Raw genomic sequence first — 113,941 nt, forward strand, 5'->3', positions numbered from 1 at the left:
GGGCCTTGCCGGCGATGCGGAGCTCACTGCTGCGCTCGAACGGACGGAAGGTCGAGTCCGGTGTCGGTCCATCGAAGATCCCGGGCTCACCGCGGTGGAAGGACATCGCCCAGGTCTTGCCGCCGCGGTCCACCTCGACGTCGAGTCGCTCCGACAGGGCGTTGACGACCGACGCGCCGACCCCGTGCAATCCGCCCGATGCGGCGTACGATCCGCCCCCGAACTTCCCGCCGGCGTGGAGCTTCGTGAAGACGACCTCGACCCCGGTCAGTCCGGTGCGCGGCTCGATGTCGACGGGGATGCCGCGTGCACGGTCGCGCACTTCGACGCTGCCGTCGGGGTGCAGAACGATGTCGATGCGGTCGCCGTGGCCGCCGAGGGCCTCGTCCACCGAGTTGTCGATGATCTCCCACAGGCAATGCATGAGCCCGCGGGAGTCGGTGGAACCGATGTACATCCCGGGACGCTTGCGGACCGCCTCCAGTCCCTCGAGCACCTGGAGGTGGTGGGCGGAGTATTCGACGGTCACAATCCTCAAGCGTATCCGCGCACGCCATCGGACCCCCGCACGAACACGGCGCTCGAGGGCCGTCGTACGCGGTCAGCGAACTGTGACCCGATCGCGGCATTCTCGAAACAAACGCGTGGTTGTATGTCATGAATCAGCACGACCCGAGCGATTCGCGACCGAGGAGGCACCGAGATGAACACGCTATCGACACCCACCGAGCCCGCCGCCGTCCTCGAGTACCGTCTGAACGCCGCGGATCGGTGCGACTCCTGCGGCGCACAGGCCTACATCGCCGCCGAGGTGAACGGCAGCGAACTGCTCTTCTGCGCTCACCACGGCCGCAAGTACGAAGAGAAGCTGCGTACCATCGCGACCTCCTGGCACGACGAGACGTCTCGCCTGCACGACGCCGACTGAGCACACCCGGGCTTCGGCTCCGATCAGGCGGGTCCTTCGACGTAGCGCCGCGGCAGATCCGGCGACACTCTCGTGACGATCTCCTCGCCGATCGTGTCGATGAGTTCGGCCAGACCGGTCGCTGTGGTCTCCCCATGGGTGCCGGGGCCGTAGATCACGACCGAGTCGCCGATGGCGGCGCCCGGCCACGCGGCCACCGAGCTCTCGGTGTGGCCCACCCGCAGGAGTGCCCGCGGCCCGGCGGGCGTCCCGACCGCTGTGCGTCCCGCAAGTGTCGAGAAAAGCCCGTCGAACGACCCTATGTCCACCACGACCTCGGCGCGTGCGACCTCAGTGACGGTGGCGATCAGACGAGCGATCGGGACGAGCCCCAGGTCGGCGCCCGGCGGCCCGCCCGCCGGTGCCACGCCGTAGGCGTACGCCCCCACGCGCACGAGGTCATAGCGGAAGGCGCGGCGCGCGAAGGATGCCGCACTGGCGGCGAGATGGTGGATGCTCGGCCCGAGTCCGGCCTCGACCGCCTCGCGCCGAGCGAGATCGAAGACCGCGCGGGCGGCATCGTCGTCGGCGTCCGACGCCTCGGCGATGTGGCTCCAGATGCCGACGACCCGAGCGGTGCCGTCAAGTTCGAGCTGCCTGGCTTGTCGCACGGAGGCAGGCCAGTCCTCGGGCCGGAAGCCGTTGCGGTGGAGGCCGGTGTCGATCTTGAGGTGAACGCGGGCGGGACGCTCGGCGCCGACCCGCGCGACGTCCTCCAGGACCTCGCGGTCCCCGATCCCGAGATCCAGATCGAGGTCGACGGCCGCTGCGACCTCATCCACGGAGGGAAACGTCCACACGAAGATCCGCACCCGACCGCCGACGGCTGCGCGGACGGCGCGGGCGGTCTCGATGTCGTAGGCGCCGATCCATCGGATGCCTGCGGCGACGGCGCGTCGCACGAGCGGTACGGCTCCGTGGCCGTAGGCGTCGTCCTTGACGACCAGCATCGGCTCTGCCGGCGACACGCGCGCCTGAACTGCTGCGATGTTCGCGTCGAAGGCAGCGAGGTCGATCTCGAGGGCGGCGGTCACGGATCGCTCCTCCGCACGCCCGGTGCGCGGCCGGCGAGTCGGCCGACGGTGGCGACGATCTCCGCCGCGCTCGCACCCGTGTGTACGGCCCACTCCGCGACCGGGGGGTGCCCTTCGGCGGGGTCGCCGAAGTACCAGACCACGTCCCCTCGGCGAACGTCGGCGTCACCGATCTCGACGACGCACACATCCATGGCGACACGTCCGAGGACCGGACACCGCGCGTCGCCGATGGTGACCGCTATGCGGCCGCCGAGGCCCCTGACGACTCCGTCGGCGTAACCGCCCGACACCAGAGCGATGCGGGTGTCCCGTGTCGCTCGATACCGGTATCCGTACGACACGCCCTCCCCCGCCTTCAGCTCCTTGCTGCTGATCACCCCGCCGTTCAGGCGCATGACGGGGACTCCCGGGCCGTCGAGACCATAGAGTCGCTCGCCCGGAACCGTCGGCACGACCGCGGTGACGATGCGATCCGCAGGGAAACCCGCGTCGATCAGGCTCGCGGCGGCGTGGGGGTCGACCAGAGCCGTCGCCGAGGTCTCGGCGCGCACGGCTTCGGCCACGGCGCGCAGCCCGTGACCCCAGGCGTCCGCCCGCAGATCGAGGACGCTCCCCTGGTCGGATCCGGAGAGATTCGCGCGCAGCGCGGCCTGCGACACGCTGACGCGGACGCTCATCAGCGGAGGGCGTCTCCCATGACGCGCTCATGGCGCGGGCGCGTGCCCTCACGGATGCCGGTCGCGCTCACGCGCGTCTCGTAGAGTCCGGGGATCCAGTTGCCTTCGATCAGAACCGGGCCGTCGGGCCCCACCGCCACGTCCCAGCCGATGTACGGAACCTCGGGGATGCGCCGCGCGGCACGATCGACCAGCGCGATCACCTCGTCCCACAACGGCACCTGGAAGTCCACGATCGACGCGTGCGAATCCGGGTGCTCGACATAGCGGCTCTTGTGCTTGCCGGTGTGTCCCGGCCCCACGGAGTGCCCGGCGTCGTCCAGCATCGTGAAGAAGCCGCCCCAGGTGAACTGATCGCTCACCGCGCCACGGCCGAACTTCTGCACCATGACCAGCGGGTGCACCTTCTCCCCGTCGAAGTACGTGGTGATACGGGTGGTGTTGACCGTCCCGGCGCAGTAGGACGACAGGTAGGGGTGTTGAGCGATCGGCTGCTCGACGAGGATCTGGCCCTTCTCGATGAGCTCGCTGCGGAAGGCATCCCAGTCGTCGACCTCGGCCGTGTCGTAACGGAACACGCCCTTCCCCTCACGACTGACCGGCACTTTCGCGATGATCACGGGATGCCGGCGGGCGAATTCCCGGAGGGCGGCCGCGTCGGCGTCGTCGACCTGCATCCACTCGCGGCCGAGGAACTCCCCGAACGCGCGGTTGAAGTTCAGCTTGTCCTCGAGCGTCTTCGCGACCTCGCGGTCGTTGACCGCGGTAGCCAGGTGATGCTGCACGAGAGAGGTCATGAAGGTGCGCCGCTCTTCGCGGGTCAGCAGCGCGAAATCCGCTTCGTAGTAGTCGATGTAGGCGGTGTCGCGGAAGGCGGCGGACCACAGCATGTCGATGAAGACCGGCACCGCCCACTTGCCCGTCTCGTCCGAGATCTGGCGCGCGAAACCCCACACCCGGGCGGGACGGAAGGCCGTGGCGCGCTTCAGGAAATATCCGGCGCGCGCTTTCAGAGAGATGCCCATAGACGACCGATTATACGAGGACGAGCTGTCCCACCCCGGCGCCCGCGAGCGCGGAAGCCGCTGTGTTAGCGTGAGGTCGTGTCACAGAGCTCCCTGCGCGTGCGCTACCTGCTGCAGCGGGCCCGGCGGCTGAAGCCGTCGAACGTGACGGAGTTCGCCCGCCAGGTAAAGAAGGTGTCCAAGGCACCGCTCCCGGTGATCGTGGCCGACATGCTCTGGTGCTCGGTGCGATACGAGATGGGCTTCCGGGACTACGCGGTGTGGGACATCCGCCTGCTGAACGGGCGCGAGCGCCGCACGTGGATGACGCATCCCAAGGCCATCCGCCTCAACAACACCCTGAACGGCCCCGATTCCGCGGCACTCCTCGGCGACAAACCCAAGTTCTACCGCGATTTCGCGGACATGATCGGGCGGGACTGGCTGGATGTGGCCGACGCCGACGACGATCAGATCACCGCCTTCCTCGCACGGCACCCGCGCGTCCTCGTCAAACCCGCGCGGGGCGAGGGCGGCCGTGGGATCACGACCTTCGAGGCGGCCGACATCACCGACCCGGCCGCATGGCGGGAACTTCTCGTCTCGGAGGACCGGACGCTCGTCGAAGAGCTCCTGCCCCAGCACGAGCGCATGTCGCAGCTGTACGCCGGGAGCGTGAACACCCTGCGGATCATCACCTACCGCGCGCCCGACGAGCGGTTCCACGTCATCGCCTCGGTGCTGCGCATCGGCAACGGAGGTGTGGTCGACAACTTCGCCGGCGGCGGCATGTTCACCATGCTCGACGACCGCGGAGTGGCGCGCTGGGCGGGGGTCGACAAGAACTCGAACGTCTTCCCCCGGCATCCGGTCACCGACGTGCCCATCGCGGGGTTCGAGGTGCCCCTGTTCGCCGAGGCTCTGGCGATGGTCGAGGCGGCGTCGCGACGCCTGCCCACCGTCCCCTACGTCGGATGGGATGTGGCCATCACCCCCACCGGACCCGCGCTCATCGAGGCGAATCACAACTCGAGCGTCTTCCAGATGAAGCCGAGCGTTTCAGGTGTGCGCACCGGGCTGCTGGCGCGCTACCGGGACGCCGTCGGCTCGGGAGTGCTCGACCGTCGCTAGCGCGACAGCTTGGCGCGCACGAGCGCGACCGCCGACGACAGCTCGGGCGTGCGCACCACAGCCAGCAGGGCGAGATAGACGGCACCGCTGGCCGCGCAGATGAGGAACGTGCCGAGGGCGCCGAACAGCTTGTCCTGCAGCATCCACCCCTCGGGCCCACCGGCCCACAGATACACGCCGTAGCCGACGACGCCGCTGGGGATCGCGGCCATGGTGAACCGGACCAGGCCGAGCAGAGGCCCGCGCAGCCCCAACGGCCCGATCTTGCGGCGCAGCAGCCAGACCGCCAGTATCAGCTCGATCACGCCGCACAGCGTCTGCGCCGCCGCCACCGCCGCGGTGAGGTACTCCCGCGGCACCAGGGCCGCGACCAGCGTCAGCGCGACGACGAGAACGCCCTGGACGAGGGTGAACCAGAACGGTGTCCGGGTGTCGCCGTACGCATAGAACGTGCGCTGCACGATGAACAGGACCGCCATCGGCGTCAGCGACAGCAGGAACGCCACGAGAACCGGGGCGGCGAGCTCGGCATCCGACGCCTGGTTCGTGAAGATGCGTGAAGCCGGTGCGGCAGCCGCGATGAGCGCCGCAGCCGCGATCACCACGAACAGCCCCAGCGTGCGGATCGCGGCGCCGATGTCGTCGCGCACCTCGCGGTGGCGTGCCGCCGCGGCGTGCTCGGCGATGCGGGTGAAGTACGGGGTGCCGATGGAGAGGACGATCAGCGCGTACGGCACCATGTACACCAGCCACGCGTTCTGCCAGACCGCGACGGAGGCGTTGTCACCCGAGGCCGCCGCGATCGTGCGCTGCTGCACGATGCCTGCGCCGAGGGTCACCAGGACCATTCCGAACGTCCAGGTGGCGAGGCCGCCCATATCGCCGAATCCGGCGCCGCGCCAGCGGAAGTCGGGCCGCAGCGGAATACCCGACCGGCGCCAGGCGATCGTCAGCACGACCGTCTGGGCCACGATTCCCAGCGTGGCCGTTCCGCCAACGAGGGCGATCATCTCGGGCCCCCACCCGTCGAGCTGATTGCGGTCACTGCCGTAGATGGCGATGAAGGCCGCGAACCCCGCGATCGAGACGAGGTTGTTCACGACAGGGGCCCAGGCGTACGGCGTGAACATCCGGCGTGCGTTGAGGCTCTCGCCCATGAGGGCGAACATGCCGTAGAAGAAGATCTGCGGCAGACACCAGTAGGCGAAGGCGGTGGCCAGCGCCCGCTGCGCTTCGCTGAAGGTCCCGGCGAAGACCCAGATCAGCGCCGGGGCGAGAAGCATCGACACCGCCGTAGCGGTCAGGAGGATCGTCGCGCCCACGGTCAGCAGTTTCGGCAGGAAGGCACGGCCTCCGTCCGCCTGAGCGCTCACGGCCACGACGCGGGGCACGATGACACCGGTGAGCAGACCCGTGGAGATGAGGGTCAGGACCGTGTTCGGAAGCTGGTTGGCGACGCCGAAAGCGTCGCTGGCCGCTCCGATCGCACCGATCGCGCTGACCAGCACGATGGTGCGCACGAGCCCCGTGAGCCGCGACACCAGGGTGCCGGCGGCGATGAGGCTGCTCGCGCGCGCGAGATTCATCAGGGGGCGACCGCTCAGGCGGCGCGGATGATGCCGAGCGGCGTGGACTCGTGGCCCTGCCCCAGAGGGTTGTCCTTCAGGATCGTCACCAGCCGCTTCTCCGTTGCACGGTCCACCGTCGACCCCAGGATGTTCCCACCGAGGTCGTTGATGTCGACCACTGCGACCTCCGCGGCGCCGCCCAGCAGCGCCTTGAGGTGCTTCGCGACCTCGTCGGGTCGCTCCGGACCCAGCACGACGGCCTTGTTGTAGGGAGGGATCGTACCGCTGGTCGGGCCGTCGATCGCGCGTGCCTTGTCTCCGGCGATGCGATAGAAGTCGCCCTTGCGACCGAAGGCCTTCGTGACGGCCGACACCGCAGCGGCCAGGAGGATGCGCGGGGTGCCGCATTCGCGCAGCGCCATCTCCATCGTCTCCGGCATGCCCAGACCGATGCCGTACGGCGTGCGCGTGACGTACTTCGACAGGAAGAGCGCCAGCCGGCGCGGCGTGATCTCGTCCACAAGGTACGAACGCCCCTGCGTGATGGCCACGATCTTCTCGGTCACGAACAGCAGATCCCCGGGCCGCAGGCTGTCGCCGACGTACTCGCGGATGAACGCGTCCAGATCGTCCCCCGGCAGCACCACGCGGGTGCGGATCGGGATCCGCGAGTACGAGGTGCCGTCGACCTCGACCGTGAGCGCCTTGCCGGCGTTTGCTTCGCCGCTCACTCGAGGTAGTCCCGCAGCGACTGCGACCGGCTGGGGTGCCGGAGCTTCGCCATGGTCTTCGACTCGATCTGACGGATCCGCTCACGGGTCACGCCGAAGGTGTCGCCGATCTGATCCAGCGTCTTGGGCTGTCCGTCGCCGAGGCCGAATCGCATGCGGATCACGCCCGCCTCGCGCTCAGACAGCGAGTCCAGCAGCGACTCGAGCTGACGCTGCAGCATCGTGAACCCGACCGCGTCGGCGGGGACGACCGCCTCGGTGTCCTCGATGAGGTCACCGAACTCGCTGTCTCCGTCCTCACCGAGCGGCGTGTGCAGGGAGATGGGCTCGCGGCCGTACTTCTGGACCTCGATGACCTTCTCGGGTGTCATGTCGAGCTCACGGCTGAGTTCTTCGGGGGTGGGCTCGCGTCCCAGGTCCTGGAGCATCTGCCGCTGGACGCGGGCGAGCTTGTTGATGACCTCGACCATGTGCACCGGGATGCGGATGGTCCGCGCCTGGTCCGCCATCGCGCGGGTGATGGCCTGCCGAATCCACCACGTGGCATACGTGGAGAACTTGAAGCCCTTGGTGTAGTCGAACTTCTCCACCGCGCGGATGAGACCCAGGTTGCCCTCCTGGATCAGATCCAGGAACTGCATCCCACGCCCGGTGTACCGCTTGGCCAGCGACACCACGAGACGCAGGTTCGCCCCCAGCAGGTGGCTCTTCGCCCGCTGCCCGTCGCGCGCGACCCACTGCAGGTCCAGGCCCAGCTGGCTGGACTTCTCGGCAGCGGACATGTGCGAGAGCTTCTCCTCGGCGAAGAGACCGGCCTCGATGCGCATGGCGAGCTCGACCTCTTCGGCCGCATTCAGCAGGGGAACCTTGCCGATCTGCTTCAGGTAGTCCTTGACGGGGTCGGCCGTCGCCCCGGTGATCTGCGTCGAGTAGACGGGAACGTCGTCCTCGTCGCTCGAGGACAGCACGATGGCGCCCGTCGGAAGCGGCTCGGTGAACACCGGCTTGGTGCTCTCCTCGTCGTCGTCCGAGTCGGCGTCGGCCGTGGACTTGCCGTCTGTCTTGTCGGCGGGCGTCTCATCGGAGGCATCCGCCTCATCGGCGGTGTCCTCAGCGGGGTCGATCTCGACATCGTCGTCGATCTCGTCCGTGTCGTCGTCGGAGGTGCGCTTCTTCGCCGCGGTCTTGGGCGCAGCCTTCGCGCGCGTCGCGGCGGGCTTCTTGGCGGCCGGCTTCTTGGCCGCCGCCTTCTTGGTCGCGGGGGCGGCGGTATCGGTCGGCTCGACCGTCTCCGCGTCGGTGTCCTTCGCCGCCGCGGCCGCACGGGCCTTGGTGTTCGTGCCTGGAGTCACGTTTCGCCTTTCACCGCCGGGTGCCGACAGCACTCCCACCGGTAGATCTCGGACACTAGTAAGACCCTTGTCAAGTCCGGAGGCCGCGCAGAGCACGGCGGAACGGGTTGACAACGGGTCGGAGCGTCTATTGTCTCACACTCACCGCGCGGCACTCCCCCGGCCGGCGCGGCATCTCTGTCGCTGTGTCCCAACGCGTCGAGGACCCGGCACATTCCTCCGATTCAGGATCCGCGCTTGTCCTCGTCCGCTGGACGCGTGGCGAGGAAGCGCTCGAGTTCAGCGGCGAGTTCCTCGGCGCTGGGCAGATCGCCGGTGTGGATCATCGGCGTCGCGTTCGTGGATCCGGCCATGTAGGCGTCGTAACGCTCCTCCAGAGCCTGCACCATCCGCGAGAGCTCTTCACTGCCGGTCACCTGCTCGTCCACCTTCTCGAGGTAGTCCCGGTTCTCGTCGCGCAGCGCGTCACCGGCGAAGACCAGACCCGTCGCCACGGTGAGGCTGTCCAGGGCGGCCAGGGCGGCGGCCGGATACTCCGTGTCGCCGAGGTAGTGGGGAACGAGGATGACGAAGCCCGCCACCGCGACACCCGCCTCGGCGAGCCGGTACTCGAGCAGATGCCCCGCCGTGGCGGGCACCTGGGTCTGCGGCTTCCAGACCGAGTGCGCGGCCGTGAGGTCGGCTCTGGTGCCGCTCACGGTCGTGCCGAGCGGCCGGGTGTGGGGCACGGGCATCGGTATCGCGTGCACCCACGTCACGGTGCTCGCGGCGAGTTCATCGCACAGCTCGGTCACCGCGAGTGCGAAGGCGTCCCACGCGAAGTCGGGCTCGTAACCGGCGAGAAGGAGGAACGGCTGGCCCAGCGTGTCGTGCGCGAGGGAGAGCTCGAGCCGAGCCGGGCGGTAATCGGTGAGGTGGTCCGCGTCGAAGGAGATCACCGGGCGGCGCGCCCGGTAGTCCAGGAGCACGTCGTTCGTGAAGACGACCAGCGGCGTCGGACCGGTCTCGTCGCGAAGGTACTGCACGACGCGGCTCACGGCGCTGCCTGCGTCGGTGAAGCCGGTCAACGCGATCACGAGCGGCAGGCCGCGCGGGACCGGCGGGGCGGACGCCACGCGCTCGAGGATCGATCCGGAAAAGGGCATGTGGCCATGCTACGAGCCGGTTCGACCCGCCGGATGCGGCCGCGTCCCGCTCACAGCGAACAATCCCCTCCCTAGGATGGGAGCCATGTCGTTCCCCGACCTCGAATACCGCACCGACCCCATCCGAGAGTCCGAAGCCGACGCGATCCTCCTCGCCCTCCCCCCGCTCACCGACGCGGACGACGCCGTCCTCGCCGATTGGCCGGGTCTGCGCGAGGCACTCGAAGCCACCGGCTTCGCGGGCGCCCCAGGCTCCTTCCAGCGGACGTTCGCCCCGGCGGCGACGACCCGCCCTCTGGCCGTCGTGGGCACCGGCGGCGCACCGGACGACGCTGCGATCCGGGAAGCCGTCGGAGCCGGCATCCGCTCCCTCACGGGGTACGCCACGGTCGCCGTCGGCGCCCCGTTCGCCGGGCCGCACGCGTGGCGCGCCGCCGCCGAGGGCGCCGCTCTGGGCGGCTACCGGTTCGACGGCTACAAGACCGAGGCGCCGAAGTCCCGTGCCGCCACCGTGATCATCCACGGCGACGCGCCGGCCGACGACGAGGCTCTCGCCGCGGTGCACGCGGAGGCGGAGGCCGTGGCGCTCGTGAAGGATCTCGTGGCGATCCCGGCCGAGTGGCTGGGACCGGCAGACCTCGCAGCGCGTGCCGAGGAAGAGGTCGCGGGCCTCGCGGTCACCGTCGAGATCCTCGATGAGGAGGCGTTGCGCGCGGGCGGCTACGGCGGGATCCTCGGCGTGGGTCAGGGGTCCGACCGTCCGCCCCGCCTGGTGCGACTCGAGTACGCACCTGCGCAGGCGACCCGCCACGTCGCCTTGGTGGGCAAGGGCATCACGTTCGACACCGGCGGCCTGTCGCTCAAGCCCCCGGCTTCGATGGTCGGCATGAAATACGACATGTGCGGCGCGGCCACCGTGCTCGCCGTGCTCCGCGCCGTGGCCAAGGTCGAGGCGGACGTGAAGGTGACCGCGTGGCTGTGCCTGGCCGACAACATGCCGTCCGGGCGCGCGACGCGCCCCGGCGATGTGCTGCGGATGCTCGACGGGACCACGGTCGAGGTGCTCAACACGGATGCCGAGGGCCGGCTCGTCCTCGCCGACGGCCTGGTGGCTGCGAGCCGCGAGAAGCCGGACGTGATCGTCGACGTGGCGACCCTCACGGGCGCCATCACTGTGGCGCTCGGCAATCGCCACACCGGAGTCATGGGAGACGATGGGGCCGTCACGGAGTACCTCGCCGCCTCCGCCGAGGCGGGCGAGCTCGCCTGGCAGCTTCCTCTTCCGGCGCACATGGTCGACGAGCTCGACTCCCCCATCGCAGACCTGCAGAACGCCAAGATCGGCGATCCGGCGGGCGGGTCGCTGTTCGCCGGTCTGTTCCTGCGGCATTTCGTGGGACGGGTGGACGACCAGCCCGACGCCCCGCGCATCCCCTGGGTGCATCTGGACATCGCCGGCAGCGGCATGCACAAGGGATCGCCGTTCGGATTCACCGACAAGGGGCCCACCGCCGCGACGGTGCGCGCCCTCATCAGGTTCGTCGCGGGCGAGGTGACCCGATGACCGACCACACCTTCGATCTCGTCGTCCTCGGCGGTGGGAGCGGCGGCTATGCCGCGGCTCTGCGTGCGGCCGAACTCGGTCGCAGCGTCGCCCTGGTCGAGAAGGACAAGCTCGGCGGAACCTGCCTCCACCGCGGATGCATCCCGACGAAGGCGCTCCTGCACGCTGCAGAAGTGGCGGACGGCGCGCGCGGAGCAGGAGCGGTGGGCATCCGCGCAACGTTCGAGGGCGTCGACCCGGCAGGGCTCCGCGCGTATCGCGAGAACATCGTCGCCAAGAAGCACAAGGGCCTCGAAGGTCTCATCCAGGCGCGCAAGATCACCGTCGTCCGAGGCGAGGGCCGGCTCGAGCCCGGACCGGCGGTGCGCGTCGGCGAGGACCGCTATCTCGGCACGGATGTCGTCCTCGCAACAGGCTCGTACAGCCGCACCCTGCCCGGCCTCGAGATCGGCGGGCGCATCCTCGCCAGTGAGCAGGCCCTCGCCCTCGATGAGGTGCCGGGGTCGGTCGTCATCCTGGGCGGGGGTGTCATCGGCGTCGAGTTCGCCAGTGTCTGGCGATCCTTCGGCGTCGACGTGACCATCGTCGAGGCGCTGCCGCATCTCGTTCCGGCTGAGGACGTCGCCAGCAGCAAGGCCCTGGAGCGGGCCTTCCGCCGTCGCGGGATCTCCTCGTCTCTGGGCGTGCGCTTCGCGTCGGCGTCGCAGTCCGACAGCGGCGTCGTCGTCGAGCTCGAGAACGGCGACCGGCTCGAGGCGGACTATCTCCTCGTCGCGGTCGGGCGCGGTCCCCTGACTGCGGATCTCGGGTTCGAGGGCGCCGGAGTGGAACTCGATCGCGGGTTCGTCCGCGTCGACGAGCGGCTACGCACGACGGCAGAGCACGTCTGGGCGGTGGGCGACATCGTGCCCGGTCTGCAGCTGGCGCACCGCGGATTCCAGCAGGGCATCTTCGTCGCCGAGGAGATCGCGGGACGAGCGCCGGTCGTCGTCGAGGACGCGCTCATTCCGAAAGTCACCTACAGCAGCCCCGAGGTCGCCTCCGTCGGTCTGACCGAGGCCGCCGCGATCGAGCGTCACGGCGCCGACGCAGTGGCGTCCTACGAATACAACCTCGCCGGCAACGGCAAGAGCGAGATCATCGGGACGGGCGGGATCGTGAAGGTCGTCCGCGCCACGGACGGGCCCGTCCTGGGCGTGCACATGGTCGGGGACCGCGTCGGAGAACTCATCTCGGAGGGCCAGCTCGCCGTCGCCTGGGAAGCGCATCCCGAAGACATCGCCCCGTTCATCCACGCGCACCCGACGCAGAGCGAAGCTCTGGGTGAGGCCTTCCTGGCGCTCGCCGGCAAGCCGCTGCACACCCTCTGACGATCCGACCCATCAGCATCACTAAGCTAGACGAACATCAGGCATCCTGAAGGAGACAACCCCATGAGCACTTCCGTGGTCCTCCCCGCGCTCGGAGAGAGCGTCACCGAGGGAACGGTCACCCGCTGGCTCAAGCAGGTCGGTGACACCGTCGAGGCCGACGAAGGACTGCTCGAGATCTCGACCGACAAGGTCGACACCGAGATCCCCTCGCCGGTCAGCGGCGTCATCGAGGAGATCCTCGTCCAGGAGGACGAGACCGTCGAGGTCGGAGCCGTGCTGGCCAAGATCGGCGACGGCTCCGGTGGCGGGCAGTCCGCGCCCGCCCCTGCAGAGGAACAGGCCGTACCCGCGGAAGAGGCCGCACCTGCCGAGGAGGCACCTGCCGAGGAGGCGCCTGCCGAAGAGGCGGCACCTGCCGAGGCAGCAGCTCCGCCCGCCGAAGCCCCGCAGCCCACCGAGCAGCCCGCGCAGAACGATGCGGGTTCGGGCGCCGGCAAGGATGTCGTGCTCCCCGAGCTCGGCGAGTCGGTGACCGAAGGCACCGTAACCCGCTGGCTCAAGCAGGTCGGCGACGAGGTGGCCGAGGACGAGCCGCTGTTGGAGATCTCCACCGACAAGGTCGACACCGAGATCCCGTCGCCCTTCGCGGGAACACTGCAGCAGATCCTGGTGCAGGAGGACGAGACCGTGGCCGTCGGATCGCCGCTCGCCCGCATCGGCGACGGAGCACCCGCACCCGCAGCCCCGGCAGAGGCTCCCGCAGAATCCGCACCCGCCGAGCCTGCTCCCGCTGCTGCGCCCGCGCAGGAGGCCCCCGCCCCCGAGCCGTCCGCGCCGGCACCCGCCAGCGAGAAGCCTGCTGAGGAGCCCGCCCCGGCGCCTGCCGCGCAGAAGCCCGCCGCTCAGCCTGCCGCCGAGAAGCCCGAGACGGCGGCGCCGGCCGGGGCGTCCTCCGACGATGACGCGCCGACCTATGTCACACCGCTGGTGCGCCGCCTCGCCCAGCAGCAGGGAGTCGACCTGGCCTCGGTGACCGGCACCGGTGTCGGGGGTCGTATCCGCAAGGAGGACGTCCTCAAGGCGGCCACCGCTGCCGCGAGCCCCGCCGAGTCCGCACCGAGCGCAGCCGCCGAGGCCGCACCCGAGGTGGAGGTCTCGCCGTTGCGCGGAACGACCCAGCCGATGTCGCGCCTTCGCAAGGTCCTCGCCGAGCGGGCAGTGGCCTCGATGCAGTCGACCGCTCAGCTGACCACCGTCGTCGAGGTCGACGTGACCAAGCTGGCCGCGTACCGCGATCAGGTGAAGGCAGAGTTCCTCGAGAAGACCGGCGATAAGCTGTCGTTCCTGCCGTTCTTCGCCCTCGCCGCCGCGGAAGCGCTGCAGGCCCATCCCGTCATCAACGCCACGGTCGACGGCGAATCGATCGTCTACCCGGCGTCGGAGAACCTGTCGATCGCCGTCGACACGGAGCGCGGCCTGCTCACGCCCGTGGTGCGCGACGCCGGCAGCAAGAACATCGCCGAGATCGCCCATGAGATCGCGGATCTCGCGGCGCGTACCCGGAACAACAAGCTGAAGCCCGACGAGCTCGCGGGCGGCACCTTCACGCTGACCAACACCGGGTCTCGTGGCGCGCTGTTCGACACCCCCGTCGTCTTCCTGCCGCAGTCCGCCATCCTCGGCACCGGCACTGTCGTGAAGCGTCCCGGCGTGGTGAAGGTCGATGGTCAGGAGGCGATCGCGATCCGCTCGTACGTCTATCTCGCGCTGTCGTACGACCACCGCATCGTGGATGGCGCCGACGCGGCCCGGTTCCTCAGCGCGGTCAAGACCCGCTTGGAGCAGGCGGCGTTCGCCGGGCAGCTCGGTATCTGACGACTCCGCTCATGGCTGCTGCAGGACGTCGTGAACGTCCCGCAGCAGCCATGAGCCGTCCTTACGGACGATGACGACCAACTGCGTTGCCAGTGAGGCATCGCGCGGCACCACCTTGAGAACCGCGACGTCGCCGAGGTCGTCCACGAGTTCGATGGTTCGATCGGATTCCGGCAGATCCAGTGTCTGCGACGAGACGGACGCGGCCGCGGCGGTCGTCTCGAGACAGGACTGATCTCCCCCGCATTCCGCACGTCTGGCCAGCAGATCCGCGAGGACGGCCGCCAGGTCCTCGTCCTCGTGTGCGGTGGCGCCCGGGACCCGTGCTTCCTCAGCCGCCGCCGACGACGCGGCGGGTGTCGCCGTGGCGCGTTCGGTCGCGGACGGCGGTGGGGCGGAAGCGGCCGGCCCGGGCTCGGCCGGTGTCGGCCAGAGCAGCCCACCCGCGACGATCAGCCCGGCGACGCCCCCGGCGATCGCCCACGGTCTGCGCCTGCCCGCCGATCCTGGCGCCGCCCGCGCACGCCGCCACAGCGACGTCGTCGCACGGGACACCATGTCCGCGAGGTCGCCGTCGACGTGCCGCAGCGCACGCAGCGGCCAGGGGTCAGCGGGAGGCACCGGTTCGATCTCGGGTGGACCGACCCGACTCACGCTGCGTGCCGTGCGCGGCGCGAGCACCGCGGTGGCGAGCGGTTCCGGCGCCGCCTCGGCGAAGAGCGCAGCCTCGGCGGCATCCATCTCGACGGCGGACAACCGCTCGACCGTCACCGCATCGCGCACCCGGCCCCAGCACGACAGGTCCACGTGGTTGCTCAGGTGCTCGACCAGGGCGACGGTGGCCGCCCTGGCGTCGTCCCGCCCTGCGCCCGACACCACCACCGGTCGACCGTCCCCGGTGATCCACCAGTCCGCGCACGAAGCAGCCGCGTCAGAGGGAAGCTCGCCCATCCCCCTCAGCAGGCTGATGCCGAGTGTCACGGCCTCCCCCGCCGAAAGCGGCGCGCCCGCCCCGGCGCGACGGTCGAGGAGCGCCGTCACGGGCTCGTCGCACACCGGGAGCACGGCGTCGTGGCCCGACGCCCGCCGGACCACGTCCACGGCGGCCAGGACATGGCCGTCGGGCGCGGCCCGCCACCCCGCCCAGTCGTCTCCGAGGACCTCGGCATCGACGACGTGGAACGCGGCCCCCGCTGCGTCCTGGCACAGGGTGCCCGCCCACGGCGCCTCGCGACCCGCGCTGAGGCCGCGGATGGTGCGATACACACCCGGAATCAGCTCGCGTTCGGTCATGGGACGAGTGTCGTCCCGGCACGCCGACCGCCGGAGGCTCCCCCGCCAGGCTGTGGAGGAACCGATCCAGGAGGGGCACTGGGGAGGAGGGGGCGAGGCGGTGGAACGGTAGGATGATGCGCATGGCAGCCCGCACCACGACGCCCGAGAAGCGCCCCGGCTTCTTCTCGCAGATCCGCACTCTCTACACGTTCACGCAGAAGGAATACCGCTGGTTGCCGTTCCTGCTGGTGGGCGTGCTGCTGCTCGGTGTCGCGCTCGGCGTGGGGCTCGGATTCCTGCTGCCGCCCGTCGCCATCTGGAGTGTCATCCTCTGGGGCGTCACCGGGCTGATGCTCGGCGTGCTGGCCTCGCTCATGACGATGACCCGCATGTCGACGCTGGCGATGTACAAGAAGATCGACGGGATGCCGGGGGCGGCCGGTCATGTGCTGTCGACCTCACTCGGGCGGCGCTGGCAGGCCAGCGAGATGCCGGTGGGGATCAACCCGAAGACCCAGGAGGCGGTGTATCGCGCGATCGGCCGAGGCGGGATCGTCATCGTGGGCGAGGGTGCTCGCGGTCGCCTCACTCGCCTGGTGAACGACGAGCGGGCGAAAGTGCAGCGCGTGGCGTCGGGCGTTCCGGTCACCGTCCTCTACCTCGGCCACGGTTCCGACGAGGTTCCGGTCGGCAAGCTGGCCTCGACGATCAAGTCGCTGCCGAAGGCCATCGACCGCGCGACGATGGCGGCGGTCATCAAGCGGGTCGAGTCGGTCTCGCAGTCCCTCTCGTCCCTTCCCATCCCGAAGGGGATCGACCCCACCAAGGTGCGCGCCCCGCGCCCGCGCTGACGCGCGCGCGGCGGGGGTCAGGTCCGGACGAGCACCGTTCCGGCGGCCTTGTCGTGCAGACCGCGCTGATCGGCATCCCAGATCACCGCCGGAATGACGACGACCAGCAGGAGGGTGCGCAGCAGTGGCCTGGCCAGGCCGACCCAGCCGCCACCGACGCGCTGAAGACGCATACCGAAGAGGCGGTGCCCCGGGCTCCCCTGGAGCGTGGGGATGAAGACGATCTGGATGATCGCGAAGATCGTGAGGATGGCGAGCGGGTCCCATCCGAAGAAGCCCGAGATGAGGTAGGCGGCGCCGTAATCGAGGAACAGCGCCGCCACGCGCCGCCCAGGGCGGGCGATTGAACCGTCTCCGTCGCGGGGAAGGCCGAGCCGTTCACCCGGATACTCCTGCGCACTCTGCGTCACCGGATCAGCCTAACCAGGCCCGTGTAACATGCCGGAAACAATCATGTCACTGCCGGGCAATGCCCCACCGGTACGTTGCCAGGCAAGCTCGCTTTGCGAGCGGCAGTTCCCGATGCCCTACCCCTGGAGACTTCATGTTCAGTGATTCATCCGAGGTGCTCAAGTTCATCAAGGACGAGGACGTCAAATTCCTCGACATCCGGTTCACGGATCTTCCTGGTGTGCAGCAGCACTTCAACATCCCGGCAGCCACCGTCGACGAGGAGTTCTTCACCGTCGGCCAGCTGTTCGACGGCTCCTCCATCCGGGGCTTCGCGAACATCCACGAGTCCGACATGCAGCTAATCCCCGATGTGTCGACCGCATACCTCGACCCGTTCCGCGAAGCGAAGACGCTCATCATGGTCTTCGACATCTACAACCCGCGCAACGGCGAGATCTACTCCAAGGACCCGCGTCAGGTGGCCAAGAAGGCCGAGAAGTACCTGGCGTCGACCGGCATCGCCGACACCGCGTTCTTCGCTCCCGAGGCGGAGTTCTACATCTTCGACGACGTCCGCTACGAGGTGAAGCAGAACTCGTCGTTCTACTCGGTCGACTCCGAAGAGGGCGCCTGGAACACCGGCCGTGTGGAAGAGGGCGGCAACCTCGCGAACAAGACCCCCTACAAGGGCGGATACTTCCCGGTCTCACCCGTGGACAAGCAGGCCGACCTCCGCGATGACATCAGCCTCAAGCTCATCGAGGCCGGACTCCTCCTCGAGCGCGCGCACCACGAGGTCGGCACGGGCGGCCAGGCCGAGATCAACTACCGCTTCGACACCATGGTGCACGCCGCGGACGACATCCTGAAGTTCAAGTACATCGTGAAGAACACCGCCGAGCAGTGGGGCAAGGTCGCGACCTTCATGCCCAAGCCGCTCTTCGGCGACAACGGCTCGGGAATGCACACCCACCAGTCGCTGTGGAACAACGGCGAGCCGCTCTTCTACGACGAGAAGGGCTATGGCGGTCTGTCCGACGTGGCGCGCTGGTACATCGGCGGCATCCTGGCCCACGCGCCCGCCGTCCTGGCATTCACCAACCCGACCCTCAACAGCTACCACCGCCTGGTGAAGGGCTTCGAGGCACCCGTGAACCTGGTCTACTCGGCCGGTAACCGCTCGGCGGCGATCCGCATCCCGATCACGGGCACCAACCCGAAGGCCAAGCGCATCGAGTTCCGCGCCCCGGACGCCTCGGGCAACCCCTACCTGGCGTTCGCCGCTCAGCTGATGGCGGGCATCGACGGCATCATCAACCGCATCGAGCCGCACGAGCCGGTCGACAAGGACCTGTACGAGCTTCCGCCCGAGGAGGCCAAGAACATTCCGCAGGTGCCGAACTCGCTCCTGGACTCGCTCGAGGCGTTGCGCGCCGACAACGAGTTCCTGACGCGGGGCAACGTGTTCACGCCCGAGCTCATCGAGACCTGGATCGAGTACAAGATCGAGAACGAGATCCAGCCGATCGCTCAGCGTCCGCACCCCTTCGAGTACGAGCTGTACTTCGGGGTCTGACCCACGCACCGCAGGAAGCCCCCCGGATCTCGATCCGGGGGGCTTCTCCCGTCGAAGCGATCAGCCGTAGAAGAGCTTCTCGAAGACGCGCCGCGCACGTCGGGTGGCGCCGAAGTAGTCCTCTTCGACCTGGGTCGCCGACCTCGGCGGGTAGCCGAGCAGGCGCCCGATGCCGTCGAGGCGGCCACGATCGGCGGGAAGCACGTCGCTGGTCTGACCCGACAGCAGCGTGTTCGCCGATCGGAGTCTGCTCGACAGGCGCCACGCCTCGGCGAGCAGGTCCGCGCTCTGCGCCGGCACGAGTCCCTCGTCCTCGGCCGCTCGCAGCGCGGCGATCGTGGAGGTGGTGCGGAGCCCGGATACCCGATGCGCGTGCTGCAGCTGCACCAGCTGGACGAGCCACTCGACATCCGAGAGCGAACCGGGACCCAGCTTGAGATGTCTCGCCGGATCCGTTCCCTGCGGCAGCCGCTCGTTCTCGACACGCGCCTTGATGCGCTTGATCTCGCGAAGGCCCTGCGCGTCGGCCTCCGCCGGGTAGCGGATCTCATCGGCGAGGGCGGTGAACGCCGCGATGAGTTTCACGCTGCCCGCGACGCCTCGCGCCCGCAGCAGCGCCTGGGCCTCCCAGGACAGCGACCAGCGCTGGTAGTACGCGGCGTAGCTGTCCAATGAGCGCACGAGCGGTCCGCTCCGCCCCTCCGGCCGCAGATCGGCGTCGAGGTCGAGCGGCACGCGGTGGTCCTCCGACTGACGGCGGAGTTCCGCGACGATCTGGAGGGCGAGCTGGTTCGCGCGCTGCGGAGCCACGCTGTTCGCCCGGTAGACGTACATGACGTCGGCGTCCGAGCCGAACCCGAGCTCCCGCCCGCCGAAGCGTCCCATCGCGATCACCGAGAAGTCGAGATCGTCGTCCTCGGGGGGGACCACTTCGCGTCGGACGGCCCGCAGTGCCGCTTGGATGGTGACTTCGGTGATCGTCGTGAGCGCGTCGGCGATCTCTTCGATCGTCGTCGTGCCGAGGATGCCCGCCATGGCGACCCGCAGGAGTTCGCGACGTCGCAGCGCGCGCACGGCCCGCATCGCGCCGGTGATGTCGGTGTGGCGCGTCTGGATGGCCCGCGCCTCCTGCTGCAGGGAGGAGCCCGACCGCGGCCGCAGCAGCTCGTCGTCATCCAGCCATGCGGCGGCTTCGGGGATCCACTCCATCAGTTCACCGACGTACCTCGATCCGGAGAGGACACGGGTGAGGCTCTCGGCGGCGCCCGAGGAGTCTCGGAGCATCCGCAGGAACCACGGCGTGTTGCCGAGCCGCTCGCTGAGGCGGCGGAACGCGATCAGACCGTAGTCGGGATCGACGCCGTCGGCGAACCAGCGGATCATCACCGGCATGAGGTGGCGCTGGATCGTCGCCTTCCGGCTGATCCCGCTGGTGAGGGCGCCGATGTGGCGCAGTGCCCCGGTGGGATCCGTGAAGCCGATCGCGGCCAGGCGGTCGTGCGCCTGCGCGGGCGAGATGACACGTTCTTCGGCAGGCAGCGCGGCCACAGCCGAAAGCAGGGGGCGGTAGAACAGGCGGACGTGGATGTCCCGGACTTCCCGCTTCGTGGCCTCCCACAGCGCCCAGACGTCCTCGGCGGAGGCCGCCAGGCCGGATGCGCGCGCGAGGACGCGTCGCTCCTCCTCGCGAGCCGGCATGAGATGCGTGCGCCTCAGCGCCCGAAGCTGCACGCGATGTTCGAGCAGGCGCAGCACGCGGTAGTCACGGGCGAAGGCGGCGGCATCCGCTCTCCCGATGTATCCCTCGGCCACCAGCGCGTCCAGTGCGTCGAGGGTGCCGCGCTGGCGGATGTTGTCATCGCTGAGACCGTGCACGAGCTGGAGCAGCTGGACGGTGAACTCCACATCGCGGATGCCGCCTGGCCCGAGCTTCAGCTGGAAGGCGACGTCCTCCGCGGGGATGTGCTCGGTCACCCGTTCGCGCATCCGCTGCACCGAGTCGACGAAGTTCTCGCGCGCCGCGCTGGTCCACACCTTCGGCTGCACCGCGGCGACGTACGCGTCGCCGAGCACAGGATCTCCCGCGATGGGCCGCGCCTTCAGGAGCGCCTGGAACTCCCAGCTCTTGGCCCACCGGTCGTAATACGACAGGTGCGAGTCGAGGGTGCGCACCAGCGCGCCCTGCTTGCCCTCGGGGCGGAGGTTGGCATCGACCTCCCACAGCGGTGGCTCGATCTCGACGCCTGAGATGCCCCGCATGGTCTGCACGGCCAGCCGGGTGGCGATGTCGAGCATCCGGCCTTCGGCGAACCCGTCCGGGGCGTCGGGGGCCAGGCCGGCGACGAAGATCACATCGACGTCGCTGACGTAGTTCAGCTCGCGCGCGCCGGTCTTGCCCATGCCGATGATCGCCAGCAGCGTGCCCGCGACCTCGTCGCGGGTGAACGAGCCTCCGCCCGGTCCGCCGCCGCACATGCGGGTGCGTGCCACGCACAGCGAGGCCTCCAGTGCGGCTCCGGCGGCGTCCGCCAGAGCCGCCGCGACCGCGGGCATCTCGTCGACCGCGGAGTCACTCGTCAGGTCGTACGCGGCGATGCACGCGAGGATCCGGCGGTAGCGCACGCGCAGCGCGACCCAGCATGCCTCTCCCCCGCCCGCCGCGAACCCGTCCTCGGCGCCGACCGCCTGCAGCATGGTCTCGCGCATCGCTTCGATGCCGGGGAGCGCCGCGCCCGCTCCCCGCAGCGAGGCGAGTTCCTCGGGATGCCGCAGGTAGAAGTCCGCGAAGCCGGAAGATGCTCCGGTCAGAGCCCACAGCGCGCGCCATCCCACGGGGTCGCCGCGAAGGTCGATGACGGCCTGTGGGGCACGTCGGACGATCTTCGCGACCGCCGCGACGGCGGCGTCGGGATCAGCCGCCGCCGTGGCCCGCTCGGTGAGGGTTCCGCGTTCGAACCCCGTCGCGTCGGAGATCTCGGCCAGGAGCGCGTCGGCCTCGGACAGACTGCTGAATCCGAGGCGGGCGAGCTCCGTGAGGGAGGTGGAGCGATCCGTCGCCGACATGAGCCCGGCTCAGAGCATCTCGAGGTTGCTCTTCAGCTCGAAGGGGGTGACCTGCGCGCGGTACTGCTCCCACTCGCGACGCTTGTTCAGAAGGACGTAGTTGAAGACCTGCTCGCCGAGCGTCTCGGCGACCAGCTCGGACTCCTCCATGTACTCCAGAGCATGGTCCAGGCTCGCCGGAAGCGGCGCGTAGCCGAGTGCACGCCGCTCGGCATCCGTGAGCGACCAGACGTTGTCTTCGGCCTCGAGCGGGAGCTCGTACTCCTCCTCGATGCCCTTGAGACCGGCCGACAGCAGGAGCGCGTACGACAGGTAGGGATTCGCCGCGGAGTCGAGGCCGCGGTACTCGACCCGTGAGGACTGGCCCTTGTTCGGCTTGTACATCGGAACGCGCACGAGCGCGGAGCGGTTGTTGTGCCCCCAGCAGATGAAGCTCGGGGCCTCGTCGCCACCCCAGATCCGCTTGTAGGAGTTCACGAACTGGTTGGTCACCGCCGCCATCTCGTTCGCGTGGCGCAGGAGGCCGGCGATGAAGTGGCGACCGACCTTCGACAGCTGATATTGCGCGCCCTCCTCGTAGAAGGCGTTGACGTCTCCCTCGAAGAGCGACATGTGGGTGTGCATGCCGCTGCCGGGCTGCCCGCCGAGCGGTTTGGGCATGAAGGTGGCGTAGACGCCCTGCTCGATCGCCACCTCTTTGATGACGGTGCGGAAGGTCATGATGTTGTCGGCCGTCGCGAGCGCGTCCGCGTAGCGCAGATCGATCTCGTTCTGGCCCGGTCCGCCCTCGTGGTGGCTGAACTCGACCGAGATCCCGAGATCCTCCAGCATCCGCACCGAACGGCGACGGAAGTCGTGCGCGGTGCCCCCGGGGACGTTGTCGAAGTATCCCGCCGAGTCCACGGGAACGGGGCCCTCGGGTCCGTAGGTCGAGGACTTCAGAAGATAGAACTCGATCTCGGGGTGGGTGTAGAAGGTGAAGCCCGCGTCGGCTGCTCGCGCGAGCGCACGCTTGAGGACGTTGCGGGGATCGGCCACCGCGGGCTGACCGTCGGGGGTGGTGATGTCGCAGAACATCCGCGCCGTCGGGTCGATCTCACCGCGCCACGGCAGCGTCTGGAACGTCGTCGGGTCGGGGTGGGCGAGGAGGTCGGACTCATAGGAGCGGGTGAGGCCCTCGATGGCCGACCCGTCGAAGCCGAGGCCTTCGGCGAAGGCGCCCTCCACCTCGGCCGGGGCGATCGCCACCGACTTCAGCGTCCCGATGACGTCCGTGAACCACAGACGGACGAACTTGACTCCTCGTTCCTCGATGGTCCGAAGAACGAAGTCGCGCTGCTTGTCCATTGCATCCTCTCCCGTGCCGGACCGGCTTCAGCCAGACTACTGGTCGCCGTCGGCATCCCCCGACGCGCCGCCGCGCCCGGCAGGACCCCAGGAGTCGTCCCGCGCCTCTTCCTCGGCCCACGCGCGCGAGCGCTCTCGCAGGATGTCCGGAGCCCGCCGGGCCTCGTCTTCGGTGTCGAAGGGGCCGGCGCGATCCACCGCAGGCGACTCGAACCCCCGCTCGACCTGTCCGGTGGTCAGGTTGTACCAGTACTTCTCGCTGTCGCCGCTCATGGCTCCCCCTCCCGGCGCCGCCTTCGGGCCGATGCATCGATCCTACTGATGGGCACCACCGCGCTGGATAGGCTGGACGACATGGCATCTCATGCGACGCACGCGGTCGGCGTGGACATCGGCGGCACCGGCATCAAAGCGGGTCTGGTGGACCTCGCCGGAGGCCGGCTGATCTCGGACCGCGTGAAGGTCGCGACTCCGGCGGGCGCGGAGCCCGCCGACGTGCTCCAGGCGGTACGAGGCGTCCTCGATCGGCTCGGCGTCACGGATGCCTCCATCGCGCTCGGCGTCGCCTTCCCGGCCATCGTGAAGCGCGGTCGCACCCTGTCCGCCGCCAACGTCTCCGACGCATGGATCGGCTTCGAAGCCGAGAAGTTCTTCGAAGACGGGCTGGGCCGCGACATCCATTTCGCTAACGACGCCGACGTGGCGGGGATAGCCGAGTTGAGGTACGGCGCCGCGAAGGACCAGGACGGGCTCACGATCCTGACCACCCTCGGTACCGGCATCGGGTCGGCGCTGCTGTACGACGGGGTTCTCATCCCGAACTCCGAGCTCGGCCACGTTCAGCGCGCGGAGCACGGGAGGGACGCCGAGGCGTACGCCGCCTACTCCGCGATGGAGCGTGACGAGCTGTCCTGGGAGGCGTGGGCCGAGCGGCTGCAGTGGTACTACAGCCACATCGAGTTCCTCTTCAGTCCCGATCTGTTCATCGTCGGCGGCGGCGTGTCCAAGCACGCTGGCAAGTTCCTCCCGCTGCTGAAGCTGGCCACGCCCATTGTTCCCGCGGTCCACCGCAACAACGCCGGGATCATCGGCGCCGCTGCGCTGTCGCTGCTGGGGGCGCGGGCACTGCGGGACGACACCGCCGGCTGAGAAGCGAATGGGCCGGCCTGTACGCCGGGTTCTGTCCGGAGGCTTGCGCCCCGTGGACGGTCATCTCTCTCGGCGACACGTTGCCGTGCCGCTCCAGCGGCCTACCCGGGGACTCGGCGGGCCGCGTCATCATCCCCTGTCTGGCCTTGCTCCGGGCGAGGTTTGCCGTGCGGGTCGCGTCACCGCGACCCCGGTGGTCTCTTACACCACCCTTTCACCCTTACCCGGCCGAAGCCGGGCGGTCTGCTCTCTGTGGCACTGTCTCGCGGATCGCTCCGGGTGGGTGTTACCCACCGCCCTGCCCTGCGGAGCCCGGACGTTCCTCGGCACCCGCGGCGAACCGCGGGTGACGCGACCGTCCAGCCGACCCATTCGCGAGGCCGAGTCTAGTCGCCCGCGTGGGGCCTCACTTCGCTTCGGCTGTGCGGCTCACCCGCACATCGAGCGGGAAGTCGATCGGGAAGTCTCCGAACAGCAGACGCCCGGCGCGCTCCGCACTCCGGCGGACCTGCGCGGCCACGGCGTCGGCCTGCTCGGCGGGGGTGTGGACGATCACCTCGTCGTGGAGGAAGAACGCCAGGTGCGGCCGTCTGCCGAAGACCGGCCCCGACAGCGTCGCCTCGGTCATCGCCGCGGGCGCCTGGGCCAGTTCCGCCCGCAGATCGGCGAGCCATGCCAGCGCCCACTCCGCCGCCGTCCCCTGCACGATGAAGTTCCGGGTGAAGCGTCCACGGTCACGCGCGCGAGACCGCGAGCGGGAGATCTCCGCCGGCGTCGCGCCGTCTTCGCTCGCGCGCCGCTGCTCCTCGAGCCAGCGGGGGTCCGGTGCGGGTGATGTGCGACCGAGCAGCGTGCTGACCACTCCCCCGTCCTCGCCGCGCGCGGCCGCGGCATCCACCATCGCCATCGCACGGGGGAACGACCGACGCAGCTGCGGAGCAAGCCGCCCGGAGGTCCCGCTGGTGGCGCCGTACATGGCACCGAGGAGCGCCATCTTCGCGTCGGCGCGCTCGGTGATGGCCGTCGTGGCGACGATCCCTTCGTACAGGTCGCGCCCGCGGGCCGCCTCTGCGAGCCCCCGGTCGCCGCTCATCCCCGCCAGGACGCGGGGCTCGAGCTGTGCCACGTCGGCGACGACGAGCATCCAGCCCGCATCGGCGCGCACGGCGGGACGCAGCTGTCGCGGAAGCTGGAGCGCGCCCCCGCCTGCGGATGCCCAGCGTCCCGTGACGACACCGCCGGGGATGAACACGGGGCGGAATCGGCCGTCCCGCACCCACTCGTCGAGCCAAGCCCAGCCGTTCGCGCTCATCAGGCGGGCGAGGCGCTTGTACTCCAGCAGCGGTGGAATGGCGGGGTGATCGTGCTGCGCGAGCTCCCACCTGCCGGTGGATTCCACCGACAGTCCGGCACGTCGGAGCGACCGGAGCAGCTGCACCGGCGAATCGAGGCGGACGTTCGGATCACCGAGCGCCGCCCGGACGCGTCCTGCGGCATCCGCGAGGTGAGCGGGCACCCCCGTTGCCGATCGCTCCCCCAGCACTCCGGTGAGGATGTCATCGTGAGCGTGCCGGTCCCACGGCAGCCCTGCCGCGGTCATCTCGGCCGCCACGAGCGCCCCTGCCGACTCGGCCGCCACGAGCAGGCGCAGACGTCCCGGGTCCCGCGACGTGGCCACGGCGTCCTGCTGCCGGGCGAACTCGGCGTGGGCGGCGCTCACGTCCGCGGGGACCCCGGTTCGTGCGGGCCAGTCCGCGAGCGAGAACAAGGCCGTGCCTGCGTCATGGCGCCCCGCAGGCGGCGCATCCCACTCGCCGGAGCCGCGCATGATCCCCGTGCTCGCCACGCCGGCGGCGTGGCGCAGGATGGCGTGGGTCAACCGGAGGTCCTGGCACCGAGCCACCCGCACGCCCGCCTCCAGCAGACCGGGATACCAATCGACCGTGTCGTTCCAGATCCACCGGATGCCGCCGCGGCGCTCGCGCTCGGCGACCCAGGCCGGCAGCTCCTCCAGGTCCACGCTCGCCTGGGCGTTCACGCCGCCCGCGCCCATCGTGAGGGCGGCGACCCGCGAGCCGTCGCGGCCCAGGACGATACGGACCTGCTCAGCCACCTCGGTGCGCGTACCGGTCCTCGCCCCTCACAGGCCCGATTCGTCAGAGCGGACGAGGATGCAGCCGCACTCCGGGCACGTCACGACCGTGTCGTCCGAAGCCTGCCGGATCAGGTTGAGGTCCGTGCCCGAAAGCACCATTCGGCACCCTCCGCATGTCCGGGCGACCAGCGGCGCGGCGCCCGTCCCCCGTGCGGCGATGCGCTCGTACATCGCCATCAGCGCCGCCGGAACGTTCTGCGCCAGAGCAGCGCGGTCTCGCGTCGCCGCATCGTATGCGGTGTCGGCTTCGGCGACGACGCGCTTCGCCTCGGCGCTCAGCGATGCGCCCTCGGCGTTGGTCTGCGCGATCAGCTGCTCCTGCTCGGTCACGGCGCGTTCGGCCTGTTCGAGCTTCTCCATGACCTCGAGCTCGGCGTCTTCGAGGTCGCTCTTGCGACGCGCCAGCGATGCCAGTTCGCTCTCGAGCCCCTGCGCCTCCTTGGAGTTGGAGGATGCGGCCAGCCGCTGCGCATCGCGCGCGCTGCGGGCGTCGACCACGGCCACGTCGGACTCGATGCGCGACAGCTCGGTGCGCAGATCGTCGCGCATACCGAGGCGGATCGTCAGCTCCTGCGACAGGCGCTGGCGATGGGCGAGCAGCTCCTGCACCTTGGCCGCCTGCGGCGGGTTGCGCCGCGCGTGCTCGGCCTGCCGGATGCGGGCATCGAGGTCGGCGAGGTCGACGAGACGGCGCTGGTCTTCTGGGCTGGCGTTCACGCAACCAACCTACCCGGCCCCGCGGCTGCGTCGAGTGGGCCCTGCCGGGATCGAACCGACGACATCCACGGTGTAAACGTGGCGCTCTACCAGCTGAGCTAAAGGCCCCCGGGAGGAAGTCTACGAGAGTGACACGGTCGGCCTCGACGACGCCGCCGACTCGCTAGGCTGATGGACGGTGCGTTGTCGCTCGCGAACAACGGCAGGGCCGCACCGGTTGCGATTACCTGGCATGATCTGCCAGACGACGAAAGGTCTTCTGTGACTGTCAACGATCAGGATCCGTACTCGCAGGAACCCCTCGACAGCGATCCCGAAGAGACGTCGGAGTGGCAGGAGTCCCTCCAGCAGCTCGTTCAGGCGAAGGGTCGAGGGCGCGGGCGCGAGATCATGCTCAGCCTTCTGCAGTCCTCGCACGATCTGCAGCTCAACGTTCCGCAGGTCCCGACGACGGACTACATCAACACCATCACGGTGGACCGCGAGCCCGAGTTCCCCGGTGACGAAGAGCTCGAGCGGCGCTACCGTCGCTGGATCCGCTGGAACGCGGCGCTCACGGTGCACCGCGCCCAGCGCCCGGGCATCGGCGTGGGTGGCCACATCTCGACGTACGCGTCGTCGGCCTCGCTCTACGAAGTCGGGTTCAACCATTTCTTCCGCGGGCTGGACGACCCCTCGGGCGGAGACCAGGTCTTCATCCAGGGCCATGCGTCGCCCGGCATCTATGCGCGCTCCTTCCTCGAAGGACGCCTCACCGCCGAGCAGCTCGACGGGTTCCGCCAGGAGAAGTCCAAGGCGCCGGACGGCATCCCGTCCTATCCCCACCCGCGGCTCATGCCGGAGTACTGGCAGTTCCCGACGGTCTCGATGGGCCTCGGCCCGATCAACGCCATCTACCAGGCGATGACCAACAAGTACCTCACCAACCGCGGTATCAAGGACCTGTCGTCCTCCCGCGTGTGGGCTTTCCTCGGCGACGGCGAGATGGACGAGGTCGAGAGCCGCGGGCAGCTCCAGGTCGCCGCCAACGAGGGTCTGGACAACCTGACCTTCGTGGTCAACTGCAACCTGCAGCGCCTCGACGGACCGGTGCGCGGCAACGGCAAGATCATCCAGGAGCTGGAGAGCTTCTTCCGCGGCGCCGGCTGGAACGTCATCAAGGTGGTGTGGGGTCGCGGCTGGGACGAACTGCTCTCGCAGGACCCCGAAGGCGCCCTCGTGCGACTGATGAACACGACGCCCGACGGCGACTTCCAGACCTACCGCGCCGAGGACGGCGCATTCATCCGCGAGCACTTCTTCGGCCGTGACGAGCGCACAGCACAGCTGGTGAAGGACTGGTCGGACGACGACATCTGGGGCAAGCTCCGCCGCGGCGGACTGGACTACCAGAAGGTCTACGCCGCCTACAAGACCGCGGTCGAGCACAAGGGTCAGCCCACGGTCATCCTCGCCAAGACGATCAAGGGCTACGGGCTCGGGCACCACTTCGAGGGTCGGAACGCGACCCACCAGATGAAGAAGATGACGCTCGAGGACCTGAAGCACTTCCGCGATTCCATGCGCATCCCGATCACGGACGAGCAGCTGGAGGAGAATCCCTACCAGCCGCCGTACTACCACCCGGGCGAGCAGGACGAGACGATCCAGTACATGCTCGAGCGTCGACGTGCGCTCGGCGGTTTCCTCCCGGAGCGCCGTAGCCACCACGTCGGCCTGGAGCTTCCGGGTGACGCCGCCTACGCGCTGCCGAAGAAGGGCTCCGGCACGCAGGAGATCGCCACCACGATGGCATTCGTCCGTCTGCTGAAGGACCTGCTGCGCGCGAAGGACTTCGGCCACCGCATCGTGCCGATCATCCCCGACGAGGCCCGCACGTTCGGAATGGACGCGTACTTCCCCACCGCCAAGATCTACAACCCGCACGGCCAGAACTACACCTCGGTCGACCGCGAGCTCCTTCTTGCCTACAAGGAGAGCCCGCAGGGCCAGATCATGCACGTGGGCATCAACGAGGCCGGAGCCGTGGCGGCCTTCACCGCCACGGGAACGTCGTACGCCACGCACGGCGAGCCGCTGATCCCCGTCTACGTCTTCTACTCGATGTTCGGCTTCCAGCGCACGGGCGACGCGCAGTGGGCCGCGGGCGACCAGATGGCCCGAGGGTTCATCATCGGCGCGACGGCCGGTCGCACCACGTTGACCGGCGAGGGCCTGCAGCACGCCGACGGGCACTCCCACCTGCTCGCGTCGACCAACCCCGCGACGGTGTCGTACGACCCGGCCTACGGCTACGAGATCGCCCACATCGTCCGCGACGGCATCCAGCGCATGTACGGCGGCGAGCACCCCGACCCCAACGTCATGTACTACCTCACGGTGTACAACGAGCCCATCGTTCAGCCGGCCGAGCCGGAAGGTGTGGACGTCGAAGGCATCGTGCGCGGCATCCATCGCATCTCGTCGCCCGAGGGCGACGGTCCGCGGGCGCAGATCCTCGCCTCGGGCGTGGGTGTGCCCTGGGCGCTCGAGGCGCAGCAGCTGCTGCGTGACGACTGGGGAGTGCAGGCGGACGTCTGGTCGGTCACGTCGTGGACCGAACTGCGCCGCGACGGTCTGGCCGCCGACGAGCACAACTTCCTCCACCCGGACGAGGAGCCGCGCTCGGCCTACATCACGCAGAAGCTCGCCGGCACCCCCGGCCCGGTGGTCGCGGTCAGCGACTTCATGCACGCGGTCCAGGATCAGATCCGCCCGTGGGTTCAGCACCAGTTCGTCACGCTCGGCGCCGACGGATTCGGGTTCTCGGACACGCGAGCCGCCGCGCGGCGCTTCTTCAAGATCGATGGTCCGTCGATCGTGGTGCGCACCCTGCAGGCGCTCGCGACCGAGGGCGCGGTCGATCGTGCGCTGGCCGGCCAGGCGATCCAGAAGTATCGCCTGCACGACGTGACCGCGGGCACGAGCGGCAACGCGGGCGGCGAGAGCTGATCGGCGCGATGCCCGCCGCCACGGCACCGATGGACAAACCCGAGACGCTCGCCTGGCTGCGACGGATCTCGGGTGACCTCGCGACCGTCACGATCAAGCGCCTGGAGGACACCCTTCCGTGGTACGCGGAGATGCCTCCGGCGCGCAGATCGGCTGTCGGTCTGGTGGCCCAGGCGGGCATCACGTCGTTCATCCAGTGGTACGACGACCCCGAGTCGACCCCCTGGATCGCTGCGGACATCTTCGCCGCCGCGCCCCGCGAGCTGCTGCGCAGCGTGAGCCTCACCCAGACCCTGCAGCTCATCAGGGTGACCGTCGAGGTCACCGAGGAACGCGTGACGGGCAAGGGCGAGCATCTGCGCGAGGCGATCCTGCTCTACTCGCGCGAGGTCGCCTTCGCCGCCGCCGACGTCTACGCCCGTGCGGCGGAGGCTCGTGGGCTGTGGGATGCGCGGCTGGAGGCCCTCGTGGTGGACTCCATCCTGACCGGCGAGGCCGATGAGGAGCTCCCGAGCCGCATCGCCGCGCTGGGCTGGCACGGACACGGCGAGGTGGCCGTTCTGGTCGGCACCACTCCCCCGCAGTTCGACGTCGATCAACTGCGGCGGACAGCGCGCAAGCTCGCCGCCGACGTGCTGATCGGCGTGCAGGGGTCGCGTCTGGTGCTGGTCGTGGGCCGCGCCGAGACACCGCCCCGGGCCGACGAGGCCTCGGCGGAGCTGCCCTTCACCGAGATCGCCAAACAGCTGGAACCCGGTTTCGGCAGCGGTCATCTCGTCCTGGGTCCGGCCGTGCCCGCGCTGGTCGAAGCCGGTCAGAGCGCCCGCGCGGCCCTGGCGGGCTTCGCCGTCGCGCGATCCTGGCGGCACGCCCCCCGTCCCGTGGAGGCCGACGATCTGCTTCCCGAGCGAGCCCTCGCGGGTGATCCGCTGGCGAAGCAGACGCTCGTCGAGCGGATCTACCGGCCCCTCCAGGCGCACAGCTCCGACCTCGTCGCCACGCTGTGGGCCTACCTCGACAACGGCCGCTCCCTCGAGGCCACGGCACGCGAGCTGTTCGTCCACCCGAACACCGTGCGCTATCGGCTCAAGCGCGTATCCGAGGTGATCGGCTGGGACGCCACCGGCCCGCGAGAGGCGCTCATCCTGCAGACGGCGCTGATCCTGGGTTCGATCGGCACGGATGCCGCACGCCGGCGCCCGCAGGCGGCGCGGCGGGCACCGGCCTGAAACTGGCCCGGTCATCTCGATCTGCACTGTCGCCTCCGCACAAAGGCCAGCGGGATTCTTGTGACGACATCGCCAGAAGGTGTATCCGCATCCTTGGCAGGATGGTGAGAGTGATCATCGCCGTGTTCCCGGGTCAGGGCTCCCAGTCCCCCGGCTTCCTCACTCCCTGGCTCGACGTCGACGGCGCACGCGACCGGCTGGCCGCCTACTCGGACTGGTCGGGCGTGGACCTCATCGCCGCGGGGACGGAGTGGGATGCCGAGCGGATCCGCGACACCCAGGTCGCCCAGCCGCTGATCGTGGCCGCGAGTCTGCTGTCGTGGAACGCTCTGGACGCCCGCGACGCCGTCGAGGGGGTCGCCGGCCACTCCGTGGGCGAATTCGCCGCGGCCGTCGCCGCCGGCATCCTCTCCGAAGAGGACGCGCTCCGGCTCGTCGGTATCCGCGGTCGTGCGATGGCCGAGGCGGCTACGGCCCAGGCGACCGGCATGAGCGCGGTCATCGACGGTGACCAGGATGCCGTGGTCGCCCGCCTTGGCGAGCTCGACCTCACTCCGGCGAACTACAACGGCGGCGGACAGATGGTGGCGGCGGGTCGCGTCGACGCCCTCGCCGCCCTCGCCGAGACTCCTCCCCCCGCGACCCGGGTGATCCCCCTCGCGGTGGCGGGCGCCTTCCACACGCGCTTCATGGAGCCCGCCGTCGAGCGTCTGCGTGAGGCTGCCGAGTCCGTCCAGGCCTCGGACCCTCGGACGACCATCTGGACCAACCGCGACGGCAGCGCCGTCCCGAGCGGGCGCGACTTCGTCCGTGCCCTCGTCGAGCAGGTGGCCTCTCCCGTTCGCTGGGACCTGTGCATGGGGGCATTCTCGGATGCCGGCGTGGGCGGTCTCATCGAGCTGTCGCCGGCGGGTACGCTCACCGGGCTGGCCAAGCGCGCCCTGCGGGGCGTACCCTCCGTCGCGGTGAAGACACCGGACGATCTCGCGTCGGCCCGCCGCCTCGCCCATCCAGACGCATGACCGGAGACGCCATGACACCCACGCTCGTCCAGTCGACCGGCCCCGCCCACACCCGCATCTACGCCTACGGTGCCGCGCGCGGTGAGATCGCGGTGCCCAACGACGACCTCGTCGGGCCCATCGACTCCAGCGACGAGTGGATTCGTCAGCGGACGGGGATCGTGACGCGCGTGCGCGCGATTCCCGAGACCGACGCCATCGACCTGGCCACGGATGCCGCGCGTGAGGCGATCGAACGGTCCGGCGTCGCAGCAGGCGACATCGACGCGGTCATCGTCGCGACCATCAGCAACCCGAAGCAGACGCCGTCGGTCGCCGCCATCGTCGCCGACCGCGTCGGCGCGAATCCGGCGGCGGCCTACGACCTCAACGCCGCCTGCGCCGGGTTCGCGTACGGCATCGCGCAGGCGGACGCCCTCATCCGCGCCGGGTCCGCTCGGTATGCCGTCGTCATCGGCACGGAGAAGCTCAGCGACATCGTCGACCCCGCCGACCGGAGCATCTCGTTCCTCCTGGGCGACGGTGCGGGAGCAGCCGTCGTCGGGCCCAGCGACAGCGCCGGGATCGGACCGACCGTGTGGGGATCCGACGGGTCGAAGGCGGAAGCGGTCGGCATGAACCACACCCTGACGGAGTTCCGCGACGGCCGCGCTCCCTGGCCGACCCTCAGGCAAGAGGGCCCGACGGTGTTCCGGTGGGCGGTGTGGGAGATGGTCAAGGTCGCCCGGCAGGCCCTCGAAGCGGCGGGAGTCACCGCCGCGGATCTCGCCGCGTTCGTGCCCCACCAGGCCAACATGCGGATCATCGACGAGTTCGCCAAACAGCTGGGACTGCCCGGGACGGTGGTCATCGGCCGAGACATCGAGACCACCGGAAACACCTCGGCGGCGTCCATTCCGCTGGCCACCCACAGGCTGCTGCAGGAGCACCCCGAGCTCAGCGGCGGGCTGGCCCTGCAGATCGGCTTCGGGGCCGGGCTGGTGTTCGGCGCTCAGGTCGTCGTGCTTCCCTGACGCCGCGCATCGCCGACCCTAGACTGATTCCCGGCCCGACCGGGACCGCGAACCCCGAAGAAACAGGAGAAACCATGGCATTCACCAACGACGAGGTCCTCGCCGGACTCGCCGAGCTCATCACCGACGAGACCGGCATCTCGTCCGACGAGGTCGCGATGGAGAAGTCGTTCACCGACGACCTCGACATCGACTCGATCTCGATGATGACGATCGTCGTCAACGCCGAGGAGAAGTTCGGCGTCACCATCCCCGACGACGAGGTGAAGAACCTCAAGACCGTCGGCGACGCCGTCACCTACATCACGTCCCACCAGGCGTGACCTTCACCGGTGGGGGCATCCGCCCCCACCGGGATACCACCCGTTGCACCGAGGAATCCACACGCATGAGCACTCCCCGCATCGTCGTCACCGGCATCGGCGCCACATCGCCCATCGGCGGCACCGCACCGGAAAGCTGGTCCGAGCTCCTGGCCGGCACCTCCGGCGCCCGGAGCCTGGAGCACGACTGGGTCGAGGAGTACCAGCTTCCCGTGACCTTCGCCGCGGAGGCGAAGGTGCGACCGGAGTCGGTGCTGCCGCGCCCGACCGCGAAGCGCCTGGACCCGGCATCCCAGTTCGCGCTCGTCGCGGCGATGGAGGCGTGGGAGGACGCGGGAGCCCCCGAGGTCGAATCCGAGCGCCTCGGCGTCGATTTCGCCACCGGGATCGGCGGTGTCTGGACTCTGCTGGATGCGTGGGACACCCTGCGTGAGAAGGGTCCGCGGCGCGTCATGCCGATGACGGTTCCCATGCTCATGCCCAACGCCGCAGCAGGCAACCTCTCGCTCCACTTCGGCGCGCGCGCCTTCGCGCGAACCGTCGCCAGCGCGTGCGCCTCGAGCACCGAATCGATCGTGAACGCCGTCGAGCACCTGCGTGCGGGCCTCGCGGACGTCGTCATCGCGGGTGGCACCGAGTCCGCCATCCACCCCATCACCGTGGCATCCTTCGCCTCGATGCAGGCGCTGTCGCGGCGCAACGACGACCCGTCCACCGCCTCGCGACCGTGCAGCGTCGACCGGGACGGCTTCGTCATGGGCGAGGGCGCGGCCTGCCTCATCCTCGAGACCGAGGAGCACGCCCGTGCCCGCGGAGCGAAGATCTACGCCGCCGTGGTCGGTGGCGGGGTCACGGCCGATTCGTACCACATCACCGCGAACGACCCCGAGGGCCACGGAGCAGCGCGCGCCGTACGGATGGCGCTGGAGATGGCGGGTGCTTCGCCCGACGACGTCACGCACATCAACGCGCATGCGACATCCACACCCGTCGGCGACCCGAACGAGTACCAGGCGCTCAAGGCGGTCTTCGGCTCCCGTATCGACGAGATCCCGGTGTCAGCCACCAAGGCGTCGACCGGTCACCTCCTCGGCGGCACGGGCGCGCTCGAGGCGCTCTTCACGATCCTCGCGCTGCGGGACCGCCAGGCCCCGCCGACGATCAACATCACGACGCAGGACCCCGACGTGCCGTTCCGCATCTCCGGCTCCCCCGTCGCTCTCGGAACCGGCGACCAGCTGGCCATCAGCAACTCCTTCGGCTTCGGCGGCCACAACGCCGTGGCGGCCTTCACCGCCGTCTGACGTTCGGCGCACGAAGAAGCCCCCGGGGAACCCGGGGGCTTCTTCGCATCAGGCGGTGATACACGGTCCCGCAGCCCGGGAAGTCGACCTCCGAGCGTCGGTACTGGTGCCTCTCGCCTGCCGGCCGGTCCTCAGCCGACTTCTCTCCTCATCCGACCTTGTGCAGCCAGACGACGGGGGCGTCGTCGCTGGCGTGCCGGAAGGGCTCCAGCTCGTCATCCCACGCGGCACCCAGCGCGACCTGGAGCTCGCGCTGCAGCTCGAAGGCATCTCCTGCCGAGACCTCCATGGCGTACCGGATGCGATCCTCCCCGATGACGACGTTCCCCGCGGCGTCGGTCTGGGCGTAGTGGATGCCGAGCCCCGGCGTGTGCAGCCACCGGCCGCCGTCGCTGCGCGGCGTGGGGTCCTCGGTCACCTCGAAGCGCAGATGCTCCCACCCGCGGATGGCGGTGGCCAGGGCCGCGCCGGTGCCGGCGGCGCCTTCCCAGTAGAACTCCGCACGCCGACTGCCGGCCAGCACCGGTTGATCAGACCAGTCGAAGTTGACCGCACGACCGAGGGCGCGCCCGACCGCCCACTCGAGGTGGGGGCAGAGCGCTCTTGGCGCGGAGTGGATGAAGACCACTCCGCGCGCCTGCGTCGTCGCCATGATGTCTCCGTTTCCTTCAGGTACGTCTTCCCCTACGACCTGAAACGGATCACCGGCGTGTTCGGTTGTCTGGGGCCATTATCCCGATGCCCGGCCGGAATCACAAGCCTGTCATTCGAGAAGGGGCTCCCGATGTGTATCGGGAGCCCCTTCTCGAATGCGGATCGACGCTCAGGCCTCGCTCATGGCCTGCAGGTCGGCCTTGCCCTTCGCCGCGTAGTAGGCCGCACGGGCGGCATCCCGGCGGTTCTGCTCGGCCTGACCGGCGTCGCGGGTCTCCTGGTCGACCTCGACGTAATCGGTGGTGGGCCGGCCGTGGTACTTCTCGATATAGGCGTCCAGCTCGGGGCCGGACTCCCACGACGTGATGAGGCAGTAGCGGGGAGCGTCGCCGGTGTGGTGGACGGCGTGCCAGAGCCGCTGCGTGTCGACGATCAGCTGCGCGCCCGCGGGCAGCGCCAGGCGGTACTCCACGCTGGGGTCGGTGCGGTTGTCGCGCAGGACGAAATAGCTGTCCTTGTCGTCGGTCAGGTTGAAGAACCCGCGGACGATCCAGCCGGTGCCGTCCGGGTTGAGCCGGTTGTTGTCGTCCTGGTGCAGGTTGTAGAGCGCGTCGGCGTAGGAGTTGGGCTGCAGCTCGATGATGCGGCAGCGCCCGACATTGGCGCCGGGCTCCATGGCGCGCTCGGTGAGAGTGGGTGCGATGGCGGTCTGCGAGTCGATCCAGACGCCGTCCTTATCGGTGCGCGGCGGCGTATGGTTCCAGAAGCCGTTGCACTCGACCTCGCCCTTGGCGGAGGCCAGCGGTGCGAATCGCGTGTCGCCCGAGGACTTCCAGTCGACGTACTCCAGGTCGAGCCACTCCTTGGGATCGATCGGTCGATCGTAGGAGTCGAGGACGACGAAGCCGGTCTCATCGAGAGCGGCGGACTTGATGTAACCCATGCGGATCATGCCTTTCGGTCAGCGGGCCAGCACGTTTTAACAGGCCCCACTGAGGCAAGCCTACCCGCGGGATCCGCGCCATCCCGGGCCAGGCGAGCGTGTCGGTTACAGTGGACGTCGCGAACCACCGAGAGGCGATCCCGAGCATGGTCACTGCCATCACAGCCACGAACGTCGACGCGACCGCGGTGAACACGATCGGCTGGCTGTCCTCCGGCGAATGGTCGATCGTCGTACCGGTCTACCAGCGTCAGTATCGCTGGGACATCGGGGCGTGCGAGCAGCTGCTGGCGGACATCCGAGCCGTGGCGGACCTGGATGATCGCCACATGCACTTCATCGGATCGGTGCTCTCGTCCGTGTCGGCGCGCGGTGACGAGCTCGTGCTGATCGACGGGCAGCAGCGCATCACGACCCTCATGCTGCTGGTCGCCGCGCTCCACCACACCGTGCGGGACCGGCATCCGGAACTCGGGGCGGATCTCGAGCGCGTCCTGGTTCGCGCCGGCGACGGCGCCCGAACGAAGCTCCGGCCTCACCCGGCGTGGGCGGCGGTGTTCGAAAGGGTGGTGCTCACACCGCCGTCCGGCCACGCCGCCTCCCGACTGTCGCGATTCGACGACAACTACGCGTTCTTCCGCAGCCAGATCTCGTCGGAGGAGGCTCCACGCATCTGGCGCGGACTGCAGAAGCTCGAGCACGTCGCCATCACCCTGGGGCCGGGCGCCAACGCACAGCAGATCTTCGAGAGCTTGAACTCGACCGGCGAGCCGTTGCGCGACCACGAGCTGATCCACAACTACGTGCTGATGGGACTCTCGCACGCCGAACAGCGTGAGGTCGAGGAGGAGTACTGGCTCCCGATCGAACGGAACACCGGCGAGGCCATCGCCGCCTTCTGGCGTCAGTACCTGGTCATGCGCACCGGACGCGAAGCGCCGGACGACGGCGTACGCGGCGTCTACGACGCGTTCCGCGCCGAGTTCCCCCGCTTGGAGTGGGCGGATCTGCGCGAGCTCGCCACGGAATGGCGCGACTTCTCCGAGGTCTACCGGACGCTGCTCGATCCGAGCAGCGCGACCGACGACGAGGTGTCGCGGGACCTGGCCCACCTGAACGAGTTCGGCAGCGGGATGTACCCGCTCACCATGCGGGTGTACCGCGATCACGTCGCCGGCACGCTGGATCGCGCCCGGCTGCGCGAGACTCTCGCCACGGTGCAGTCCCTGCTGGTGCGCCGGGCGGTGGTCGGGGTCCGCAGCGATCGGCTGGCCGCACGCCTGTGCAGGGCCGCCGGAGACGGGCACGACGCCCTCGTGCAGGCGGTCGCCCGCATCACTCCCTCCGACGACCGGGTTCGGGTCGCGCTCAAGTACTCCGAGCTGCCGCACGCGTCCTTCGTGCTCCACCGACTGTCGGGGGCACCCGCCGACGCGGATGTCGAGATCGATCACATCGTTCCCCTCGCGCCCGCCGACACGTGGAGCGGCGATGGGGACCGGCCGTGGTCGGCATACTCCGACGACGAGCAGAACAGTCATCGCGCCCTCGCGCAGACCCTCGGGAACCTCGTCCTCCTCGAAGCGGATCTCGCCGAGCGCGCCTTCGACGAGAGCTTCCCGGCCAAGCGGCGGCATTACGCGCGCAGCGGACTCGCGCTCACACGCGAGCTCGCCGAGCGGGAATCCTGGGGTACGGCGGCCATCGCCACGCGCTCGGACCGGCTCACCGAGGAGTTCATCCGGATCTGGCCGCGGCGCGGCGACGCGCCCATCGACGACGACGGGCTCACCCCGATCCTCGACGCGGTGCGACGCCGTGGCTGGCCGCGCGGGTGGCAGCGCGAGTGGTCCTACGTGGAGTACTGCGGTGAGCACTGGGAAGTGCCGGACGTGAGGTACCTCTTCAACCGGGTCTTCAAGCGGCTGTGGTCGGACTCCCGTGAGCACGTCCAGGCGTACAGCCGCCGCCGCGGCGGACCGGTGTACACCGAGCAGTCGTGGAACGGTCAGTGGGACCGCCTCGACGAGGAGACGTTCCTGTACATGGGCTGGGACTCGAGCTACATGCTGGGGGCCGTGCAGGGGGTCCTCGACGAGGCGGGTCTGGCGCCGGAGGTGTTCGTGAAGTACTCCTACATCGGCGAGGCCATGCAGGAGCGTGCGTAGGGCGGGTGGGACTTGAACCCACGATCGTCGGGTTATGAGCCCGCTGCCTTGACCAGCTTGGCCACCGCCCCTCCCCCACGAGCCTAAAGCACGCGCGGGGCCGACTCCGCAGCGTCAGCGCTTGTCGAGGTCGTCCACTTCGGGATCACGCACAGGCGGCTCCGGCCATACCTTCGCGACCGCCTCGGTGACGCGGACGGATCCCGTCGTCGGGTGGGCGACCTCCGTGCCGGAGCTTCCCCGCACGATCGGGATCTCCTGGCTGTCGCTGATCACCTGCGGGTGGTAGCGGGCGAGCTGGAGCACGCCCCACACCGCCACCGCGCCGACGATTCCGAAGGCGATGTACGCCCAGAGCGGCGCGCCCGAGGCCTCGCCCAGCACGAGCAGGCCGATGAGGATCGCGACCATGGGGTCGATGACCGTGAGCCCCGCGATCACCAGGTCGGGGGGTCCGGACGAGTACGCCGTCTGCACGAAGTAGGCGCCGAGCACGGTCCCGATCACCAGCGCGGCGAGACAGATGAGGGTCAGCCACTCGAAGTCGCCGGCCTGGATGCGCTTGATGACGACCTTGGCCAGCGTCGCGACGAAACCGTAGATGACACCCGCAGCCATGATGTAGAAGAGCGCGCCCATGCGACGACGCAACCACGCCCAGAGACCGCTGAAGACGATCGCGACCGCAGCCAGGAGGATCAGGATCGTGATCAGCTGCGCGTTGGACACCGGCTTCTCGGTGGCGAAGGCCGCCGCGATGGTGACGAACACGAAGATGCCGCCGACGCATGCCGCGATCGCGATGAGCGATCGACGCGTCGGCGAATGACCGCTGATGCGGGCGTTCAGCAGCGTCGTGACGACCAGGGCGATCGCCCCGAGCGGCTGCACGACGATGAGGGGCGCGAAGGTGAGGGCCGCGAGCTGGCACACGATGGCCACGGCGAGCATCACCGTGCCGATCACCCAGGACGGTCGCGAGAGCAGTCGCAGCAGCTGCGAGCGGCTCAGCCCCTGACTCGCGAGGGAGCCGCTGAGCTGCTCGACCTTGACGACCCCGCGATGCTGGTACTGCGCGCCGAAGGACATGAAGATCGCGCCCAGGAGCGCGAGGGGGATCCCGATGAGGATGCCGGGATTCTGGAAGGCGCCGACGAGCTGGTCGCCCACCTCTTCGAGCTCGTTCGCCGTCCACACCACGACAGAAACCCTAACGGCCGGAGCCCCTCGATAGGCTCAAGGCGTGGCCGTTCTTCCGATTCGCATCATGGGCGATCCCGTGCTCCATTCCCCCGCTTCGCCTGTCGCCGAGATCACGGATGACATACGCACGCTCGTCCAGGACATGTTCGAGACGATGGATGCCGCGCCCGGCGTCGGTCTGGCCGCGCCCCAGGTGGGAGTCGGCCTGCGGATCTTCACCTATTCCTATCCCGACGACGACGGTGCCCCGTGGCGGGGGGTGGTCGTCAACCCCGAGCTGTGGATGCGTCCGTTCGAACCCGGCGAACCCGACCCGGACGACGAGTCGGAGGGCTGTCTGTCCTTCCCCGGCGAGCGGTTCCCGCTGCGCCGCTCCGACGAGGTCGTCGTGATCGGGACCGACCTCGAAGGCGCCCCCGTCCGGCTGGAGGTGGACGGCTGGCGGGCCCGGATCCTGCAGCACGAGTTCGACCATCTCGACGGTGTGCTGTACATCGACCGGATCGGCGACGGTGAGTGGAAGACCGCTCAGAAGATCGCGCGCAAGCGCGGCTGGGGTCGCCCCGGACACGCGTGGACGCCAGGAGTCGATGACATCGACGCCTGACGTCCACGTGAGGGCTCAGCGCGTGGCGCGATAGAGCGTCCCCATGTTCGTGCCGAAGTAGAACACGCCGTCCTTCACGGCCACGCTGCTCGCCGCGCCGCGCATCTCGCTGGTGATCTCGCCGTTGTGCCAGGTGTGGAACCAGTTGGGCACGGGGATGTCGATGTTCATCACCGGAGCCCACGAGACGCCGTCCTTGGACGAGTAGAGGGTGTCATCGGTCGTGGTGCCCGAGGCGCGCACGAGCGCGTAGATCGTCGATCCGTCGACGTAGAAGTCGCTGATCACGCCGCGGACGGTGCCGAGCGTCGCCGACTGCGTGCTCGGCTTGCCCTTGGCCGCGGTGTCGTACACGAACACGCTGTTGTTGATCGACTTGCCCACGATCTTGGTTCCGAACGCGACGACGGTGTGTGCGTCGTGGATGCCCGCCGCAACGCTGGTGGGCAGGGTGACGGTCGACCACGAGCCGCGGGAGTAGACGTCCAGCACCTTGTTGCGGATGCCGTTCTGGTCGACCACCGTCGCCGACGCGTAGACCTTTCCGCCGATCACGGCGAGCCAGTAGTACCGGTCGAAGTCGTTGCTGCCGACGGCCGACGACCGGGTCTTCGCGATCGTCCACGTCTTGCCGCCGTCCGAGGACTTCTTGATGGCGGCGAGATACGGAGCCTTGCCGTAGACGGCGGGATCGGGGTTGACGATGCTGCCCGCCAGGAAGATCTCGCTCCCGGCCACCGCGACATCGAAGACGTGGATGAACGGCGTCGCCGCCGCGTAGGCCCAGGCTCCGCCGGCGTTGCCCGCGAAGCCGGCGTTCGAGGTCCACCCCACCTTGGGGTCGACGTCGCCGGTGTAGACGCTGCCGCCGTATACGCGGAGCGCGTCGAGCTCCTCGCCGTTGACGGTCAGGTGGTGGGTCTGGGCTCCGGTGGTGAGACTGTGGGAGTTCAGCGCGATGGGACCGATGTTGTCGTCGTAGCTGCCCCAGCTCGAGTAGAGCTGATCGCCCGCGATGGCGAGGTCGTGCAGCGACCGGTTCCAGTGGTCGGCGAGCGCGGCTGCGTGGGTGTTGGTCGCGAAGAGGGTGCCCGAGACGGTCGGGACGGGAGCGGGGGACGGAGCGGGTTGGGTCTGACCGCTGCCGCCCTTGCCGCCGCCGCCGCCGGGCTTGGCTGCCCAGGCCGGCGCGGCGGGTCCGAGGACGAGCGCGGTGATTGCGAGTGCTGCGAGGGAGGGGATGAGGGGGGTGTGCTTCACGTGATCAGCATGGCGAACGCCGAGAACACGTGTCTGTAGGTCGTTCGGGGGACACCCCACTCGCGGTCGATGCATGAAAAAGGCCCCGAGGGTGGAGCCTCGGGGCCTCGCTCCCCCACTTGGACTCGAACCAAGAACCTATCGGTTAACAGCCGATTGCTCTGCCAATTGAGCTATGGAGGAATGTCCGCGCTCTCGCGCGGGCAACCACACCATATTAGCAAAGCTCCAGGGGTGGTCTGTACGTCACGACGCGATCAGACGATGGTCGCCCTCGGCACCGGGGGTCCACAGCAGGTCGCTCGTGCCGTGCCCGTAGGCCACAATGTTGCCCTTGCGGAGGACGAGGACGTCGGCGTCGAGCTCACTCACCACCTCGACGTCGTTGGTGACGACGAACGCGGACATCGCCGATTCCGACCGGCGTCGCAGGATCGCCTCGCGCGCGGCCCGGCGCACCTCGATGTCGAGATTCGCGAACGGCTCATCGGCCACGAGCAGCCGTGGCTGCAGGACCAGCGCCCGCGCGAGCGCGACGCGCTGTCGCATTCCCGCGCTCAGTTCGTACGGATACTTGGCCGCGCTGCCCAGCGGCAGCATGAGCTCGTCGAGGAGTGCGGCCACGCGGATGGCGAGAGCACGCTGATTGACCCGCCGATCGCGCCCCGTGATGGGTTCGGCGATGACCTCCGACACCGTCAGCCTGGCGGGCAGTCTGGCACCGGCGGACTGGGGCAGATACCCCGTCGCGTAGGTCAGGTAGCGGTGACGACGCCCGGGGTGGCGCACCGACACGCCTTCCACCGTCGCATCCCCGCCCACGACGGCGAGGCCGTCCTCGGCCGCGCCGGCGAGGACGGCTGCCAGGGTGGACTTGCCGGATCCGGTGGGGCCGAACACCGCGAGTGCGGACGCGTGGGGAAGGACGAATGTCACACCGTCGATGACGCGCTGCACGGGCCCCCGGCGGGGCGTGCGGGCTATCGAGAGGTCGTCGGCCCGGATGGCCACTTCGGCGTCGCGTCGTCGGGGCATGTCCTCATCCTGCCCTGGGCCCGGCCCCGGCGCCAGCCGGGCTCGTCGCCCTCAGCTGTCGGTCGTGATGCGCTGACGCTCGACGTCCACCTCGCGCAGGCGCAGGCGGATCCGCCGCCCCTCTTCGGATTGGGGGGCGACGCGCTGGACGGCGCCGAGGAGTTCGGACTTCTCCCGGTCGAGTCCCCTCACGAGGATCCGTCGGGCCAGGTCCGTGGCAGAGGCCACGGCGGCGGCGTCGGTCAGCGCCGGGAAATCCGCGGCGAGCAGCTGACCGGCAAGGGAGCGATAGGGCTCACGCACGGTTCCCACCGCGTCTGCGGCCCATCCGGGCCGGTCGCGGTCGGTGGCCGCCTGCACGGCCTGGCGAACGGCCTCCAGCGCAGGATGCCGGAACGGCTGCGCGAGCGAGCGTGACACCAACTCGGGGTCCAGCCGATGGCCGAACTGCAGGAAGCCCATGAGCGCGTCCCGCTCCAGCGCGATCTCGGCCGTGCGCGGCAGTGACACGATGGTGACGCGCGTCGCCGGTTCTCCGGGGGCGGGTTCAGCCGTCGCGGCCGCATCCTGGTGCCGACCGCCCCGGCCCACCTGTTCGACCTCGCGGCGCACGTCCTCGGTGTCCATGCCGAGACGGCGTGCCAGGACGCGGACGTACTCCGGTTGCAGCAGAGGGTCCCGCAGATCGGCGACGACGGGTGCGGCGGCGCGCAGCGCGCCGACCCGGCCCTCGACGCTAGCGAGGTCGTACCCCGAGATGCGCTGATCGAGGACGAATTCCACCATGGGGACCTTCTTCTCGACGAGCGCACGGACCGCACCGTCACCGCGTCCGAGCCGCAGGTCGCACGGATCGAGACCCTCCGGTCCGGTTGCGACGTACGTCTGCGCGTTGAAGCGCTTGGCGTCCGCGAAAGCGCGCAGGGCCGCCTTCTGCCCGGCGGCGTCGGGGTCGAACGTGAAGACGACCTCGCCGGCGGTCGTGTCATCGCCCATCACGCGGCGGAGCACAGTGATGTGGTCGGCCCCGAAGGCCGTTCCGCACGTGGCGACGGCCGTGGTGACACCGGCCAGGTGGCATGCCATCACGTCGGTGTAGCCCTCGACGACCACGACGCGATGCTCGCGCGAGATGTCGCGCTTGGCCAGGTCGAGCCCGTAGAGCACCTGGGCCTTCTTGTAGATCGTCGTCTCAGGGGTGTTGAGGTACTTGGGCCCGTTGTCGTCGTCGTAGAGACGACGCGCGCCGAAGCCGATCACCTGGCCCGTGACGTCGCGGATGGGCCACACCAGTCGGCCGCGGAATCGGTCGTAGACACCGCGCTGTCCCTGCGAGAGCAGGCCGGCCGTGGTCTGCTCCTCGTCGCTGAAGCCCTGCGCCCGCAGCGCCTGGTGCAGGGACGACCAGCCCTTGGGCGCGTAGCCGACGCCGAAGTGCGCGGCGGCCCCGGCGTCGAAGCCCCGCTCGCCCAGGAAGCGCCGTGCCGCGTCCGCCTCGGGCGACGACAGTCGTCCGCGGAAGTACTCCGCGGCAGCCGCGTTGGCCGCGTACAGTCGTGCGCGGCCCGTGGTCTCGGGCGCCGCGGCGCCGTCTTCGTAGTGCAGCGCGAAGCCGATCCGGCCGGCCAGGCGCTCCACCGCCTCGGTGAAGGACACGTGGTCCATGCGCCGCAGGAACGAGTAGACATCGCCGGACTCGCCACAGCCGAAGCAGTGGTAGAAGCCTGCCTGCGGTCGGACGTTGAAGCTGGGGCTCCGCTCGTCGTGGAACGGACACAGGCCTTTCATCGAGCCGACTCCGGCCGATTTGAGCGCGACGCGTTCGCCGATGATGTCGGCGATGTTGGTGCGCGCCTTCACCTCGTCGACGTCGGCTTGGCGGATGCGGCCCGCCATCAGTCCGCCCTGCGGGCGAGAGTGCGACCCGGGCGGGCGCCCGGCGCCCAGATGCCGAGAGACGCGGCATCCACCTCCCCGACGAGTCGGCCGTGCCACGCGATCGCGAGCTGGTCGGTGAGGCTCGCCACCTGGTCCACGATCACGCGCCGACGGGCGTCGTCCGTGGCCGCCGCGCGGAAGTCCTCGGTGTGGAGGGCGTCGAGTTCGCCCGGCTCGTCCCACAGCGCCGTCGCGAGCCGCTTCAGCACGCGCCGCTGCTCGCGGTAGAGCTCCTTGCGCCCGTCGATGGAGACCACCACCGCGCCGATGATGCCCTTGAGCACCGCCATCTCTGCTTCGACGACGCGCGGAACGACCACGTGCGCGCGATAGCGCGTGAGCGTGGGCCCGCCGTAGGCGTCCCTGGTGGCGGTCGTGGCCGCACGCGCGAAGCGCCCGATGAGGTCGGAGGTGAGGTTCTTCAGGCGGGCGAGGGCCGGCCGCGTGCCGTCGAAGCCGGTGATCCACTCCGGCATCCGCATCAGCCGGTAGAGGGCGTCGGCGAGCTCGTCCCTCGCGAAGTCGAAGCCGACCCACGTCTGGATGGCGTCCAGAAGCGCGTCGTGCTCCGTCGTGTCGGCGAGCACGGCCGGGTCGAGATAGCCGTTGACGACGGCGTCCTCGAAGTCGTGCACCGAGTAGGCGATGTCATCCGACAGATCCATCACCTCCGCCTCGATGCAGCGCACGCGCCCCGGGGCACCCTCGCGCATCCATCGGAAGACGGGCTCGTCCTCGGGATACACGCCGAACTTCAAGCGCCCGCCCGGGTCCGGGAGCGGATGAGCGGCCGTCCAGGGGTACTTGCACGTCGCGTCCAGGCTCGCCCGTGTCAGGTTGAGTCCGGCGCTGCGACCATCGTCGTCGAAGACCTTGGGCTCCAGCCGCGAGACGATCCGCAGGGTCTGCGCATTCCCCTCGAAGCCGCCGATGTCCTCCGCCCAGTCGTTCAGCGCCCGTTCGCCGTTGTGCCCGAAGGGCGGGTGACCGAGATCGTGACTCAGGCACGCCGTGTCGACGACGTCGGCGGCCAGATGGAGCGACGTCGCCAGCTCCCGACCCACCTGGGCGACCTCCAGCGAGTGGGTGAGGCGGTTGCGGGCGAAGTCCGCCGGCGAGGCGGGGCTCAGCACCTGCGTCTTGGCCGCCAGTCGGCGCAGCGCCGCCGAGTGCAGGACACGAGCCCGATCGCGCGCGAAGTCGTCCCGTTGGGAGCGGTGGCGCTCGGCGTGGAAGCGGGCGGCGTCCTCGTCACCGTAGCCGCCCGGACGCTCGAATCCGCCCCCCGGCGCCCCGGCCTCAGCCACCGCTGTGATCGAGTTCTGCTTCGGCGAGCTCACGGGAGCCCCCCTCGGCGAGGTCGCGGGAGTCCAGCCAGCCCTCGGGGAGCGCGGGGCGCTTGGGCGTGCCGGCGCGTCCCCGCTGCCCCTCCGCGGCGGCGCCGGGGTACGGCGCGGCCAGATCGAGCGTGGCAAGGAGCTCGTCGATCTCCGCGAGGCTCGACACCGTGGCCAGGCGAGCGCGCGTGTCGCCCCCGACGGGATATCCCTTGAAGTACCAGGCGACGTGCTTGCGGATGTCGCGGCACCCGCGGCCCTCGTCTTCGAAGAAGTCGACGAGGAGCTCGGCATGCCGGCGGAACGCGGCAGCGACGTAGGCCAGCGTCGCATCCACAGGGCCCGCTGCCGGCCCCTGTCCGAGAGCGCGGGCGAGATCTCCGAACAGCCACGGGCGTCCGAGGCAGCCGCGGCCCACCACCACTCCGTCGCATCCGGTCTCGGTCATCATCCGCGCGGCGTCCTCGGCCGACCAGATGTCGCCGTTGCCGAGGACGGGGATGCCGGTCACGGCCTCTTTCAGCTTCGCGATCGCGCTCCAGTCCGCCGTGCCCGAGTAGAACTCCGCCGCCGTTCGCGCGTGCAGTGCCACGGCCGCAACGCCGGCGTCCTCGGCGATGCGCCCGGCGTCGAGATACGTCAGGTGATCCGAGTCGATGCCTTTGCGCATCTTCACCGTCAACGGCACGTCGCCGGCGGCGCGAGCCGCCCGGGTGACGATGTCGCGGAAGAGCTCGAGCTTCCAGGGCAGCGCGGCGCCCCCGCCCTTGCGGGTGACCTTGGGCACGGGGCAGCCGAAGTTGAGGTCGATGTGATCGGCCCGATCCTCTTCGACCAGCAGCCGCACCGCAGACTCGACGGTCACGGGGTCGACGCCGTAGAGCTGGATCGACCGCGGCTTCTCGGACTCGTGGTGCGTGATGAGGCGCATGGTGGTCGCGTTGCGCTCGACCAGCGCGCGGGACGTGATCATCTCGCTCACATACAGGCCGGCGCCGTATTCGCGACAGAGTCGGCGGAAGGCCGTGTTCGTGATCCCGGCCATCGGGGCCAGCACGACCGGGGCGTCGAGCGCGATCGGTCCGATGCGCAGAGGACGCGAAGGGGCGATGACGGCAGACACATCGTCCATTCTCACAGACTCCCCGGTGTGCGCGCTCGGAGCGGGCCCGACCCGTCCCCGGCCCTTTAGCCTGGGAGCATGACCGACGCCATCGCCACCGATGTCCGCGAAATCCCCTTCGAGACGGCCGACGGCCGCACCGCGACGCTGAACGAGTACGCCGGGCGGACGACGCTCGTGGTCAATGTCGCTTCGCGCTGCGGACTCACACCCCAGTACGCGCAGCTCGAAGAGCTCCAGCGCGCCTACGCCGACCGCGGTTTCACCGTCGTCGGCTTTCCGTGCAACCAGTTCATGGGCCAGGAGCCCGGCGCGATCGACGAGATCCTCGAGTACTGCTCGACCACCTGGGGTGTCACGTTCCCCGTGATGGCCAAGGTCAAGGTCAACGGCAAGAAGGCTGCGCCGCTGTTCACTGCGCTGCGCGAGGCGCGCGACGCCGACGGCAAGGCCGGCCGTGTCCAGTGGAACTTCGAGAAGTTCCTGGTCGCGCCCGACGGCAGCGTGCAGCGGTTCCGTCCCGGCACGACGCCGGACGATCCGCGGATCGTCGCGGCGATCGAGGGCGCTCTCGCCTCCTGACCGCCGCCGCGGTCACTCGACGGAGGCGGACTCGCGTCGCTCCGCCCACACCTGGCGCGCGATCTGTGCGAACGCTGCCGGGGGCTGGGCCCCCGAGACGCCGTACTTCCCATCGATCACGAAGAACGGCACGCCCGTGATCCCGTACGCCTGGGCCTGCGCCTGGTCGCCGCGCACCGCGTCGGTGAAGTGTCCGCTTTCGAGCGCGGTGCGAGCCTCGGCCGCATCGAGACCGACCTCCTCGGCCAGCGCCACGAGCTCGTCATCGCGCCCCAGGTGCCTGCCCTCGGTGAAGTAGGCCGACATCAGTCGCTCGGCCATCTCGCGCTGGCGGCCGTGCACCTTGGCGAAGTGCAGCAGCTCGTGTGCGCGAGCGGTGTTGGTGTGATGGAGCGCGTCGAACCGGTAGCTCAACCCCGCCTCGGCGGCCACCGCCGTCACGCGGTCGAGCATCTGCTGCGCCTGCTCATGCGTCACACCCTTGTGGGCGACGAGGTAGTCCGCTTCGCCGCCGACGAAGTCCGCGGGCGTGTCCGGCGAGAGTTCGAAGGAGCGGTAGACGACGTCGACGTCAGGGGCATCCTCGTCGTCCGCGGTCTCCGCGATCCCCCGTTCCAGGTTCCGCTTTCCGATGTAGCACCAGGGGCAGGCGATGTCGCTCCAGACATCGATGCGCATTCTCTCGGTCACACCGGTCCCAACGGCGGGAGCCCTCGTCGCTATTCCCCGGCCTACGCCACGGGGCCCGAGTCGCCGCCGGCGCCCATCGCAGCGTCGCCCGGCTTGTCGACAGCGCCGCCGAAACGGCGATCCCGGTCGAGGTACATCGCGATCGCGCGCCACAGATCCGCGCGTGAGAAGTCCGGCCACAGCGTGTCCAGGAAGACGAACTCCGCATAGGCGGATTCCCACAGCAGGAAGTTCGAGGTCCGCTGCTCTCCGCTGGAGCGGATGAACAGATCGACGTCGGGCATGTCGGGCTGGTACAGGTTCCGGCGGATCACCTTCTCGGTGATGGCCGACGGCTTGAGCCTGCCCGCGGCCACGTCCTCGCCGATGCGGCGCATGGCGTCCACCAGCTCCACGCGTCCGCCGTAGTTGATGCACATCGTGAGGGTCAGCCCCGTGTTGGCGCGGGTCAGCTCCTCTGCGAACTGCAGCTCCTTGATCACCGAGCCCCACAGTCGCGGCTTGCGCCCGGACCACCTCACCCGCACGTTCCACTCGTTGAGCTGGTCCCGACGCCGGTGCAGCACGTCCCGGTTGTACCCCATGAGAAAGCGGACCTCGTCCGGCGATCGCGCCCAGTTCTCCGTCGAGAACGCGTACACGCTGAGGTGGGTGACACCGGCCTGGATCGCGCCGGCGACGACGTCCAGGAGCACCTCCTCGCCCGCCTTGTGTCCCTCGACCCGTGTGAGGCCCCGGCGATTGGCCCATCGCCCGTTGCCGTCCATGACGATGGCGACATGCCGCGGCACCCCGCCGGCCGGGAGTCGCGGCGGGGTCGCCCCCGTCCAGTCCAGGGGCCGATACGGCACGGCGTCGCGATGGGTGTACGGCTTGGGCGTCATCGGGCGGTCTCCGTCGAGATGTGGGCGAGGGAGCGGATGCCGCGCTCGAGGTGCCACTGCGCGTAGGCCGCGATGAGTCCGGATGCCGCGGCCGACGCCCCCGACGAGGCCGCGTCCACGGCATCCCACTCCCCCGCCATGAGCGCTTCGAGCAGGCGGGCAGCGGCGGGATCGAGCCGCGCCGCCCCCGTGGGCGCGCAGTCCCGGCAGACCATGCCGCCGAGCTGCGCGACGAACGACTCGTGCGGTCCGGGTGCTCCGCAGCGGGCGCACTCGGCCAGACCCGGAGCCCACCCCGACAGCGCCATCGCGCGAAGGAGATAGGAATCGAGGATGCTGCGCGAGGCGTGCTCGCCACGGGCGAGCGCCCGCAGGCCGCCCACGAGGAGCAGATACTGCTGCGGCGTCGCTTCGGCTTCGTTGAGCCGGTCCGCCGCCTCGACCATGGCGTGAGCCGAGGTGTAGCGGTCGTAGTGGACGGCGATGTCGACACCGTACGAACCGAGCGATTCCGCCTGCTGGACGATGTCGAGCGAGCGACCCTCGTACAGCTGCACATCGGCCACCATGAACGGCTCGAGTCGCGCGCCGAACCGCGATGTGGTGCGACGAACGCCCTTCGCGACGGCGCGGATCTTGCCGTGCCGTCGGCTCAGCAGTGTCACGATCCTGTCGGCCTCGCCCAGCTTGTGGGTGCGCAGGACCACGACTTCGTCGCGGTAGGTGGGCACCACTCGATTATCCGCGCTCCCGTGCGCATCCGGGCGCAGGCGGGCCGCGTGCGGGCCGATAATGAGGGGGTGGACGCCCCGATGATCGTCATCCCCCTGTGGGCCGACCTCACCGCGGTCGCCCTGGGCGGCGTCCAGGGTGCCATCTTCGCCTCCGGGTTCCGCGGGCAGCGCCGGCTGGACCTGCTCGGTGTCGCGATCATCGGGTTCGTGTTCGGCATGGGCGGCGGACTCATCCGCGACCTGCTGCTGGGCGTGGCGCCGGCCACCCTGCAGAGCAACTGGTACCTGCTCACCGCGATCGGCGCGTCACTCGTCGGCATGCTCCTGGCGGGGGTCTTCCGACGACTCAACGCCGTCATCGTGGGGCTGGACGCCCTCGTCATCGGCATGTTCGGCGCCTTCGGCGCGAGCAAGGCCCTGGTGCTCGGGCTTCCGATCGTGCCCGCGGTCTTCGTCGGCGTCTGCGCGGCGGTCGGCGGCGGGGTGCTCCGCGACGTGATCATGGGACTCCCTGTGGCGATCATGCACGTCGGATCCCTCTACGCCGTTGCCGCCGCCGCCGGCTGCGTCACCTTGGCGGTGGCCAACGCCCTCGGGATGGACGTCGTGATCGCGGCGGTGATCGCCATCGTGGTGACGGCGATCCTCCGCCTGCTCGCCGTCATCTTCGACATCTCGCTGCCCGAGCAGCGGGCGCTCTACCGGCGCCGCGTCGCCGTCGAGACCGCAGCGATCCCGACGGCGCGCGACTGAGGGTCAGACGCTCGCGAGCTCGCCCGTTTTCACGCGTGTGCGGATCGCCCGGTTCACACCCGACACGATCGCCTTGAGCGACGCGGTCGAGATGTCTCCGTCGATGCCGACGCCCCACAGCCTCTCGCCGTCGACCTGGAGCTCGACGTACGCCGCGGCCTGCGCATCGCCACCGGCGCTGAGGGCGTGCTCGACGTAGTCGTAGACCGTGACCTCGAAGCCGTGACCGCGCAGCACCTCCAGGAATGCCGCCACCGGGCCGTTGCCGTGGCCCGACGCCGCCGACCGCTCGTCGCCGTCGCGCAGGGTGACCTCGAGCTCCACGTCTCCCGACATGTCGCTCTGGGTGCGGGTCGACAGCAGCTCGAACCGTCCCCATCGCTGATCGGCCTCGCCGGCGGGCAGGTACTCGTCGGTGAAGATGGACCAGATCTGATCACTCGTGACCTCGCCGCCCTCGGCGTCGGTCTTGGCCTGGACGACTCCCGAGAACTCGATCTGGAGGCGTCGGGGCAGATCCAGCGCGTGGTCGGACTTCAGCAGGTACGCGACCCCGCCCTTGCCCGACTGGGAGTTCACGCGGATCACCGCCTCGTACGACCGCCCGAGGTCCTTCGGGTCGATCGGCAGGTACGGCACGGCCCATTCGAGTTCGTCGACGGAGACGCCGGCGGCGGCGGCGCGCGCCTCCATCGCCTCGAGCCCCTTCTTGATCGCGTCCTGGTGCGACCCGCTGAAGGCGGTGAACACCAGGTCGCCGGCCCACGGGCTCCGCTCGGGCACCGGGAGCTGGTTGCAGTACTCCACGGTTCGCTTTATCTGGTCGATGTCGCCGAAGTCGATCTGCGGGTCGATCCCCTGCGTCAGCAGGTTCACCCCGAGTGCGACGAGGTCGACGTTGCCGGTGCGCTCGCCGTTGCCGAACAGGCATCCTTCGATGCGGTCCGCTCCGGCCATGTACCCCAGTTCGGCCGCGGCGACCGCGGTTCCACGGTCGTTGTGCGGGTGGAGCGAGACGATGACGTTCTCGCGGTGGGCGAGGTGGCGCGACATCCACTCGATCGAATCCGCGTAGACGTTCGGTGTCGCCATCTCGACGGTGGCGGGCAGGTTGATAATCACCTTCCGCTCGGGCGTCGGCTCGAAGATCTCGAGCACCTGATTGCAGACGTCGACCGCGAACTCCAGTTCGGTGCCGGTGTAGCTCTCGGGCGAATACTCGTAGAACACCTTCGTGTCGGGGATGGTCTTCTCGAACCGGCGGCAGAGCCGGGCGCCCTCGAGGGCGATGTCGATGATCCCCTGGCGGTCGCTGCGGAACACCACCTCGCGCTGGAGGATGCTGGTCGAGTTGTACAGGTGGACGATGGCCTGCTTGGCTCCGCGGATCGACTCGTACGTGCGCTCGATGAGATGCGCGCGCGCCTGGGTCAGCACCTGGATCGTGACGTCATCCGGGATGAGGTCCTCTTCGATCAGCTGCCGGACGAAGTCGAAATCGGTCTGGCTCGCGGACGGGAACCCGACCTCGATCTCCTTGTAGCCCATCTTCACCAGGAGTTCGAACATGATGCGCTTGCGCTCGGGACTCATCGGGTCGATGAGCGCCTGGTTGCCGTCGCGCAGGTCCACCGCACACCAGCGGGGTGCGGCCGTGATCCGGCGCGCCGGCCACGTGCGGTCGGGCAGATCGACGCGGATCTGTTCGTGGTAGGGCCGGTACTTGTGCACCGGCATGCCGGAGGGCTTCTGCGTGTTCTCCATGATTCGTCGCTTCCGATGACGGCCTCGATCGACGGACGATCGGGCTGGCTCTGAGCCTGATGGTGCGGGCCGACGACGAGCTCCGCGACGAGAGTGGCCCTAGAACGAGGTCTCGTCGCGGCGGATAAGGAGGAGAAGCCCGCCGACGCGCATGGGTCGATGGTACCAGGATGTCTCCGAGATGACTGAGACGATCGCGATCTGCTCGACACTGGCAGGGCATGAGCCGTCATTCTCGACAATCTGCTGCATGGGCGATGGCTGCGGTCGCCGTCCTGATCCCCCTCCTCGCCGCATGCGCGACTCCCGTCGGCCCGGCGGGGCCCGCCGCGCAGCCGGATCCGGCGTCCCCGGCATCCGCGTCGCCGGCGCCGCCCGAGACCGAGGTGGTCGGGCAGGGCACCGTGCTCGAGGACGCGGACGGAACGCGTCTGTGCCTCGGCGGCGTGATGGAGTCCTACCCGCCGCAGTGTTCAGGCGTCCCGCTCACGGGCTGGAGCTGGGACGGCGTGCCCGGAAGCGAGACGGCCGAGGGCGTGACATGGGGCGCGTACGCCGTCCAGGGCACCTACGACGGAGAAGCGATCGCCGTCACGCAGGAGCCCGTCCTCCTGGCCCTCTACGACCCGATGATGGCTCCGGATCCCACGGGCGGCGAGCCGGGCGAGAGCTCGGAGGACGAGCTGCTCGAGGTGCAGGAGGACATCCACACCTCGATGGGCGATGACATCCTGGCTTCCGCTGCGCAGAACGGCTGGCTGTGGGTCGATGTCGTCTGGGATGACGGCAGCATCCAGCAGGCGGTCGACGCCGCCTACGGCGAAGGCGTCGTCGTCGTCCGCTCCGCGCTGCGGGCACTGGAGGCCTCAGAATCCGAGCCGGCCCAGCTGCTTGGGGTCCCGCTGCCACTCCTTCGCCACACGCACGTGCAGTGAGAGGAAGACGCGCGAGCCGAGGAGCGGCTCGATCTGGGACCGCGCACGCGCTCCGACGTCACGCAGGCGCGAGCCCCGGTGGCCGATGATGATCGCCTTCTGGCTGTCGCGCTCGACGATGAGGTCGGCGTAGACGTCGGTGAGGTCCGAGTCCTCGCGGGCCGAGATGTCCTGCACCACCACGGCGATGGAGTGGGGCAGCTCATCGCGGACGCCCTCCAGCGCCGACTCCCGGATGATCTCGGCGATGCGGTCCTCGACCGTCTCGTCGGTGACGACGCCTTCGGGGTAGAGCGGGGGGCCCTCGGGCATGAGCGAGAGCAGTTCGTCGGTGAGCACGTCCAACTGCTCGTCGGTGAGGGCCGAGAGCGGAATGACTGCAGCCCAGTCGGCCCGCAGCTGGTCGACCTCGATGAGGCGCTCGGTGACCTGTTCCCGCGTCGCGGCATCCGTCTTCGTGACGATCGCCACCTTCTTCGCCCGTGGGTAGCCGTCGAGGGACTCCGCGATCCGCCGATCGCCCGGGCCGACCTTCTCGGTGGCGGGGACGCAGAAGCCGATCACGTCGACATCGCCGAGCACCTGCTCCACGAGATCATTCAGTCGCTGGCCCAGGAGGGTGCGCGGGCGGTGGAGCCCGGGCGTGTCGACGAGGACCAGCTGGCCTTCGGCGCGATTGAGGATGCCGCGGATCGCCCGCCGCGTGGTCTGCGGCTTGTCGCTGGTGATGGCCACCTTCTCGCCGACGAGCGCGTTGGTGAGCGTGGATTTGCCGACGTTCGGCCGGCCGACGAAGGTGGCGAAGCCGGATCTCGTCGCGGACCCGCCGGGGGCTGTGGCCTCGGTCATGTGCTGGCCTTCCTGGTCGTGCGCACCTCACCGGTCCGCGGGCGCACGGGGACGTCCCCCATGGCGGGCGAGGGCCGATCGCCCTCGCCGTCGTCGTCAGCGGCGCGCTCGACGATGACGGTCGCGAGGCGTCCTCGGCCGCGTGAGGCCCCGCCCGTCATCACCAGACCGGCCAACTCGCCCGACGCCCCCGGCTGCGGGACTCGTCCGAGCGCCTTGCCGAGGAGCCCGCCGACGGAGTCGACGTCCTCGTCCTCCAGCTCGAGGCCGAACAGATCGCCCACCTCGTCGAGGCTCATGCGGGCGCTCACACGGTAGCGGCCGGGCTCGATCTCGACCACCTCGTCTCCGCGCGGATCGTATTCGTCGACGATCTCTCCGACGAGCTCCTCGATGAGGTCCTCGAGGGTGACGAGCCCCGACACGCCGCCGTACTCGTCGATGACCATGCAGACGTGGACCGCGTCACGCTTCATCTGCTGCAGCAGCGTCTCGGCCTTCATGGATTCGGGCACGAAGACGGCGGGGCGTGCGATGCGGAGGATCGGCGCGTCGCGCCACCCCGCCTCGTCGCGGAACCCGAACTGCACGAGATCCTTGAGGTACAGCAGTCCGATGACGTCGTCGGCCTCGTCGTCGACGATCGGGATGCGGGAGACGCCCTTCTCGAGGAAGATCCCCATCGCGTCGCGGGTCGTCGCCGACGAGTCGGTCGTGACCATGTCGGTCCGAGGCACCATCACCTCTCGCACATAGGTGTCGGTGAATTCGAACACCGAGTGGATGAGCTCGCGGTCGTCCTCCTCGATGAGCTCGTTCTCGGCGGCGTCGTCGATGATGCTCAGCAGCTGCTCCTCGGACGCGAAGTTCGCCCCGCGCCGGACACCCGGTGTCAGTCGCGTGCCGAGCGCGGCCAGTCCGTGCGCGAGCGGTCCGAGCAGGATCCGGACGCCGCGCACCACCGGTGCCGCCGCGCGCAGCAGGCCCGTGGCGTGCTGCCGTCCGACGCTGCGCGGGCTCACGCCCACGACGACGTACGAGACTCCCGTCATGATGACCGCGGCAGTGAGCATCGCCCACCAGATGCTGTCGAAGGTCAGCGTGAGCGCGACCGTCACCAGCACCGCGGCGGTCGTCTCGGCCAGCACGCGGATGAAGGCGACCGCGTTGGCGTGTGCCTCGGGGTCGATGGCGATCCGCCGCAGCGACGCGGCATTGCGACCCGCTGTGCCCCACTCGAGCAGGTCCGCACGCGATGTGACGCCCAGGGCCGCATCCAGCGCCACCATGAGGGCGCCCAGTGCCAGCAGGAGGGCAGCGGCGATGAGGAGGAGGGCGGGGGTCATGCGCGCCTGCGGCGGCGCTCGGCCGCCTGGAAGCCGATGATGAGGTCCTTCTGGAGGGAGAACATCTCCCTCTCCTCATCCGGCTCGGCGTGGTCGAAGCCGAGGAGGTGGAGCAGACCGTGCGTGGTCAGCATCACCATCTCGTCCATCGTGGAGTGCTTCGCCGCGATCGCCTGCGTTTCGGCCACCTGGGGGCACAGCACGATGTCGCCGAGGAGTCCGGGCGGGGTGGGCTGGTCCTCCGTGCCCGGGCGCAGCTCGTCCATCGGGAAGCTCAGCACATCCGTGGGACCGGGTTCATCCATCCACTGCACATGCAGGGACTCCATCGCGCCCTCGTCCACCATGAGGATCGCCACGTCGGCGTCGGGACTGACGTGGAGTTCGGCGAAGTTGTGCTCCATCAGCCGCAGCAGCACCGTCTCGTCCACGGCGACGCCGGACTCATTGCTGATCTCGATGGTCATGCGCGTCCTCGTTTCGGCAGATGGTCGCGTGGGCCGCCCGGGCGCGCGTGCGAGCGGCGTTCGGCGCGATTGGAGAGTTCGCCCGCCTCGTCGCGCTCCCGACGGGAGGCGAGTCGGCGCTCGTCGTACTCGCTGTACGCATCCACGATTCGACCGACCAGCGTGTGCCGCACCACGTCCTGGCTGGTCAGGTAGGCGAAGTGGATGTCGTCGATCTCGTTCAGCACACGCGTCACCAGCCGCAGACCGGAGGCGCCCTGGGGCAGGTCGATCTGCGTGATGTCGCCGGTGACCACCATCCTGGTGCCGAAGCCGAGGCGGGTGAGGAACATCTTCATCTGCTCGGGAGTGGTGTTCTGCGCCTCGTCGAGCACGACGAAGGAGTCGTTGAGCGTCCGCCCGCGCATGTAGGCCAGGGGCGCGACCTCGATGGTGCCCGTCGCGATGAGCTTGGGCACCAGCTCCGGATCCATCATCTCGTTGAGAGCGTCGTAGAGCGGCCGTAGGTAGGGGTCGATCTTGTCGGTCAACGTGCCCGGAAGGAACCCCAGGCGCTCGCCGGCTTCCACCGCCGGGCGCGTGAGGATGATCCGGCTCACCTCTTTGCGCTGAAGCGCCTGGACGGCCTTGGCCATCGCGAGATACGTCTTGCCCGTACCGGCCGGGCCGATGCCGAAAACGATCGTGCTCTCGTCTATCGCGTCGACGTACGCCTTCTGTCCCAGTGTCTTCGGGCGGATCACCTTTCCCCTGGACGACAGGATCGACTCCCCGAGGACCTCCGACGGGCGCTGTCCGCCGTCTGCGCGGAGAATGCGACTGGAAGAGGTCACATCCGCGGGATCGAGGCCCTGTCCGGTGCGCGTCATCGCGAGGAGCTCGTCGACGAGCTTTCGAGCGGCGGCGACGGCATCCGGTTCGCCGGTGAGCGTGATCTCATTGCCGCGCACGTGGACGTCGACGTCGGGATGCTCCTTCTCGACGACGCGCAGCAGGCGATCCTGGGGGCCGAGCAGCTGCACCATGGCGACGCCGTCGGCGTAAACCCGGTCGGTCATCGGGGATTCTTCAGGCACCGACGCTCTTCTCCTCCAGGCCACCGGCCAGCACATGCGCGTGCACGTGGAAGACCGTCTGTCCGGCACCGGGGCCGGTGTTGAAGACGAGGCGGAAATCCCCGTCGGCATGCTCGCTCGCAACCGCGTTCGCGAGGCCCACGAGCTCGCACAGCAGGTCCGGGTCCCCGGCGGCCAGCTCCACCACGTCGCGGAAGCGGTCGGACTTGGGGATGACCAGCAGGTGCACCGGCGCCTGCGGAGCGATGTCGCGAATGGCGAACGCGTTCTCGGTCTCGGCGATGATCTCGGCAGGGATCTCTCCCCGCAGTATGCGCATGAAGATCGACGGTTCGCTCATGCGCTCCAGTCTATCGACGGCGGTTCACCAGCGGCCGAGCCGCGTGCTCGCCACGGCGAGTGCGGCCGGCCCGGCCGTCGACGTGCGCAGGACCGTCTGTCCGAGGCGCACGGCGCGCGCGCCCGCCGCCACGAGCCTGTCGAGCTCGTCCGGGGCGAGCCCGCCCTCGGGCCCGACCACCAGGACGATGTCGCCGTCGGCGCCGAGGTCGATCTCGGAGAGACGGCTCTGTGCGGTGGGCTCGAGCACGAGCATCCCTCCCCCATGCGCGAGCTGCTCCAGAGCGCGCACGTCGGTCGCCGCGGCGACCTCCGGAATCCAGGCGCGATGGGCCTGCTTGGCCGCTTCGCGGACGATCGTCGCCCACCGCGCGCGTCCCTTCTCACGCTTCTGGCCGTCCCACCTCGACACGCTGCGGGAGGCCTGCCACGGGATGATCAGGTCGGCGCCCAGCTCGGTGGCCGCCTGCACCGCGAGCTCGTCGCGGTCGCCCTTGGCGAGGGCCTGCACGAGGACGAGCCGGCGCTCGGGCGCGGGGCGGTCCTCACGCGTCGCTATCCGGACGCTCACTTCCCCGCCGCCGGCGCTCTCGCAGGTACCGGTGAGCCATGTGCCGCGTCCGTCGCCGACGGTGACGTGCTCACCCGGGCGCACGCGGCGCACGGTGGCCGCGTGATGAGCCTCAGCGCCGGCGAGCGTCAGCACGTCGCCGGGCGAGGCCGCGGCGGCATCCTCGATGACGAAGTGCAGGGCCACGGATCAGCCGTTCCGGAATCGGTCCCGGAGCTTCGCGAACAGGCCCTGGTGGAACTCCGACAGCTGCGGTCCGGGCGCCTTGGTCCGTCTCGCGAACTCCTCGATGAGGGCACGCTCCTTGGCATCCAGTCGGGTGGGCGTGACCACGTGGACCCCCACGCGCAGATCCCCGCGCTGGGTACCCCGCAGCGGGGTGATGCCACGGCCCTTGATCGTGAGGACGTCGCCGCCCTGGACGCCCGGGCGCAGTTCGAGGTCGACCGGGCCGTCGAGCGACGTGATGGTGGTCGTCGTGCCCAGGATCGCATCGGGCATCGACACCTCGATGGTGGCGAGCAGGTCGTCTCCGTCGCGGCTGAAGACCTCGTGCGGGGCGACGGTGATCTCTACGTACAGGTCGCCGTTTGGCCCGCCCGCCGGCCCGACTTCGCCCGAGCCGGGGAGCTGGAGTCGCAGCCCGCTCTCGACGCCCGCGGGGATGTCGAGGGACACTGTGCGGCGGGCGCGGACCCGGCCCTGCCCCTGACACGTTGCGCACGGATAAGGGATGGTGGTGCCGTAGCCGTGGCAGATGCTGCAGGGCTGGCTGGTGACGACGTTGCCGAGGAGACTTCGGACCTGGCGCTGCACGTGGCCGGATCCGTGGCAGATGTCGCACGTGACCGGCGACGTCCCCGGCTGGCAGCACGATCCCTGGCAGGTCTCGCACAGCACGGCGGTGTCGACGTCGATGTCGCGATGGACGCCGAAGACGACGTCCCCGAGCTCCAGCGACACGCGCACGAGCGCGTCCTGTCCGCGCTCCCGGCGCGACCGCGGTCGTCCTCCCCGGGCACCGCCGCCGGCGGCGCCGAAGAAGCTCTCGAAGATGTCGCCGAAGCCGCCGAACCCCGCGGCTCCGCCGAACGGGCTGTTGTCACCGCCCATGTCGTATCGCGCCCGCTGATCGGGGTCGCTGAGCACGTCGTACGCGTGGGTGACCAGCTTGAACCGCTCCGCAGCATCGTCCCCCGGGTTCACGTCGGGGTGCAGCTGCCGGGCCAGGCGCCGGTACGCCTTCTTGATCTCGTCAGGGGTCGCCTCACGAGAGACCCCCAGTACTTCGTAGTGGTCAGCCACTGTCGCCTTCCCCGCCGCGTGTCGCGCGGCATCGTGATGTCGGTGGCGCCGCGGTCAGCGGGCGCCGTCGTCTTCGTCGAGCAGGCGGGTGAGGTAGCGCGCGACCGCGCGCACCGCCGCCAGGTTGCTCGGGTAGTCCATGCGCGTCGGTCCGAGGACGCCCACCCGGGCGCGCTCCCCCGTCGCGTCGTAGTCGCTGGTGAGCACCGAGGCCTCGCCGAGGCCGAACGGCTCGTTCTCACGACCGATGCTCGCCGCCAGCCCGTGCTCGTCTGCGACCATCTCGCCCATGAGCCTGAGCAGCGTCACCTGCTCTTCGATGGCCTCCAGCAGCGGGTAGATGCTGCCCCGGAAGTCCGCTTCGCGCCGCGCGAGGTTCGCGCTGCCGGCCATGACCAATCGGTCCTGCCGGAATTCCTCGAGCTCCTCACCGACGACGCGGAGGATCGCGGACGTCGCCGCGTCGCGGGCGGACGCGCCCGCGGTCGCGGAGCCGAGATGGTCGTCGATGCGCTGCACCCCGTCGCGAACGGCGCGCCCGACGAGCATCGTGCCGATCTCGGCGCGCATCTGCGCCAGATCGGACTCGTCGAACTCGCTCTGCACGAACGCCAGCCGCTGCGAGACGCGACCGGTGTCCGTGACGACGATCACCAGCATGCGTCCGTCGCCCAGCTGCACCAGCTCGACATGCGACACCGTGGCACGCGCGAACGACGGGTACTGCACAATCGCCACCTGGCCGGTCAGCTGCGACAGTGCGCGCACCGTTCGGGCGAGGGCGTCGTCGAGGTCGCCGGGCCCGTCCAGGAACGACGCGATCGCGTGCCGCTGGGCGGGGCTGAGCGGCCGGAGCTCCGCGAGATGGTCGACGAACACCCGGTAGCCCTTGTCCGTGGGCACGCGGCCGGACGAGGTGTGCGGGGCGGCGATGAGATCCTCGTCTTCGAGCAGGGCCATGTCGTTGCGGATGGTCGCAGCCGACACTCCGAACGCATGACGTTCGACGATGGCCTTGCTGCCGACGGGCTCGCGCGTGTCGACGTAGTCCTGCACGATGGCGCGAAGAACCTGCAGGCCTCTCTCACTGACCATGGTTCCCCCTTGCTGGCACTCGTCTTGCGCGAGTGCCAATATTACCGCGACGCATCGCCGCGATCGCGGACGGCCGTCACCTTCTCGCGTCGCGCCGTGTCACTCCGTCAGTGCGCGGGCGACGACGTCGGCCAGCAGGCGTCCCCGAAGCGTCGGGATCACCCGCCCCCTCACCGCTGCCAGGCCGTCGATGAGCCCGTCGGCGATCAGGCCGGCGACCGCGGACCGGCCCGCGTCGGACAGCTCGCTCACGTCCAGGCCGTCCTTGATGCGCGTGCGCAGCAGAACCCGCTCGAGGTGGAGCGTCGCGGCGTCCGGTCGTTCGCGCCCCGCAGCGGGCGACCCTCCGGCGGCGAGGCGCTGGGCGTAGGCGGCGGGATGCTTGACGTTCCAGAAGCGGACGCCGGCGATGTGGCTGTGAGCGCCCGGCCCGAAGCCCCACCAGTCCGTGCCGCGCCAGTACGCGAGGTTGTGGCGCGAGCGGGCCCGGTCGGTCCGCGCCCAGTTCGAGACTTCGTACCACTCGAATCCAGCCGCGCCGAGCCGTCCGTCCACCAATTCGTACATGTCGGCTTGCAGGTCGTCGTCGGGCATCGCCACTTCGCCCCGTCGGATACGCCGCGCCAGCGCCGTGCCGTCTTCGATGATGAGGGCGTAGGCCGAGACATGATCGGGTTCGAGTTCGAGCACCGCGTCGATCGACGCGCGCCAGTCCTCCAGCGTCTCTCCCGGGGTGCCGTAGATGAGGTCCAGGCTCACCGCGAGGCCTGCCCGGCGCGCTGCGGCGACCGCCACGGCCACGCTCTCCGGCCGATGGGTTCGATCCAGGGTCCGCAGGACGTGCGGCACAGCGGACTGCATGCCGATGGAGAGACGGGTCACGCCGGCGGCGGCGAGCGTCTCGGCCACGCGGTCGTCGACGGTGTCGGGGTTCGCCTCCACGGTGACCTCTGCTCCCGGCGCCACTCCGAACTGCTCGGCGATGCCCCTGAGCATGCGCGCCAGGTCTCCGGGCGGCAGGAGCGTGGGGGTCCCTCCGCCGAAGAACACCGTCGACGCCGGTCGCCGGCCCCCCGCGCGGTCCAGGACGGCCCCGGCGAGGGCGATCTCGGCCAGCACGTCGTCGGCGTAGCGATCCTGGCGCGCGCCGCGAAGCTCACCCGAGGTGTAGGTGTTGAAGTCGCAGTACCCGCATCGGACTCGGCAGAACGGCACATGCACATATGCGCTGAAAGACACGGCGCGGTCGACGTCGTGACCGTCCGGCAGCGACCCGTCCTCGGGTACGGCCTCCCCCACCGGCAACGCGGCGCCCATCAGCGGCTCACGCGGGGGTGGCGTACAGGGGCGATATGGCGCGCAGGTAGCCGGTGAACAGCTCGCGCCGCCGGCGGCGCACCAACGCGGGCAGGAGCCGGTACAGGAGGGCCGACGGGGCGTCGAACGCGCGGACGGTGAACCAGACCTCGTCGTTGTCGTGCCAGTCGACCATGAACGACTCCTCGCCGCTGACGACCGACCCGCCCACCGTGCCGAGCGCGAACCCCACGCGGCGCGGCTCCTCGATGGTGAAGATCACCCGCAGCTCGGCATCCGCCCGCTGCCCGCGGACACGGCCGTCGACTTTGATGGTCGTGCCGCCGGCGACGTAGGGCGTGCCGTCCTGGTCGAATCTCTGATCAGCGTCGGTGCGGCTCGGCGCGATCGCGTTGCCCTCGGCGTCGAAGCTGACCCCGGCGTACATCGGGCCGGAGGCGGGTCGCACGTCGCTCAGCATCAGACCGGCGCCACGCTGGGCTCCCCATGAAAGCAGCGAGTCCGAGGCCGTGCGGAAACGGGCCTCTCCGCTGCCGATCCGCCACGATTCCTGGGCGGGGATGCTGCGCTCGGGCGGGTACTGCATCAGGTCCGGCGCCTGGCTGGCCCCGACAGCGGCATAGTCGACAGTCTCGTCCTTGAACGTCCCGCGGCGCATGATGTCAGCGTAGCCGCGGCCCCTGCGCGCCCGGTGTGAGCGGGCGGTCGAGGCCGTGTGCTACTTCTTCTCCTTGCCCTCGACGTCGCCGGACAGCGCCGCGATGAACGCCTCCTGGGGGACCTCCACGCGGCCGACCATCTTCATGCGCTTCTTCCCCTCCTTCTGCTTCTCGAGCAGCTTGCGCTTGCGGGTGATGTCGCCGCCGTAGCACTTGGCCAGGACGTCCTTGCGGATGGCGCGGATGTTCTCACGGGCGATGATGCGGGCGCCGATGGCGGCCTGGATCGGCACCTCGAACTGCTGTCGAGGGATGAGCTTGCGCAGCCGCTCGGTCATCATCAGACCGTAGGCGTACGCCTTGTCGCGATGCACGATCGAGCTGAAGGCGTCCACCTTCTCCCCCTGCAGCAGGATGTCGACCTTCACCAGGTCCGCCTCCTGCGTGCCGATGGGCTCGTAGTCCAGGCTCGCGTAGCCCTGCGTGCGGGACTTGAGCTGGTCGAAGAAGTCGAACACGATCTCGCCGAGGGGCATGTTGTAGCGCAGCTCGACACGGTCCTCGCTGAGGTAGTCCATGCCCAGGAGCGAGCCGCGCCGCGACTGGCACAGCTCCATCACGGTGCCGACGTAGTCCTTGGGCGTGAGGATGGCCGCCTTCACCATGGGCTCCGACACCGTCGCCACCCGCCCGTCGGGATACTCGCTGGGGTTCGTGACGATCACGTGCTCGCCGATGTCGGTCTGCACGTCGTAGACGACGCTCGGCGCTGTCGTGATGAGGTCGAGGTCGAACTCGCGCGAGAGCCTCTCGGTGATGATCTCCAGGTGCAGAAGGCCGAGGAACCCGCAGCGGAAGCCGAAGCCCAGCGCCACCGACGTCTCGGGCTCGTACTGCAGCGAGGCGTCCGAGAGCTTCAGCTTGTCGAGTGCTTCGCGCAGGTCGCCGTAGTCGCTGCCGTCGATCGGATAGATGCCCGAGAACACCATCGGCTTCGGGTCCGTGTACCCCGAGAGGGCCTCGGATGCCGGTCTGCGGGCGTTCGTGATCGTGTCGCCGACCTTGGACTGCCGCACGTCCTTCACACCGGTGATGAGGTAGCCCACTTCGCCGACGCCGAGACCACGTGTGGGCGTCGGCTCGGGGCTGGACACGCCGATCTCGAGCAGCTCGTGCGTGGCGCGGGTGGACATCATCTGGATGCGCTCGCGCGGCTCGAGCTTGCCGTCGACCATGCGGACGTACGTGACGACACCGCGATACGAGTCATAGACGGAGTCGAAGATCATCGCGCGTGCCGGTGCGTCGGCATCGCCGACAGGGGCGGGGATGTCGCGGACGATCCGGTCCAGGAGCTCCTCGACGCCCTGGCCCGTCTTGCCGCTCACCCGCAGCACGTCCTCGGGGTCGCCGCCGATCAGGCCCGCCAGCTCGAGGGCGAACTTCTCGGGGTCCGCCGCAGGAAGGTCGATCTTGTTGAGCACCGGGATGATCTGCAGATCGTTCTCGAGGGCGAGGTACAGGTTCGCGAGCGTCTGAGCCTCGATCCCCTGGGCGGCGTCGACGAGGAGGATCGCGCCCTCGCACGCGGCGAGGGACCGAGACACCTCGTACGTGAAGTCCACGTGGCCGGGCGTGTCGATCATGTTCAGGGCGAACACCGAGTCCGCCGCACCCTCGACGGGCACCGACCACGGCATGCGCACCGCCTGCGATTTGATCGTGATGCCGCGCTCGCGCTCGATGTCCATGCGGTCGAGGTACTGCGCCCGCATGTCGCGATCGGACACGACACCGGTGATCTGCAGCATCCGGTCGGCCAGTGTCGACTTGCCGTGATCGATATGGGCGATGATGCAGAAATTGCGGATGCGCTCGGGGGGCGTGGCCGCGGGCTCGAGCGTGGTGTGGGCGCGGGGGGACATGTCCGTCGAATTCTACCGGGCGGGGCGGCGCCCGATCGCTCGGAGGGTGATTAGCGTGGAACCATGGCGGTGCAGGTGGTCCTCGTTCACGGCATCCGCACGTCTTCGACGATGTGGCGCGCGCAGACCGCGTATCTCGAGGCGCGCGGCAACCCGGTCACGGCGGTCGACCTGCCCGGTCACGGCACCCGCATGGGCGAGACCTTCACGCTCGAGGGCGCCATCGCCACCGTCGACGCGGCGGTGCGCGCCGCCGCCGAGCGCGGTCCGGTCCTGCTGGTCGGTCACTCGATGGGCGGTCTCGTCTCGATCGAGTACGCCGGTGCCCCCGAACGACCCCCGATCGCCGGCTTCGTGGCGGCTTCGTGCACCGCTGTCCCGCGCGGCGTCGGGCTGACCGCGTACCGCTTCCTCGCCCGGGGCCTGGACCGGCTCCCCGGACGCGGGCAGTGGCTGGCCGATCGCGTGCTCGATCGGACCCTGCCCCCCGAGACGCGCTTCGACTTCGGCGCCGGCGGGTACGCCTACGACATGCAGGACGTCGCCCTGCGCAGCCTGTCGGTGCTGGACCTGCTGACGGCCCTCCACCGCATCGATGCGCCCATGTGGTTCGTCAACGGCCAGTACGATCAGCTGCGCGTCAACGAGAAGCTCTTCCTGGGAATCGCCCGCCACGCCGAGCTGGTCGTGGTTCCGCGCACGACGCACCTCGTGACGGCCATGCGGCCCGACGTGTTCAATGCCGTGCTGAACGTCGCGCTCACGACACTCGAGCGAACCTGATAAACTCGCTGATTGGCTTGCGTGTGGGTTCTTCCCTCACGACCGTCGCGCGGTGCCCCTCTCGTGCCAACCGACAACACCATCGATCAAACTCCGAACGAAAGAACGTCGACACGTGGCGAACATCAAGTCGCAGATCAAGCGCAACAAGACCAACGAGAAGGCGCACGAGCGCAACAAGGCCGTCAAGAGCGAGCTGAAGACCGAGGTGCGTCGCACCCGCGAGGCCGTCGCCGCAGGCGACAAGGCCGCCGCCGAGAAGGCGCTCGCGAAGGCGTCCAAGAAGCTCGACAAGGCCGTGAGCAAGGGCGTCATCCACGAGAACCAGGCCGCCAACCGCAAGTCGGCGATCGCCAAGCAGGTCGCCGCTCTCTGAGCCCGCGCTGCAGACGAAGGCCCGCCCCGGAAGGGGCGGGCCTTCGTCGTTCCGGTCCCCGACCGCGGCCGACAGTGTGCCGCCCTCAGCGCTGAGCGATGCTCTCGCCGCGCGTGGCGATGACGGTCACCAGGCGCTCGAGTGCGAACACGGGGTCCCGTGACGCGCCCTTCACCTCGGCATCTGCGCGCGCCGCGGCCTGGATGGCCGTGCCGAGCGAGGATTCGGTCCAGCCGGAGAGGTCCCGGCGCGCACGATCGACCTGCCAGTCCTTGAGTCCGATGCGGGCCGCCAGCGCCGCCGCAGGCTCGCGACTGCCGGCCACCCGAGCCATGGTGCGAAGCTTCGAGGCGATCGCCGCCACCATCGGCACCGGGTCGGCGCCCGAGGCCAGCGCGTGCCGGAGCGCGAGGAGAGCCTCGCCGTAGCGGCCCGCGATCGCCGTGTCGGCCACCGTGAACGCCGAGGTCTCGACGCGACCGCCGTAGTAGCGCTCGACCACCTCGTCCGTGACGTCGCCGTCGACGTCGGCGATCAGCTGCTGACAGGCTGCGGCGAGTTCGGTCACATCGTCCGCGAAGGCGGAGACGAGGGTCCGCAGCGCGGTCGGCGCGATGCGGCGGCGCGCCGCCTGGAACTCCCCTGCCGCGAAGTCGAACCGGTCGGATTCCCGTTTGATGGCGGGGCAGGCGATCTCGACGCCGCCGCCTGTCCCCGCGCGAACGGCGTCGAGGAGCTTCTTGCCGCGCACGCTCGCGCCGGTGTGCCGGAGGATCACGGTGGCACCGTCCTGCGGTGCCTCGAGATAGGAGATCGCCTCGGCGAGGAAGGCATCGGAGCACTTCTCGACACCCGTCACGCGAACGAGGCGCGGCTCGCCGAACAGCGACGGAGACGTCAGCGCCAGAAGGGATCCCGGGCCGTAGTCGTCGGCACGGACGTCCGAGACCTCGAGGCTGGCGTCCTCGGCGCGCAGGTACTCCCGCACGCCGGCGATCGCGCGCTCGGCGCACACGTCCTCGGGGCCCGAGACCAGCACGATGGGCGCCGGCTGCGGGGTTCGCCACGAAATCTGCGGAATCGCGCTTCGCGTCTTCGACGCGGCGGGCCGACGCGCGCTGTATGCCATCCCCTCAGCCTAGTCAGCGGGCACGACACCGTCCCGCTCGCGCCACACGCGCAACCCCTCATCGGTCGCCCACACCGCCACCATGCCGTGGCGATCGGTTCGCGAGAGGTGCGCGCCGATCCCGCCCAGGAGATCGATCACCTCGGCCCGGGGATGCCCGAAGGTGTTGCCGGCACCGACCGTGATGACGGCGGCCGCGGGCCGGGCCTGCCGGTACAGCTCGGCGTACTGGTCTGCGCTGCCGTGGTGGGCGACCTTCACCAGGTCGTACGGGGGGTTCCAGACCGCGTCGCGCACCAGACCCTCCTGCGGGGAGGCCGAGAGGTCACCCAGCAGGAGCGAGTGCGGGATGCCGGCCCCGGCGATCTCGATGACGACGCTGGAGTCGTTGCCGGGCTCGTACGCGCGACTGTGTGCCCGCGGCCAGAGCACCCGCCATCGCGCGTCGCCGAGGACTCCCGTCATCCCTGCGTGCACGGGCGCCGCCGTGGCCCCCTCCGCCACCAGCGCGGCGATCGTCTGCCGGCCGTCCGCGTCGGCCGGTCCATGGATGACCGTCCCGACGCGGCCGGCGAGCACGGACGCCGCGCCCGCGTGGTCGGCGTCGAAGTGCGTCAGCACGAGCAGGTCGACACTGTGGACACCCGCGCGCGCGAGACACGAGGTCAGCGCCTCGGGGTCGGGTCCCGTGTCGACGACGGCGACCCGGGCGGCGCTGCGGAGCACGAGCGCGTCACCCTGGCCCACGTCGCAGGCCAGCACCGCCCACTCCGGCGGGAGAGTCCAGGGTGCGGCCCACGTCGTGAGCATGGCTGCGCCGATGACGACTCCGGTCACCGCCGCGAGTCCCGCACCGACGAGACCGCGCAGCCTTCCGCCATGGGGGCGCGCGATCACCACGGCGACGCCGGCGCCGACGCCCGCGAGAAGACCCGCTCCCGCCAGCCCTTCCACCCACGGAATGGCGCCGAACGGCAGTGACGTCATCGTGAGAGCCGTGCCTGCGATCCAGGATGCGGGGAGCCACGCGAGAGCGGTCAGGCCGTCGGCCACGACGGGCACCGGCCCGGCGAGGCATGCCAGCAGTCCGATGATCGTCGCAGCCGGCGCCGCCGGGCCCGCGAGCAGGTTCGCCACCACCCCGTACGTGGGGACAACCGGCTCGATCAGGACGAGCAGGGGGCCGCACGCCAGCTGTGCCGCCAGCGGCACCGAGAGGGCGAGGGCGAGCGGGCGCGGCATCCGGCGAGCAAGTCCGGCCGCCAGCGGCCGCGCGAGCAGGAGCAGCGACGCGGTCGCGCACGCCGAGAGGGCGAAGCCGAGGGACGATGCCAGCCACGGGTCGACCGCCAGCAGGATGCCCACCGCGAGCGACAGCACCGCCATTCCGACTCCCGTCCGGCCCAGGAGCAGACCCGCCATGGCGATGCCCGCCATCGTCGCGGCGCGCACCACGCTCGGCTCGGGCGTCACCAGGACGACGAACCCCGCCAGCGCGAGCGCCGACGCGCCCACCCGCGCGGGCCGAGGGGCCCCGAGGACGGCGCACAGGGCGAACACGATTCCGACGACGAGCGCGCAGTTCGCACCCGAGACGGCGGTGAGATGCGAGAGGGAGGCGGCTTTCATCGCCGCGTCGAGCTCGTCGCTCACCGCACTGGTGTCTCCCACGGCCAGCCCCGGCACCAGGCCGCTTCCCGGACCGGGGAGGCCGGCGGCCGACCCGACGAGCCCACGCCGCAGCTCCGCCGCGACGAGGAGGATCGGCGGCGGCGGAGCGCGGAGCGAGAGTCCGCCTTCGGCTGCCGAGACGACGAACAACGCCCGATCGGAGGGTCTGGCGTCCCGGACGGAGCCGGCGACGCTGATGGCGCTGCCGACGTCGAGCTGTCCCGCCTCCCCGGCGTCCATCCACACCGTGACCGCCACGGCCGTCCGACGAACCTGCTCACCCGCGCGGATGCGCTCGGTGACGGCGTCGAACGCCACCCTCCCGCTTGGGCGCGGCTCCACCTTCCCCGAGACGACGGCGTCGACCTCGACGTGGCGTCCGGACCCGGCTGCCACCTCACGCGCGGCGTGACGGGCGGGCTCTGCGGCAGCGACATGGGTCGCGGCCGCGGCGGCGAGCGAGAGGGCGAGGACCGCGACGACGAGCCGGCGTCCCGTCGTTCGCGTGCGGACGACGGCCGCGGCGATGAGGACGACCAGGGCAGCGCACCACGCGCACGCCGCGATCGTCGGCGCGATGTCAGTGTGGGCTATCGCGATCCCGGCTGCCAGCCATGCGGCCGCGGCGACCGGCACGAGCCGCAGCGCGCGCTGCAGGTCGGCGGTCACACCGTCACCAGATCGCGGAGGCCGGCGAGTACCGCGTCACCGATGCCCGGCACCGCGAGCAGATCGTCCACGCTGGTGAACCGTCCGTTCTCCTCCCGCCAGTCGATGATCCGCTGCGCGAGTGCGGGACCGATGCGCGGCAGCGTGTCGAGGGCGCTCAGGTCCGCGGTGTTCAGGTCGATCAGGCCGGCGCCGGTCCCGGGCGGCGCAGCCGCGCCGGCGAGAGGAGCACCCGCGCCCTGCGCGCCCTCGCTCGCCTCGCCCTCGACCGCGACGTGCAGCTGCTCTCCGTCGGCGAGCGGTCGCGCGAGGTTGACGGCGGCGCGGTCGGCGTCGCTCGTGAAGCCGCCTGCGACGGCGACGGCGTCCACGACTCGCGCGTCCGCTGGCAGAACGTAGAGTCCCGGAGCGCCGACGGCACCCGAGACGTGCACGTAGAGCTCGCGTGCAGAGCGCTCCTCGCTCGGCGCGGCCGAGTCCTCCGCCGGTTCCATCGGCACGACGTCGACCGGCGATGCCGCGCTGCGGACGAGCCCGATCCCCACCGTCACCGCCAGCGCGGCGATGACGAGCACGACCGCGGCGCCCAGACCGAGGCGGCGCCGCGCGTCGGCCGGCGCTTCCCCCTCAGCGTTGCCCACGCCTCGCAGTCAACCGTGCGCCCACCGGCGGGTCGCGCGGCCGAGCGTATCCGTGGACGGGCGCGCGGCCGAGAGCGTTTGGGGAGGAGAAGCTAGCGGGTGCTGAAGCTGACCACCTTGGGTGGGCGGACGATCGCACGAACGATCTGCTTGTCGCCGAGCGATCGCACCACGCGCTCATCGCCTCGGGCCAGGGCCTCCAGCTCGGAGGCGTCGATGCGCGCCGACACGTCGAGCGTCGCACGTACCTTGCCGTCGATCTGCACGACGGCCGTGACGGAGTCCTCCACGAGCAGCGTCGTGTCGGGAGCCCGCCACGGCACGAGGCCGACGAAGGGCTCGTAGCCGAGGATCTCCCACATCTCCTCCGCGGTGTGAGGCGCGACGAGGTCCAGCACCATGGCCGTGACCTCGGCGGCTTCCCGCACGGCGGGGTCTGCGGGGCCAGCGCCGGTGTCGATCGCTTTGCGGATCGCGTTGACGAGCTCCATGAGACGAGCGACGACGACGTTGAACTTGGTCTGCTCGACCAGCCCGGGAACGTCGGCCAGCAGGCGGTGGGTGACGCGGCGGAGGGAGGCGTCGCCCTCGGCCCACACCACGTCCGGCTCGCTCGTGACGTCGCGGGCGACGCGGAGCGCGCGTGCAAGGAATTTCTGCGCCCCTGTGGTCGAGACGTCGTTCCAGTCCTTGTCGTCCTCCACCGGCCCGGCGAACGCCAGGGCGACGCGGAGCGCATCGGCGCCGTGGGCGTCGAGCTCGTCCTGGAAGAGCACGAGGTTGCCCTTGCTCTTGGACATCTTCGCCCCGCCCAGGATCACCATCCCCTGATTGATGAGGCTCGAGAAGGGCTCAGTGAATTCCACCAGTCCCATGTCGAACAGGACCTTGGTGAGGAAGCGCGCGTACAGGAGGTGGAGGATCGCGTGCTCGACACCGCCGATGTAGAAGTCGACGGGTCCCCACTTGTCCGCCTCGCGGGTCGAGAACGGCTCGTCGGTGCTGGTGGGTGAGAGATAGCGGAGGAAATACCACGAGCTGTCGACGAAGGTGTCCATCGTGTCGGGGTCGCGGCGGGCGGGTTTCCCGGACTCGGGGTCGACGGTCGTGACCCACTCGGCCGCGCCGCCGAGCGGCGAGGTGCCCTTGGGGGTCAGGTCCAGGTCCTTGGCCTCGGGGAGGCGGATCGGCAGCTGGTCGTCCGGAACCGGCAGGATGCGCCCGTCGTCGGTGTGCACCATGGGGATGGGCGTCCCCCAGAAGCGCTGACGCGAGATGAGCCAGTCCCGCAGGCGATAGGTCTTGGCCGCGCGGCCATCACCCGAAGCCTCCAGCTGGTCGATCATCCGCGCGATGGCGTTGCGCTTGGAGAGACCGTCCAGCGACGCGGAGTTGATCATGCGCCCCTCGCCCGTCAGCGCCACGCCGGTACGGGCCGGGTGGATGTCGTCCAGACCGTCGCCCGCCAGCGACGGGTCCACCGGTTCGCCTTCGGCATCGAGCTCGATGACCGGAATGGCGCCGGTGATGGGTGCTGTCGTGTCGACGACCACCTTGACGGGCAGGTCGAACGCGCGCGCGAAGTCGAGGTCTCTCTGGTCGTGCGCGGGCACGGCCATCACCGCGCCATGACCGTAGTCCGCCAGCACGTAGTCCGCGGCCCAGATGGGCAGGCGTTCGCCGTTGACGGGGTTGATCGCGTACCGCTCCAGGAACACACCGGTCTTGGGCCGGTCCGTGCTCTGCCGCTCGATGTCGGTCTCGCGCTGCACCCGGTCGAGGTAGTCCTGGAAACGCATGCGCACCTCGGCGGACGCGCCCGAGGCCAGTTCGGCCGCAAGATCGCTGTCAGGGGCCACGACGAAGAAGGTCGCGCCGTGCAGCGTGTCGGGTCTCGTGGAGAAGACCGTGATCTTCTCGTCGCGTCCTTCGATCTCGAAGTCGATGTCGGCACCGACCGAACGACCGATCCAGTTGCGCTGCATCTGGATGACCTTCTGCGGCCAGAACCCCTCGAGCTGATTCAAGTCGTCCAGCAGCCGGTCGGCGTAGTCGGTGATCTTGAAGTACCACTGCGTCAGCTTCTTCTTGATCACCTCGGCGCCGCACCGCTCGCATCGGCCGTCGACGACCTGCTCATTGGCGAGCACCGTCTGGTCGTTGGTGCACCAGTTGACCGGGCTCTCTTTGCGGTAGGCCAGACCGCGCTCGTACATGCGCTGGAAGAGCCACTGATTCCAGCGGTAGTACTCGGGGTCGCTCGTGTGGAGCACACGGCTCCAGTCGAACGACACGCCGTACTGCTGGAAGCCGGTCTTCTGCTGCGCGATGTTGGCGTACGTCCATTCGCGGGGGTCCGCTCCGCGCTTGATCGCGGCGTTCTCGGCGGGGAGGCCGAACGAGTCCCACCCGATCGGGTTCAGCACGTTGTAGCCGCGGTGGCGCCACGCCCGGGCGACGATGTCCGAGTAGAGGTAGTTCTCAGCGTGACCCATGTGCAGGTCGCCCGAGGGATACGGGAACATCGCCAGGACGTACTTGCGCGGGCGCGTGTCGTCGTCTCCGCCCGCGCGGAACGGATCGGCCTCGGCCCACCGGGCCTGCCATTTCTGCTGCACGGCGTGGGTGTCGTGCCCGCTCTCGGCGGGCACGGCGGTTTCGGGCGAAGTCTGACTCACGGAGCGGGTACCAATCCTGGGCATGACGGAGGCGCGGAGCGCAGGGACCAGGCTACCGGACCTCCACGCGGGCCCACTCGGCCGGCAGACCCGCCCCGAGCGCGGCGAGCGGTCCGCGCGCCTTGAGAGCGACCTCGCCGACCTCTTCCCAGGCGGCGGACTTCCAGGTGATCCCGCCGCCGGCACCCACGTAGGCCCCGTCCTCGTGGAGGACGATCGACCTGATGACCATCGCGAGATCGAGGGTGCCGTCATCGCCGACCCAGCCGAAGCATCCCGCGAACGCGCCCCTCGACGCACCCTCGAGATCGTGGAGGATCGTCATCGCCGACAGCTTGGGTGCGCCGGTCATGCTGCCTGCGGGAAAGGCGGCATCGAGCAGATCGCCGACGGTGATGCCGGGGGCGAGCCGCCCCGACACGGTGCTCACGAGTTGATGAACCGCCGGATAGCTCTCGACCTCGAGAAGCGCGTCGACGCCGACCGACCCCGGCGTGCACACGCGCGACAGATCGTTGCGCATCAGGTCGACGATCATGATGTTCTCCGCACGCTCCTTCTCGCTCGTCCGGAGCTCCTCGATGAGAGCGGCGTCCTCCTCCGCCGTGGCGCCGCGACCCCGCGTTCCCTTGATGGGGGACGTCGACACCCGGCCGTCTGCGACCTGCAGGAAGCGCTCCGGACTCGCACTGGCCAGCGCCCGCCCGGCGCACCACACCAGACCCCCGTGGTGCGCCGGATGAGCGGCACGCAGGCGGGCGTAGACAGCGGTGCGGTCGAATCCGCCCGCAACGTCGAAGCGGGTGGTGAGGCACAGCTGGTAGGCGTCCCCCTCGCGGATCGCCCCCCGTGCGGACTCGATGAGGGCCGCGTACTCGTCGGGCGCGTGCCGGGCGTTCGCGCGAACGACGCGATCGGATGCCGGGGCGTCCGTTTCTCGACGGGCGCCGGCCGCGCGGGTCGCCAGGGCGGCCGCCTCGCTCGCGGGGGCCACCGCCCACGCACGTCGGCGGGTGTGGTCGAAGGCGACCCACCGCGTGGCGCGGATCCACAGCGCGGATTCCGCGCTCCGCCGATGGACCGGTGCGCCCGCCCTCGCGGCGGCATCCTCGTAGTCGAACCAGCCCACCCACCCCCCACGGAACGGACCGGCCGGCCAGGGGGTCGGCGCCTCCGATGCCAGACGCACGGGACGGACCTCTTCCGCGGCGACGGGCGCCCCCTCGCCGACGAAACTCCAGCCGTCCTCGGAGCGCGCACCGGCATCCAGCCAGAATCCCGCGTACGCCCGGGCGAAGATCCCGCCGTGCACGTCGGCGGGGTCGGTCCACCTCGCCAGGGGCACGGCGACCAGCGAGTCGGTCATCTTCCCAGGCTAGGGCCCTCGATCGCGCTCTAGGCTCGTGGCGTGAACGAGTTCCTGACATGGCTCCTGGATGCCGTGCAGAGCGTCGACCCGGTGCTGCGCACAGTGCTGGCCGGACTCGCGATCATGCTCGAGACGAGTGTCCTGATCGGACTCATCGTGCCGGGCGACACCATCGTCATCGTCGCCGGCACCGCGGTGGCCTCTCCCCTCGAGGGGGTCGTCCTCGGTGTATCGGTGGTGCTGGGCGCCCTCATCGGCGAGAGCATCGGCTTCTGGCTCGGCCGCCTCCTCGGCCCCGCCATCCGCCGCTCCCGGCTCGGGCGCCGGATAGGCGAAGCGAACTGGGTCCGATCCGAACGCTACCTGCGCCGTCGAGGCGGGCCGGCGATCTTCCTCTCGCGGTTCCTGCCCGTCCTCCACTCCCTCGTGCCCCTCACCGTCGGCATGAGCGGGTTCCCCTATCGGCGCTTTCTGGCGTGGACCCTGCCGGCATGCACGCTCTGGGCCGTGCTCTACGTGTCGGTGGCCGCCGCGGCGGCGGGCACCTACCGCGAGCTCTCCGAGACGCTGCACTCGGCGGGATACATCTTCGTCGCGATCATCGCCGCGTTCCTGGTGCTGATATGGCTCAGCAAGAAAGTCATCGAGCGGGTCGAGCGCAAGCACATCGACGCGGACGACCGCCATGCCGACACGGTTCAGGACGACGTGAAAGACTGACGGGGATGCCGAACTCCGACGCCTCCCTGCGCCCCGACGTCCTGTGGCTCGCCCGGTTGGAGCACCGATTCCACTCGTGGCGAGAGCGCCGGGCCCGCGCGCGGGGTCTCACGCCGAGCGTGACGCCCTTCCCCGGCTACGCGCGCACCGACTGGGTGCGCGTCCTCGGGAGGGTGCTGATCCTCCCGCCGTCGCCGCGACCGGGCAAAGGCGAGTTCGCGAGCGTGCGCGGCTGGCGCAGCTTCGCGGCCGTTCCCATCGGGTTCGCCCAGGTGCAGGTCACGATCGGCGGTGTCACCCACGAGGTCGTCTCCGATCGGGGCGGCGTCATCGACGCGGTGCTGCCGGCGAGCCTCGAGCCCGGGTGGCAGACGTTCACGATGTCCGTGGAGGGAGGCGACCCCGTCGAGACCCGCACGTTCGTCGTCGCGCCCGATCAGAAGTTCGGGATCGTCTCGGACGTGGACGACACGGTCATGGTGACGGCGCTTCCTCGCCCGCTCATCGCGGCTTGGAACTCCTTCGTGGTCGACGAGCACGCCCGTCAGCCGGTACCGGGAATGGCGGTGCTCCTGGAGCGCATCGTGCGAGAGAATCCGGGTGCGCCGCTGATCTACCTGTCCACCGGCGCGTGGAACGTGGCGCCGACGCTCATCCGCTTCCTGCGACGCCACCTGTTCCCGTCGGGCGCCATGCTGCTGACGGACTGGGGCCCGACGCACGACCGCTGGTTCCGCAGCGGCAAGATCCACAAGTCCACCAATCTTCGCCGCCTCGCCCAGGAGTTCCCCGACGTGAAGTGGCTGCTGATCGGCGACGACGGCCAGCACGATGACGAGCTCTACACGACCTTCACCAGCGAACACCCCGGAAACGTCGCCGGTGTCGCCATCCGACGGCTCTCACCCGCCGAGGCGGTCCTCGCGGGTGGCCGCACCGCGGTGAACGACCACTCCGCGGCGGCGGTCCCGTGGGTCACCGAATCCGACGGCGCGGGCCTGCTCGAGCGGCTCGAGGACGTCGGGATCGTCGAACGCTGACGATGTCGGCGGGCGGCCGTACGCTGGGGGCATGTGCGGACGTTTCGTCGTGGCGGCAGTCGGATCCGAGCTCGTCGGCGTTCTCCGCGTCGACGTCGAGGGCGACGACCTCCCCGCCCCGTCGTACAACGTCGCTCCCACCGATCGCGTCGCGATCGTGCTCGACTCCGCCAAGACGGAACCCCCCACCCGGCGTCTGGAATCGGCGCGATGGGGGCTGGTGCCCGGCTGGGCGAAGGACCCCTCGATCGGCGCGCGGGCATTCAACGCCCGCTCCGAGGAGCTCGAGGACAAGCCCATGTTCCGCGGAGCGCTCGCCAAACGACGCGCGGTCGTACCGGCATCCGGCTACTACGAATGGAAGCGGGAAGGGGATGCGAAGGTCCCCCATTACATCCATGCCGCGGACGGCTCGCCCCTGTTCCTGGCGGGCCTGTACGAATGGTGGCGCGATGAGTCCAAAGCGGACGACGACGCGGATCGCTGGCTGCTGAGCTTCACGATCCTGACCCGGGACTCGATCGGGCGGTTGGGCTCCATCCATGATCGGATGCCGCTGTTCATGGATCCGGACCATGCCGACGCCTGGCTCGATCCCACCACCGACAATGTCCGTGATGTGCTGGACGCCGCCATCGACGCGGCTCCGGCGGTGGCCGAGACCCTCGAAGACCATGTCGTGGGAAAGGCGGTGGGGAACGTCCGCAACAACGGTCCCGAGCTGATCGAGCCGCTTCCCCGTGCCGATCAGCCGACCGGCTCGCACACCTGACACGGCAGCATCGCGCCTCCCGCATCCGCGATCCGCAGGCGCAGCTCCATGACCCGCTGCGCCGCGTCGTCGAGACGCTCGGCGGGCAGAGAGCCGTCCGCGACGGCGTCGGCGATGCCGGCGGCGATGCGCGGCGCCGTGCGCGCGTCCGAGAACATGACCGTGAGCACCATGTCGTTGCCCGCCGCGATGGCCCGCACTCCGTTGCGCACAGGATCTCGCAATGAGCGGGCGCCCGACGCCTGGAGCATCCCCAGGTCGTCGGTGATCGCCACGCCGTCGAATCCGAGATCCTCGCGGGCAATACGGTGCCACTCCGCTGAGAGCGACGCCGGTGCGTCATCCACTGCGGTGTAGGCGAGATGACCGAACATCAGCAGCGGCGCGCCCGCCTCGACGCCCGCGACGAACGGACGCCCGTCCGTCCTCTCCCACGCATCCCGCGACAGCGAGGTGCGCGGGATGCCGACGTGCGAATCCCCGGGGGCCGCACCATGGCCCGGGAAGTGCTTCAGCGTGGAGAGCACCCCGGGCGCCTCACCCGCGACGGCGGCGGCGACGCGGTCGGCGGTCTCCGACGGGGTGGTCCCGAGGGCCCGGCGGTGGATGAAGGACGCCCGGTCGGGCGCCACGTCGGCGACGATGCCGAAGTTGACGCCGATGCCCGAGCGCATGACGAGCGCCGCCCGGGCCGAGAATGCCTGTTCGGCCTCGTCCGGCGAGGCCGATTTCAGGGTCAGCGATGACGGGAACCCGTCCCACGGGAGCCGCGTGACGTCGCCGCCCTCCTGATCGATGGCCAGCAGCGGCGGCAGGCTCTGGTCGACAGTGAGCGCCGCGGTGATCTCGCGAAGGCGCTCCTCATCCCCGGGCACGTTCGCTCCCATGAGGATGAAGCCGCCGATGCCGGTGTCGCGCATGTATGCGGCCAGCCGATCGGGGTCCGTGCCTGCGACGTGTCCCATGACCACCGATGCGGCCCGTTGCTCGACAGACATGGCGGCGACGATGTCCTCGGCCGTGCGCGAGGTCGACTCGTCGTCGGCGGCTATCACGTGGACCGACGCGTCCGGCGCGGCCGACGAGAGCCGGGATGCCTCTTCCGCCGCGGGCGACGCGTGCAGCGCGAGGACCGTCGACAGGGCCGCCATGCCGGACGCGATCGCGAGAGCACGGTTCAGGCGAGGCATCCTTCCAGCCTATGCGCCGCTCCTCACGGAGAGGACACCGCGGCCTCGAGCGCGGCCAGGTCGATCCGCCGCATGTCGAGCATCGCCTGGACGGCGCGATGGGCGCGGACGGGGTCGGGATCGCGGATCAGTTCGACGAGCCGGTCGGGGATGATCTGCCACGACAGACCCCAGCGGTCCTTGAGCCAGCCGCACGGCTGCTCCTGGCCGCCGTCCGCCGTCAGAGCGTCCCAGTAGCGGTCGATCTCGGACTGGTCGGCGCACGAGACATACAGGGAGACCGCCTCGGTGAACGGGAACTGCGGACCGGCATCCATCGCGAAGAAATCACGTCCGCCGAGCCGGAAATGCGCGTGCATCACCGCGCCCCCCATTCCCGGCACCTCGTCGGGATACCGACCGATCGACACGACCTCCGAGTCCGGAACGAGCGACGTGTAGAACGCGATCGCCGCTTCGGCGTCGTGATCGAACCACAGGAACGGGGTCACGGCGGTCATGGGCTGCCTCCAGAGGTCGCGTCCACTCTGGTGTGCCCACCGTCGTGTGGTCAAGGACACAGGGCTGAAACCGCGAAACGCCCCCGGAATCCGGGGGCGTTTCGTGCGGTGGACCTGAGGGGACTCGAACCCCTGACCCCCTGCATGCCATGCAGGTGCGCTACCAGCTGCGCCACAGGCCCGGATGGTCTCGCGGATGCCCAAAACCCCCGGAATCTTGCCCTTCGGCTTCACTCCGGTGGTGGTGATAGCCAGCATACGCGACGGGACTTCGAGACATCTGGACGCCCTTGGAGAGATCTCGAGGTCCCTGAACCGTCGAGTATGTGTCTACATCTCAAGTCCGGATGATCCGGGGCTCAGTCAGTTTCCCCCGTCGCACGTCCTCGCGCCCCGGGGACCGCGTCGTCCGCGGACCCGACAGTAGCTGGGCGCACACTGCGCGCCTCGCGCTGCGGCTTGTGCGGTGCTGGTGAACAGGCGCGCACCTTCCCCGTAGAGAAGGGAACTCGAAATGAACAGCACCACTACAACCGCGACATCCATCTCGACGGATTCGGCCGTCGCACCACCGATCGAACCCCGCTGGATGAGCGTGGTCTTCATGCAGGGCGACGAGGCAGACGCTGTGCTGGACATCATCGACCGGAACGGACCCGAGGCGGCGATCAATCATCTATCCCAGTGGGACTACGGGGACGAGACGCGGGATGCCGCGCTGGTCAACGGATACGTCTACGACGAGATCCCCCAGAGTCCTACTGACTTCACCATCCGCAGCGACGCCGTCGGGTACGCGCTCACCTACAACCATCACTTCGGTTACGTGTCACTCCTGCGCCGCTTCGAGCCGGTCGTCGAGGACGCACGCGAGCCCGTGGCACCACCGTCGCGGTTTGGATTCGAAAGGCAACGGCCCGCGCGTCGTGCGAACGGGCTCCGACTGTGAACCTCTCGGACGAGCGGCTCGCACGCGTCGCCCTCAGCACCATCTCGCAGCCCGGCGACACCGTCACCGGCACCCTCCTTGAGATAATCGGCGCACCCGAGACACTGCGCATGATCTCGACGCGAGACCAACTGCCGGAGACGATCGATCCCACCGAGGGCGAGCTCTGGCGTGCCCGACTTAATCCGCGCCTAAGGGATGCCGACACCGAGCGCGTCGTCGTTGACACCGAGCGACGCGGGCTCACCCTTCTGACGCCCGACGATCCGCGATGGCCGACTGCGCTGCGCGCGCTCGGTGTCGCATCGCCGATCGCACTCTGGATCGCAGGCAGCATTGCGACGCGCGCTCCCGGCGCGTCGGATCGCGTCGCGATCGTCGGTGCGCGCGCCGCCACCAGTTACGGTGAGCACGTCGCGGCCGAACTCGCGAGCGAGCTTGCCGGCAGCGGCGTGAGCATTGTGTCCGGCGGCGCGTACGGGATCGACGGCGCCGCACATCGCGGAGCGATCGCGTCACAACCAGGCGGCACCGTCGCAATCCTCGCAGGTGGCCTGGATCGCCCCTACCCGGCCGGTAACGCCCACCTCTTCGAGCGGATCGTCGGCGGCGGCGGCGCGCTCGTCAGCGAGCTCCCACCCGGCTCGACGCCAACACGCTGGCGTTTCATGCAGCGCAACCGAATTCTCGCCGCCCTTGCTGGCGCGACAGTGGTTGTCGAGGCCGGCGCCCGATCCGGTTCACTGGACATCGCGGTCCGAGCCCATGGACTGGGTCGATCGGTCGGTGCCGCTCCCGGCCCGATCACGAGCGCAGCGAGCGCGGGATGCCACCGACTGCTGCGCGAGCGTATCGCAACCTTGGTCACCAACTCGGAAGAGGTTCGAGAGTTGCTCGATTCGCGAGAGTCGACGTCGCAGCGCGCGTTCGATCGCACTCCGTCGTTCGCGAACCGTCGACGTTCGGCTGGCTTGACGATCTGAGCCCATCCGGCTCCGGCGGCAGGGGTCCCCCAGTGGGCAACGCACGATAGCCGCGCCTTTAGCGGGCTCCGAATCGTGAGCAGCACAGGGCAAGCGTTGGTGTCGACATCGCCCGGTCCACCCTGCTCGCCTCAGCGGGTTACTTGAATGGCTAGCCGTTGCGGCGAAGAGCACCCCACGCGAGGGTGATATAGGAACCTCACGAGTCCCAATTCTTGTCGCGACCCGCGGAAACCTGCAGAGAATCTATGTCGCCGCACTTCGCGCGCCAGTGACCAGCGAATCGCTGCTTCAGTGAAGCTCCTTCAGGGAGCCGCCTTTAGAGACGACGCATACGGCGAGCGCGCCGAGACCGCGCCCGGTTTCGTCAGCGACCGCGTATGCACACGATTCGGCATCTGCTCTCGCGACGCTATCTGGTTCGCTGTTCGCGGTTCGAGTCCCAGAATCCTGACCTTGGAGACCTCTACTCAAACCTTTTGGAGCTGCCGTTCACCCCTGTCGAGCTGCGGGAACTCGCGGCGCAAGGTACCCGAGAAGAGGGTTTGAGTGAGCCCGTCGAGTTTACGCATCACGGGGTTGCGCGACGGATCGGACCCAAGAAGGTTGAGGATGCACTACATCGCTACGAGGAAGGCGAAAGCGCTCGGAGCATCACGGCACGGTTCGACGTTTCACCGGCCGCGGTCATCAACCTGCTACGCGATAACGGCGTGGTGGTCACGAGGCGTCGCGTGACCGAAGGTGAGGCCAAGAGGATGGCAGAAGAATACGAAGCAGGCGCGACGATGGCTGAGATCGAAGGAAGGCACGAGCTCTCGCATGGGGCAGTGCTGAGGTCTCTCCACCGAAGCGGAGTACCAATGCGACCAAAAGGCGCCGAGGAAGCTCTCCAAGTGAGCGCCCGCATCCATCGCGCAAACGTGAACAGACTCAGACCGTCAGTCCTTAGGCCACAGCTCCCAACGGTTCGCTCGTCCGCGCTTGACGACAGCATCGGGGAACTGCGCCTGCAGCTCACTGAGCTGCGCGAGAATTTCGCCGAGTGGAAGACCGGACGGCACGACCGCCAATGGCTCAGGCTTCGGCGGAGCGGGTGGGGTCTGCGCCCGTTGATTCCGCTCGATCATCTCGAAGAACATCTCGCGCGCCTGTTTCATACGCGCGGCCCACCCAGGCCATGCAGGGCAGGGGCGAGCACCGTGGAGACCATGCGACACCCAGCCATGCCCCGTGAGCGGCGTCGGACACTCTGAACACATCTCGTCAGCGGAAAGGGGCCTGACGGCGAGCCAGTAGTCCGGCTCGCTCTGCTCGCGAGATACCTTCTCGCGAAGCTCCTTGCGTTCGCCTTTGTCGGTGGCGGCTTTCAGTTCCGCGCGCAGTTCGGGAAGCTGGCGTCGTAAGTCGCGAACCTTGAACTCCCGGTTGAACTTGTACGTGAGGAGATTGCTGTAGCGGCGGTCGCTCGGGAGTTGACCGCGCTCGCTGACGACCACCTCTGGGTCAGGTACTACCGCGCGAAGGCGGACGAGATGCGCGTCGCACGTCGCGAGCCGCTCCTCCAGCTCCGTGACTTCTTTCTGCCGTCGATCGCTGGCCATTCCTGGGAAGCGACGACCGCTACGAAACTCCTCCAGCTCCTCGAGGATGTGCTCGTGGATCGATTCCTGCTCAAGCAGACCGCGACGTGATGCGAATAGATCTGTGTCGAAGAGCGCTCTGCCACGCTCCCAACGAGCTTCCTCCTCAGCGCGCGCGGCGGCTCGAGCACGGTCGCCTTCATCAAGCCATCGCTGCGTCTCTTCGGCAGTCCACTGACGGAAGTCTGGCTCGGCGCGTGTCCACTCGCGCATAACGTCCATCGCCGCGTCGAGTTCACTGGCGCGGTCGTCTCTCAGCCACGGATTCCAAAGCGCGTCCTCGTTCGTTTGCAATAAGAAGCTTCGTGCGGTGGCCAGTTGCTCGAAGCTCGACTCTGCGCCGGCCTTGCGCTTCCAGAGCATCCCGTGATGCTCGAAGACCTCATCTGGGCTCGCGAGGGAACTCATACGACGACCATCCACCCAGGGCGTAGTCACGTCAACGAAACAGCGGATGACACCGTCTGGAAGTGCTCCGTGTCACAGGCGACCGGTACCGTATCGCCATGCGTGAGCCACCCTTCGTGATCGCGGTCCCTGAAGACCGATACTTTCAAGACGATCACTGCGCAAACTGCCTCGAGCCGCTTCCCGAGGACGAGGACGCGCTGTACTGCTCGAGCTGGTGCAACGACATCGCGAGCAACGTCCGATACCAGCGCCGGGTGTTGCGGGACGGGCGCATCGAGCGCCCCGATGTACGCGAAGTTGTAGCGACCCGAAACGCCTTCATGCTCATCGGTGGGTATGCATCGCTCGGAAGGACTCTGTCCACGTCGACTCGCGCCGAAGTGAAGACGCGCGATGGTGGACGCTGCCAAAAGTGCGGAAAGCCCGGCGTCGAAATCGATCACATCGACGGGAGCTCGGGAGATCTCGAGAACTTGCAACTTCTCTGCAGCGCCTGCCACAAGGCGAAAACCGCCGAGAACATGGTGCCCGCCAGCGCTGAGAGTCGGGCGATCCTTCAGGCGTTCATGCTCGCGCGAGTCATTCCAGATGAGCCGCGCCTACTCGCAGATGATGAGGCTCAGTGGGAAAAGGTATGGCGAGGTCTGAAGACTGCACGGAAGAAGCGGTTCGTCGATCACCTGACCGGCCTCGGGATCGATACCAGCGGACTGACCCGCGCCGAGATGGTGCTTGAGCTGGAGGATTACGTGGCGGACTCCCAAGCCGACACGGGCCCTGAGGACTATGACGGCGGCTTCGGCCCGGACTCGTACTTCGCCGAGATCATGCGGCGGAACACGTAGCGCAAGCTCGCTGCCTGTCAATCACGCTACTTCCAGCGCTCGAAGTCGCGCTCGTAATCCTCGTCGTATCCCCAGTACGAACGCAGCGCGTCATCTTCGAGAGGGACCTTTTCCTCAGCGAGGAACGTCTCGATCCCATCAACCAGAACAACTTCGTCTTCCTCAAGGTCCAGCCCGCAAACAGGGCACTCGAAGGCAAGCGGGATCCACTCGACGGAGACGACAACATGAACGTTTTCGACGTTCCCGTACTTGTCATGATCCGGGATCTCTTCGAAGTCTTCCTGATTTTCGAGCGCGTAGTGGAGATAGCCCAATCGACCACAGGCAGGACACTCCTGGGGTTCCCAAGCGTCGCCGTCGCGGCCGGACACTGTCCGCGACGGTTTTCTCGCTTCCATCGTGACGAGGACCGTCTCCCGATCCGCTGCGCTCATGGAAGGGAACAGAGTCCCGAAGTACTCGGTTGCGGCGAGAAGCTTCGCGTTGAGTTCCATCTTCACTTTGTCTGCGCGCGCGTCCCGAAGCCCCGTTACAACCGACAGGTGCGTCGGTCCCCAATAGTCGTTCTCCACGAACGTAGGGACGAGAGAGTGGAGCTGGCCAACCGCATGCGCGAGCTTCACCACAGCGTCAGCTAGATCAGCGGGGTCGACGAGCGCGATATGAGCGGCCGCGTTGCGGGTCTCCATAACGAACTTGATGTCAGTCGGCTCTTTCAGTTTTGGATCGATCTGCCGCAGGAGGGTGTATCCCTCGCCCCACGTAATCGTCCGGAGCGTGTGGATATCCAACGTGCCGGACACATTCCCCTTCGATAGCGCGTACCGTGCGGCAGGAAACTTCCCATCAGCAAGGAGCGCCGGATCGACAGAAGCGACACACGCCATGATGAGCTGCTCGGCCGCGTGGCCCAATGACAGCGCCGCACGGATGAGCACCTGGTTGTCAGCGTCTGCGTAGTGGCTCACGGCGTATCGGGCCGACGATGCTGATGCTTCCCAGAGGCGCGCAGGGAGCGAATCGAATGGGTGAGCCATGAGGGTGAGCCTATTGATGGTCCGCTGAATCCGGCGTCACCGGCTGGGTGTCGAGTTGCTCCTCATCTGCCCAGTCGACTCCTTCTTCGTCCTCGGGTGGGATGAATGACTCGAAATGACGGGTGAGTTCCTCGACAACGGGCTCACGATCGGAGATCCCTGCGACCTCATAGGTAAAGAAGTTGTCGGTGGTCTGCGTGAGCACGTTGACAACCTCCCGGAGGATCGGAAGACCCTTACCGGTGTAGTGGGTCGTCGCGCCGATGATCTCGGCGGCCCACCTTGCACGGCGATACATCGCGAGCCCAACTGCAACCGCCGGAGCATGGAACGAGCGCGAGGTACTCTCCCAAAACGGGTACGCAACGCTTTCAAGATCGTTGGCGACGGTCACATTTCCGAGTGCCTCACCCATGGCGTACCGGATGCTGATGCTCTCCTTGACGTCGTCAGAGACCACGCCACGCGAGCAGAACTGAACCCAGACATCCCAGGTCAGGATTTCGACATCGTCTCGAGTTAGCGAGTCGAGAAGCTCGTAGCGGCCGTCGCCGGAGGCATACCGCTCCAGCCATTCGACAAGCTCATCACCGAACTCGTCCCCTGGGCGCTTGAGGTACTCGGGGTAGTACGGCTTGAACGCGCTCATGTCGAGATCTTCAATCGCCTTCAGAAGGCCGCTTAGCTTGTGCGAGTACTTCCGTACTTTGGGGAACTCCCCCGTTGTCGCGAAGCCGTGGCACGCGAGCGCGAGCTTGCAGAGGCGCTCTAGACCACTCGTGTACATGTGGAGACCGACATTGAGTGGGTAGGTCTCGTCGCAGCCGACTTGGCCGCCAGGTCGGTCAGCACTCATCGGCAGCGAGCACACCCGAGCAATGCCAGACCGGACTAGCTCCGTGGCGAACTGCGACTCAGCGACGAGGTTGTACCACCATCGTTCGTTCATGACGGCAGCACCGACTCGACGGGAGGCGGCGGCGCCTTCCGAAGGATGTTCTCCAGCTCGGTCTTCACGTCCGCTGCGAGCTCAGGCTCAGCGAGAATCCCGTCAAGGTCAACCGATTCAAGCTCGTCGTTGGTTGTGAACGCCAGAAACTTCGCGTGCTTGCCGAGGAGGTCCAAAGCCACCCCGCGCGTGAAGCCAACCTCCTGCAGGTTGATCACCCTCGGATCGCTCGAGCCGTACTCCACAAGCTTTGCGACGTTCATGCCAGCGTTCGCCGAACCGAGGGTTTGGACCGTGAGGTCGAAGTAGTTCTCGAGGTAGCTGATGATCTTGAAGCGAAGGCCCGTCTCGAGATCACGCATCGTCTCCTCGATAATGCGGTTTACCTGCTTGGAATCCCCGGGCTTGAACGCCTCGGTGATGAGATACGGCGAGATTGAGTAGTCCCGGTACGTGACCACTCCTTGATTCGCGTGATAGCGAATCGCCCGGCTGATGACCAAGACGAGCGGATCGCCGCGCACCCAGTACGACATCAGGGTCGCCCAGTAGCGGAGGCGCAAGGAGTAGCCGGGTTCCTCTTTTGGCACGAGCGGATCGGTACCGCCCGACTCCTCGTTGATCCAGTTGTAGAGGCGACCCAGGTGCTTCAGCACGGAGTCGAAGAGTTCGAAACTCAGATCTTCGGTGTCCGATGGGATGAGGGCGCCCGCTGTGCCAGCGGTGAGTTCATCCCAAACTGCACTCTGGTATCGCGGCTGGATACCCGGAGACCTCCGGAGCACCTCCTCAGATCCTGTGAAGCCCGTGACGGCCTTGTCGATCAGCTTCGCGCCGTCCTTGACCTTCTCCAGGAACAGGGTTCGCAGCGGTGTCTGCTGCTTACCGAGGACGTGTAGAAGGAGGATCGAGGCATACTGCTCGACAGTGCGCTTTGCGTCGTTTGACGGATTCCCTGGGATCTTCTCTCCGCGCAGAAAGTAGCCGATATCTGTGAAGTCTTTGCGGGTGTTTCCGGGGTTGACGAGGAAGCTCTCGGCGACGATGGGTTCACCGCGCGGAATCAATTCTTGGCGTGACTCGCTCCAACCGCCCTGCTCGTATCGCACGCAGATGACGTTGCCGGAGAAGTCATAGGTGAGGCGTCCCGCTCGCCCCGCGAGGTTCTCGAAGTCGATCTTCCCGAAGCCCGCCGGGCCGTGCGTGTCGTTGAGAACGAATATATTCTTCGCCGGCAAGTTCACACCCTCAAGCAACGTCGAAGTACACACGACGTAGCGGAGCGGAGAGTCGGGGTTGGAGAAGCACTCTTCGACCTTCTCGCGCACCTCCTGGGGCATCTTGCCGTGGTGGAATGCGACACCGTGGGCGAGGGTGTTGGCAAGGAAGTAGTCCTTGTGGATGTGCTCCTTAACGAACTTGATCACCGCGTCAATCCGCGGGTCGTCGACCTTCGGAAGCACCTTGGCAAGCTCCAGCGCGAACTCCGCAGACTTTGCGGAGCTGTTGATATACACGATCGACTTCCGCGCGCCGCTCAGAGATGTGATCAGCTCTATCGCTGTCGTCGCGGTTGGCTCTGTCTGAAGCTGCCCATCGCCACCGCCGACACCCGACAGGTAGTACTGCTTGCGATCGATGAGGTCAACGAAGTAGCGCTGCTGCGCGACGGTGCGCTCCCGAACGGCGAGCGCACCGTTAGAAGCTTTCCCAAAGAGCTCAAGGAACAGCTGCGGATTCTCGATGCTCGGAGAGGCGAAGACAAGCTTGGTCGCAAACCGTCGAATCGTCTCGACGATGGCGTGGTAGTAGATCGAAGCGCGGGCGTCCCGCTTCGCGATGACCTTCTGCGCCTCGTCAACGATCAGGTAGTCGATGTCACGGACCGGATTCGAGAGGTAGCGAAGGAGGCGTTCCGGCGTGAGTACGAAGATCGTGCGCGGATACGTCTGACGCAGGAAGAGCGGCAGGGACGGAAAAGTCGCGACGTTCACCTCCGGCACATCCCGGAGCAGTTCGCGGAGGTCCGCAGCGGTCTGCCCAATGAGGGCTTTCGTCGGTACCAACACAACGACGCAGTGCTGGTCCAGATCCGGATGGCGCACGATGTCGTAGATCGCATCCTTGAGGATGAACGACTTACCAAGCGAGGTCGGCCCCGAGAAGCTGAAGAAGTCCTCGCCGCGCATCCGCTCGGCGATCTGGAACTGCGTGTCAGTCAGCGTTGCAGTGCCATGTTTCGTGGCCTGCGTAACCTCCTTAGCAGCGCGGAGTACACCTCGGGAGACGGGGAGCGCGTACGTGTCATCGGTTGCGTTGCTCAGGGTGCGCAGGCCCGGAAAGTTGCCCAGCTCGATAAGTACGGCGGTGGCGACCGCAGTCACGCGCGAACTCCCCCGGTTCGACAATCCCACGAGTTCGTCTACCTCGCGGAGAAGCGCAATCAGGTTGTAGGCCGACTCGCGATGAGCAGCGATAGTGGAGTGCGACATGATGTCGGCGTAGCGGAGCAGCCGGTCCACCAGGGCGTCATCGATTGGCGCGTCCGTTGCGCCGGTGAGGAAGGCTCCTGAAACTGCCTTCTCGAGGCTCGCCAGGTCGTCTACGTAGTCTTCGCGGTCAACGATGCGGTCGCTGAGGATGTCAGCTGCGATTCGACCTGCCATCTACTTCTTCGCTCCGTGGTTGCCGAGTTGAGCAGCGAGTTCCATCCGGATCTGCTTGATGCCATGGGCGTTGTCCTCATCGCCGCGCTTGGCGAACGGAATTGCGTAGAGGTGGATCGGATAGACACCCAGGCCGCGCTTGGTGATCTCGTCCTTGATCAGGTCGTGCTGCGCCGTGATTGCGTCAGTCGCTCGCTTTCGCAGCTCGGTCTCCATCTCGTCGAGTTCCAGGTCTTCCGGCTTCAGGTCCGACACATCGATCTCGTATCCCACGAAGATGCCGAAGGCGTTGTGCTTCTTGATTGCGTCGTCTCCGCCGCTCGTTGACGGGAGCAGGATCGCTGATAGGGCCTCGAGCTTGTCCTCGTCGAGTTCTTCCTTCAAGAGCTCTGACTGCACGAGCCAGGTGTCGAAGTCGAAGCCTTCGTCATGGACCTTGCCGACCGATTCGAACGCCGCCTTGATACCGAGCTTCGCGCTGGTACCAACGCCACCCGAGTCGGCGTACATCTTGGACTCGCCGAAGATGAGCTGATAGGAGTTCTCGGCCGTGCGAAGCAGATGAACCCCGTCCGACCCGTAGACATAGTGGTCGGGGTTTGTCTTGAGCTCCATTTTCGAGAGCACCTTTGGCGCACCGAGGTGTCCTTCTAGGAGCGAGTACAGGATGACCTCGCCGCCCTCACCAGCCTTCTCGTCCGGGATCCGAAACTGAGACTGGACCTTCGCCGCCACTTCCATCATGCGCCCGGGATCTTCCAGAGCCTTCTTGTAGTTGAGGCGGGACAAGACATAGGCGACGCTGTTGTTCTTCAGCTCCCGATAGAGACCTGGAAGATCGAAATTGCCGTTCTGCACCCGAAGCACGTGGACGTGCAGGTTGGTCTTGGTCTGCAGCGCAACGCTGACGGGCTCGTAGAAGAGCGCATTGAACTGGTCGCGATTCGACGCGAGAAGAGACAGCGGCAGCACCGGCTCGGGTACGTCGGTCACGCGGGTCCCCCTAGTTCACCCCAATAGACATCAAGACCCAGGATGGCCTGAGGTGAGAAGATCGCGACGATGACTCGGCGAGAGGCCCTCATTTGCGATTCATTATGAAGGAGTCGCCGTCTGCGTCAAGCGTGAGCGAGTTCAGATTGCACTGCGCGTCGATGACCTCGCAGTGAATCGCGGTCCTGGTGTCGCTCAGACCCGCGTAGGGGTGTGTTGGTGGAGAATCCGCAAGAGAGTTTCCGCCCTCTTGGAGTCGCCATCAACACGCCGATATGTGAAGAGGTCGAGTCCGACCGAAACAAACCGCAGGGGCAGTCCTCCCCGTCCAGCGACGTCGTAGACGTGGACACCAGCGTCGTCGGGGTAGACGAGTACAGCAAGAGGTGAGTCAAGAGCGCCCGCAGCCGCCAGTGCTTGATAGATGTGAGCTTCGGCTGGGAGAACATCCGGATTGGTGTACTTGGCCTCGAATGTCGCTACAGCCGCCCCATCCTTGACGAGCACACCGTCAGGTATTACCGGCTGGACCATGCGCCCGTACTGAAGGAGCAGCGGGGCCTTCGCCTTCGGGGCTCGATTGAACTCTCCCAGTGACAGTCGCCCGACCTCGTTCAGCGAGCGTTCAAGGAGGGTCTCGAGCAGAGGCCACGGCTCGAGCGCGACTTCGAGTCCGACCGAGTGGCCAGGGTCGCCTACAACGGACCGATTTCGAAGCACCGCCGCAGCGATATCCCAGGCCGGTCGATAGCTCCTCCACTGCACCGGCAGTCGCCGACTGGCTACAGAGGGATCCACGTAGTTGGGGAGCGGCATGCCGGGGAGGACTGCCGACTCGAGTCGACGCAGTCTCGACCCAAGCGAGGCGTCGAGAGATGAGCGCCTGAAGTAGCCAGCCACGATTGAGAGGCCGCGGGTGAAGTCGTTGTCCACCGTGAACTCATCCCGCGTGACAGGAAACATGGCGGGGTCGAGATGCGAGAGTCGAGCCCAACGCCCTACGTCCAGCCGGCCGTTCAGCCTCCGTGCGATGTGCGACTGACGTTCGTAGATCTGAATCGGCCCCTCTTTCCCAAGGGCTGCCTCCAGACGCCGCGCGTACTCGACTGCGATCGCCGATGTGAGGTCGTTCCTCGGCCGGCTCTGGCGCGTTCGCTGGGATCCGGTCACTGAGACGCGCGAATCGTCCGTGAGCAGCTGAACGACGGACTCAGCCCAAGACGCGGTCGCTGGCACCTTCGGTTCTACCTCGAGGATTCGCCCACTCGGCAGTCGGGCAGATCCGACGAGGTTCCGGATCACAAGCGTCTGGCCAGAAAGCTCCAACTGAGCGAGCTGAGGTCGCAGTGACTGCCGGAGTGCTTCTATCCCCGCAGCGACGTCCTCAGCCGTCTCTCGACTGACGAGCTGCGGCTGGTTCTCGACGAACCTCAGCCGCTCGCTCACGCGAGCTCGCCCAGGCGCTTCAGCTCGGCGAGGGCCTTTTCCTCGTCCCACTCACTAAGCAGATTGAAGCGGAGACGCGCTCTCGCGAAGGACCCGAGCTTCACCGCGTCGGCCGCCTTCCACCAGGCCGCCCGGCTCTCGTCAGCGTCAACAGCCTGCGTCGACTCCCCTGCGATGAGGATGGCGGCCAAGGCGTCGTCATCATCCTGCATCGCGAGCCGCAGCGTGGGGACGATCCGTTCATCCCACGCACGCGCAAGCGACTTGATCGCATCTGCTGCCGTCTCCCCCGACACATGCCAGAAGTTGGACTGCCCGAGTTCGAAGTCGTGGCCGAGGACGGCTCCAATGCGCTCGTTCAAAGCGGAAAGGAGTCTCACCGCGAGCGCTGAAACATGACTGCCTTCCCACTCCTCGTAAGCCTCATCGAAATCGGCGCTCGTGTCGGCCGCGAGTTGTTTGCTTAGCGCCTCATAGTCCGGGGGCATCTCGACAATGGTGAAGCGGCGTCGCAACGCCGCGTCCAGTGGGGCGACGCTGCGGTCGCTCGAGTTCATCGCGGCTACGATCCACAACGATGGAGGGAGCGTTAGCGGTGACACGACGTTTGTGCCGTTGTCGTTCGCGAAGTCAACAGGGACCTCGAGGCCAAGGTGAGCATAGGGAAGGTAGACGTGCGCTGTGCCGCGCTTGTCCCTATCGAGCAGCGCGATAGTGTCCCCGAGGACTGCGGCCGCGTTGCCGCGGTTGAATTCGTCGAGCACAAGGAGCGCCCGCCGTCCGCCCGACGCGTAATGGGCCAGGTTCACGAGAGCTCCGGGAACGGCCTTCACGCTGACGCCGCCGCCTTCTGCGGGTTCGGGAAGCAGCCCCACCACAAGGTTGTCGTAGGCGTAGCTGGGGTGCAGCACGACGGTGTGAGCCTTGCCGGGCGCCTCCGCTGGACCAGCTTCACTCCATGCATCGTGCTGCTCGTCAGGGTCAAACTCGATACCGGCGCCGGGATCGGTCACATATCGGGCGAGCTTCTCCAGCAGCACGGTCTTTCCGGTGCCGGGAGGCCCAACCAGAAGGAGGTTGGGGTTCTCTTCGAGCTTGGCGATGAGGCCTTGGACGTCCGGCGTAGCCATGAATCCTCCAGAGTCGAAAGAAGCCGCGGCACAGGTGGGTGTTGTGCCGATTTGAGCGATGAGTGCGCGTACTCCGGAGGGCAGCAGCGATGAGTCAGCGAACTCGAGGTTCTCGGGCGCCGAGTCAAGATAAGAGCGGATGTGAAGTACGTCGGGCTCGCCGACCAACTTGACGGCCACGAGGTAGCCATTGAGTCCTAGCGCGTTGTAGTCCGCAATCGCAGCCTTGGCGCCGTCCAGCGTCGTTGCATCGGGATCACCCGGGAGCACCCCTGGTCCTTGAGCCGACGGGGTCGCCGACAGGCGCCACGGCGTGGGCGCTTTGTGAACACCGCCGAGCCACCCGAGGTTGTAGCGCCCGGCCGAGAAGGTAATACGACCCCGCGTCGATCCGCCTGGCCACTTCAGAGTCAACCGGTAGGTATCCCGGCCCGGAGCGTAAGAGAAGGTGCTCGCGAGAAGGCGCCCTGCGTCTTGAGGCGTCTGGAGATGGTCTTTGGTGAATGAATCGGCGCCGTATCGACCGTAAGTCCACTTCTGATTCGAGCCGCCGTAGTACCAAACCCAGACTGCCTCGACGGGCTGTGCGACCAATGCGGACTCTACCTTCCGATGACGACAGCCTCAGGCGACTCCCGAGACTCGACCTCGCGGCGACTCTGCGCCGAGAGTGAGCGACGGGTCGTGAAGCCGACGATATCGGCACCGGAGAACAGTTGGCGAACACCTTCAGTGTCACGATTCGACATGACCCACTTGACTCCTCGCGCCGACAGGTCTTCACAGATCGCAGCAAGTTCAATCAGGTCGGGCAACTCGAAGACCCTGGCGGTGTACTTGTTGAACTTGGAGGTCGGCTCTTTCTCGAGTTCGGGATTCGTGTAGATCGGAAGGTAGGGCGGGTCCAGGTAGACAAAGTCTCCCGCCGTCGCGGTGCTGAGGACCTTGCGGAAATCAGCTGCCTCGATCGTCGCGTTCTGGAGCGCCGACCCGATCGCGGCGAGTGTCTCCGCGTCGAACCCCTTGAACCGCCTGTCTCCCCACGGCACGTTCATCGCGCCCGTGCGTGAGTTCTCACGCCACAAGTGATTCCACGAAGTGCCATTGAGGTAGAGGAACCGCGCAGCCCGGGCAAGCGGCTCGGTCGGCGACTCCGCACGAACCTCGTAGTAGAACTCCTTCGAGTCGCGCTCGCGGTACCAATCAAGGAGCGGCGCAAGCTGGTCGCGTTGGTCCCTGACCGCAACCCACGCCGCGACGAGATTCTCGTTGAGGTCTGCGAGATGCGCAGTTCCGTCGATCCGGTCCTGAACCGCCAGGAACACAGCGCCGCCGCCGAGGAACGGCTCGTAGTAATTGCCGATCCGCTCAGGCATGTGCGGAAGGATGTGTGGGAGAAGCTTGGACTTGCCGCCGGCCCAACGAATGAAAGGCTTGAGCGGGCTCGAGGTACGCTGCGATGGCTGCAACTCAGTCTGGTTCGAAGCAAGTGCGGTGCCGATTGTCATGGTGTTGCTCGCGCCTCACTGTTGCTGTCGTCCGTGCATGTCATGGTAGTCAACAAGCAACCCCCGACAGCGAATGGCTCGCCGTCCCGACGCCCAGCGAGGTACCCAGATAGATGTCCGACGTCCAGCTCGTGTGGCCGAACAAGCACCTCACGCTCCGAGCCTCGGGACGGATGGGGTACGAGTGGCTTGAGCCGTCCGATCGACGGCTAACCAAGCCTCTGAAGGTTCGCCCCATCAGTAAGGCCGAACTGTCTGCGACATCGAACGTCCTTGCAATCGGCGATGGACTCGACGTCCTTGAAGCGCTTGCGGAGACTCCTGCGCTGAACTCAGGGATTCGACTGGTCTACATCGATCCGCCTTTCAACACGCAGGTGAACTTCCGCCAGTACAACGATTCGATGCACCGCGCTCAGTGGTTGTCGATGATGCGCGACCGCCTCGTCGCGCTGAAAGCACATCTCACGGACGACGCTAGTGTCTGGGTTCATCTCGACGACGCGGAGGTGCACCGTGCCCGAGCAGTGATGGACGAGGTGTTTGGCGAGCAGGCGTTTGTGGCTTCCGTAATCTGGCAGAAGAAGATGACACGCGACTCTCGTGCCGCGTTCTCGTCGAACCACGACACGATCCTCGTGTATGCCCCAAGCGGGCCGAAGAAGTGGAAGACGTCGAGAAACCTGCTGGTTAAGGACGACGCGGTACTACGCAATCGCGACGACGACCCTCGAGGTCCGTGGGCTGACGCTCCCTTCACTGCTCCCGGCTACCGCCGCGCACAGCAGTACGACATCGTCACGCCTACGGGAGCTGTTCTCCGTCCACCTCGTGGGCGCTCTTGGTATGCGACAGAGCCGACCTATCGGGAGCTTCTTGCGGAGGATCGCATCTGGTTCCCAAAGGGCGGCGACGGATCCCCACGTCTCAAGTTGTTCGCACACCAGCTCCGCGGCCTCGTGCCGTTCACCGTATGGGGGTCTAGCGACACTGGCACGAACGACGACGCAAAACGGCATCTGCTGGCGCTGTTCCCTGACATAGAGGTGTTCGACACTCCTAAACCGGAGTCACTGCTGGAGCGCATCATTCACATCGCCACGAACCCTGGTGATCTCGTTGTCGATATCTTCGCCGGAAGTGGCACAACCGCCGCGGCGGCGCACAAGATGCGGAGGCGATGGATCACGGTCGAGCGGAACGCGCAGACCGTGGCGGACTTCACGCTCCCAAGGCTCAACTCCGTTGTCAGGGGCGACGATCAGGGCGGGATCTCGACTGCGGTGTCCTGGACCGGCGGAGGCGCGTTCAACGTGCTTGGTGTCGAACCCCGTTTCGGAAGCGTTCGCGCTGATGCGGCGATTGCATCCGTCACACGTCAAGTAGCGCTCACTGAGGAAGACCTATCCGAACGACAGTCGATCGCTTAGCCCGAGTCGGCCTGCGGTTAGCGGGCTAAATCTGAGCGACCACGACGATCGCAGCTGTCGATACGATCTGAGCGTGGCATCACCGACGCTCATCCTTCTAGACACGACAGCGTTCTCTCAGGACTCCATGATGCGCACCGCGGCTTGGGATTCTCTTGCGAGCGCCGCGAAGTCCGGCCTGATCAAGATCGCCATTTCCGAGGTGACGATCCTGGAGCTTGGTCGCCAAGTACTCGAGAAGGCCGAGAAGCTTCGCGAGGCGATCTCGTCGAATCTCGAGTATCTGGAGTCGCATGGTGTGGCCCTGGTCGAGCCGGAAGAACCGCGGACACAAGATTTCGAACCGGCGCTCCGCGCACGGCTGGCCACCCGTCACGTTCACGTGCTGCCGTTGCCGTCGGTCTCGCACGCTGACCTGGTCTCACGCGACATCGCGACGCGGCCGCCTTTCAATCGCTCAGGTAAGGGGTACCGTGACGCCTTGATCTGGCATTCGCTCCTCGAGTGGATCGGCGCCGAGACAGATGTGGAAGAAGTGCTCTTCGTCACCGCGAACACAACAGATTTCGCCGAGAAGGGGAAGAACGGGCTCGCGGCGGACCTTTCCGCGGAGCTACCAGCGGAAGTTGATGTGCAGCTCATAAAGGGCATGTCCGAAGCCGCGGCAAAGGTGCGCGAACTGAAGAAGCGACCAGTCACGAGTCCGGGCACGCCACCAGGGGAAGAGCTTCCCGAAGAAGCGACGGAGCCCGCGCGGAGCGCCGCCGAGAGGGCGGCGAAGCACGCCTTCCTCGCGCTCGCAGATCAAGAGTGGGAGAGCATCGACGCGTTCCCGTTCCAGCTCCAGCCGGTCGAGAGTGTCTCTGTCACGTGGGTCGAGATCGACGAAGGCACCCTCGAAGCCGAACTCGTCGACACAGTCTCCGAGACGATGATTTGGGACGTTAGGGCGTCGGCCAGGTTGTCCGTGGAAGGCATGGTGTACCGGGGCGAAGCTTTTGTCCTTGGAAAAGAATGGGACGTCTCCCCCGGCAGCTTTGAAGAGCACTACGTGGAGGCCACGCGGACCATCGAGTGCACACTCGTCGTAGACGTCCGCGTCGAGGCCGACAACGAGACCGCCGAAGCTGCAATCACCGACATCCTTGTCACCCGCGACGAGTACTGACCGCGCGCCTCACACAACTGAAGAAGGCGGCGACCACCGCCCGAAATCCTCGAAGGTTTGCTCAGATCGGTAGTCGCCGCCATACGACGAGGATCAGATTGTCGGGTTCGAGGTCGGCAGACCAATCGCCTCATCCCACGGAACAGGCACGATCCGCACGTCAACCGCGGGCTTCCAGCGCTCGAGCGTGACCATCGCCCAGACGAGTGCCTCCCAGTAGTCCTGGTAGGTCATCTGGTTGCGGAACCAGATTGGTCCGTCGGTGGTCTGCACCTCGACGCGCCACACGCCAGGACGGAGGAACAGCTCCGCGACCGTGTCAGGCACGTCGGTGCTCTCACCGCTGCGGTCCGGTAGCCCGACGACGAGCGCGTTGCCCACGAGCATCGTCTGGTGTCGCGCATCCGCTACACCAGAGGAAGGTCGCGCGCGGGTTGAACGGGAGCTGCCGGAGCAGTCCTTCCTCGTTGACGTAGATCGTGATGCCGACGTCAGGCAGATCAATGGCCTCGATCCAGCCGCCGACGGCTTTTTGGTAGTCCGGAAGGGACGCGAGCGTCCGTTCCTCGATCGGGTCTTCGCCCGATGGGATGAGTAGTCCTCTCACCACTTCAGTCCTCCTTGTCGTGAGCGGCCGAGAACTCAGTTGGTTCTCTTGATGGGAAGCCGCAGGCGGACAACGAGGTCTGCTTGGGCAGTCGCCCGGAGAGAGTGCGCTCACGCACTCGATCCCCGGGACGACCGCCCCTCTCCGTCCCCCAGCTACGGGGAGGGAGTCTTCCGAACCGACATGCCGTGCGTGACCTACGTCTGCGACGGCTTGCCGCGCGGCGTCGGAGTCTTCGCTCCAGTCGGTGCGCTGGCTCCGAAGATGGCCTCGATGGCGCTCTGCCTGGTCTGGGCCTCGCGTTCGATCTCGTCGCGGACCGTCTCGGCACGCTGGAGCACCTTCGGGTCGGACTTGCTGGTCTCGACCCAGGCTTCCAGGACCAGACGGATCTCTTCAGTGACGCTCGGTCGTTCAGCTGGGCGATCACATCCAGCTGGGCGCGCAGGCCATCCGTGATCCTGATGGACAACGGGCGGATCGGTCCGAGGGCCGTGGCCGGCACCTCAGGTGGTTCGTTCTCACTCATGGGTGAGCCCTCCTCATCGGAAGCGGCGGATGATCTCGGGATGGGATCCTCTACACCGCGCCCCGACGAGGAGCGGATGACTGAGTATGAACAGTCGGACAGAAATGTCAATGCTCGTTGTTCATTCCACAACGACGGGCAATCGGTGAAGCCCCGAATGTCGGAGGGATCCGCCACACTCAGGGCATGACCGAACTCGCATACATGATTCGCGAAGACTGGGGACAGCACGGCACGGCAATGGTGCCGCAGAGCGCGGTCATCCGCGATTGGCTTTGCGACCCGCCATACGTGTTCGCGACGTGGGACATGAAGAAGTACCAGTCCTCGAATAGCGCAGATCGAGAGTTCGTGGACTACGTCACCCCACTCGCCAGTGATCGCTCCGTGATCAACCTCTCCGAACTCGGGCAGCTTCGCGGCAGCGACAAGAAGCTAGAGCGACCGCTCGCAATTCTGCACCCGTATAAGGTGGCAGACTGCGATCTCCTTCGTGAGGTTGTCGAAGCGGGATCGGTCGGACGCGTCTTCGTGATCGTCTGGTCTCCACGCGACATGGTCCGCACATGGCTCGACGGGATGGGTGCGCTCAATCTACACACGGGCGAGGCGGTAGCCGCACCCGATCCGGTCCAGCTCGAGGCCGCAAAGTGCTGGGTAAATGAGCAGTACAACGGGCTCTCCAGCGGCAACGGCAAGGATGCGGTTGTGCAGCTCCTTCGGGTCTTCACCGCCGCTGGCTATGCTCTCGACGCCAACATCTGGCTCCGCGCATTCTTCGCGGCAGGTGGCGAGTTCGATGAAGCCGAGAAGGTCGCCAAGCTGATCAAGGAGATGCAGCAGGGCGTGAAGCACCGAATCAGAGAGCGCTATCGCCCAGAGATTCTCACGGTGCTCCGCGAGCGCGCTACCGAAGCCGCGTCAGCCGCACCGACGAGCTGAGCGGCAGACCAATGACGCTTCACCTCGCCATCGAAGAGGTGCTGACACGTGCCGGACGTCCGCTCACGCCACGGCAGATTGCGGATGAGGTGAACCGGCGCGGGCTGTACGTGCGCGGTGATGGCACGCCCCTCCCAGCAGGGCAGGTGAGCGCGCGCGTCCGAAAGTACCCAGCACTGTTCGTCGCAACGAGTGGCGGTATCTGGCTCGTCGACCGAGCAGTACCCGCCGATGTCGCCGTCGACATCACAGTCAATTCGCCACCACCAGCCGAGGAGGAGTCGCCGCACCGCCCAGTATTCGCGCCGAGCAGCGAACAACCAAGCGCTATTGCGGCTGCCCTCCTTGCTTCTGCGGGTTTCCGTTCTGCGCGCGATATCGACGACGACGTACCCGATCGATTCGGGCTTTACGCAATCCGTGTTCGAAGCATCGACGTGTTGCCGGAGCCGTACCGGTCGATCGCTCAAGAGCGTGACTCGGATCTCATCTACCTCGGCGAGGCCACCGGACAGACGCTCAGAGCGCGCTTCCTGCGCAACGAGATCCGGGGACGCGGGCACGGAACGTTCTTCCGAAGCATCGGCGCGGTGCTCGGCTACCGGCCCGCGGTCGGGTCGCTTGTTGCAAAGGGGAACCAGCGGAACTTCCGCTTCTCCCCCGCGGACACCGCTGCCGTCGTGGAGTGGATCAACGAGAATCTCGTCGTGTCCTGGGTCGCGTTCGATGAGGGCGTGCATGTCACAGAGGTTGCGCTCATCCGGTCCCACACGCCGCTGCTGAATCTTCGCGACAATCCGGCAGCGCTCCCCGAACTGTCCAAGCTCCGCGCGCTCTGCGTCGAGATTGCCACCTCGACGCCGTCCGCCTAGGCACCCCTGTACCCGCTACGTTCGGGACATGCCTCTCACGCTAGGACCGCTGCTCACTGACGCGGGCATCGATCCCACCAAGGCGCTCGTCGTTCGCCATGCCTTCGCACAGGAGACTGTGGAGAGCGGCCTGACCGGCCTACACACGGACTCGACGCACTCCGAGATCTTGGAGTACACCCAGAGGCAGTCGGCTGACACGAGGAGGTTCCCGGCGACGCCTCCTCCGCTGTGGGTTGTGTTCATCAAAGAGGGCGGTGACCAAGCGCGGTTGTGGTCAGTCCTCGAGAGTCGCGGCGAGGTAGAGAACAACGGGATCATTCGAACGTTCGACGCCATCGAGTCGGAGCACATGGCTGACCTTCGGAGGCGCCTCGTGATTGGGTGGCGGGCGCCGCGGAGCTGGTGGATCAACGCCATCACAGCAGCGGGCTATCCAGTCATGGGCATCGCTGATGCAGAGCCGATCCCGTTCCCGGGCTTCGATCGACTCGTGCTCAGTCACGTCCAACTCCAGGCGGTCATGCGGGAGCACCGCTACGCGTCGTGGCGTACGGCCCTCTCGTCCGTGTTTGGCATCTACCTCATCACCGACACCCGCGATGGGAGGCACTACGTCGGTAAGGCGGACGGAGCGGAGAGCATCCGTCAGCGCTGGACGGCGTACGCGACTAACGGGCACGGTGGCAACGTCGAATTGCGTGGTCTCAATCCTTCGAGCTTCCGCTTCTCGGTGCTGCGTGTCTTTGATCCGTCGACTCCGACGCGTGACATCGACCTCGCAGAGAGCCATTTCAAAGACGCACTGGACTCGCGACGACACGGGCTAAATCGGAACTGATGAGGCCTGCGGACCGCACTCCGAGCCCATTTCACCTGATTTTGGGCAGAGCTCTCCCCTCATAAGGGCGATTGGCGTTTTCGCGCGTGCTCTACTTGCGGCGTGCGCGAGCGAGTCGGACCGCGCGCTTGTTGGCGCGCTCCGACACGAGCGGCAGCAGCTTCAGCACGAACGTGCTGATGACCGCGAGCAGAGGGGACGCGAGACCGAGGGCCTGAAAGACCTCGAGCATGACGCAACCTCCTCATGAGGTGGAGCCCGGCCGGTGGCCGAGCGGGCGACCGTGACTAAACGAATCACGGAGTCGAGAGATGCCGGGAGGGCATGAAAAAAGCCGGTCGATGACCGGCTGAATCTAGGGCGCGAACTACCGCACAGCGTCAGCGTAGCCCCAGGGGGTGACACTACTTGTCAAGCACACGCCGGCAAAGAGAAAGGGCGGCCCGGAGGCTCGCCCTGATTTTGGCCGCACTTATGTGCGTGATCCCACCTTCGCAGATTTCGCGACTTGGAGTCGGGAGACACGCCGAGGCACCGAGTCAGACCGAACTTGCTCCCCCGAGCCGACGAAACGACCCCGCCCTACGCTGGAGCCATGGACGAGAAGACCGACGCGCTCATCTCCGGTGAACAGCCGCGGTGTCCGGAGTGCGGCGTCCTGATGCGTGGCAACCCGGCCGGTTACGCCTGCCCTGCGTGCGGGCATCACGACGTCATCACAGACGTCGAGAACCCGGGCGAGGGAAGCGGACTACTGGACTTTCGCCGCAGGAGATAACCATGGGATTCATCGGGGCGTACGAGACCGCGAAAGGGCGCCGGTACCGAGCACGGTACGCGAAGCCTGACGGGACACCGACGGAGAAGCGCGGCTTTGTCACCAAGCGCGAAGCGGAGCTGTTCCTCTCGACGGTTACGGTGTCGAAGGCCATGGGTAACTACATCGATCCCGCACTCTCGAAGATGCGCATCGGTGATCTCGCCACTGGGTGGCTCGAGTCGAAGCAGCCGCCGATGCTGAAGCCCGCCTCGTTTCAGCCACTCGTCACGTCCTGGAACGCGCACGTTGCACCGGTGTGGGGTGACCGCGAGCTCTCCTCGATCCACAAGTCAGAGGTGCAGGCGTGGGTGTCCGATATGGCGACGCGGAGGTCACGATCGGTGGTCATGCGCGCCCTCGGTGTGCTGGCCGGGATTATCGACGTCGCGGTGGACGACAACCGGATCGCCGTGAACCCGGCACGGAACCTCCGGACGCTGCCGCAGCGCGGGCTGAGCAAGCCGCGGGTATACCTGTCGCACGAGCAGGTGAGCACGCTCGCCGCCAACTCCGCCCATCCGACGCTCGTGCTGGTGCTGGCGTACACCGGGCTGCGCTGGGGCGAGGCGACGGCGCTCCGCGTCCGTCACGTCAGTCCGGCGCGGCATCGCTTCAATGTCGAAGAGAATGCGGTGCTCGTGAAGTGGCAGATCCATGTCGGCACGCCCAAGTCGCACGAGCGTCGCTCCGTGCCGTACCCGGAGCGGCTCGCTCCGCTGATCAAGGCTGCGTGCGCAGACAAGGGGCCGGATGGTCTGCTGTTCGGCAACGGTGTGACGCACATGAAGCACGAGAGCGACGACCGCAGCTGGTTCGCGACGTCGGTGAGGCGAGCCCGCAAGGAAGATCCGTCGATACCGCGACTCACACCGCACGACCTTCGGCACACGGCTGCGTCGCTCGCGATCAGCGCCGGGGCGAACGTCAAGGCGGTGCAACGGATGCTCGGGCATGCGTCTGCCGCGATGACACTCGATACCTACCCCGATCTATTCGACGACGACCTCGACGGAGTCGCGCAACGACTCAACGCTGCGATGAGTGAGATCCCTGCGTCGTTGGAACGCGAGCGGAAGTCACCGCCGCTATCAAGGAAGGAGCGCGCGCTGATTCGTCAGATAAATACCTGATGAGAGACGAAAAATGTGCCCCTGGAGGGATTCGAACCCCCGACCCTCTCCTTAGGACGGAGTGGCTCTTCCACTGAGCTACAGAGGCCAGCGCTACAAGCGTATCGCGCCGAGCGCGCCGCGATTCGAAGCAGGGGTGCCGCAGCAAGGCTAACTCGGTGAGTAGCCGCGATGCGTGTTCTCGCGGATGAAGGACATCAGCGACTCGCGTGAGATGTACTTGCGCGAGCCGATGCGGGTGTACTCGATGTCACCGCGGTTGCTCTGCTCGTAGAGCGCCGAGTACGGGATGCCGAGCGCGGCAGCCGCATCCTTTAGCGTGAGCATCATCGGGCCGGACTCGTCGAGGAGGTTCGGCTTGATGATAGTGGTTTGCTCCGCCTCGACGATCTCGATCTCCGAGCCCCTCGTCTCCCAGTGCCCGAAGTATGCGTAGGGCTTCTCGAACTCTTCACGGACCTTGCGTGCCGCGTCCTCTTCGTCCGTCGCGCGTATCCAGCGCTCCGCGACCTGCACGCGTGTCACGACGACTTTGTAGCGCATGTAGCTCTCCTGCTTGTTGACCTGCTTGACGGGGACGGGCTTACGTGGGCGGGCGCGATTCGGCAGCCTGGGCTTGATCGACTTCCCAGGCGCGGGAGGAGACTTGTCGATCGCCACGTTGCTGCGCAGTGCGGCGGCGTGACGGGCTGCGTGTTCGCGCCGGTCGGCGTCGACGGCCGCCGGCCAAACACTGCCGCGTTCAGTTGGAGTCGCACGCCACGACTCGCCATGACCGGAGATCTCGACGAGCCCGCGATTCTTGAGCGCTCGCGCGGTGATCCGGTGCCCGAACGAGTCGTCGGGATAGACGCCGGACGGACAGCCCTCAACGATCCACGCGAGCACTTCTGTCTGCGCAGGGTTGAGCTGGATGAGGCTCGTGTCCGGGTCGCTGCCCTCTCCCGGATCCATGCCAACAATCCTCGCGCTGCCTAACGCGAGACGCTAGGCCGGACCGCCACCACGTGCCCTCGGCAGCGCGAACGTTGTGGCTTCTACGGCAAGCGAAGGCTTGTCAGCATCGCGCTCATGGTTCATTGTTAGGGGCAAATTGCGGGAGGAGCTATGGCGAAGACAACCGGGGGTGACAAGCAACATCGCGGAGGACGTGCCTGATGGTCGCGCCACGCTTGCCGAACGTTGGCGGTGACGACGGGAACTGGGGAACGATCCTCAACGAGTATCTGTCACAGTCTCGGGCGGCGGATGGATCGTTAGATGTGGGCGCGGTCCGAGCGATGCAGCTCAATTCGAACACCGTGACGAGCGATGCAATCGCCCGTCGTCGCGGGGCGGACGCGACGCCCGTCCTGATCCCGATATGTGTATGGGGATCCGCCCGCGGGACCGGTGCAGTCACATGAACGGTGAGCGGACGACTATCGAATCAGCAAAGCAGGCTGAGGTCGGTGCGTCGTCGCGTAGATCTCAGCCAGTCGGCATTGTTTCGTCCATGACCACGCCTGCGTCGTGCTGGCGCCGTTCGATTGCCCGCACGCGCGCCAGACGCAGGAGCGTGACTGGCCCATTCACCACGAACTTGAGCGCGTTCCAGAGGCACACGAGCACGAGCAGGTTGATCCAACCCGGCGCGCCGCCGGCCACCCATTGCGCCAGCGCCGAGGCGATCACGATGTAGACGACGGCGAGAAGCATCGCGGGCACGCCCCACTTGAGGCCGCGGCGGGTGTGCGTGGCGCGGATCAGGATGTTCGTCGGCATGCTCCGCTGGAAGAACGCGTAGATGCGACTCACGAGGGCGATCAGAAGTTGGAACATCGGCCAGGCCTCTCCGTCAGACGTGGGGCTTGCGTTGCGCTTAGGCTACGCGCGCCCCTCCTGCGTCGATAGGACCACCCGCTACAGGCTGTGGACAGCGCCCGCGCGGCCGAGTGCCCGACGCGGCTGGGTAGGAGGGTCAGTGCGCGACAGCCAGATCGCGCGATCCCGCGCCACGGCCGCGGCCGCGGCATCCATCCGCTGGTTCGGCGACGTAGCGGTAGTGCCGAGCGCGTCATCCTCGAAAACGCCGTACCGGTCACGATAGGCGGCAACGATGCGCGCCTGGTGCCGCCAGGCACCTGCTCGCGTTGGATCGATGGGGATGCGTCCGAGCGAAGCGACCCACCTCTCCCCCGACGCCACCGCAGAATCGACGAGAGCCGACGCACGCTCCTCGATGAGATGTGCCCGTTCGTCGAGGGCACGCCGCATGTCAGCATCCATTTCCCCCATTGCCGCAGGGATGAGGCCGGCGATCAACCGGCGTCCGCTCCCCCGCGAGCTGCCACTCGACGGCTGAGCCAGAACTCGCTCGAGACGTTCGTGGAGCACGGCCGCGGCATCCTGAGCATCTTCGAATCCACGCGCAGCCGCGATGCGTGGGAGCAGCGCGTCGACGTTGTGCCCGAGCGACTCTGCGCGTCGAAGGCCGGCAGTCAGTGCACCGAACGCGTCCGAAGCGATCGCGGCCTCGGCCAGCGCGGCTGGAAGCCCACATGCGTGAATGAGGTTCGTCCACCGTGGCCGCTGTGCGGACGACGCGATCGTGTCGTACTCGGCAGCGAGTTGTGCGATCGAACCCCAACTCTCCTGCTCGGTGGCGAGCGTCTCGTGTGCCGACAACTCGGCTCCCACATGGCCAAGTACGCCGACGAGGACGTCGCGGGCCGTCGCATCCGGGCGATTGCCGGGGTATCGCGCGGAGTGATTCTCGTCGGGACGCGATGTAACCACGTAGGCAGTGTTCGAGACTCTCCCCCGCGTCATCGCGACGTACAGGTTCTCGCGCGTCGTTCCAGGCTCGACGACTGCATGCGCAGTGTCGGTCGTGATCCCCTGCGCGCGGTAGGCGGTCACCGCGTAACCGAGGTCGACATTCTCAGCCACATACTCGGCAGGCAGCCAGAGCGGTCGAGCCGCGATGCGATCCAGGTTTCGCACGCGCAAAGAGCCGTCGCGACGAACCGCGACGACCCGCCACCGCGAACCGTTGCGCACCCAGTTGCTGCCTGATCGCAGGCGGCGGTCGTTCTTCCGGGTGATGACGACGTCGCCGACGGATGCTGCCATGTCATCGCGCAGCGGCGCTTCGGCGCTGGCATTCACGACGCCCGAGAGGATCAGTTCGGCACGCGCACGCCGGTTGAGTGCGCCGGCCGCTTCCCCCGTGTCGGCGACGAGCACTGACGACATGCCGGAGGCCATGTCTCGTAGCCACGCGCTGTAGGCCGCATCGGACATTGCATCGGAATCGCCGCCAATGATCCGGTCGTGCGCGCCGTATGCATCCAGTGCCTGAAGGCGCCCGTTGCGCAGGTCGAGGGACGCGTCCTTCTCCCATGCGTGCCGGAAGCGATGGACGTCTGCGAGCTCGGGAGCATCGGGACGTGCTTCGACCAGCATCCGGAACGCGCCGCCTGCATCGACCGACTGCAGCTGCGCCCAGTCCCCCACGAGGAGGACTTTCGCACCCGCGCGCATCGCGACACTGCAGATGCGATCAAGCGTCAGCGTGCCGGCGAGGGATGCTTCGTCGATGATGACGAGTTGATCCGCGCGCAGCGGCGCGTGCCCTTGGCGATTGTCGTGCAACCACTTGGCCGTGTTCTCGGTGGCGATGCCGAGGTCGTCGGCAAGTTCGCGAGCGGCGGCAGCGGAAGGCGCGAGCCCGATGACCGAGCCGCGCCCGTGCTCGTGCTCCCACGCGAGTCGCAGGGCATGCATCGCTGTCGTCTTGCCGGCACCGGCCGGGCCGATCAAGACATCGAGCTTGCGCGATGAGGTTGCGATCGAATGCAGGGCGTTGCGCTGATCCTCTCCGAGGATGATCCCGTGATTGCGGCGCGCTCGCTCGGCGTGCTCGAGGGTTGCCCCGCCGACCACCGGTCCGGCGGTTGATTGCGACGCGGCGAGCAGGCGCTCCTCCGCATCCAGGAGAGTGATCGACGAGTAGCGCTCGGAGTTCCTTGGACGGAAGACGCTCGTGCCATCCGCACGTCGGAACTCGGCGGGCGAGAGTGCAAGCTCGGGCGGCGTGAGCCGAACGGAGCGTTGCTCCGCGGCATCCGTGATCATTCCCACGATCGCCTCCCGGTCTTCGGTTGCGATGAAGCGCCATCCCATCGTCTGCCGCGCGGCTTCGGCGTAGAGGTTCCAGTGAGTCCAAGTGCTCCGACGCTCGCTTGCGGCCTCGACCACGCGCGCCGCGAGTTGGTTCAGGATGCTGTGCGACACGTCTTCCGCGCGTAACGGCGTCGGGGCTTCCGCGTCTCGGATGACGTCTCGCGCCCATGTTGTCGCATCGCGTCCGAGCAGTCGAGCGGCGCGGGTGCGCCATTCGTGCGTGAGTTCCGCGAGTGATCGGAGTTGTTTCTCGGGACGCGTCGACAGCGTCGCCTGCTGACGTAGCCGGATGACCGTGACCTTCGACGGTGCGCGCCCGTGCGCAGCGATGTACTCGTCGATGAGGCGATCCTTCTCAATGTCGATGTGACGCGAGCGCGACGAGAACTCGGCTAGGAGCTCCTCGGGAACGGCTGCGATCGCCCAGACGGGGTTGCGATCCGCTTCGCGCTCGCGCCGCTCCCACCCAACGCCGAGCGCACGCGTCAGGTGATCGGCGAACACGGCGTTGTGCAACTCCGAGATCGCCACCGTTGCCGCGTGCAGCGGTCTCCCGTCAAGCGAGCGCCACTTGCCGTCGAACACCGTGCGCACTTTGTTGCTCACCACGACGTGCGTGTGCAACTGCGGGTCGCCCGCGCGCGAGTCGAAGTGATCGAAGGCGGCGGCGATCAACCCAGTGACCTCGACTTGTGCGACGGCACCGTCGCGCCCCGCTTCGCCAGCACGCGTGGCGGCGAGTTCGCGCTCCAGGAAGGCGAGCACATCGTCGATGGCCTTGTGATGAGCTACGGCGATCTTCGCTTGCGTGTCGGCGTCCGCGATCGCCCAGAAGACGGAGGCAGACTTGGGCAGGGAGAAGGTGAAGTCGTAGCCGGCGACAGCACGGCGGCGGGTCCGCTGTGAGGTCGTCGACCCAGGTGAAGTCACACCATCCGGCCCGGATTCAGAGGCCGCGTAGTCGGGATACGCCCGCCCAAGAGGAGCACCAGTGCCAGGGTCTCGCCCCATCCCCAGCAGCAGCTCGAGTTGTGCTTCGGAGACCCGCGATCCCGCGTCGATCCGCCCGTCGGCAACGGCCGGCAGCCCGCTCCCGAGCCACCGCCCAGGTGGCGTCCCCGCCTCTGCGTAGTAGCGTGTCAGCGGGGTGGAAAGCGGCCGTTCCCCATCGGCCGCGGCAACCGTGCGGAGAAGGTACTTGTAACCATCCCCGGCGCTCATCACCCGCATCGACACCGACACCAGGCACCGCCTCGCCTCTGCCAGAGAGGTGCGCCGTCGTGCCCGCGGCAGCGGGCACGGCCCTCGATCTGCAAGACGTGTGGGCTCCTGGTGGGATCGACAATCGCGGTTTGGGGCGGTTGTCGATCGCTGTCCACAGACCTCATTGAGTTCTGCGAAGCCTTGCAGCGCCCTCGGATTGTGGCGGTCCCCGGCAGGGTGGTGCTACATGGGAGCACTGGCTACATGCCTGGAACAGCTATCGCTTGATGAATCTGGATCGTGCCGATGCGCAGGTGAGGGTGCCCCTCCATCAGCGCGGCAGCTGTGCTCAGGTCGGGCGCTTCGAGAATCGAGTAACCCACCGCGGTGCTCGCGGTCGAGCCTCCGCCGGTGGCGGGTACTGTGGCGGTTTCGCCCAGTGGTGCACCCATGTCGACGAGCGCCGGCCCGACTTTCTGCGCCCACGCCATCCAGGCCTGCATTTCGGCCTGGCCGGCGTCCTCGGATTTCTGCATCTGCTCTGATGCGCTGATAGCCGCGTGGTCGAGCACAACGAATCGGCTCATGATGTCCTCCTCGGGGGATCGGACTGACCGGCGGATCCGGCGTGTCGTGACGGTTCCGCTTCAGGTTCCACCCCCGGAACCGCGCTGTCTAGGCTGCCGCGGGCATGGTCGCGGCGAGGTTCGTACTCACCACCACCGAGCCCTCGAGCGTGCGGTGAACGGGGCACCGGTCGGCGATCGACAGCAGTGCGCCGCGTTGCTCGTCGGTGAGTGGCCCGTCGATGGAGATTGTTCGTTTCGACATGGTCGACCCATCCGGTCCTGCCTTGGCAGTTGGCGCAGTCTTCCTGTCGCCGACACTTCCGCGTGAATCCTGGAGTGGCTCAACGTTACTGCGATCCGGCCCACAGGCCATTCCTTCCGTTGGGCGTACATCCGCAACGTCATGGACGTGCACGACCCGAAAGCCGCCAGCAGATGCTAATTGCAGCGATGGACCAGAGTTCATGCCGACCGGTTCCGGCTCATCAGCGGAGAGCGGGTGGTGCGCGGGTGGTGACGAGCTGACCGTAGGGTCCGCGGCCACTCTCCGACACCCATTCTCAACCGCCGGCGACAATCCCACCGCGAGTGGCGTTGTACTCTCGCACCCGCTTGGCAGATCGAGCAACGCCAAGTGCTCCCGTCACGGTGAAGAACACACCTACCAGTGCGATGAAGATGACGCCGAAGACATTGGCTTCCGGATCTGGGAATAGCATCAGCAAGGCGATCAGCAAGAAGTAAAGCCCAAACCCGAGCCCGGCGAGTGCAATACCTCGCCCGTTGCTGCAGGCCCTTTCATCTCTAGTCACGGAGGGTGGCGCTGCGTTGCGAAGCGAAGGTGCGACTGCGCTCATCATGCTTCAATGTTGCCACCTTTCGAGGGCATCGCTGAGGACGTGAGAGCATCTCGGAAAGTTGCTATCGTGCGCGGCAATGACCGCTTGGCTTCTAGCGAAGCCGACGTTGTCACTTCGCTGTGAGAACGCAGTTGCTGAAAGGGGTCACGCTGACGTGATGGCCCGGTTCGCGGCGGTCATCTGCCGAAGAGGTTTCCCCAGTGTGGGATCTCGATGTTGGTGAGTTGTTCCCCGAAGCCGCTGATGTTTTCTCCCCAGCCGGCGATGTTGTCTGTGGCTCCGGCCGTGAGGTCGCTCGCTCCGCCGGCTAGGTCGGCGGCGCCGGCGGTGACGTCCTCGAGGCCGGCGACACTGTCTGCGGCTCCGGCCGTGAAGTCGGCGGCCCCGGCGGTGACGCCCTCGAGTCCCGTGGCGAGCCCTGACAGGTCGATCGTGCTGGCAAGAGCGTCGAAATCGACGCCCGCGGCGAGTGCTTCGTTGAGGAGCGGTGCGGCGATGGTGGTGCCGATCGCGCCGGCGGCGACGATGACCAGGAGCCCGCCGGCCGCACTGGCAGCGGTCATCCCGATCCTCTGCCCGGTCGTGGCGGCACCGGTTCGGGGGGTGCGAGCGAGGATCCCGGCCAGGAGACCGGGGTGAGCTGCCTCGGCGCGGGTAGCGGTGCGGGCAAGATCAGCCGGCTGGGATGTGCGGGGCTGTTCGGCGGGGGGAAGTTCGGTCCGCAGTTGCGCCTGGAGCTCGTTGCGTTCCGCGGGCGCGAGTCGGCTGAACGCGTCCGCGTGGATCCGCTCCAGTTGGGCAGGCTCGGCGGTGCGCAGTAGATATTCGTACCGGGCGACTGCGGCACGCTCGGACGCCTGATCGTCCGCCGGCGGTGGGGTCAGACCCACGGTTTTCGGGGGCGCCGTCGCGGTGTCGGCGGGTGGGGCGAGCGGATTTCCGGCTAGGGGCGGTGGGGCGGGCGTCGCCGGCGCGCTGTCCGGGGCGGGCGCGGCGGCCGCGCTGCCGGTAATGCCGTCCACCGCACTACGAAGTGTGCTCTTCCAGTCGCGCGGTTCACTGTCGGGGGTGTGTGCGGGCGGGGGTGTCTTGTTGAGGGCCCGGTGGGCCAGGGCGGTGAGGCGGTCGAACATGCTCATGAGCGTTTCCTTTGGGATGGGTGAGTGATGTCGGGCGTCAGTGGACAATCACGACAGGTGAGCCGCGCTTGCGGGGCATGACACGCGGATGGGTGCGGTGAAACGCGCGTGCGCCTCTTCCCCGCCCCCGGACGTGTCTTCGTGCTGCGCGCGTTGGCCGGTCATGTGTAAGGCCAGGCGAGCGGGAGCCAGGCCACGGACATCACTCCCCACGCCCGGGCACGGCCAGCTGATGGGGGGAGGCGGAGGGAAGATCGCGTGGCGGAGTAGCTCTCGACGCGCACCTGCTCTGGGGTCAACTCAACGCCCGCAGCCCTGGCATCTGCGAGGACCATAGTGCGGATCTCGCGGTGCCGTCGAGTGCGAGAATGCAGCAGGACGGCCGGGTCGAGACTGAAGCCTGCCCGCTCTGGCTGGACATGTGCTACCAGATGGGCGGTGCGGTCTGCGAGGACTCGAACCGCGGTGAACAGCACTCTCCATCGGGCACGTTCCCGCGGTAAGGCGACGTGCACACACAGATCACCTTCCCCGACGAACGAGCGAAGATCATTGGGCCAAACGGGCGCTTCGAGGACGACGCGATCGATCGGGGTGGTGAGCTGACGGTAGCGCAGCAAGCATAGATCGTGCTCTTTCGTGATCACGGTCAGCTCCATTCCGGGCAGGCATCGTGGTGCAGCTGCACGCGCGCGCCCCAGTCAACTATCGGATGCGACATCCCGGTGGTCTCAGCGGTCCGGTCGATCACGGTCCGGGCGTCCCAGAACGGGCCTCCCTCGACGAGGAGGCACTGGCCGGCTTCCACGTGCAGCTCGTTGCTCGAGCCGCCGAGCAAGACCCGCTGCCCCGCCGGGACGATAACGTGCGTCACGGTTTGATCGGTGACCTCACGCACCGTGACCGGATTGTCTCCTGCGTTGCGCAGGCTCCCGCACCCCGGCAGAGGTCCGCCGCAGCGGTCGCCGACACCGACAGTCCACGCGACTGAGAGAATCCCGGTCACTGCAAGCAGCGGCAGAACGAGCACCGCCACTGTCGAACCTCGGCGGCCCCTCCTCACCAGCTGGGGATCGGGGGCCAGGGCCGCCGAGGCGGCACGGTCAGTCATCGGAACCCACCTTCCGGCCTGCGGGCACTCGGCCGCGGCGGCGGAAGACCGGCTCGGCCGCAGCGAGCTCCTCGTCGCTGGCGAGCCGGAACGCTCCGGCAGCTTCGGTCTGCACCTCCCGGCGGCCTTGACCGCGGGTAGCGCGGAGGCTCGCGATAATCGAGACGGTGATGATGGTGGCGACCACGGCGAGACTGATGGTGGTGGGGATGTAGAGCACGTCCAGAAGCAACATCTTGATCCCGACCCAGATCAGGACGAACGCGAGTCCGACCTTGAGGTAGATGAACCGGTGGATGAGGTCGGCGAGGAGGAAGTACATGGCCCTCAGCCCCAGGATCGCGAACGCGTTGGCAGTGAAGACCAGGAACGGTTCGGACGTGACGGCGAAGATCGCGGGGATGGAGTCGACGGCGAAGATGATGTCGGTGATCTCCACCAGCACCAGCACTGCTAGCAGCGGGGTGGCCACGACGATCCCGGCCTTGCGGATAAGGAACTTCTGCCCGTGGTACGCGTCGGTCATCGGCACGAACCGGCGGAACACCTTCAGAATCTTGGACTTCTCCGGGTGAATGTGGTCGTTGCGGGAGCGGAACATCCGCCATCCGGTGTAGATCAGGAACGCGGCGAACACGTAAAGGATCCAGGAGAAGTTCTCGATCAGCGCGGCACCGGCGGCGATGAAGATGCCGCGGAAGATCAGCGCACCCAGGACACCGAGGAACAGTACCCGGTGCTGGTACTCGCGGGGCACGGCGAACGCGGCGAAGATGATCGCCCAGACGAACACGTTGTCCACCGCGAGGGATTTCTCGATCAGGTAGCCGGCGAAGTACTGCTGCCCGTACTCCGCCCCCCACAGCGACCAGACCAGCACACCGAACGCGACACCGAGCGTCACCCAGACGATCGACCAAACCGCGGCTTCCCGCACCCCGATCACATGCGCCTTACGGTGCGCGACCAGATCAACGGCGAGCATGACCAGGATCACACCCAGAACGGCGAACCAGGCCCACAAAGGGACAGTCATGACAAAGACCTCCACGAAAGATTCGTGAAGGTCTCATCGGCCTGGCGGGCCCCTGCGCACCGGATCCCGCGGAGGGAACGTATTGACGATGCGGAGCGAGGATTACTCCCCTTCTCGAGCCATCAAACAGGAGAAGTATGCTTCATGTCAAGTCTGCTCGCGAAACAGGTCCGGAGCCACGCTCTGCACATGGACGAGTTCCGGCCGCCGTGACGGCCGTCTGACGCGACTACGCTGAATCCCGGTTGCTCGTCAGCTACGCGGCGAAATAGGGTGGGTGGGTGAAGGGTTCAGGATTCGACCTCGATGCGGGGCTCCGACGCTACCCGTGGGTGTCTCGGGCAATGAACGCGGAGGCCGTTTACGGGACCGTGCTGACCGCGGGTCTCATTTCCGCGTACTCTCTCTACAACCCGACACTGCCGGTCCTCATCGCCCGCACCATCGGGACCGTCCTCGTGTTCTGGGGTGCACACGTCTACGCCGAGATCGTCGGAAACCGTGCGATGAGCTGGCGGGAAGCGGTCCGCGAAGGACTGCAGCGCTCCGCAGGACTCCTGTGGGCACTCATCGTCCCGGTCGCCTGTCTGACCGTAGCCGTGTTCCTCGGACTCTCGATGAATGTCGCCGTGGACATTTCTCTGTGGGGAGGTGTCGTCAGCCTCGCCATATTGGGATGGTGGGCGGCCCGGCAACGCAATGCCTCCACGGTGGTGAAGGTGGCAACCGCCGCCGCAACGGCAGGAATGGGACTCGCTCTGATCGCCCTCAAGGCACTCGTGCACTGACCGCGTCCGGGTGCCCGTTCAGCCGAGCGACAACGAGCGGGTCTAGTGGATGGCCAGCAGTGCGCGGATCAGGTCGTCCACGGTATGCGCGGCGTTCGCGGGATGCCGCAGCGGACGGTCCTGATACAGGACGTAGTGGTTGCGTCGTCCGCGCTTCTCCCGCTCCAGATACCCAGCGTTCTCGAGATCGTTGAGGATCGTGAGCGCCGAGCGTGTAGAGATTCCGACCACCGCAGCGATATCACGGACGGTCGCGTCTGGGTTACCCGCAATCGCGAGCAATACGTGCGCGTGATGCGTCAAGAACGTCCACTCGGCCATCGCTCCCCTCCTCCTGCGTAGCGCCTACCGGCGAGCCCTTGCGAACGCGCGGCTGAGATCAGGCTGCGCTGGGCGCGTGTTCTGATGCATCCGACGCCGAGAAGACGGCCAGGAGTTCGCCGATGTGATGGCCCCGATCCAGGGGGTGCCGCAACGGACGGTCCGGGTTGAGCCGGTAGGTGTTGCGCCGCCCGACCCTCTCCCGGGTCAGGTACCCCTCCTGCTCAAGCTCACTGACGATGCGTTGCGCCGCACGCTCGGTCACCCCCACCAGGCTCGCGACGTCCCGCAACAGAATCTGCGGGTTGGCTGCCACGCACAGCAGAACATGGGCGTGATTGGTGAGAAAGGTCCACTGCGCCATCACCCCATCTTACCGTTCCACCCCACTCGTTTCCGCATACGCATTTACCGAATCACAATACGTGCTATGTTTTTCGTGTTTCCAGTGTCAGGTGAAAGCGGGTGTGGTTGATGGGGAGTGTGGTCTTCACGATCGCGATAGCGGCACCGTGGGTCGGTGTCGTGGTCGCCGCCTTGCTCCCGGCATCGGCCGGGACCGTGGCGCGGGCCGCTGCATGGGCGACGGGAACAGGCGCCCTCGCTGCTATCGCCGCCCGGCTGCTGGCGGTACTAGCTGGGCAGCAGCCGCCGTCCGGGGGCCTCTGGGCCGGCGACGCGGTGGCGGTGCTGATGCTGACGCTGGTCTTGTGGTTGAGCGCGGTGATCCAGATGTTCGCGCTCCGCTACCTGCGCGGCGACCTACGGCAACGATGGTTCGCAGTGTGGGCGAACGCGTTGACGGGCAGCACCGTGGTGATGGTGTGTGCGGGGACGGTGGTCACCTTCACCATCGGCTGGATCGCGGCGGGCGTTTCCCTGGTCTTCCTGTTGCACACCTATGGGTCGCTGCCACAGGCCCGTCAAGGGGTCCGGCGGACTGGGCTGAGCTTCCTGATCGCGGACGCCCCCCTGGTGGTGGCGGTGTTGGTCCTGACGCTGGCCGCCGGGAGAGATATTCGCCTCGCAGAGGTGGGATCGGTGTCAGCGACACTGCCGGAGGGCATCGTCGTCGCGGTGGCTCTGCTGTTGGTGGTCGCGGCACTTGGCCGGTCCGCCCAGATCCCCTTCCACCGGTGGCTTCCCGCGACACTGTCGGCCCCGACCCCCGTCTCTGCGCTGCTGCACGCCGGGGTCGTGAACGCCGGCGCCATCCTGGTCATCCGGTTCTCCCCGCTGATCGCGCCCGTGGCTGCGGCGATGCTGGTCATCTTCGCAGCCGGCGCGGCGACGCTGGTGTACGCCACGGCGGTTCGGCTGGTCAAACCTGACGTGAAGGGCCGGCTGGTGTTCTCCACCGCCGGTCAAATGGGCTTCATGATGATGGCTGTCGGGCTGGGCGCGTTCGCTGCGGCCATCTTCCACCTGATCGCCCACGCGCTTTACAAGTCCGCCCTGTTCCTTTCCGCCGGCACCGGAGTGGCCAACCACGCCGAGCAGCGGACCTGGCCCGCCCCGGAACCATCCCCCCGCTCCCGAACGGTCGCAGCGGTCCTGCTCGCCACCGCCCTGCCTGTGGCGGTGCTCGTGGCAGCGAAGGGAATGCTCGCCCCCCAGGCAACCCCCGCGAGCCTGGCCCTGCTCGGATTCGTCGCCTTTACCGCCGCCGTTGCCGTCGCAGCCGGGCTGCGCCGCTCGATGACAGCGGCCACTCTCACGGCCGCGGCGATCGGACTCACTGTCCTGGGATTCTCGTACGTCGCCTTCCTCGGCATTTTCGAACACCTGATCACTCCCGCTGCGTCAATCCAGCCGGCATCGCCTTGGTGGCTGCTGATCCCCGCCGCCCTATTGCTTGGTCTGGAGCTGCTCGTTAACTCCCCGCGCACGGCCAGCCGGATGCACAGCGCCCTGTA

103 protein-coding genes, 5 tRNA genes and 1 other RNA gene (2 of these 109 cut by a window edge) are annotated in these 113,941 nt (G+C 68.0%); 36 read left to right on the plus strand and 73 right to left on the minus strand.

Annotation, left to right across the window (positions count from 1 at the left end):
- A protein-coding gene (locus Q9S36_RS14385) for a type IIA DNA topoisomerase subunit B (protein WP_396653765.1) crosses the window boundary here: on the minus strand, window positions 1-529 show its beginning. The gene continues 1,541 nt to the left of window position 1, outside the view; only the first 529 of its 2,070 coding nucleotides appear in the window; it begins with the start codon at window positions 527-529; its stop codon lies off the left edge, out of view.
- A 174-nt stretch (window positions 530-703) separates the two neighbouring features.
- On the opposite strand from Q9S36_RS14385, the gene Q9S36_RS14390 reads away from it, so the two are divergent.
- Entirely contained in the window at window positions 704-928 is a 225-nt protein-coding gene (locus Q9S36_RS14390; protein ID WP_251449697.1) for a hypothetical protein, read from the plus strand.
- A gap of 23 nt (window positions 929-951) precedes the next feature.
- Here Q9S36_RS14390 and Q9S36_RS14395 read toward each other — a convergent pair whose 3' ends face one another.
- Genes Q9S36_RS14395 through Q9S36_RS14405 form a run of 3 tightly spaced genes read right to left on the minus strand, consistent with a single transcriptional unit; the run spans window position 952 to window position 3,706 of the window.
- Window positions 952-2,001, minus strand: coding sequence for an alanine racemase (locus tag Q9S36_RS14395; protein WP_311285700.1), 1,050 nt, complete (start codon window positions 1,999-2,001; stop codon window positions 952-954).
- Complete coding sequence (locus tag Q9S36_RS14400) at window positions 1,998-2,681, minus strand: alanine racemase C-terminal domain-containing protein (RefSeq protein WP_311285701.1); 684 nt, start codon at window positions 2,679-2,681, stop codon at window positions 1,998-2,000. Before Q9S36_RS14400 ends, Q9S36_RS14395 begins: the two co-directional genes overlap by 4 nt.
- Window positions 2,681-3,706 (minus strand): sugar-transfer associated ATP-grasp domain-containing protein, encoded by a 1,026-nt coding sequence (locus tag Q9S36_RS14405; RefSeq protein ID WP_311285702.1) that lies wholly within the window; start codon window positions 3,704-3,706, stop codon window positions 2,681-2,683. Before Q9S36_RS14405 ends, Q9S36_RS14400 begins: the two co-directional genes overlap by 1 nt.
- A gap of 78 nt (window positions 3,707-3,784) precedes the next feature.
- Between Q9S36_RS14405 and Q9S36_RS14410 the strand changes: the two genes are divergently transcribed.
- Window positions 3,785-4,816: a sugar-transfer associated ATP-grasp domain-containing protein gene (locus Q9S36_RS14410; protein ID WP_311285703.1), complete on the plus strand. Its 1,032-nt coding sequence runs from the start codon at window positions 3,785-3,787 to the stop codon at window positions 4,814-4,816.
- On the opposite strand, the gene murJ is transcribed toward Q9S36_RS14410, so the two are convergent.
- The 4 genes from murJ to Q9S36_RS14430 form a co-directional block, all read right to left on the minus strand.
- Window positions 4,813-6,402, minus strand: a complete 1,590-nt coding sequence (gene murJ / locus Q9S36_RS14415) for a murein biosynthesis integral membrane protein MurJ (RefSeq protein ID WP_311285704.1) — start codon at window positions 6,400-6,402, stop codon at window positions 4,813-4,815. The two genes, Q9S36_RS14410 and murJ, sit on opposite strands and share 4 nt — an antisense overlap.
- 14 nt (window positions 6,403-6,416) lie before the next feature.
- On the minus strand, window positions 6,417-7,115 hold the full coding sequence (locus tag Q9S36_RS14420; protein ID WP_311285705.1) for a coenzyme F420-0:L-glutamate ligase: 699 nt from the start codon (window positions 7,113-7,115) through the stop codon (window positions 6,417-6,419).
- Window positions 7,112-8,467 carry an RNA polymerase sigma factor gene (locus tag Q9S36_RS14425; protein ID WP_311285706.1) on the minus strand — a complete coding sequence of 452 codons (1,356 nt, stop codon included), beginning with the start codon at window positions 8,465-8,467 and terminating at the stop codon, window positions 7,112-7,114. The genes Q9S36_RS14420 and Q9S36_RS14425 overlap by 4 nt, the downstream gene beginning before the upstream one ends.
- Window positions 8,468-8,691: 224 nt before the next feature.
- Complete coding sequence (locus tag Q9S36_RS14430) at window positions 8,692-9,612, minus strand: PAC2 family protein (RefSeq protein WP_311285707.1); 921 nt, start codon at window positions 9,610-9,612, stop codon at window positions 8,692-8,694.
- A gap of 85 nt (window positions 9,613-9,697) precedes the next feature.
- On the opposite strand from Q9S36_RS14430, the gene Q9S36_RS14435 reads away from it, so the two are divergent.
- The 3 genes from Q9S36_RS14435 (at window position 9,698) to sucB (ending at window position 14,424) form a co-directional block, all read left to right on the plus strand.
- Window positions 9,698-11,176, plus strand: a complete 1,479-nt coding sequence (locus Q9S36_RS14435; RefSeq protein WP_311285708.1) for a leucyl aminopeptidase — start codon at window positions 9,698-9,700, stop codon at window positions 11,174-11,176.
- Complete coding sequence (lpdA, locus tag Q9S36_RS14440; RefSeq protein WP_311285709.1) at window positions 11,173-12,546, plus strand: dihydrolipoyl dehydrogenase; 1,374 nt, start codon at window positions 11,173-11,175, stop codon at window positions 12,544-12,546. The genes Q9S36_RS14435 and lpdA overlap by 4 nt, the downstream gene beginning before the upstream one ends.
- A 63-nt stretch (window positions 12,547-12,609) precedes the next feature.
- On the plus strand, window positions 12,610-14,424 hold the full coding sequence (sucB, locus tag Q9S36_RS14445; RefSeq protein WP_311285710.1) for a 2-oxoglutarate dehydrogenase, E2 component, dihydrolipoamide succinyltransferase: 1,815 nt from the start codon (window positions 12,610-12,612) through the stop codon (window positions 14,422-14,424).
- A 9-nt stretch (window positions 14,425-14,433) separates the two neighbouring features.
- Here sucB and Q9S36_RS14450 read toward each other — a convergent pair whose 3' ends face one another.
- Complete coding sequence (locus Q9S36_RS14450; RefSeq protein ID WP_311285711.1) at window positions 14,434-15,717, minus strand: hypothetical protein; 1,284 nt, start codon at window positions 15,715-15,717, stop codon at window positions 14,434-14,436.
- A gap of 122 nt (window positions 15,718-15,839) precedes the next feature.
- Here Q9S36_RS14450 and Q9S36_RS14455 point away from each other — a divergent pair, with 122 nt between their 5' ends.
- Complete coding sequence (locus tag Q9S36_RS14455) at window positions 15,840-16,550, plus strand: DUF4191 family protein (RefSeq protein WP_311285712.1); 711 nt, start codon at window positions 15,840-15,842, stop codon at window positions 16,548-16,550.
- Window positions 16,551-16,567: 17 nt separating this feature from the next.
- Here the strand turns inward: Q9S36_RS14455 and Q9S36_RS14460 are convergent, their stop codons facing one another.
- A complete protein-coding gene (locus Q9S36_RS14460; protein ID WP_311285713.1) occupies window positions 16,568-16,960 on the minus strand; it encodes an RDD family protein in 393 nt (130 codons plus the stop codon).
- Window positions 16,961-17,094: 134 nt separating this feature from the next.
- Here Q9S36_RS14460 and glnA point away from each other — a divergent pair, with 134 nt between their 5' ends.
- Window positions 17,095-18,519, plus strand: coding sequence for a type I glutamate--ammonia ligase (glnA, locus tag Q9S36_RS14465; RefSeq protein ID WP_251449712.1), 1,425 nt, complete (start codon window positions 17,095-17,097; stop codon window positions 18,517-18,519).
- A 60-nt stretch (window positions 18,520-18,579) separates the two neighbouring features.
- Here glnA and Q9S36_RS14470 read toward each other — a convergent pair whose 3' ends face one another.
- The 3 genes from Q9S36_RS14470 to Q9S36_RS14480 are packed head-to-tail and all read right to left on the minus strand — an operon-like array spanning window position 18,580 to window position 23,202.
- On the minus strand, window positions 18,580-21,582 hold the full coding sequence (locus Q9S36_RS14470; RefSeq protein ID WP_311285714.1) for a bifunctional [glutamine synthetase] adenylyltransferase/[glutamine synthetase]-adenylyl-L-tyrosine phosphorylase: 3,003 nt from the start codon (window positions 21,580-21,582) through the stop codon (window positions 18,580-18,582).
- Window positions 21,583-21,591: 9 nt separating this feature from the next.
- A complete protein-coding gene (locus Q9S36_RS14475) occupies window positions 21,592-22,929 on the minus strand; it encodes a glutamine synthetase family protein (protein ID WP_251449714.1) in 1,338 nt (445 codons plus the stop codon).
- Window positions 22,930-22,965: 36 nt separating this feature from the next.
- Window positions 22,966-23,202, minus strand: coding sequence for an SPOR domain-containing protein (locus Q9S36_RS14480; protein WP_311285715.1), 237 nt, complete (start codon window positions 23,200-23,202; stop codon window positions 22,966-22,968).
- An 81-nt stretch (window positions 23,203-23,283) separates the two neighbouring features.
- On the opposite strand from Q9S36_RS14480, the gene ppgK reads away from it, so the two are divergent.
- Window positions 23,284-24,078, plus strand: coding sequence for a polyphosphate--glucose phosphotransferase (gene ppgK / locus Q9S36_RS14485; RefSeq protein WP_311285716.1), 795 nt, complete (start codon window positions 23,284-23,286; stop codon window positions 24,076-24,078).
- A gap of 4 nt (window positions 24,079-24,082) precedes the next feature.
- On the opposite strand, the gene rnpB is transcribed toward ppgK, so the two are convergent.
- From rnpB to Q9S36_RS14505, 4 genes are all read right to left on the minus strand, one after another.
- Window positions 24,083-24,449: RNase P RNA component class A (gene rnpB, locus Q9S36_RS14490), an RNA gene on the minus strand.
- 35 nt (window positions 24,450-24,484) lie between these two features.
- On the minus strand, window positions 24,485-26,191 hold the full coding sequence (locus Q9S36_RS14495; RefSeq protein WP_311285717.1) for a bifunctional 3'-5' exonuclease/DNA polymerase: 1,707 nt from the start codon (window positions 26,189-26,191) through the stop codon (window positions 24,485-24,487).
- 27 nt (window positions 26,192-26,218) lie between these two features.
- Complete coding sequence (locus Q9S36_RS14500) at window positions 26,219-26,950, minus strand: C4-type zinc ribbon domain-containing protein (RefSeq protein WP_311285718.1); 732 nt, start codon at window positions 26,948-26,950, stop codon at window positions 26,219-26,221.
- Window positions 26,951-26,985: 35 nt separating this feature from the next.
- Window positions 26,986-27,058 (minus strand) — tRNA-Val (locus Q9S36_RS14505).
- Between the two features lie 153 nt (window positions 27,059-27,211).
- Between Q9S36_RS14505 and aceE the strand changes: the two genes are divergently transcribed.
- From aceE to Q9S36_RS14535, 6 genes are all read left to right on the plus strand, one after another.
- Window positions 27,212-29,941: a pyruvate dehydrogenase (acetyl-transferring), homodimeric type gene (gene aceE / locus Q9S36_RS14510; protein WP_251449718.1), complete on the plus strand. Its 2,730-nt coding sequence runs from the start codon at window positions 27,212-27,214 to the stop codon at window positions 29,939-29,941.
- Between the two features lie 8 nt (window positions 29,942-29,949).
- Entirely contained in the window at window positions 29,950-31,170 is a 1,221-nt protein-coding gene (locus Q9S36_RS14515) for a CdaR family transcriptional regulator (protein WP_251449719.1), read from the plus strand.
- A 110-nt stretch (window positions 31,171-31,280) separates the two neighbouring features.
- Entirely contained in the window at window positions 31,281-32,192 is a 912-nt protein-coding gene (locus tag Q9S36_RS14520; RefSeq protein ID WP_311285889.1) for an ACP S-malonyltransferase, read from the plus strand.
- 11 nt (window positions 32,193-32,203) lie between these two features.
- A complete protein-coding gene (locus Q9S36_RS14525; RefSeq protein ID WP_311285719.1) occupies window positions 32,204-33,205 on the plus strand; it encodes a beta-ketoacyl-ACP synthase III in 1,002 nt (333 codons plus the stop codon).
- Between the two features lie 74 nt (window positions 33,206-33,279).
- Entirely contained in the window at window positions 33,280-33,528 is a 249-nt protein-coding gene (locus tag Q9S36_RS14530; protein WP_251449722.1) for an acyl carrier protein, read from the plus strand.
- Between the two features lie 65 nt (window positions 33,529-33,593).
- A complete protein-coding gene (locus Q9S36_RS14535) occupies window positions 33,594-34,832 on the plus strand; it encodes a beta-ketoacyl-[acyl-carrier-protein] synthase family protein (RefSeq protein ID WP_311285720.1) in 1,239 nt (412 codons plus the stop codon).
- A gap of 148 nt (window positions 34,833-34,980) precedes the next feature.
- Here Q9S36_RS14535 and Q9S36_RS14540 read toward each other — a convergent pair whose 3' ends face one another.
- Window positions 34,981-35,484 (minus strand): DUF3145 domain-containing protein, encoded by a 504-nt coding sequence (locus Q9S36_RS14540; RefSeq protein WP_251449724.1) that lies wholly within the window; start codon window positions 35,482-35,484, stop codon window positions 34,981-34,983.
- 171 nt (window positions 35,485-35,655) lie between these two features.
- Complete coding sequence (locus Q9S36_RS14545) at window positions 35,656-36,429, minus strand: hypothetical protein (protein ID WP_251449725.1); 774 nt, start codon at window positions 36,427-36,429, stop codon at window positions 35,656-35,658.
- A gap of 146 nt (window positions 36,430-36,575) precedes the next feature.
- On the opposite strand from Q9S36_RS14545, the gene Q9S36_RS14550 reads away from it, so the two are divergent.
- Window positions 36,576-38,597 (plus strand): DUF262 domain-containing protein, encoded by a 2,022-nt coding sequence (locus tag Q9S36_RS14550; RefSeq protein ID WP_311285721.1) that lies wholly within the window; start codon window positions 36,576-36,578, stop codon window positions 38,595-38,597.
- Here the strand turns inward: Q9S36_RS14550 and Q9S36_RS14555 are convergent.
- Both Q9S36_RS14555 and Q9S36_RS14560 read right to left on the minus strand, forming a co-directional pair.
- Window positions 38,595-38,668, minus strand: a tRNA-Ile gene (locus tag Q9S36_RS14555). The genes Q9S36_RS14550 and Q9S36_RS14555 overlap by 3 nt on opposite strands.
- Window positions 38,669-38,711: 43 nt before the next feature.
- Complete coding sequence (locus Q9S36_RS14560; RefSeq protein WP_311285722.1) at window positions 38,712-39,797, minus strand: DMT family transporter; 1,086 nt, start codon at window positions 39,795-39,797, stop codon at window positions 38,712-38,714.
- 43 nt (window positions 39,798-39,840) lie between these two features.
- Here Q9S36_RS14560 and def point away from each other — a divergent pair, with 43 nt between their 5' ends.
- The gene (gene def, locus Q9S36_RS14565; protein WP_311285723.1) at window positions 39,841-40,407 is read left to right on the plus strand and encodes a peptide deformylase; all 567 of its coding nucleotides are present in this window, start codon (window positions 39,841-39,843) and stop codon (window positions 40,405-40,407) included.
- 15 nt (window positions 40,408-40,422) lie between these two features.
- On the opposite strand, the gene Q9S36_RS14570 is transcribed toward def, so the two are convergent.
- The 6 genes from Q9S36_RS14570 to dusB form a co-directional block, all read right to left on the minus strand.
- Window positions 40,423-41,667: a hypothetical protein gene (locus Q9S36_RS14570; protein ID WP_311285724.1), complete on the minus strand. Its 1,245-nt coding sequence runs from the start codon at window positions 41,665-41,667 to the stop codon at window positions 40,423-40,425.
- 110 nt (window positions 41,668-41,777) lie between these two features.
- Window positions 41,778-41,850, minus strand: a tRNA-Asn gene (locus Q9S36_RS14575).
- A gap of 63 nt (window positions 41,851-41,913) precedes the next feature.
- On the minus strand, window positions 41,914-42,702 hold the full coding sequence (locus Q9S36_RS14580) for an ATP-binding cassette domain-containing protein (RefSeq protein WP_311285725.1): 789 nt from the start codon (window positions 42,700-42,702) through the stop codon (window positions 41,914-41,916).
- Between the two features lie 51 nt (window positions 42,703-42,753).
- Window positions 42,754-44,598: a DNA primase gene (dnaG, locus tag Q9S36_RS14585; protein WP_311285726.1), complete on the minus strand. Its 1,845-nt coding sequence runs from the start codon at window positions 44,596-44,598 to the stop codon at window positions 42,754-42,756.
- Window positions 44,598-45,947: a deoxyguanosinetriphosphate triphosphohydrolase gene (locus tag Q9S36_RS14590; protein ID WP_311285890.1), complete on the minus strand. Its 1,350-nt coding sequence runs from the start codon at window positions 45,945-45,947 to the stop codon at window positions 44,598-44,600. Before Q9S36_RS14590 ends, dnaG begins: the two co-directional genes overlap by 1 nt.
- Complete coding sequence (gene dusB, locus Q9S36_RS14595; RefSeq protein ID WP_311285727.1) at window positions 45,940-47,109, minus strand: tRNA dihydrouridine synthase DusB; 1,170 nt, start codon at window positions 47,107-47,109, stop codon at window positions 45,940-45,942. The genes Q9S36_RS14590 and dusB overlap by 8 nt, the downstream gene beginning before the upstream one ends.
- A 69-nt stretch (window positions 47,110-47,178) precedes the next feature.
- Between dusB and Q9S36_RS14600 the strand changes: the two genes are divergently transcribed.
- On the plus strand, window positions 47,179-47,682 hold the full coding sequence (locus tag Q9S36_RS14600; RefSeq protein ID WP_311285728.1) for a glutathione peroxidase: 504 nt from the start codon (window positions 47,179-47,181) through the stop codon (window positions 47,680-47,682).
- 12 nt (window positions 47,683-47,694) lie between these two features.
- Here Q9S36_RS14600 and Q9S36_RS14605 read toward each other — a convergent pair whose 3' ends face one another.
- Genes Q9S36_RS14605 through recO form a run of 3 tightly spaced genes read right to left on the minus strand, consistent with a single transcriptional unit; the run spans window position 47,695 to window position 49,987 of the window.
- The gene (locus Q9S36_RS14605) at window positions 47,695-48,360 is read right to left on the minus strand and encodes a DsbA family protein (RefSeq protein ID WP_396653767.1); all 666 of its coding nucleotides are present in this window, start codon (window positions 48,358-48,360) and stop codon (window positions 47,695-47,697) included.
- A gap of 53 nt (window positions 48,361-48,413) precedes the next feature.
- Window positions 48,414-49,256, minus strand: coding sequence for an isoprenyl transferase (locus tag Q9S36_RS14610; protein WP_311285730.1), 843 nt, complete (start codon window positions 49,254-49,256; stop codon window positions 48,414-48,416).
- Complete coding sequence (gene recO, locus Q9S36_RS14615; RefSeq protein WP_311285731.1) at window positions 49,253-49,987, minus strand: DNA repair protein RecO; 735 nt, start codon at window positions 49,985-49,987, stop codon at window positions 49,253-49,255. Before recO ends, Q9S36_RS14610 begins: the two co-directional genes overlap by 4 nt.
- 81 nt (window positions 49,988-50,068) lie before the next feature.
- Between recO and Q9S36_RS14620 the strand changes: the two genes are divergently transcribed.
- On the plus strand, window positions 50,069-50,743 hold the full coding sequence (locus Q9S36_RS14620; RefSeq protein ID WP_396653781.1) for a trimeric intracellular cation channel family protein: 675 nt from the start codon (window positions 50,069-50,071) through the stop codon (window positions 50,741-50,743).
- Window positions 50,744-50,746: 3 nt separating this feature from the next.
- Here Q9S36_RS14620 and leuA read toward each other — a convergent pair whose 3' ends face one another.
- Entirely contained in the window at window positions 50,747-52,507 is a 1,761-nt protein-coding gene (leuA, locus tag Q9S36_RS14625; protein ID WP_311285733.1) for a 2-isopropylmalate synthase, read from the minus strand.
- Window positions 52,508-52,764: 257 nt separating this feature from the next.
- Here leuA and Q9S36_RS14630 point away from each other — a divergent pair, with 257 nt between their 5' ends.
- A complete protein-coding gene (locus Q9S36_RS14630; RefSeq protein ID WP_311285734.1) occupies window positions 52,765-53,442 on the plus strand; it encodes a hypothetical protein in 678 nt (225 codons plus the stop codon).
- Here Q9S36_RS14630 and era read toward each other — a convergent pair.
- From era to lepA, 11 genes are all read right to left on the minus strand, one after another.
- Window positions 53,374-54,291, minus strand: a complete 918-nt coding sequence (gene era / locus Q9S36_RS14635) for a GTPase Era (RefSeq protein ID WP_311285735.1) — start codon at window positions 54,289-54,291, stop codon at window positions 53,374-53,376. The two genes, Q9S36_RS14630 and era, sit on opposite strands and share 69 nt — an antisense overlap.
- On the minus strand, window positions 54,288-55,637 hold the full coding sequence (locus tag Q9S36_RS14640) for a hemolysin family protein (RefSeq protein WP_251449741.1): 1,350 nt from the start codon (window positions 55,635-55,637) through the stop codon (window positions 54,288-54,290). Before Q9S36_RS14640 ends, era begins: the two co-directional genes overlap by 4 nt.
- Complete coding sequence (gene ybeY, locus Q9S36_RS14645; protein ID WP_311285736.1) at window positions 55,634-56,104, minus strand: rRNA maturation RNase YbeY; 471 nt, start codon at window positions 56,102-56,104, stop codon at window positions 55,634-55,636. The genes Q9S36_RS14640 and ybeY overlap by 4 nt, the downstream gene beginning before the upstream one ends.
- Complete coding sequence (locus tag Q9S36_RS14650) at window positions 56,101-57,162, minus strand: PhoH family protein (RefSeq protein ID WP_251451438.1); 1,062 nt, start codon at window positions 57,160-57,162, stop codon at window positions 56,101-56,103. The genes ybeY and Q9S36_RS14650 overlap by 4 nt, the downstream gene beginning before the upstream one ends.
- A 10-nt stretch (window positions 57,163-57,172) precedes the next feature.
- Complete coding sequence (locus Q9S36_RS14655) at window positions 57,173-57,520, minus strand: HIT domain-containing protein (protein ID WP_251449743.1); 348 nt, start codon at window positions 57,518-57,520, stop codon at window positions 57,173-57,175.
- Between the two features lie 24 nt (window positions 57,521-57,544).
- Entirely contained in the window at window positions 57,545-58,276 is a 732-nt protein-coding gene (locus Q9S36_RS14660) for a 16S rRNA (uracil(1498)-N(3))-methyltransferase (RefSeq protein ID WP_311285737.1), read from the minus strand.
- A gap of 3 nt (window positions 58,277-58,279) precedes the next feature.
- The gene (dnaJ, locus tag Q9S36_RS14665) at window positions 58,280-59,395 is read right to left on the minus strand and encodes a molecular chaperone DnaJ (protein ID WP_251449745.1); all 1,116 of its coding nucleotides are present in this window, start codon (window positions 59,393-59,395) and stop codon (window positions 58,280-58,282) included.
- 54 nt (window positions 59,396-59,449) lie between these two features.
- Window positions 59,450-60,490: a heat-inducible transcriptional repressor HrcA gene (hrcA, locus tag Q9S36_RS14670; RefSeq protein ID WP_311285738.1), complete on the minus strand. Its 1,041-nt coding sequence runs from the start codon at window positions 60,488-60,490 to the stop codon at window positions 59,450-59,452.
- 99 nt (window positions 60,491-60,589) lie between these two features.
- Window positions 60,590-61,807: a radical SAM family heme chaperone HemW gene (gene hemW / locus Q9S36_RS14675; RefSeq protein ID WP_311285739.1), complete on the minus strand. Its 1,218-nt coding sequence runs from the start codon at window positions 61,805-61,807 to the stop codon at window positions 60,590-60,592.
- Window positions 61,808-61,814: 7 nt separating this feature from the next.
- Window positions 61,815-62,465: a DUF1990 family protein gene (locus Q9S36_RS14680; RefSeq protein WP_311285740.1), complete on the minus strand. Its 651-nt coding sequence runs from the start codon at window positions 62,463-62,465 to the stop codon at window positions 61,815-61,817.
- 60 nt (window positions 62,466-62,525) lie between these two features.
- A complete protein-coding gene (gene lepA, locus Q9S36_RS14685; protein WP_311285741.1) occupies window positions 62,526-64,391 on the minus strand; it encodes a translation elongation factor 4 in 1,866 nt (621 codons plus the stop codon).
- 63 nt (window positions 64,392-64,454) lie between these two features.
- On the opposite strand from lepA, the gene Q9S36_RS14690 reads away from it, so the two are divergent.
- Together Q9S36_RS14690 and rpsT are read left to right on the plus strand one after the other, a co-directional pair.
- Window positions 64,455-65,174, plus strand: a complete 720-nt coding sequence (locus tag Q9S36_RS14690; RefSeq protein WP_311285742.1) for an alpha/beta hydrolase — start codon at window positions 64,455-64,457, stop codon at window positions 65,172-65,174.
- 115 nt (window positions 65,175-65,289) lie between these two features.
- Window positions 65,290-65,550 (plus strand): 30S ribosomal protein S20, encoded by a 261-nt coding sequence (gene rpsT / locus Q9S36_RS14695; RefSeq protein WP_251449757.1) that lies wholly within the window; start codon window positions 65,290-65,292, stop codon window positions 65,548-65,550.
- 85 nt (window positions 65,551-65,635) lie between these two features.
- On the opposite strand, the gene holA is transcribed toward rpsT, so the two are convergent.
- The 5 genes from holA to Q9S36_RS14720 all read right to left on the minus strand — a co-directional run bounded on the left by holA (window position 65,636) and on the right by Q9S36_RS14720 (window position 73,704).
- Window positions 65,636-66,679, minus strand: a complete 1,044-nt coding sequence (holA, locus tag Q9S36_RS14700; RefSeq protein ID WP_311285743.1) for a DNA polymerase III subunit delta — start codon at window positions 66,677-66,679, stop codon at window positions 65,636-65,638.
- Window positions 66,680-66,688: 9 nt separating this feature from the next.
- Complete coding sequence (locus Q9S36_RS14705) at window positions 66,689-69,019, minus strand: ComEC/Rec2 family competence protein (protein ID WP_311285744.1); 2,331 nt, start codon at window positions 69,017-69,019, stop codon at window positions 66,689-66,691.
- A complete protein-coding gene (locus Q9S36_RS14710) occupies window positions 69,016-69,660 on the minus strand; it encodes a ComEA family DNA-binding protein (RefSeq protein WP_311285745.1) in 645 nt (214 codons plus the stop codon). The genes Q9S36_RS14705 and Q9S36_RS14710 overlap by 4 nt, the downstream gene beginning before the upstream one ends.
- 92 nt (window positions 69,661-69,752) lie before the next feature.
- Window positions 69,753-72,362: a leucine--tRNA ligase gene (leuS, locus tag Q9S36_RS14715; RefSeq protein ID WP_396653768.1), complete on the minus strand. Its 2,610-nt coding sequence runs from the start codon at window positions 72,360-72,362 to the stop codon at window positions 69,753-69,755.
- A 28-nt stretch (window positions 72,363-72,390) separates the two neighbouring features.
- Window positions 72,391-73,704: an anthranilate synthase component I family protein gene (locus Q9S36_RS14720; protein WP_311285746.1), complete on the minus strand. Its 1,314-nt coding sequence runs from the start codon at window positions 73,702-73,704 to the stop codon at window positions 72,391-72,393.
- Window positions 73,705-73,746: 42 nt separating this feature from the next.
- On the opposite strand from Q9S36_RS14720, the gene Q9S36_RS14725 reads away from it, so the two are divergent.
- The 3 genes from Q9S36_RS14725 to Q9S36_RS14735 are packed head-to-tail and all read left to right on the plus strand — an operon-like array spanning window position 73,747 to window position 76,239.
- Window positions 73,747-74,427, plus strand: coding sequence for a DedA family protein (locus Q9S36_RS14725; protein WP_311285747.1), 681 nt, complete (start codon window positions 73,747-73,749; stop codon window positions 74,425-74,427).
- 5 nt (window positions 74,428-74,432) lie between these two features.
- Window positions 74,433-75,467 (plus strand): phosphatase domain-containing protein, encoded by a 1,035-nt coding sequence (locus tag Q9S36_RS14730; protein ID WP_311285748.1) that lies wholly within the window; start codon window positions 74,433-74,435, stop codon window positions 75,465-75,467.
- A 31-nt stretch (window positions 75,468-75,498) separates the two neighbouring features.
- Window positions 75,499-76,239: an SOS response-associated peptidase gene (locus Q9S36_RS14735; RefSeq protein WP_311285749.1), complete on the plus strand. Its 741-nt coding sequence runs from the start codon at window positions 75,499-75,501 to the stop codon at window positions 76,237-76,239.
- Here Q9S36_RS14735 and Q9S36_RS14740 read toward each other — a convergent pair.
- The 3 genes from Q9S36_RS14740 to Q9S36_RS14750 form a co-directional block, all read right to left on the minus strand.
- Window positions 76,215-77,429 (minus strand): glycoside hydrolase family 3 N-terminal domain-containing protein, encoded by a 1,215-nt coding sequence (locus Q9S36_RS14740; RefSeq protein WP_311285750.1) that lies wholly within the window; start codon window positions 77,427-77,429, stop codon window positions 76,215-76,217. The two genes, Q9S36_RS14735 and Q9S36_RS14740, sit on opposite strands and share 25 nt — an antisense overlap.
- A 23-nt stretch (window positions 77,430-77,452) precedes the next feature.
- Window positions 77,453-77,929, minus strand: coding sequence for a VOC family protein (locus Q9S36_RS14745; protein ID WP_251449776.1), 477 nt, complete (start codon window positions 77,927-77,929; stop codon window positions 77,453-77,455).
- Between the two features lie 109 nt (window positions 77,930-78,038).
- Window positions 78,039-78,111, minus strand: a tRNA-Ala gene (locus Q9S36_RS14750).
- Window positions 78,112-78,443: 332 nt separating this feature from the next.
- Between Q9S36_RS14750 and Q9S36_RS14755 the strand changes: the two genes are divergently transcribed.
- Together Q9S36_RS14755 and dprA are read left to right on the plus strand one after the other, a co-directional pair.
- Window positions 78,444-78,878, plus strand: a complete 435-nt coding sequence (locus tag Q9S36_RS14755; protein ID WP_311285751.1) for a hypothetical protein — start codon at window positions 78,444-78,446, stop codon at window positions 78,876-78,878.
- Window positions 78,875-79,861 (plus strand): DNA-processing protein DprA, encoded by a 987-nt coding sequence (gene dprA, locus Q9S36_RS14760; RefSeq protein ID WP_311285752.1) that lies wholly within the window; start codon window positions 78,875-78,877, stop codon window positions 79,859-79,861. The genes Q9S36_RS14755 and dprA overlap by 4 nt, the downstream gene beginning before the upstream one ends.
- 941 nt (window positions 79,862-80,802) lie before the next feature.
- On the opposite strand, the gene Q9S36_RS14765 is transcribed toward dprA, so the two are convergent.
- Window positions 80,803-81,912, minus strand: coding sequence for a hypothetical protein (locus Q9S36_RS14765; protein WP_311285753.1), 1,110 nt, complete (start codon window positions 81,910-81,912; stop codon window positions 80,803-80,805).
- Window positions 81,913-82,010: 98 nt separating this feature from the next.
- On the opposite strand from Q9S36_RS14765, the gene Q9S36_RS14770 reads away from it, so the two are divergent.
- A complete protein-coding gene (locus Q9S36_RS14770) occupies window positions 82,011-82,760 on the plus strand; it encodes an HNH endonuclease (RefSeq protein ID WP_311285754.1) in 750 nt (249 codons plus the stop codon).
- Between the two features lie 26 nt (window positions 82,761-82,786).
- Here the strand turns inward: Q9S36_RS14770 and Q9S36_RS14775 are convergent, their stop codons facing one another.
- From Q9S36_RS14775 to Q9S36_RS14805, 7 genes are all read right to left on the minus strand, one after another.
- Window positions 82,787-83,800, minus strand: a complete 1,014-nt coding sequence (locus Q9S36_RS14775; protein ID WP_311285755.1) for a hypothetical protein — start codon at window positions 83,798-83,800, stop codon at window positions 82,787-82,789.
- A gap of 10 nt (window positions 83,801-83,810) precedes the next feature.
- On the minus strand, window positions 83,811-84,749 hold the full coding sequence (locus Q9S36_RS14780; RefSeq protein ID WP_311285756.1) for a hypothetical protein: 939 nt from the start codon (window positions 84,747-84,749) through the stop codon (window positions 83,811-83,813).
- Window positions 84,746-87,415: a DEAD/DEAH box helicase gene (locus tag Q9S36_RS14785; RefSeq protein ID WP_311285757.1), complete on the minus strand. Its 2,670-nt coding sequence runs from the start codon at window positions 87,413-87,415 to the stop codon at window positions 84,746-84,748. Before Q9S36_RS14785 ends, Q9S36_RS14780 begins: the two co-directional genes overlap by 4 nt.
- Entirely contained in the window at window positions 87,416-88,408 is a 993-nt protein-coding gene (locus Q9S36_RS14790; RefSeq protein WP_311285758.1) for a DUF1837 domain-containing protein, read from the minus strand. It abuts the gene before it with no gap.
- 195 nt (window positions 88,409-88,603) lie between these two features.
- Window positions 88,604-89,854, minus strand: a complete 1,251-nt coding sequence (locus Q9S36_RS14795) for a 5-methylcytosine restriction system specificity protein McrC (protein WP_311285759.1) — start codon at window positions 89,852-89,854, stop codon at window positions 88,604-88,606.
- Entirely contained in the window at window positions 89,851-91,254 is a 1,404-nt protein-coding gene (locus tag Q9S36_RS14800; RefSeq protein ID WP_311285760.1) for an AAA family ATPase, read from the minus strand. Before Q9S36_RS14800 ends, Q9S36_RS14795 begins: the two co-directional genes overlap by 4 nt.
- Before the next feature lie 332 nt (window positions 91,255-91,586).
- Complete coding sequence (locus Q9S36_RS14805; RefSeq protein ID WP_311285761.1) at window positions 91,587-92,492, minus strand: DNA adenine methylase; 906 nt, start codon at window positions 92,490-92,492, stop codon at window positions 91,587-91,589.
- A 113-nt stretch (window positions 92,493-92,605) separates the two neighbouring features.
- On the opposite strand from Q9S36_RS14805, the gene Q9S36_RS14810 reads away from it, so the two are divergent.
- Together Q9S36_RS14810 and Q9S36_RS14815 are read left to right on the plus strand one after the other, a co-directional pair.
- The gene (locus tag Q9S36_RS14810) at window positions 92,606-93,922 is read left to right on the plus strand and encodes a site-specific DNA-methyltransferase (protein WP_311285762.1); all 1,317 of its coding nucleotides are present in this window, start codon (window positions 92,606-92,608) and stop codon (window positions 93,920-93,922) included.
- 73 nt (window positions 93,923-93,995) lie between these two features.
- Complete coding sequence (locus Q9S36_RS14815; protein ID WP_311285763.1) at window positions 93,996-95,090, plus strand: PIN domain-containing protein; 1,095 nt, start codon at window positions 93,996-93,998, stop codon at window positions 95,088-95,090.
- A 93-nt stretch (window positions 95,091-95,183) separates the two neighbouring features.
- Here the strand turns inward: Q9S36_RS14815 and Q9S36_RS14820 are convergent, their stop codons facing one another.
- Together Q9S36_RS14820 and Q9S36_RS51620 are read right to left on the minus strand one after the other, a co-directional pair.
- Window positions 95,184-95,471, minus strand: a complete 288-nt coding sequence (locus Q9S36_RS14820) for a hypothetical protein (RefSeq protein WP_311285764.1) — start codon at window positions 95,469-95,471, stop codon at window positions 95,184-95,186.
- Window positions 95,428-95,811 carry a DUF3846 domain-containing protein gene (locus Q9S36_RS51620; RefSeq protein WP_396653769.1) on the minus strand — a complete coding sequence of 128 codons (384 nt, stop codon included), beginning with the start codon at window positions 95,809-95,811 and terminating at the stop codon, window positions 95,428-95,430. The genes Q9S36_RS14820 and Q9S36_RS51620 overlap by 44 nt, the downstream gene beginning before the upstream one ends.
- A 601-nt stretch (window positions 95,812-96,412) precedes the next feature.
- On the opposite strand from Q9S36_RS51620, the gene Q9S36_RS14825 reads away from it, so the two are divergent.
- Genes Q9S36_RS14825 through Q9S36_RS14835 form a run of 3 tightly spaced genes read left to right on the plus strand, consistent with a single transcriptional unit; the run spans window position 96,413 to window position 98,881 of the window.
- On the plus strand, window positions 96,413-97,168 hold the full coding sequence (locus tag Q9S36_RS14825; RefSeq protein ID WP_311285765.1) for a hypothetical protein: 756 nt from the start codon (window positions 96,413-96,415) through the stop codon (window positions 97,166-97,168).
- Window positions 97,169-97,179: 11 nt separating this feature from the next.
- Entirely contained in the window at window positions 97,180-98,040 is an 861-nt protein-coding gene (locus tag Q9S36_RS14830; RefSeq protein ID WP_311285766.1) for a winged helix-turn-helix domain-containing protein, read from the plus strand.
- A gap of 28 nt (window positions 98,041-98,068) precedes the next feature.
- Window positions 98,069-98,881, plus strand: coding sequence for a GIY-YIG nuclease family protein (locus Q9S36_RS14835; protein WP_311285767.1), 813 nt, complete (start codon window positions 98,069-98,071; stop codon window positions 98,879-98,881).
- Window positions 98,882-98,972: 91 nt separating this feature from the next.
- Here the strand turns inward: Q9S36_RS14835 and Q9S36_RS14840 are convergent, their stop codons facing one another.
- Complete coding sequence (locus Q9S36_RS14840; RefSeq protein WP_179559146.1) at window positions 98,973-99,113, minus strand: hypothetical protein; 141 nt, start codon at window positions 99,111-99,113, stop codon at window positions 98,973-98,975.
- 363 nt (window positions 99,114-99,476) lie between these two features.
- Between Q9S36_RS14840 and Q9S36_RS14845 the strand changes: the two genes are divergently transcribed.
- Both Q9S36_RS14845 and Q9S36_RS14850 read left to right on the plus strand, forming a co-directional pair.
- A complete protein-coding gene (locus tag Q9S36_RS14845; protein ID WP_311285768.1) occupies window positions 99,477-99,659 on the plus strand; it encodes a hypothetical protein in 183 nt (60 codons plus the stop codon).
- Window positions 99,660-99,661: 2 nt separating this feature from the next.
- Window positions 99,662-100,831: a site-specific integrase gene (locus Q9S36_RS14850; protein ID WP_311285769.1), complete on the plus strand. Its 1,170-nt coding sequence runs from the start codon at window positions 99,662-99,664 to the stop codon at window positions 100,829-100,831.
- Between the two features lie 16 nt (window positions 100,832-100,847).
- Here the strand turns inward: Q9S36_RS14850 and Q9S36_RS14855 are convergent.
- From Q9S36_RS14855 to Q9S36_RS14900, 10 genes are all read right to left on the minus strand, one after another.
- Window positions 100,848-100,919: transfer RNA gene (locus Q9S36_RS14855), tRNA-Arg, on the minus strand.
- Between the two features lie 62 nt (window positions 100,920-100,981).
- Entirely contained in the window at window positions 100,982-101,785 is an 804-nt protein-coding gene (locus Q9S36_RS14860; RefSeq protein ID WP_311285770.1) for a helix-turn-helix domain-containing protein, read from the minus strand.
- 516 nt (window positions 101,786-102,301) lie between these two features.
- Entirely contained in the window at window positions 102,302-102,652 is a 351-nt protein-coding gene (locus Q9S36_RS14865; RefSeq protein WP_311285771.1) for a sulfate permease, read from the minus strand.
- A gap of 81 nt (window positions 102,653-102,733) precedes the next feature.
- Window positions 102,734-106,219 (minus strand): MobF family relaxase, encoded by a 3,486-nt coding sequence (gene mobF, locus Q9S36_RS14870; protein WP_396653782.1) that lies wholly within the window; start codon window positions 106,217-106,219, stop codon window positions 102,734-102,736.
- Window positions 106,220-106,461: 242 nt separating this feature from the next.
- Complete coding sequence (locus tag Q9S36_RS14875; protein ID WP_051526160.1) at window positions 106,462-106,788, minus strand: hypothetical protein; 327 nt, start codon at window positions 106,786-106,788, stop codon at window positions 106,462-106,464.
- 88 nt (window positions 106,789-106,876) lie between these two features.
- The gene (locus Q9S36_RS14880) at window positions 106,877-107,032 is read right to left on the minus strand and encodes an OsmC family protein (RefSeq protein ID WP_231478573.1); all 156 of its coding nucleotides are present in this window, start codon (window positions 107,030-107,032) and stop codon (window positions 106,877-106,879) included.
- A gap of 298 nt (window positions 107,033-107,330) precedes the next feature.
- Window positions 107,331-107,630 carry a hypothetical protein gene (locus Q9S36_RS14885; protein WP_311285772.1) on the minus strand — a complete coding sequence of 100 codons (300 nt, stop codon included), beginning with the start codon at window positions 107,628-107,630 and terminating at the stop codon, window positions 107,331-107,333.
- A 176-nt stretch (window positions 107,631-107,806) separates the two neighbouring features.
- Window positions 107,807-108,769, minus strand: coding sequence for a cation-transporting ATPase (locus Q9S36_RS14890; protein ID WP_311285773.1), 963 nt, complete (start codon window positions 108,767-108,769; stop codon window positions 107,807-107,809).
- A 649-nt stretch (window positions 108,770-109,418) separates the two neighbouring features.
- A complete protein-coding gene (locus tag Q9S36_RS14895; RefSeq protein ID WP_311285774.1) occupies window positions 109,419-109,805 on the minus strand; it encodes a hypothetical protein in 387 nt (128 codons plus the stop codon).
- 67 nt (window positions 109,806-109,872) lie between these two features.
- The gene (locus Q9S36_RS14900) at window positions 109,873-110,916 is read right to left on the minus strand and encodes a TerC family protein (protein ID WP_036272489.1); all 1,044 of its coding nucleotides are present in this window, start codon (window positions 110,914-110,916) and stop codon (window positions 109,873-109,875) included.
- A 281-nt stretch (window positions 110,917-111,197) separates the two neighbouring features.
- Between Q9S36_RS14900 and Q9S36_RS14905 the strand changes: the two genes are divergently transcribed.
- Window positions 111,198-111,704, plus strand: a complete 507-nt coding sequence (locus Q9S36_RS14905) for a hypothetical protein (protein ID WP_155947953.1) — start codon at window positions 111,198-111,200, stop codon at window positions 111,702-111,704.
- A 42-nt stretch (window positions 111,705-111,746) separates the two neighbouring features.
- On the opposite strand, the gene Q9S36_RS14910 is transcribed toward Q9S36_RS14905, so the two are convergent.
- The gene (locus Q9S36_RS14910) at window positions 111,747-112,025 is read right to left on the minus strand and encodes a helix-turn-helix domain-containing protein (RefSeq protein ID WP_311285775.1); all 279 of its coding nucleotides are present in this window, start codon (window positions 112,023-112,025) and stop codon (window positions 111,747-111,749) included.
- A gap of 58 nt (window positions 112,026-112,083) precedes the next feature.
- Entirely contained in the window at window positions 112,084-112,389 is a 306-nt protein-coding gene (locus tag Q9S36_RS14915) for a winged helix-turn-helix domain-containing protein (RefSeq protein ID WP_036272261.1), read from the minus strand.
- 119 nt (window positions 112,390-112,508) lie between these two features.
- On the opposite strand from Q9S36_RS14915, the gene Q9S36_RS14920 reads away from it, so the two are divergent.
- A protein-coding gene (locus Q9S36_RS14920) for a proton-conducting transporter membrane subunit (RefSeq protein WP_155947952.1) crosses the window boundary here: on the plus strand, window positions 112,509-113,941 show its 5' portion. 82 nt of this gene lie beyond the right edge of the window; the window shows 1,433 of its 1,515 coding nt (coding positions 1-1,433); it begins with the start codon at window positions 112,509-112,511; its stop codon lies off the right edge, out of view.

The sequence above is a fragment of the Microbacterium sp. ARD31 genome (assembly GCF_031844425.1).

Excerpts from the sequence above, each read along its gene's own strand:
- Q9S36_RS14545 (WP_251449725.1), bottom strand. The coding sequence starts at position 36,429 with ATGGGTTACATCAAGTCCGCCGCTCTCGATGAGACCGGCTTCGTCGTC.
- Q9S36_RS14915 (WP_036272261.1), bottom strand. The coding sequence starts at position 112,389 with ATGGCGCAGTGGACCTTTCTCACCAATCACGCCCATGTTCTGCTGTGC.
- Q9S36_RS14535 (WP_311285720.1), top strand. The coding sequence starts at position 33,594 with ATGAGCACTCCCCGCATCGTCGTCACCGGCATCGGCGCCACATCGCCC.
- Q9S36_RS14650 (WP_251451438.1), bottom strand. The coding sequence starts at position 57,162 with ATGACCGACCGGGTTTACGCCGACGGCGTCGCCATGGTGCAGCTGCTC.
- Q9S36_RS14765 (WP_311285753.1), bottom strand. The coding sequence starts at position 81,912 with ATGAGTTCCCTCGCGAGCCCAGATGAGGTCTTCGAGCATCACGGGATG.
- murJ (WP_311285704.1), bottom strand. The coding sequence starts at position 6,402 with ATGAATCTCGCGCGCGCGAGCAGCCTCATCGCCGCCGGCACCCTGGTG.
- Q9S36_RS14640 (WP_251449741.1), bottom strand. The coding sequence starts at position 55,637 with ATGACCCCCGCCCTCCTCCTCATCGCCGCTGCCCTCCTGCTGGCACTG.
- Q9S36_RS14655 (WP_251449743.1), bottom strand. The coding sequence starts at position 57,520 with ATGAGCGAACCGTCGATCTTCATGCGCATACTGCGGGGAGAGATCCCT.
- hrcA (WP_311285738.1), bottom strand. The coding sequence starts at position 60,490 with ATGGTCAGTGAGAGAGGCCTGCAGGTTCTTCGCGCCATCGTGCAGGAC.
- lpdA (WP_311285709.1), top strand. The coding sequence starts at position 11,173 with ATGACCGACCACACCTTCGATCTCGTCGTCCTCGGCGGTGGGAGCGGC.
- hemW (WP_311285739.1), bottom strand. The coding sequence starts at position 61,807 with ATGGGCGCCGCGTTGCCGGTGGGGGAGGCCGTACCCGAGGACGGGTCG.
- Q9S36_RS14720 (WP_311285746.1), bottom strand. The coding sequence starts at position 73,704 with ATGACCGACTCGCTGGTCGCCGTGCCCCTGGCGAGGTGGACCGACCCC.
- Q9S36_RS14830 (WP_311285766.1), top strand. The coding sequence starts at position 97,180 with ATGACGCTTCACCTCGCCATCGAAGAGGTGCTGACACGTGCCGGACGT.
- Q9S36_RS14430 (WP_311285707.1), bottom strand. The coding sequence starts at position 9,612 with ATGCCCTTTTCCGGATCGATCCTCGAGCGCGTGGCGTCCGCCCCGCCG.
- Q9S36_RS14470 (WP_311285714.1), bottom strand. The coding sequence starts at position 21,582 with ATGTCGGCGACGGATCGCTCCACCTCCCTCACGGAGCTCGCCCGCCTC.
- Q9S36_RS14770 (WP_311285754.1), top strand. The coding sequence starts at position 82,011 with ATGCGTGAGCCACCCTTCGTGATCGCGGTCCCTGAAGACCGATACTTT.
- glnA (WP_251449712.1), top strand. The coding sequence starts at position 17,095 with ATGTTCAGTGATTCATCCGAGGTGCTCAAGTTCATCAAGGACGAGGAC.
- Q9S36_RS14455 (WP_311285712.1), top strand. The coding sequence starts at position 15,840 with ATGGCAGCCCGCACCACGACGCCCGAGAAGCGCCCCGGCTTCTTCTCG.
- Q9S36_RS14610 (WP_311285730.1), bottom strand. The coding sequence starts at position 49,256 with ATGACGCCCAAGCCGTACACCCATCGCGACGCCGTGCCGTATCGGCCC.
- ppgK (WP_311285716.1), top strand. The coding sequence starts at position 23,284 with ATGGCATCTCATGCGACGCACGCGGTCGGCGTGGACATCGGCGGCACC.
- dnaG (WP_311285726.1), bottom strand. The coding sequence starts at position 44,598 with ATGGCGGGCCGCATCCGCCAAGCCGACGTCGACGAGGTGAAGGCGCGC.
- dusB (WP_311285727.1), bottom strand. The coding sequence starts at position 47,109 with ATGGACGATGTGTCTGCCGTCATCGCCCCTTCGCGTCCTCTGCGCATC.
- Q9S36_RS14405 (WP_311285702.1), bottom strand. The coding sequence starts at position 3,706 with ATGGGCATCTCTCTGAAAGCGCGCGCCGGATATTTCCTGAAGCGCGCC.
- era (WP_311285735.1), bottom strand. The coding sequence starts at position 54,291 with ATGACCGAGGCCACAGCCCCCGGCGGGTCCGCGACGAGATCCGGCTTC.
- Q9S36_RS14775 (WP_311285755.1), bottom strand. The coding sequence starts at position 83,800 with ATGGCTCACCCATTCGATTCGCTCCCTGCGCGCCTCTGGGAAGCATCA.
- Q9S36_RS14600 (WP_311285728.1), top strand. The coding sequence starts at position 47,179 with ATGACCGACGCCATCGCCACCGATGTCCGCGAAATCCCCTTCGAGACG.
- ybeY (WP_311285736.1), bottom strand. The coding sequence starts at position 56,104 with ATGACCATCGAGATCAGCAATGAGTCCGGCGTCGCCGTGGACGAGACG.
- holA (WP_311285743.1), bottom strand. The coding sequence starts at position 66,679 with ATGGCATACAGCGCGCGTCGGCCCGCCGCGTCGAAGACGCGAAGCGCG.
- Q9S36_RS14910 (WP_311285775.1), bottom strand. The coding sequence starts at position 112,025 with ATGGCCGAGTGGACGTTCTTGACGCATCACGCGCACGTATTGCTCGCG.
- Q9S36_RS14890 (WP_311285773.1), bottom strand. The coding sequence starts at position 108,769 with ATGAGCATGTTCGACCGCCTCACCGCCCTGGCCCACCGGGCCCTCAAC.
- leuS (WP_396653768.1), bottom strand. The coding sequence starts at position 72,362 with ATGCCCAGGATTGGTACCCGCTCCGTGAGTCAGACTTCGCCCGAAACC.
- Q9S36_RS14730 (WP_311285748.1), top strand. The coding sequence starts at position 74,433 with ATGCCGAACTCCGACGCCTCCCTGCGCCCCGACGTCCTGTGGCTCGCC.
- Q9S36_RS14805 (WP_311285761.1), bottom strand. The coding sequence starts at position 92,492 with ATGACAATCGGCACCGCACTTGCTTCGAACCAGACTGAGTTGCAGCCA.
- Q9S36_RS14450 (WP_311285711.1), bottom strand. The coding sequence starts at position 15,717 with ATGACCGAACGCGAGCTGATTCCGGGTGTGTATCGCACCATCCGCGGC.
- Q9S36_RS14745 (WP_251449776.1), bottom strand. The coding sequence starts at position 77,929 with ATGACCGCCGTGACCCCGTTCCTGTGGTTCGATCACGACGCCGAAGCG.
- Q9S36_RS14525 (WP_311285719.1), top strand. The coding sequence starts at position 32,204 with ATGACACCCACGCTCGTCCAGTCGACCGGCCCCGCCCACACCCGCATC.
- Q9S36_RS14390 (WP_251449697.1), top strand. The coding sequence starts at position 704 with ATGAACACGCTATCGACACCCACCGAGCCCGCCGCCGTCCTCGAGTAC.
- Q9S36_RS14435 (WP_311285708.1), top strand. The coding sequence starts at position 9,698 with ATGTCGTTCCCCGACCTCGAATACCGCACCGACCCCATCCGAGAGTCC.
- Q9S36_RS14755 (WP_311285751.1), top strand. The coding sequence starts at position 78,444 with ATGAACAGCACCACTACAACCGCGACATCCATCTCGACGGATTCGGCC.
- leuA (WP_311285733.1), bottom strand. The coding sequence starts at position 52,507 with ATGGAGAACACGCAGAAGCCCTCCGGCATGCCGGTGCACAAGTACCGG.
- Q9S36_RS14620 (WP_396653781.1), top strand. The coding sequence starts at position 50,069 with ATGATCGTCATCCCCCTGTGGGCCGACCTCACCGCGGTCGCCCTGGGC.
- Q9S36_RS14550 (WP_311285721.1), top strand. The coding sequence starts at position 36,576 with ATGGTCACTGCCATCACAGCCACGAACGTCGACGCGACCGCGGTGAAC.
- Q9S36_RS14480 (WP_311285715.1), bottom strand. The coding sequence starts at position 23,202 with ATGAGCGGCGACAGCGAGAAGTACTGGTACAACCTGACCACCGGACAG.
- Q9S36_RS14680 (WP_311285740.1), bottom strand. The coding sequence starts at position 62,465 with ATGCGCCGCGGGACGTTCAAGGACGAGACTGTCGACTATGCCGCTGTC.
- Q9S36_RS14780 (WP_311285756.1), bottom strand. The coding sequence starts at position 84,749 with ATGAACGAACGATGGTGGTACAACCTCGTCGCTGAGTCGCAGTTCGCC.
- Q9S36_RS14400 (WP_311285701.1), bottom strand. The coding sequence starts at position 2,681 with ATGAGCGTCCGCGTCAGCGTGTCGCAGGCCGCGCTGCGCGCGAATCTC.
- Q9S36_RS14900 (WP_036272489.1), bottom strand. The coding sequence starts at position 110,916 with ATGACTGTCCCTTTGTGGGCCTGGTTCGCCGTTCTGGGTGTGATCCTG.
- Q9S36_RS14840 (WP_179559146.1), bottom strand. The coding sequence starts at position 99,113 with ATGCTCGAGGTCTTTCAGGCCCTCGGTCTCGCGTCCCCTCTGCTCGCG.
- Q9S36_RS14810 (WP_311285762.1), top strand. The coding sequence starts at position 92,606 with ATGTCCGACGTCCAGCTCGTGTGGCCGAACAAGCACCTCACGCTCCGA.
- Q9S36_RS14845 (WP_311285768.1), top strand. The coding sequence starts at position 99,477 with ATGGACGAGAAGACCGACGCGCTCATCTCCGGTGAACAGCCGCGGTGT.
- Q9S36_RS14850 (WP_311285769.1), top strand. The coding sequence starts at position 99,662 with ATGGGATTCATCGGGGCGTACGAGACCGCGAAAGGGCGCCGGTACCGA.
- Q9S36_RS14885 (WP_311285772.1), bottom strand. The coding sequence starts at position 107,630 with ATGATGAGCGCAGTCGCACCTTCGCTTCGCAACGCAGCGCCACCCTCC.
- Q9S36_RS14690 (WP_311285742.1), top strand. The coding sequence starts at position 64,455 with ATGGCGGTGCAGGTGGTCCTCGTTCACGGCATCCGCACGTCTTCGACG.
- Q9S36_RS14860 (WP_311285770.1), bottom strand. The coding sequence starts at position 101,785 with ATGGATCCGGGAGAGGGCAGCGACCCGGACACGAGCCTCATCCAGCTC.
- Q9S36_RS14540 (WP_251449724.1), bottom strand. The coding sequence starts at position 35,484 with ATGGCGACGACGCAGGCGCGCGGAGTGGTCTTCATCCACTCCGCGCCA.
- Q9S36_RS14580 (WP_311285725.1), bottom strand. The coding sequence starts at position 42,702 with ATGCCCCGACGACGCGACGCCGAAGTGGCCATCCGGGCCGACGACCTC.
- mobF (WP_396653782.1), bottom strand. The coding sequence starts at position 106,219 with ATGAGCGCCGGGGATGGTTACAAGTACCTTCTCCGCACGGTTGCCGCG.
- Q9S36_RS14475 (WP_251449714.1), bottom strand. The coding sequence starts at position 22,929 with ATGGACAAGCAGCGCGACTTCGTTCTTCGGACCATCGAGGAACGAGGA.
- Q9S36_RS14630 (WP_311285734.1), top strand. The coding sequence starts at position 52,765 with ATGGCTGCGGTCGCCGTCCTGATCCCCCTCCTCGCCGCATGCGCGACT.
- sucB (WP_311285710.1), top strand. The coding sequence starts at position 12,610 with ATGAGCACTTCCGTGGTCCTCCCCGCGCTCGGAGAGAGCGTCACCGAG.
- Q9S36_RS14740 (WP_311285750.1), bottom strand. The coding sequence starts at position 77,429 with ATGCCTCGCCTGAACCGTGCTCTCGCGATCGCGTCCGGCATGGCGGCC.
- lepA (WP_311285741.1), bottom strand. The coding sequence starts at position 64,391 with ATGTCCCCCCGCGCCCACACCACGCTCGAGCCCGCGGCCACGCCCCCC.
- Q9S36_RS14835 (WP_311285767.1), top strand. The coding sequence starts at position 98,069 with ATGCCTCTCACGCTAGGACCGCTGCTCACTGACGCGGGCATCGATCCC.
- Q9S36_RS14880 (WP_231478573.1), bottom strand. The coding sequence starts at position 107,032 with ATGTCGAAACGAACAATCTCCATCGACGGGCCACTCACCGACGAGCAA.
- Q9S36_RS14865 (WP_311285771.1), bottom strand. The coding sequence starts at position 102,652 with ATGTTCCAACTTCTGATCGCCCTCGTGAGTCGCATCTACGCGTTCTTC.
- Q9S36_RS14785 (WP_311285757.1), bottom strand. The coding sequence starts at position 87,415 with ATGGCAGGTCGAATCGCAGCTGACATCCTCAGCGACCGCATCGTTGAC.
- Q9S36_RS14875 (WP_051526160.1), bottom strand. The coding sequence starts at position 106,788 with ATGAGCCGATTCGTTGTGCTCGACCACGCGGCTATCAGCGCATCAGAG.
- Q9S36_RS14735 (WP_311285749.1), top strand. The coding sequence starts at position 75,499 with ATGTGCGGACGTTTCGTCGTGGCGGCAGTCGGATCCGAGCTCGTCGGC.
- Q9S36_RS14530 (WP_251449722.1), top strand. The coding sequence starts at position 33,280 with ATGGCATTCACCAACGACGAGGTCCTCGCCGGACTCGCCGAGCTCATC.
- Q9S36_RS14515 (WP_251449719.1), top strand. The coding sequence starts at position 29,950 with ATGCCCGCCGCCACGGCACCGATGGACAAACCCGAGACGCTCGCCTGG.
- Q9S36_RS14825 (WP_311285765.1), top strand. The coding sequence starts at position 96,413 with ATGACCGAACTCGCATACATGATTCGCGAAGACTGGGGACAGCACGGC.
- Q9S36_RS14605 (WP_396653767.1), bottom strand. The coding sequence starts at position 48,360 with ATGCGCATCGATGTCTGGAGCGACATCGCCTGCCCCTGGTGCTACATC.